Origin of the sequence: Reyranella sp. (assembly GCF_017305915.1) — a bacterium.
Classification (GTDB): domain Bacteria; phylum Pseudomonadota; class Alphaproteobacteria; order Reyranellales; family Reyranellaceae; genus Reyranella.
Genome location: NZ_JAFKJN010000017.1, coordinates 1 through 110,030, shown reverse-complemented (window position 1 = coordinate 110,030; position 110,030 = coordinate 1). Strand labels below are relative to the sequence as shown.

General features: G+C 67.1%; 112 protein-coding genes, 4 tRNA genes and 1 pseudogene (1 of these 117 running past the window's edge). 66 read left to right on the top strand and 51 right to left on the bottom strand.

What is annotated here, in order from left to right; translation table 11 throughout:
- Positions 1-94: the start of an ABC transporter substrate-binding protein gene (locus J0J01_RS16725; protein ID WP_296382552.1), read on the bottom strand. 1,484 nt of this gene lie to the left of the window's left edge; the window shows 94 of its 1,578 coding nt (coding positions 1-94); the start codon lies at positions 92-94; its stop codon lies beyond the left edge, outside the window.
- Positions 95-163: 69 nt separating this feature from the next.
- On the opposite strand from J0J01_RS16725, the gene J0J01_RS16720 reads away from it, so the two are divergent.
- Positions 164-1,117, top strand: a complete 954-nt coding sequence (locus J0J01_RS16720; protein ID WP_296382550.1) for a tripartite tricarboxylate transporter substrate binding protein — start codon at positions 164-166, stop codon at positions 1,115-1,117.
- A 317-nt stretch (positions 1,118-1,434) separates the two neighbouring features.
- Here the strand turns inward: J0J01_RS16720 and J0J01_RS16715 are convergent, their stop codons facing one another.
- The 8 genes from J0J01_RS16715 to J0J01_RS16680 all read right to left on the bottom strand — a co-directional run bounded on the left by J0J01_RS16715 (position 1,435) and on the right by J0J01_RS16680 (position 9,279).
- On the bottom strand, positions 1,435-2,604 hold the full coding sequence (locus J0J01_RS16715; protein ID WP_296382548.1) for an MFS transporter: 1,170 nt from the start codon (positions 2,602-2,604) through the stop codon (positions 1,435-1,437).
- A 147-nt stretch (positions 2,605-2,751) separates the two neighbouring features.
- Complete coding sequence (locus J0J01_RS16710; RefSeq protein ID WP_296382546.1) at positions 2,752-3,666, bottom strand: CoA ester lyase; 915 nt, start codon at positions 3,664-3,666, stop codon at positions 2,752-2,754.
- A 152-nt stretch (positions 3,667-3,818) separates the two neighbouring features.
- Entirely contained in the window at positions 3,819-5,045 is a 1,227-nt protein-coding gene (locus J0J01_RS16705) for a CoA transferase (RefSeq protein ID WP_296382544.1), read from the bottom strand.
- Positions 5,046-5,133: 88 nt separating this feature from the next.
- Entirely contained in the window at positions 5,134-5,613 is a 480-nt protein-coding gene (locus J0J01_RS16700) for a MaoC family dehydratase (protein ID WP_296382543.1), read from the bottom strand.
- Positions 5,613-6,773: an acyl-CoA dehydrogenase family protein gene (locus J0J01_RS16695; protein WP_296382541.1), complete on the bottom strand. Its 1,161-nt coding sequence runs from the start codon at positions 6,771-6,773 to the stop codon at positions 5,613-5,615. Before J0J01_RS16695 ends, J0J01_RS16700 begins: the two co-directional genes overlap by 1 nt.
- Positions 6,773-7,261: a MaoC family dehydratase gene (locus J0J01_RS16690; protein ID WP_296382540.1), complete on the bottom strand. Its 489-nt coding sequence runs from the start codon at positions 7,259-7,261 to the stop codon at positions 6,773-6,775. The genes J0J01_RS16695 and J0J01_RS16690 overlap by 1 nt, the downstream gene beginning before the upstream one ends.
- Positions 7,262-7,308: 47 nt before the next feature.
- The gene (locus J0J01_RS16685; protein WP_296382538.1) at positions 7,309-8,655 is read right to left on the bottom strand and encodes an MmgE/PrpD family protein; all 1,347 of its coding nucleotides are present in this window, start codon (positions 8,653-8,655) and stop codon (positions 7,309-7,311) included.
- Positions 8,656-8,682: 27 nt separating this feature from the next.
- Positions 8,683-9,279 (bottom strand): class I SAM-dependent methyltransferase, encoded by a 597-nt coding sequence (locus J0J01_RS16680; RefSeq protein WP_296382536.1) that lies wholly within the window; start codon positions 9,277-9,279, stop codon positions 8,683-8,685.
- A gap of 55 nt (positions 9,280-9,334) precedes the next feature.
- Here J0J01_RS16680 and J0J01_RS16675 point away from each other — a divergent pair, with 55 nt between their 5' ends.
- The 7 genes from J0J01_RS16675 (at position 9,335) to J0J01_RS16645 (ending at position 15,997) form a co-directional block, all read left to right on the top strand.
- Positions 9,335-9,754: a hypothetical protein gene (locus tag J0J01_RS16675; RefSeq protein WP_296382535.1), complete on the top strand. Its 420-nt coding sequence runs from the start codon at positions 9,335-9,337 to the stop codon at positions 9,752-9,754.
- Between the two features lie 3 nt (positions 9,755-9,757).
- Complete coding sequence (locus J0J01_RS16670; protein ID WP_296382534.1) at positions 9,758-10,354, top strand: extracellular solute-binding protein; 597 nt, start codon at positions 9,758-9,760, stop codon at positions 10,352-10,354.
- A gap of 156 nt (positions 10,355-10,510) precedes the next feature.
- The gene (locus tag J0J01_RS16665) at positions 10,511-12,238 is read left to right on the top strand and encodes an iron ABC transporter permease (RefSeq protein ID WP_296382532.1); all 1,728 of its coding nucleotides are present in this window, start codon (positions 10,511-10,513) and stop codon (positions 12,236-12,238) included.
- The gene (locus J0J01_RS16660; protein WP_296382530.1) at positions 12,235-13,218 is read left to right on the top strand and encodes an ABC transporter ATP-binding protein; all 984 of its coding nucleotides are present in this window, start codon (positions 12,235-12,237) and stop codon (positions 13,216-13,218) included. The genes J0J01_RS16665 and J0J01_RS16660 overlap by 4 nt, the downstream gene beginning before the upstream one ends.
- Before the next feature lie 18 nt (positions 13,219-13,236).
- A complete protein-coding gene (locus J0J01_RS16655) occupies positions 13,237-14,415 on the top strand; it encodes a CaiB/BaiF CoA-transferase family protein (protein WP_296382528.1) in 1,179 nt (392 codons plus the stop codon).
- A complete protein-coding gene (locus J0J01_RS16650) occupies positions 14,415-15,212 on the top strand; it encodes an enoyl-CoA hydratase (RefSeq protein ID WP_296382526.1) in 798 nt (265 codons plus the stop codon). Before J0J01_RS16655 ends, J0J01_RS16650 begins: the two co-directional genes overlap by 1 nt.
- Positions 15,212-15,997, top strand: a complete 786-nt coding sequence (locus tag J0J01_RS16645; protein ID WP_296382522.1) for a hypothetical protein — start codon at positions 15,212-15,214, stop codon at positions 15,995-15,997. Before J0J01_RS16650 ends, J0J01_RS16645 begins: the two co-directional genes overlap by 1 nt.
- On the opposite strand, the gene J0J01_RS16640 is transcribed toward J0J01_RS16645, so the two are convergent.
- The gene (locus J0J01_RS16640) at positions 15,994-16,410 is read right to left on the bottom strand and encodes a RidA family protein (protein ID WP_296382519.1); all 417 of its coding nucleotides are present in this window, start codon (positions 16,408-16,410) and stop codon (positions 15,994-15,996) included. The two genes, J0J01_RS16645 and J0J01_RS16640, sit on opposite strands and share 4 nt — an antisense overlap.
- Positions 16,407-17,258 (bottom strand): polysaccharide deacetylase, encoded by an 852-nt coding sequence (locus tag J0J01_RS16635; protein WP_296382517.1) that lies wholly within the window; start codon positions 17,256-17,258, stop codon positions 16,407-16,409. The genes J0J01_RS16640 and J0J01_RS16635 overlap by 4 nt, the downstream gene beginning before the upstream one ends.
- Positions 17,259-17,373: 115 nt before the next feature.
- On the opposite strand from J0J01_RS16635, the gene J0J01_RS16630 reads away from it, so the two are divergent.
- From J0J01_RS16630 to J0J01_RS16595, 8 genes are all read left to right on the top strand, one after another.
- Positions 17,374-18,192, top strand: a complete 819-nt coding sequence (locus J0J01_RS16630; protein ID WP_296382516.1) for an ABC transporter ATP-binding protein — start codon at positions 17,374-17,376, stop codon at positions 18,190-18,192.
- A complete protein-coding gene (locus tag J0J01_RS16625) occupies positions 18,193-20,112 on the top strand; it encodes an AMP-binding protein (protein ID WP_296382515.1) in 1,920 nt (639 codons plus the stop codon).
- Complete coding sequence (locus J0J01_RS16620) at positions 20,113-21,018, top strand: branched-chain amino acid ABC transporter permease (RefSeq protein WP_296382512.1); 906 nt, start codon at positions 20,113-20,115, stop codon at positions 21,016-21,018.
- 151 nt (positions 21,019-21,169) lie between these two features.
- Entirely contained in the window at positions 21,170-22,237 is a 1,068-nt protein-coding gene (locus tag J0J01_RS16615) for a branched-chain amino acid ABC transporter permease (protein WP_296382510.1), read from the top strand.
- Positions 22,238-22,279: 42 nt separating this feature from the next.
- Positions 22,280-23,527 carry an ABC transporter substrate-binding protein gene (locus tag J0J01_RS16610; protein WP_296382508.1) on the top strand — a complete coding sequence of 416 codons (1,248 nt, stop codon included), beginning with the start codon at positions 22,280-22,282 and terminating at the stop codon, positions 23,525-23,527.
- A gap of 18 nt (positions 23,528-23,545) precedes the next feature.
- Complete coding sequence (locus tag J0J01_RS16605; RefSeq protein WP_296382507.1) at positions 23,546-24,337, top strand: ABC transporter ATP-binding protein; 792 nt, start codon at positions 23,546-23,548, stop codon at positions 24,335-24,337.
- Positions 24,338-24,468: 131 nt separating this feature from the next.
- Positions 24,469-25,215 carry a Sir2 family NAD-dependent protein deacetylase gene (locus J0J01_RS16600; protein WP_296382505.1) on the top strand — a complete coding sequence of 249 codons (747 nt, stop codon included), beginning with the start codon at positions 24,469-24,471 and terminating at the stop codon, positions 25,213-25,215.
- Entirely contained in the window at positions 25,215-26,219 is a 1,005-nt protein-coding gene (locus tag J0J01_RS16595; protein ID WP_296382503.1) for a TAXI family TRAP transporter solute-binding subunit, read from the top strand. Before J0J01_RS16600 ends, J0J01_RS16595 begins: the two co-directional genes overlap by 1 nt.
- Before the next feature lie 62 nt (positions 26,220-26,281).
- On the opposite strand, the gene J0J01_RS16590 is transcribed toward J0J01_RS16595, so the two are convergent.
- On the bottom strand, positions 26,282-26,629 hold the full coding sequence (locus J0J01_RS16590) for a DUF559 domain-containing protein (RefSeq protein ID WP_296382501.1): 348 nt from the start codon (positions 26,627-26,629) through the stop codon (positions 26,282-26,284).
- 165 nt (positions 26,630-26,794) lie between these two features.
- Between J0J01_RS16590 and J0J01_RS16585 the strand changes: the two genes are divergently transcribed.
- The 5 genes from J0J01_RS16585 to J0J01_RS16565 all read left to right on the top strand — a co-directional run bounded on the left by J0J01_RS16585 (position 26,795) and on the right by J0J01_RS16565 (position 31,084).
- Positions 26,795-27,526, top strand: a complete 732-nt coding sequence (locus J0J01_RS16585) for an SDR family oxidoreductase (protein ID WP_296382500.1) — start codon at positions 26,795-26,797, stop codon at positions 27,524-27,526.
- A gap of 94 nt (positions 27,527-27,620) precedes the next feature.
- Entirely contained in the window at positions 27,621-28,247 is a 627-nt protein-coding gene (gene eda / locus J0J01_RS16580; RefSeq protein ID WP_296382498.1) for a bifunctional 4-hydroxy-2-oxoglutarate aldolase/2-dehydro-3-deoxy-phosphogluconate aldolase, read from the top strand.
- 173 nt (positions 28,248-28,420) lie between these two features.
- Positions 28,421-29,407: a PQQ-binding-like beta-propeller repeat protein gene (locus tag J0J01_RS16575; RefSeq protein WP_296382496.1), complete on the top strand. Its 987-nt coding sequence runs from the start codon at positions 28,421-28,423 to the stop codon at positions 29,405-29,407.
- Positions 29,408-29,416: 9 nt separating this feature from the next.
- Complete coding sequence (locus J0J01_RS16570; protein ID WP_296382494.1) at positions 29,417-30,379, top strand: sterol desaturase family protein; 963 nt, start codon at positions 29,417-29,419, stop codon at positions 30,377-30,379.
- 267 nt (positions 30,380-30,646) lie between these two features.
- Entirely contained in the window at positions 30,647-31,084 is a 438-nt protein-coding gene (locus J0J01_RS16565; RefSeq protein ID WP_296382491.1) for a hypothetical protein, read from the top strand.
- Between the two features lie 209 nt (positions 31,085-31,293).
- Here J0J01_RS16565 and J0J01_RS16560 read toward each other — a convergent pair whose 3' ends face one another.
- A complete protein-coding gene (locus tag J0J01_RS16560) occupies positions 31,294-32,226 on the bottom strand; it encodes a sugar kinase (RefSeq protein ID WP_296382490.1) in 933 nt (310 codons plus the stop codon).
- 49 nt (positions 32,227-32,275) lie between these two features.
- Here J0J01_RS16560 and J0J01_RS16555 point away from each other — a divergent pair, with 49 nt between their 5' ends.
- Both J0J01_RS16555 and J0J01_RS16550 read left to right on the top strand, forming a co-directional pair.
- Positions 32,276-33,799: an FAD-dependent oxidoreductase gene (locus tag J0J01_RS16555; protein ID WP_296382488.1), complete on the top strand. Its 1,524-nt coding sequence runs from the start codon at positions 32,276-32,278 to the stop codon at positions 33,797-33,799.
- A 29-nt stretch (positions 33,800-33,828) separates the two neighbouring features.
- Positions 33,829-35,628 carry an IlvD/Edd family dehydratase gene (locus tag J0J01_RS16550; RefSeq protein WP_296382486.1) on the top strand — a complete coding sequence of 600 codons (1,800 nt, stop codon included), beginning with the start codon at positions 33,829-33,831 and terminating at the stop codon, positions 35,626-35,628.
- A gap of 148 nt (positions 35,629-35,776) precedes the next feature.
- Here J0J01_RS16550 and J0J01_RS16545 read toward each other — a convergent pair whose 3' ends face one another.
- Positions 35,777-36,385, bottom strand: coding sequence for a hypothetical protein (locus J0J01_RS16545; protein WP_296382484.1), 609 nt, complete (start codon positions 36,383-36,385; stop codon positions 35,777-35,779).
- A gap of 196 nt (positions 36,386-36,581) precedes the next feature.
- On the opposite strand from J0J01_RS16545, the gene J0J01_RS16540 reads away from it, so the two are divergent.
- The gene (locus J0J01_RS16540; protein ID WP_296382482.1) at positions 36,582-37,685 is read left to right on the top strand and encodes an SRPBCC family protein; all 1,104 of its coding nucleotides are present in this window, start codon (positions 36,582-36,584) and stop codon (positions 37,683-37,685) included.
- Here the strand turns inward: J0J01_RS16540 and J0J01_RS16535 are convergent.
- Entirely contained in the window at positions 37,682-38,560 is an 879-nt protein-coding gene (locus J0J01_RS16535; RefSeq protein ID WP_296382480.1) for an SDR family oxidoreductase, read from the bottom strand. The two genes, J0J01_RS16540 and J0J01_RS16535, sit on opposite strands and share 4 nt — an antisense overlap.
- A gap of 119 nt (positions 38,561-38,679) precedes the next feature.
- Here J0J01_RS16535 and J0J01_RS16530 point away from each other — a divergent pair, with 119 nt between their 5' ends.
- Positions 38,680-39,198, top strand: a complete 519-nt coding sequence (locus J0J01_RS16530) for a cold-shock protein (protein WP_296382478.1) — start codon at positions 38,680-38,682, stop codon at positions 39,196-39,198.
- 32 nt (positions 39,199-39,230) lie between these two features.
- Positions 39,231-39,719, top strand: a complete 489-nt coding sequence (locus J0J01_RS16525; protein ID WP_296382476.1) for a DUF192 domain-containing protein — start codon at positions 39,231-39,233, stop codon at positions 39,717-39,719.
- Here the strand turns inward: J0J01_RS16525 and J0J01_RS16520 are convergent.
- From J0J01_RS16520 to J0J01_RS16510, 3 genes are read right to left on the bottom strand one after another with little or no spacing between them, the layout of a single operon-like run.
- Positions 39,716-41,377, bottom strand: coding sequence for an SDR family oxidoreductase (locus J0J01_RS16520; RefSeq protein WP_296382474.1), 1,662 nt, complete (start codon positions 41,375-41,377; stop codon positions 39,716-39,718). The two genes, J0J01_RS16525 and J0J01_RS16520, sit on opposite strands and share 4 nt — an antisense overlap.
- Entirely contained in the window at positions 41,374-41,814 is a 441-nt protein-coding gene (locus tag J0J01_RS16515; RefSeq protein WP_296382472.1) for a DCC1-like thiol-disulfide oxidoreductase family protein, read from the bottom strand. Before J0J01_RS16515 ends, J0J01_RS16520 begins: the two co-directional genes overlap by 4 nt.
- 4 nt (positions 41,815-41,818) lie before the next feature.
- Positions 41,819-42,478, bottom strand: coding sequence for a class I SAM-dependent methyltransferase (locus J0J01_RS16510; RefSeq protein WP_296382470.1), 660 nt, complete (start codon positions 42,476-42,478; stop codon positions 41,819-41,821).
- Between the two features lie 72 nt (positions 42,479-42,550).
- On the opposite strand from J0J01_RS16510, the gene J0J01_RS16505 reads away from it, so the two are divergent.
- Positions 42,551-42,916 (top strand): hypothetical protein, encoded by a 366-nt coding sequence (locus J0J01_RS16505; protein WP_296382469.1) that lies wholly within the window; start codon positions 42,551-42,553, stop codon positions 42,914-42,916.
- Here J0J01_RS16505 and J0J01_RS16500 read toward each other — a convergent pair.
- A complete protein-coding gene (locus tag J0J01_RS16500) occupies positions 42,903-43,310 on the bottom strand; it encodes a DUF2237 domain-containing protein (RefSeq protein ID WP_296382467.1) in 408 nt (135 codons plus the stop codon). The genes J0J01_RS16505 and J0J01_RS16500 overlap by 14 nt on opposite strands.
- An 84-nt stretch (positions 43,311-43,394) precedes the next feature.
- Here J0J01_RS16500 and J0J01_RS16495 point away from each other — a divergent pair.
- The 11 genes from J0J01_RS16495 (at position 43,395) to J0J01_RS16445 (ending at position 52,689) form a co-directional block, all read left to right on the top strand.
- Positions 43,395-43,471, top strand: a tRNA-Pro gene (locus J0J01_RS16495).
- Between the two features lie 26 nt (positions 43,472-43,497).
- Positions 43,498-43,800: an ETC complex I subunit gene (locus J0J01_RS16490; protein WP_296382465.1), complete on the top strand. Its 303-nt coding sequence runs from the start codon at positions 43,498-43,500 to the stop codon at positions 43,798-43,800.
- A gap of 4 nt (positions 43,801-43,804) precedes the next feature.
- Positions 43,805-43,881, top strand: a tRNA-Arg gene (locus tag J0J01_RS16485).
- A 33-nt stretch (positions 43,882-43,914) separates the two neighbouring features.
- A complete protein-coding gene (locus tag J0J01_RS16480) occupies positions 43,915-44,880 on the top strand; it encodes a hypothetical protein (RefSeq protein ID WP_296382464.1) in 966 nt (321 codons plus the stop codon).
- A 75-nt stretch (positions 44,881-44,955) separates the two neighbouring features.
- Positions 44,956-47,223 carry a TonB-dependent siderophore receptor gene (locus J0J01_RS16475; RefSeq protein WP_296382463.1) on the top strand — a complete coding sequence of 756 codons (2,268 nt, stop codon included), beginning with the start codon at positions 44,956-44,958 and terminating at the stop codon, positions 47,221-47,223.
- 18 nt (positions 47,224-47,241) lie between these two features.
- Complete coding sequence (locus J0J01_RS16470; RefSeq protein WP_296382461.1) at positions 47,242-47,925, top strand: Fe2+-dependent dioxygenase; 684 nt, start codon at positions 47,242-47,244, stop codon at positions 47,923-47,925.
- Positions 47,926-47,963: 38 nt separating this feature from the next.
- Positions 47,964-48,587 (top strand): PepSY-associated TM helix domain-containing protein, encoded by a 624-nt coding sequence (locus tag J0J01_RS16465; RefSeq protein WP_296382459.1) that lies wholly within the window; start codon positions 47,964-47,966, stop codon positions 48,585-48,587.
- A complete protein-coding gene (locus tag J0J01_RS16460) occupies positions 48,584-49,342 on the top strand; it encodes an energy transducer TonB (protein WP_296382457.1) in 759 nt (252 codons plus the stop codon). Before J0J01_RS16465 ends, J0J01_RS16460 begins: the two co-directional genes overlap by 4 nt.
- 15 nt (positions 49,343-49,357) lie before the next feature.
- The gene (locus J0J01_RS16455) at positions 49,358-50,092 is read left to right on the top strand and encodes a MotA/TolQ/ExbB proton channel family protein (RefSeq protein WP_296382455.1); all 735 of its coding nucleotides are present in this window, start codon (positions 49,358-49,360) and stop codon (positions 50,090-50,092) included.
- A 12-nt stretch (positions 50,093-50,104) separates the two neighbouring features.
- Positions 50,105-50,521, top strand: a complete 417-nt coding sequence (locus tag J0J01_RS16450) for a biopolymer transporter ExbD (protein ID WP_296382453.1) — start codon at positions 50,105-50,107, stop codon at positions 50,519-50,521.
- A gap of 89 nt (positions 50,522-50,610) precedes the next feature.
- Positions 50,611-52,689 carry a prolyl oligopeptidase family serine peptidase gene (locus J0J01_RS16445; protein WP_296382451.1) on the top strand — a complete coding sequence of 693 codons (2,079 nt, stop codon included), beginning with the start codon at positions 50,611-50,613 and terminating at the stop codon, positions 52,687-52,689.
- A gap of 154 nt (positions 52,690-52,843) precedes the next feature.
- Here the strand turns inward: J0J01_RS16445 and J0J01_RS16440 are convergent, their stop codons facing one another.
- Positions 52,844-53,179 carry a DDE-type integrase/transposase/recombinase gene (locus J0J01_RS16440; protein WP_296382449.1) on the bottom strand — a complete coding sequence of 112 codons (336 nt, stop codon included), beginning with the start codon at positions 53,177-53,179 and terminating at the stop codon, positions 52,844-52,846.
- Between the two features lie 393 nt (positions 53,180-53,572).
- Here J0J01_RS16440 and xrtJ point away from each other — a divergent pair, with 393 nt between their 5' ends.
- Both xrtJ and J0J01_RS16430 read left to right on the top strand, forming a co-directional pair.
- Complete coding sequence (xrtJ, locus tag J0J01_RS16435; RefSeq protein WP_365737267.1) at positions 53,573-54,562, top strand: exosortase J; 990 nt, start codon at positions 53,573-53,575, stop codon at positions 54,560-54,562.
- A complete protein-coding gene (locus J0J01_RS16430) occupies positions 54,559-55,158 on the top strand; it encodes a hypothetical protein (protein ID WP_296382445.1) in 600 nt (199 codons plus the stop codon). Before xrtJ ends, J0J01_RS16430 begins: the two co-directional genes overlap by 4 nt.
- 123 nt (positions 55,159-55,281) lie before the next feature.
- Here J0J01_RS16430 and J0J01_RS16425 read toward each other — a convergent pair whose 3' ends face one another.
- Complete coding sequence (locus tag J0J01_RS16425; RefSeq protein WP_296382444.1) at positions 55,282-55,932, bottom strand: LysE family translocator; 651 nt, start codon at positions 55,930-55,932, stop codon at positions 55,282-55,284.
- 61 nt (positions 55,933-55,993) lie between these two features.
- Here J0J01_RS16425 and J0J01_RS16420 point away from each other — a divergent pair, with 61 nt between their 5' ends.
- Positions 55,994-56,395, top strand: coding sequence for a hypothetical protein (locus J0J01_RS16420; protein ID WP_296382440.1), 402 nt, complete (start codon positions 55,994-55,996; stop codon positions 56,393-56,395).
- A 10-nt stretch (positions 56,396-56,405) separates the two neighbouring features.
- Here the strand turns inward: J0J01_RS16420 and J0J01_RS16415 are convergent, their stop codons facing one another.
- From J0J01_RS16415 to J0J01_RS16400, 4 genes are all read right to left on the bottom strand, one after another.
- The gene (locus J0J01_RS16415) at positions 56,406-57,833 is read right to left on the bottom strand and encodes an MFS transporter (RefSeq protein ID WP_296382439.1); all 1,428 of its coding nucleotides are present in this window, start codon (positions 57,831-57,833) and stop codon (positions 56,406-56,408) included.
- 201 nt (positions 57,834-58,034) lie between these two features.
- The gene (gene nadC, locus J0J01_RS16410; protein WP_296382438.1) at positions 58,035-58,871 is read right to left on the bottom strand and encodes a carboxylating nicotinate-nucleotide diphosphorylase; all 837 of its coding nucleotides are present in this window, start codon (positions 58,869-58,871) and stop codon (positions 58,035-58,037) included.
- A complete protein-coding gene (gene nadA / locus J0J01_RS16405; RefSeq protein ID WP_296382435.1) occupies positions 58,871-59,839 on the bottom strand; it encodes a quinolinate synthase NadA in 969 nt (322 codons plus the stop codon). The genes nadC and nadA overlap by 1 nt, the downstream gene beginning before the upstream one ends.
- Before the next feature lie 180 nt (positions 59,840-60,019).
- Complete coding sequence (locus tag J0J01_RS16400) at positions 60,020-60,931, bottom strand: hypothetical protein (protein WP_296382433.1); 912 nt, start codon at positions 60,929-60,931, stop codon at positions 60,020-60,022.
- A 175-nt stretch (positions 60,932-61,106) separates the two neighbouring features.
- Here J0J01_RS16400 and J0J01_RS16395 point away from each other — a divergent pair, with 175 nt between their 5' ends.
- Positions 61,107-61,724, top strand: coding sequence for a TetR/AcrR family transcriptional regulator (locus tag J0J01_RS16395; RefSeq protein WP_296382430.1), 618 nt, complete (start codon positions 61,107-61,109; stop codon positions 61,722-61,724).
- A 133-nt stretch (positions 61,725-61,857) separates the two neighbouring features.
- Here J0J01_RS16395 and J0J01_RS16390 read toward each other — a convergent pair whose 3' ends face one another.
- The gene (locus tag J0J01_RS16390) at positions 61,858-62,439 is read right to left on the bottom strand and encodes a GNAT family N-acetyltransferase (protein WP_296382428.1); all 582 of its coding nucleotides are present in this window, start codon (positions 62,437-62,439) and stop codon (positions 61,858-61,860) included.
- Positions 62,440-62,626: 187 nt separating this feature from the next.
- Here J0J01_RS16390 and J0J01_RS16385 point away from each other — a divergent pair, with 187 nt between their 5' ends.
- Positions 62,627-63,250, top strand: coding sequence for an HAD-IA family hydrolase (locus J0J01_RS16385; protein ID WP_296382426.1), 624 nt, complete (start codon positions 62,627-62,629; stop codon positions 63,248-63,250).
- Here the strand turns inward: J0J01_RS16385 and J0J01_RS16380 are convergent.
- Positions 63,222-63,899, bottom strand: coding sequence for a hypothetical protein (locus J0J01_RS16380; protein WP_296382425.1), 678 nt, complete (start codon positions 63,897-63,899; stop codon positions 63,222-63,224). The two genes, J0J01_RS16385 and J0J01_RS16380, sit on opposite strands and share 29 nt — an antisense overlap.
- A 95-nt stretch (positions 63,900-63,994) precedes the next feature.
- On the opposite strand from J0J01_RS16380, the gene J0J01_RS16375 reads away from it, so the two are divergent.
- The 3 genes from J0J01_RS16375 (at position 63,995) to J0J01_RS16365 (ending at position 65,903) form a co-directional block, all read left to right on the top strand.
- Positions 63,995-64,558, top strand: a complete 564-nt coding sequence (locus J0J01_RS16375) for a TetR/AcrR family transcriptional regulator (protein ID WP_296382423.1) — start codon at positions 63,995-63,997, stop codon at positions 64,556-64,558.
- A complete protein-coding gene (locus J0J01_RS16370; protein WP_296382421.1) occupies positions 64,552-64,881 on the top strand; it encodes a DHCW motif cupin fold protein in 330 nt (109 codons plus the stop codon). Before J0J01_RS16375 ends, J0J01_RS16370 begins: the two co-directional genes overlap by 7 nt.
- A gap of 146 nt (positions 64,882-65,027) precedes the next feature.
- The gene (locus J0J01_RS16365; RefSeq protein ID WP_365737259.1) at positions 65,028-65,903 is read left to right on the top strand and encodes an NAD(P)-dependent oxidoreductase; all 876 of its coding nucleotides are present in this window, start codon (positions 65,028-65,030) and stop codon (positions 65,901-65,903) included.
- Positions 65,904-65,983: 80 nt separating this feature from the next.
- On the opposite strand, the gene J0J01_RS16360 is transcribed toward J0J01_RS16365, so the two are convergent.
- Positions 65,984-66,352 carry a hypothetical protein gene (locus tag J0J01_RS16360; protein ID WP_296382416.1) on the bottom strand — a complete coding sequence of 123 codons (369 nt, stop codon included), beginning with the start codon at positions 66,350-66,352 and terminating at the stop codon, positions 65,984-65,986.
- 53 nt (positions 66,353-66,405) lie between these two features.
- On the opposite strand from J0J01_RS16360, the gene J0J01_RS16355 reads away from it, so the two are divergent.
- Positions 66,406-67,938, top strand: coding sequence for a M81 family metallopeptidase (locus J0J01_RS16355; protein ID WP_296382414.1), 1,533 nt, complete (start codon positions 66,406-66,408; stop codon positions 67,936-67,938).
- On the opposite strand, the gene J0J01_RS16350 is transcribed toward J0J01_RS16355, so the two are convergent.
- Positions 67,898-69,085 carry an MFS transporter gene (locus tag J0J01_RS16350; protein WP_296382412.1) on the bottom strand — a complete coding sequence of 396 codons (1,188 nt, stop codon included), beginning with the start codon at positions 69,083-69,085 and terminating at the stop codon, positions 67,898-67,900. The genes J0J01_RS16355 and J0J01_RS16350 overlap by 41 nt on opposite strands.
- Positions 69,086-69,191: 106 nt before the next feature.
- Between J0J01_RS16350 and J0J01_RS16345 the strand changes: the two genes are divergently transcribed.
- The gene (locus J0J01_RS16345) at positions 69,192-70,094 is read left to right on the top strand and encodes a LysR substrate-binding domain-containing protein (RefSeq protein WP_296382410.1); all 903 of its coding nucleotides are present in this window, start codon (positions 69,192-69,194) and stop codon (positions 70,092-70,094) included.
- Between the two features lie 8 nt (positions 70,095-70,102).
- Here J0J01_RS16345 and J0J01_RS16340 read toward each other — a convergent pair whose 3' ends face one another.
- Complete coding sequence (locus J0J01_RS16340) at positions 70,103-70,591, bottom strand: hypothetical protein (protein ID WP_296382408.1); 489 nt, start codon at positions 70,589-70,591, stop codon at positions 70,103-70,105.
- 2 nt (positions 70,592-70,593) lie between these two features.
- Positions 70,594-71,004, bottom strand: coding sequence for a phosphoribosyl-AMP cyclohydrolase (hisI, locus tag J0J01_RS16335; protein WP_296382406.1), 411 nt, complete (start codon positions 71,002-71,004; stop codon positions 70,594-70,596).
- Between the two features lie 59 nt (positions 71,005-71,063).
- Here hisI and J0J01_RS16330 point away from each other — a divergent pair, with 59 nt between their 5' ends.
- Positions 71,064-71,561: a Fur family transcriptional regulator gene (locus tag J0J01_RS16330; protein ID WP_296382404.1), complete on the top strand. Its 498-nt coding sequence runs from the start codon at positions 71,064-71,066 to the stop codon at positions 71,559-71,561.
- A gap of 273 nt (positions 71,562-71,834) precedes the next feature.
- Complete coding sequence (locus J0J01_RS16325) at positions 71,835-72,257, top strand: hypothetical protein (protein ID WP_296382402.1); 423 nt, start codon at positions 71,835-71,837, stop codon at positions 72,255-72,257.
- A gap of 43 nt (positions 72,258-72,300) precedes the next feature.
- Here J0J01_RS16325 and J0J01_RS16320 read toward each other — a convergent pair whose 3' ends face one another.
- The 15 genes and pseudogenes from J0J01_RS16320 to J0J01_RS16250 all read right to left on the bottom strand — a co-directional run bounded on the left by J0J01_RS16320 (position 72,301) and on the right by J0J01_RS16250 (position 85,533).
- Positions 72,301-74,199, bottom strand: coding sequence for an ABC transporter substrate-binding protein (locus tag J0J01_RS16320; RefSeq protein ID WP_296382400.1), 1,899 nt, complete (start codon positions 74,197-74,199; stop codon positions 72,301-72,303).
- Positions 74,200-74,310: 111 nt separating this feature from the next.
- The gene (locus J0J01_RS16315; RefSeq protein ID WP_296382398.1) at positions 74,311-75,258 is read right to left on the bottom strand and encodes a tripartite tricarboxylate transporter substrate binding protein; all 948 of its coding nucleotides are present in this window, start codon (positions 75,256-75,258) and stop codon (positions 74,311-74,313) included.
- 4 nt (positions 75,259-75,262) lie between these two features.
- On the bottom strand, positions 75,263-76,837 hold the full coding sequence (locus J0J01_RS16310; RefSeq protein ID WP_296382395.1) for an FAD-dependent monooxygenase: 1,575 nt from the start codon (positions 76,835-76,837) through the stop codon (positions 75,263-75,265).
- A 68-nt stretch (positions 76,838-76,905) separates the two neighbouring features.
- Entirely contained in the window at positions 76,906-78,099 is a 1,194-nt protein-coding gene (gene metC, locus J0J01_RS16305; protein WP_296382393.1) for a cystathionine beta-lyase, read from the bottom strand.
- 23 nt (positions 78,100-78,122) lie between these two features.
- On the bottom strand, positions 78,123-78,686 hold the full coding sequence (locus tag J0J01_RS16300; protein WP_296382392.1) for a GNAT family N-acetyltransferase: 564 nt from the start codon (positions 78,684-78,686) through the stop codon (positions 78,123-78,125).
- The gene (locus J0J01_RS16295) at positions 78,683-79,543 is read right to left on the bottom strand and encodes an SDR family oxidoreductase (RefSeq protein ID WP_296382390.1); all 861 of its coding nucleotides are present in this window, start codon (positions 79,541-79,543) and stop codon (positions 78,683-78,685) included. Before J0J01_RS16295 ends, J0J01_RS16300 begins: the two co-directional genes overlap by 4 nt.
- Positions 79,543-80,403 (bottom strand): 3-mercaptopyruvate sulfurtransferase, encoded by an 861-nt coding sequence (sseA, locus tag J0J01_RS16290; protein WP_296382388.1) that lies wholly within the window; start codon positions 80,401-80,403, stop codon positions 79,543-79,545. Before sseA ends, J0J01_RS16295 begins: the two co-directional genes overlap by 1 nt.
- 13 nt (positions 80,404-80,416) lie before the next feature.
- Positions 80,417-81,118: an alanyl-tRNA editing protein gene (locus tag J0J01_RS16285; RefSeq protein ID WP_296382386.1), complete on the bottom strand. Its 702-nt coding sequence runs from the start codon at positions 81,116-81,118 to the stop codon at positions 80,417-80,419.
- Positions 81,119-81,127: 9 nt separating this feature from the next.
- Complete coding sequence (locus J0J01_RS16280; RefSeq protein ID WP_296382384.1) at positions 81,128-82,042, bottom strand: ribokinase; 915 nt, start codon at positions 82,040-82,042, stop codon at positions 81,128-81,130.
- Positions 82,042-83,286 carry a kynureninase gene (gene kynU / locus J0J01_RS16275; protein ID WP_296382382.1) on the bottom strand — a complete coding sequence of 415 codons (1,245 nt, stop codon included), beginning with the start codon at positions 83,284-83,286 and terminating at the stop codon, positions 82,042-82,044. Before kynU ends, J0J01_RS16280 begins: the two co-directional genes overlap by 1 nt.
- Positions 83,283-84,284, bottom strand: coding sequence for a cysteine synthase A (locus J0J01_RS16270; protein ID WP_296382380.1), 1,002 nt, complete (start codon positions 84,282-84,284; stop codon positions 83,283-83,285). Before J0J01_RS16270 ends, kynU begins: the two co-directional genes overlap by 4 nt.
- A 60-nt stretch (positions 84,285-84,344) precedes the next feature.
- The gene (locus J0J01_RS16265) at positions 84,345-84,944 is read right to left on the bottom strand and encodes an NUDIX domain-containing protein (protein ID WP_296382378.1); all 600 of its coding nucleotides are present in this window, start codon (positions 84,942-84,944) and stop codon (positions 84,345-84,347) included.
- A pseudogene (locus tag J0J01_RS16260) lies at positions 84,944-85,129 on the bottom strand (VOC family protein); the annotation flags it as partial. The gene J0J01_RS16265 and the pseudogene J0J01_RS16260, both read right to left, overlap by 1 nt.
- 157 nt (positions 85,130-85,286) lie before the next feature.
- A tRNA-Asn gene (locus J0J01_RS16255) sits at positions 85,287-85,361 on the bottom strand.
- 98 nt (positions 85,362-85,459) lie between these two features.
- Positions 85,460-85,533 (bottom strand) — tRNA-Cys (locus J0J01_RS16250).
- 127 nt (positions 85,534-85,660) lie between these two features.
- On the opposite strand from J0J01_RS16250, the gene J0J01_RS16245 reads away from it, so the two are divergent.
- From J0J01_RS16245 to J0J01_RS16210, 8 genes are all read left to right on the top strand, one after another.
- Complete coding sequence (locus tag J0J01_RS16245) at positions 85,661-86,323, top strand: protein-L-isoaspartate O-methyltransferase (protein WP_296382376.1); 663 nt, start codon at positions 85,661-85,663, stop codon at positions 86,321-86,323.
- A 77-nt stretch (positions 86,324-86,400) separates the two neighbouring features.
- The gene (locus tag J0J01_RS16240) at positions 86,401-87,804 is read left to right on the top strand and encodes a TolC family outer membrane protein (RefSeq protein ID WP_296382374.1); all 1,404 of its coding nucleotides are present in this window, start codon (positions 86,401-86,403) and stop codon (positions 87,802-87,804) included.
- Positions 87,801-88,376 (top strand): DUF2497 domain-containing protein, encoded by a 576-nt coding sequence (locus tag J0J01_RS16235; RefSeq protein ID WP_296382371.1) that lies wholly within the window; start codon positions 87,801-87,803, stop codon positions 88,374-88,376. The genes J0J01_RS16240 and J0J01_RS16235 overlap by 4 nt, the downstream gene beginning before the upstream one ends.
- 71 nt (positions 88,377-88,447) lie before the next feature.
- Positions 88,448-91,129, top strand: a complete 2,682-nt coding sequence (locus J0J01_RS16230) for a valine--tRNA ligase (RefSeq protein WP_296382369.1) — start codon at positions 88,448-88,450, stop codon at positions 91,127-91,129.
- Positions 91,126-91,593, top strand: coding sequence for a GNAT family N-acetyltransferase (locus tag J0J01_RS16225; RefSeq protein ID WP_296382366.1), 468 nt, complete (start codon positions 91,126-91,128; stop codon positions 91,591-91,593). The genes J0J01_RS16230 and J0J01_RS16225 overlap by 4 nt, the downstream gene beginning before the upstream one ends.
- Entirely contained in the window at positions 91,594-93,180 is a 1,587-nt protein-coding gene (locus J0J01_RS16220; protein ID WP_296382364.1) for a flavin monoamine oxidase family protein, read from the top strand.
- Complete coding sequence (locus J0J01_RS16215; RefSeq protein WP_296382362.1) at positions 93,177-93,557, top strand: cytochrome c; 381 nt, start codon at positions 93,177-93,179, stop codon at positions 93,555-93,557. Before J0J01_RS16220 ends, J0J01_RS16215 begins: the two co-directional genes overlap by 4 nt.
- Positions 93,558-93,597: 40 nt before the next feature.
- Positions 93,598-94,236 (top strand): macro domain-containing protein, encoded by a 639-nt coding sequence (locus tag J0J01_RS16210; protein ID WP_296382361.1) that lies wholly within the window; start codon positions 93,598-93,600, stop codon positions 94,234-94,236.
- 520 nt (positions 94,237-94,756) lie between these two features.
- Here the strand turns inward: J0J01_RS16210 and J0J01_RS16205 are convergent.
- Genes J0J01_RS16205 through J0J01_RS16185 form a run of 5 tightly spaced genes read right to left on the bottom strand, consistent with a single transcriptional unit; the run spans position 94,757 to position 99,683 of the window.
- Positions 94,757-95,230, bottom strand: a complete 474-nt coding sequence (locus J0J01_RS16205; protein WP_296382359.1) for a GNAT family N-acetyltransferase — start codon at positions 95,228-95,230, stop codon at positions 94,757-94,759.
- Between the two features lie 6 nt (positions 95,231-95,236).
- Complete coding sequence (locus tag J0J01_RS16200; protein ID WP_296382357.1) at positions 95,237-96,070, bottom strand: phytanoyl-CoA dioxygenase family protein; 834 nt, start codon at positions 96,068-96,070, stop codon at positions 95,237-95,239.
- A 7-nt stretch (positions 96,071-96,077) separates the two neighbouring features.
- Complete coding sequence (locus J0J01_RS16195; RefSeq protein WP_296382356.1) at positions 96,078-97,619, bottom strand: acetyl-CoA acetyltransferase; 1,542 nt, start codon at positions 97,617-97,619, stop codon at positions 96,078-96,080.
- The gene (locus tag J0J01_RS16190; RefSeq protein WP_296382355.1) at positions 97,616-98,773 is read right to left on the bottom strand and encodes a CaiB/BaiF CoA-transferase family protein; all 1,158 of its coding nucleotides are present in this window, start codon (positions 98,771-98,773) and stop codon (positions 97,616-97,618) included. The genes J0J01_RS16195 and J0J01_RS16190 overlap by 4 nt, the downstream gene beginning before the upstream one ends.
- A 4-nt stretch (positions 98,774-98,777) precedes the next feature.
- Positions 98,778-99,683, bottom strand: coding sequence for an EamA family transporter (locus J0J01_RS16185; RefSeq protein WP_296382353.1), 906 nt, complete (start codon positions 99,681-99,683; stop codon positions 98,778-98,780).
- Positions 99,684-99,812: 129 nt separating this feature from the next.
- Between J0J01_RS16185 and J0J01_RS16180 the strand changes: the two genes are divergently transcribed.
- From J0J01_RS16180 to J0J01_RS16145, 8 genes are all read left to right on the top strand, one after another.
- Positions 99,813-101,744 (top strand): ABC transporter substrate-binding protein, encoded by a 1,932-nt coding sequence (locus J0J01_RS16180; protein ID WP_296382351.1) that lies wholly within the window; start codon positions 99,813-99,815, stop codon positions 101,742-101,744.
- 177 nt (positions 101,745-101,921) lie between these two features.
- Positions 101,922-102,908, top strand: a complete 987-nt coding sequence (locus J0J01_RS16175) for an ABC transporter permease (RefSeq protein WP_296382349.1) — start codon at positions 101,922-101,924, stop codon at positions 102,906-102,908.
- A 130-nt stretch (positions 102,909-103,038) separates the two neighbouring features.
- Complete coding sequence (locus tag J0J01_RS16170; protein WP_296382347.1) at positions 103,039-104,151, top strand: ABC transporter permease; 1,113 nt, start codon at positions 103,039-103,041, stop codon at positions 104,149-104,151.
- Positions 104,152-104,155: 4 nt separating this feature from the next.
- On the top strand, positions 104,156-105,190 hold the full coding sequence (locus J0J01_RS16165; protein ID WP_296382345.1) for an ABC transporter ATP-binding protein: 1,035 nt from the start codon (positions 104,156-104,158) through the stop codon (positions 105,188-105,190).
- A 100-nt stretch (positions 105,191-105,290) separates the two neighbouring features.
- Entirely contained in the window at positions 105,291-106,286 is a 996-nt protein-coding gene (locus J0J01_RS16160) for an oligopeptide/dipeptide ABC transporter ATP-binding protein (protein ID WP_296382343.1), read from the top strand.
- Between the two features lie 329 nt (positions 106,287-106,615).
- Positions 106,616-107,578, top strand: coding sequence for a tripartite tricarboxylate transporter substrate-binding protein (locus J0J01_RS16155; protein ID WP_296382341.1), 963 nt, complete (start codon positions 106,616-106,618; stop codon positions 107,576-107,578).
- On the top strand, positions 107,578-108,756 hold the full coding sequence (locus J0J01_RS16150; protein WP_296382340.1) for an aromatic ring-hydroxylating dioxygenase subunit alpha: 1,179 nt from the start codon (positions 107,578-107,580) through the stop codon (positions 108,754-108,756). The genes J0J01_RS16155 and J0J01_RS16150 overlap by 1 nt, the downstream gene beginning before the upstream one ends.
- A gap of 4 nt (positions 108,757-108,760) precedes the next feature.
- Positions 108,761-109,768, top strand: a complete 1,008-nt coding sequence (locus J0J01_RS16145) for an extradiol ring-cleavage dioxygenase (RefSeq protein WP_296382338.1) — start codon at positions 108,761-108,763, stop codon at positions 109,766-109,768.
- Positions 109,769-110,030: the final 262 nt, after the last annotated feature.

Here is a 110,030-nt window from a genome sequence, read left to right as displayed (position 1 = left end):
GATGGCTGACCCGCAAGGTGCCGCCGGATTTCTGCGCGAAAGCCGGGCCGGCGAGAACGGCCACGATCGCCGACAGCATCAACATGCGCCGCATGACGTTCCTCCGTTTGTTTTGCTTGTGTTTATTATTTGAAGGGACGCTAGCACGGCGTAGGGTCGCGCGATGATGCGTTTCCTTACCTGTCTGCTCGTCGGAATTCTGCAGGTCGCGCCGCTGGCCGCGCAGGACTTCCCCAACCGCCCGATCCACATCATCTCGCCGTTCGGGCCGGGCACGGCGACCGACACGGTGGCGCGGGTGATCGGCGCCGAGCTCACGCGCCTCACCGGCCAGGCCGCGGTGGTCGACAACAAGCCCGGCGCCGAAGGCCAGATCGGCGCGCAGGCCGCGGCGACGGCGGCGCCCGACGGCTACACCATCTTCGTCACCACCCAGACGACGCAGTCGATCAACCAGCATGTCTACAAGAAGCTGATGTACGACCCGGTGAAGAGCTTCGAGCCGATCAGCGGCCTGTCGGGCGGGGCGCAGATGGTGATGGTGCGCAACGACCTGCCGGTGAAGACGATCCCCGAGTTCATCGCGCTGGCCAAGGCGCAGCCCGGCAAGCTCACCTTCGGCAGCGGCAACGGCTCGGCGCGAGGAGCGGCGGAACTGTTCCGGATCATGGCCAAGGTCGACCTGCTGGGCGTGCCCTACAAGACCCAGCCGCAAGTCGTTGCCGACCTGCTGGGCGGCCGCATCGACGTCACCTTCAGCGACTTCACGGTCGGCCTGCCGCCGGTGCGCGACGGCCGGGCGCGGGGGCTGGGCGTCACCAGCCTCGAGCGCTATCCCGGCCTCGAGCAATATCCAGCGGTGGCCGAGTTCGTGCCCGGCTACGAATCGCGGCCGTGGAACGCGGTCTACGCGCCGGCCGGCACGCCGCGGCCGATCATCGACAAGCTGAACGCGCTGATCCGCGAGGCGGTCGCCTCGGAGGCCTATCGCAACCTGCTCAAGACCACGCTCGCCGTGCCGTTCCCGTGCTCGCCCGAGGAGCTGGCGGCCTTCCAGGCCAAGGAGACGATCAAGTGGGGCGAGATCGTCCGCACCGCCGGGATGCAGGAGCCCTGAGGCCGTCCCAAACCGTCCCATGGCCTGGGACGGCTTGGATGCCGATGGCAGCGGCATCCAAGGCCTGTGAGTCCCGAAATTTCGGACGACCCCTCCGCAGGAGGGATGTTTTTCTGTGCTCTGGGCCAGGAACTCGGGAACGCTGACCGGAACAGAACGCAAGGCGGACATCATGCTGCGCGCGACTCTGCATCACCGCGCGGCAAAAACCTATTTTGGGCATTGGCTTCGATTTTTAGGCCCGGGAATCAGGGACCGATTCGCGTTCCAATGCCCATAATGAGACTCGCGCGCGCGGCCTTTTCCACAGCCTGTGTCTAAGCGCGGCGCGCTTCGGCGAGTTGCCAAATTGCGCTGAGGAGCACGCAGACGGCGACGGCGAAGAATGCCGCGCGGTAGCTCACGGCGGAGGCGATGGCGGCGAAGATCGGCGGCCCGAATACCGCGCCGGAGAAGGCCAGCGCCGTCTGCACGGCGGCGATGGCTGCGGCCTCGCCGGGCGGCGACAGGTGCGCGAACTCGGCCTGCGAGGTGCCGTTCCAGCTGATCACCACCGAGCCGTAGGCCATCACGATCAGCGCGATCAGCCAGAGCGGCGTTCCGGCGCCGATCAGGCCGGTGGCGGTGGAGCCCGCGGTGATGCCGATGCCCGTCCAGCCCAGGAGCTTCATACGCGGCATGCGATCGCCCATGCCGCCGCTCACCAGGCGGACGGCGGCACCCACGATCTGCGACAGGAACAGCAGGAAGCCGGCGCGGGCGATGCTGAGGCCGCAATGCTCGTAGAGATAGGTGACGAGATAGAAGGTGAAGGTGTGCTGGGCGATGACATAGACGAAGGCCGAGCAGCCGAGCACGCGGAGCTGCCGGTGGCGCAGGACGAAGCCGACCGAGCGCCAGATGTGGCCCTTGGCCCGGCTCTCGACCGTGATGACGTCGAGCCGGGGCCGCAGCGGCTCGACCAGGATCGCCGCCAGCAGCAGCATGGCCGCGGCGACCAGGCTGCCGCCGCGCCAGCCGACCCACTGGATGAGGGCCGGGAAGAGGAGGCCCGCCAGGGCGAAGCCGAGCGGCGTGCCGGTCTGCTTCACCGAGAAGACCATGCCGAAATATTCGCGCGGCACGCGCTGGGCGAGGATATGGGCCGAGGCGGGATTGATCGGACCCTGCGCCACGCCGATGAACAGCACCGCGCCGACGGTCGCGCTGACCAGCGCCAGCGAGTTGAGCGCCAGGCCCGCGGCGCCCATCAGCAGCGCGCCCTGGCAGACCCGCACCGCGCCCAGCCGCACGATCGGCCCGGCCGCCGCCAGTGCCGCGACGGTCGCGACGCCGTAGATGATGGCGGTGAAGACGCCGACCAGCTTGGCATCGATCGCAAGGTCATGCGCCACCACCGGCATCATCACGCCGAGCGACAGCACGCTCATCGAGATCATCACCTGGATGGCGAGCATGCTCGCCACCGGCACGATAGAGCGTTTCACCTCGTTACCTCCCCCGTCTGACGGGGGAGGTGGCCCGAAGGGCCGGAGGGGGAGAGCGACGCGAAGACTTTCGATCCATTCGGTTCAAGCGCATCCGGTGGGGCCTTCCCCCTCCTGTATCCTCCCCCGTCTGACGGGGGAGGAGGACTACATCCCGAACAAATCAGCCTTGTTCAGGATGGTGTTGCGCAGGATGCGGATCGAGGCGACGTCGACCATGATGCCGTCGACGTTGATCGCGCCCAGGCCCTTGGCCTCGGCTTCGGCGTAGGCCTGCTCGAGCTTGCGCGCGCGCGCCACGTCCTCGGGCTTGGGCGAGTAGATCTCGAGCGCGTGCTCGATCTGCGAGGGATGGATCGCCCACTTGCCGACGCAGCCCAGGATCATCGAGCGGCGGCACTCCTCGCGGTAGGCTTCGGGGTTCTTGAAGTCGGCGAACGGGCCGTCGACCGGATCGATGCCGGCGGCGCGGCAGGCCATCACCAGCCGGAAGCGGGCGTAGTGCCAGATGTCACCGGGGTAGCCGTCGGACTCGCCGACATTCCGGTTGGTGACGCCCATCGACGCCGAGAAGTCGCCCATGCCGAACACCAGGCATTCGAGCCGCGGCGTGCAGGCGGCGATCGCGTCGACGTTCTGCATGCCCTCGACCTCCTCGATCAGGGCCTCTAGGCCGATGCGGTTCTTGAGCTTGAGCTTCTTCTCCATCTGATTGAGGAGCTTGTCGGCGAACAGGATGTCGGCGGTCGTCTGGACCTTGGTCATCATGATGGTGTCGAGATGCTCGCCGGCGCCCTCGACGATCTCGATGATGTCCTCGTAGGCGTACTCGGTGGTGAGGTCGTTGATGCGCACGCAGCGCGTCTTGCCCTTCCAGTTCAGCTCCTTGAGCGCGGTGACGATCTTCTTGCGGGCGTCGCGCTTCTGGCTCGGGGCGACGGCGTCCTCGAGGTCGAGGAAGACATGGTCGGCCTTCGATTCAGAGGCCTTCTGCATCATCTTCTCGCTCGAGCCGGGGGTCGAGAGCTGGACGCGACGGGCGCGGCGGGGACGGCTGGTCATGGTCTTCTCCTCTTCATAATCACCTCCCCGTCACACGGGGGAGGCAGGGAGGGGGAGAGCCGCAGTCGCGCTCATTGCCTTCCCCCTCCTCGGTCCTCCACCGTCTGACGGGGGAGGAAGTCTGATGTCTCTACATCCTCTCGTGAGCCTTCTCAGGCGACGATCTTGCCGGCGCGCAGGCAGTCGATGTCCGCCCAGCTGTAGCCGATGGACTTCAGGTACTCGTCTGTGTGCTCGCCAAGCAGCGGCGCGCGATGGCGCACCCTGCCGGGCGTCTCGGTCATCTTCACCGCGACGCCGGCGATCTGGACCTCGTGGTCGAGGCCGGGATGCGGCACCCAGGGCAGCATCTCGCGCGCCTTGAAATGCGGGTCGGCGACGATGTCGCGCACGTTGTAGACCGGCGAGAACGGCACTTGCCCGCCGAGATGCTTCAGCAGCTCCTGCTTGGTGCGCTGCTGCGTGAACGCCGACACCGCGGCGATGATCGCCTCCTGGTTGGCGCGGCGATCCTGAACCGTGACGTTCTTCGGATCGGTCGCCATCTCGGGCCGGTCGATCAGCCGGCACAGGATCGGGAAGTGCTGGTCGGCGTGCGCGGCGATGGTCACGAACCCGTCCTTGGCTGGAAACATGCCAAAGGGGCAGAGCAGGGGATGGTGGTTGCCCTCCGGAACCGGCAGGGTCTGCGCGAAGGAGTGCTGGTGCATGATGCGCTCGCAGACCGCGAGGATGGCGTCGACCATGCCGACATCGACGAACTGGCCGCGGCCGGTCCTGTGGGCGCGGAACACCGCCGAGACGATGCCGAAGGCACAGGTGATCGCCGGGATGATGTCGCCGACGCCGGGGCCGACCTTCATCGGCGTGTCCTTGTCCGGCCCGGTGATCGCCATGATGCCGCCCATCGCCTGGCTGATCACGTCGTAGGCCGGGAAGTCGGCGTAGGGGCTCTTGCCGGTGCGCGGATCGCCGAAGCCGCGGATGGTGGCGTAGACCAGCTTCGGATTGCGCGCCTGCAGCGCCTCGTAGCTGAGGCCGAGACGGTCCATCACGCCGCCGCGATAGTTCTCCACGACGGCATCGGCTCCCTCGCAGAGCTTCATCACCAGCTCGCGGCCCTCGGACTTCTTGAGATCGATCGCGATCGACTTCTTGTTGCGGTTCACCGAGGCGAAGTAGCCGCCGAACGCCCGGAGCTTGTCGTCGACATGATAGGGCCCGATGATCCGCGTGTGGTCGCCGTCCAGCGGCTCGACCTTGATCACCTCCGCGCCCTGGTCGGCCAGCAGCATGGTGCAGAACGGGCCGGCCAGCATCTGCGTGAGATCGACGATCCGGACGCCGTCGAGGGCTCCGAGGACAGAGGCGTCAGTCATTGAGTCTTGTCATCCCGAGCGCAGCGAGGGATCCATGCGCAGCGGCAGGATAGATCCCTCGCTTCGCTCGGGATGACACCACTGTTGATCACTTGTCTCCCCAGTGACTGCGCCGCTTGATCAGCACCCAGCGCTCGCCCTCGAAGATGTGCTTGTCGTCCTGGTTCACGCCGTAGTGCTTGAAGCGCACGATGCCGGCATCGGCGCGGTCCGAGTCGCGCGCCTCCATGACCTCGCTGTAACAGTACAGCGTGTCGCCGTGATAGAGCGGCCCCTTCAGCCGGATCTTGTCCATGCCGAGCTCGGCCAGGGCGTTCTCGGCAGTGTCCTGGGCGGCGAGCCCGATGCACATCGAGATGGTGACGCCGCCGAAGCCCAGCCGCTGGCCGTAGTTGGTGCCTTTGGTCAGATGCTCGTTGAAGTGGGCCTCGGCCGTGTTCATGGTCACGTTGGTGATCCAGACCTGCTCCAGCGGCTCCACGGTCTTGCCGCGGGCGTGCTTCAGTACGTCGCCGACCTGGAAGTCCTCGAAGTAGTTGCCGGTTCCGGTTAACGCGGAGACTTGCATCAGTTCCTCCCGCGGCCGAGCAGCCGGTCCGAGATGATGCGCTTCTGGATCTCCGACGTGCCTTCGAAGATCTTGGTGAGGCGGGCGTCGCGCCAGTGACGCTCGACCGCGTGCAGCGTGGTGTAGCCCGCGCCGCCGTGGATCTGGATGCCTTCCGAGCACACCCGCTCGGCCATCTCCGAGGCGAACAGCTTGACCATCGAGGCTTCCTTGTCGCAGCGCTGGCCGGTGTCGATCTGCTCGCAGACGAAGTAGTTGAGCTGCCGCGCCGCCTCGATCTGGGTCGCCATCTCGGCGATCTTGAAGCGGATCGCCTGGAAGTCGGAAATCGGCCGGTCGAACTGCCGGCGCTCGCCGGCATAGCGGATCGAATCGTCCAGCGCGCCCTGCGCCAGGCCGATCGCCCGGGCGGCGGTGTGGGCGCGGGCGGTCTCGAGGCCCGAGGTGGCGTAATAGAAGGCTTGGCCTTCCTCGCCGATCATGTCCGCGGCCTCGACACGGAAGTTGTCGAAGGCGAGCTCATAGGTCTTCCAGCCGAAGTAGCCGATCTTGGGGATCGGCGCGCCATTGATGCCCTTGGGCAGGGTGCCGCGCTTCTTCTCGACGAAGAACATCGACAGGCCGAGATGGCGCTTGCCCGCCGGCGCGTCGGAGGTACGGGCGATGATGATCAGGAAGTCGGCGCCGTCGGCGAAGGTGCACCAGTACTTGTTGCCCGAGATCAGGTAGCCGGTGCCGTCCTTCCTGGCGCGGCAGGAGATGTTGGCGATGTCGGATCCGGCGTTCGGCTCGGACATCGAGAAGGCGCCGAGGAACTCGCCCTTGGCCATGCGCGGCAGGTACCTGCTGCGCTGCTCCTCGCTCATCATGTGGCTGCCGATCAAGAGGTTGCCGCGGGCGATCAGCGAGGCGACGCTCATCCAGCCGCGCGACAGCTCCTCGGTGACCAGGCAGTACTCGAAGCAGCCGAGGCCCAGGCCGCCGTACTGCTCCGGAATGAGGATGCCGAAGTAGCCGAGCTCGGCCATCTTGTCCCGCAGCTCCATCGGGATGTCGCCCTTCTCGGGGTCGAGCTTGTTGGCGACCGGCAGGACCTCGTTGAGGGTGAACTCGCGCGCCTGCTCCTGAATCATGCGGCGCTCTTCGGTGATGTAGGGCATTAGGCGGACGTCCTTTGGCGAACGAGATTGGTGCGCTTGAAGTCGATGACCTTCTCCTCGCGCTGGTTGAAGCCGGTGGTGTGCCAGGTGACGATGCCGAAGCCTTTGTGGCTGTCCGACAGGCGGCGGTCGAGCACGACCGATTCAGCGCGCAGCGAATCGCTGGGATAGACCGGCTGATAATAGGAGAGCTGGTTGACGCCGAGGAACGGCCCGCCGCCTTCGCTGAGATCCTCGACCGTCAGGCCGAACACCGTGGTGAAGACCAGCAGCGGGTTGGCGACGATGCCGGGATGGCCGTGGGCCCGCGCGTAGGCGGCGTTGTAGTAGTGCGGATTGAAATGCAGGGTCAGGGTCGAGAAGAGGGTGGTCTCCGACTCCGTGATCGTCCGGCCCCAATGGTGCTTGAACACCCGGCCGGGCTCGAAATCCTCATAGCGGTTCCCTTTGGGCACGAGCCGCGCCCGTGCCCTGAAGTTATCCGACATTCTCTTCCCTTCGTATCATTCCTCCCCATCTGAATGGGGAGGGATTTCTAGCCCTTCGTCGAGGCGCGGGCCAAGTCGCCTACATCGCTCAGCGAGTCAATACGTTCGATGGCGTCATGCAACCGCCGTGCCCCGGCGGCGCCCAGCACCGGCGTCACCAGGCTGTCGAACTTGGTCTCGAGCGCCCGCCGCTGCTTGCCGACGTCGGCCCACGGAATGCCCGAATCGTGGCTGGCCTCCAGCGTCGTGCCGTCGTCGAGCTGGATCGACACCTCGGCCAGCGACTTGGTCCAGCCGTCCTGGAACTCGATCGCTACCTTGTCGCGCAGCGCCTTGATGCGCGGCTCCTGCGTGATCGCCTCGTTGTAGGAATCGACGTTGGCGGTGTCGACGCCGGCCAGCGCCATCGCGAGCGTCTGGCGCAGCGAGAACTTGGCCTCCAGCCCCGTGGCCGGGTGCGGGATGTTGCACACCTTGTCGGCGCCCGATTCGATCTTAAGCGTGATCTTCTTCACCCGTTCCGGCGGGAAGTTGCTCTTGAGCCGGATCTCCTTGCCGCACTCGATCGGCGAATGGGTCAGGTAGCAGCTCGCATGGTACTTGAAGAGGTTGTTGCGCAGGTGCCAGCCCGACGGCGGCTCGGCCAGCGCCGATTCGATCTCGAGGTGATCGCTCTGCGACGACGCGAAGCCCTGGTCGCATTCGAGCGAGTCGCCGCGGGCGGTGAAGCCCTTGGCGGCGAGGCGGGCGGCGCGCAGGCCGTGCTCGGATGCGGTGCCGGCATGCAGCGGCTTGCACATGGTGCCGAAGTTGGACTTGAGACCGGCGGCCTGCGTGGCGGCGATGCCGAAGGCGACGGCGAGCTGCACGTCGGTGAGGCCGAGCATGCGACCCGCCGCAGCGGTCGCGGAGAAGGAGCCGACGGTGCCGGTGACGTGGAAGCCCTTCAGGTAATGGCTCGGCGCCACGAGCCGGCCGACGCGGCCCGAGGTCTCGTAGCCGGCGATGAAGCTTTCGACGAACAGACGGCCCGACGCCTTGATCTGCTCACCGAGCGCGAGCAGGGCAGGCACGACGGTCACGGTCGGATGGCCGCCCATCGCGAAGTTGACGTCGTCGTAGTCGAGCGCGTGGCTGGCCGCGCCGTTGATCAGGGCGGCGGCCGACGGCAGCGTCTTCTCGCTGCGGCCGACCAGGCTGGCGCTACCCTTGGCACCGTCCTCCATCGCCTCGCGGATCAGGATGTCGGTCAGCTCGTCCTGGGCGCCCGACACGGTGACGGCGAACCAGTCGAGCAGGCACTGCTTGGTGCGCTCGACGAGATCGTCGGGGAAATCGGTCCAGGCGAGATGAGCGGCTTTCTTGGCGATTTCGGCAGTGACGGCGACGGCCATGCGGGACCTCCTGGGGAAGCGGTAAGTCTATCGCTTCCGGGCGACGATGTGGAAGATATGCCAGTGCTTGGGTTTGCCGCGCGGCGTCGTGCTGTCGGCCTCTTCCTCGTCGAACATCTCGATATCGAAGCCGTCCAGAAGCGCGACGGCCGCGTCACGTTCGAGGAAGGTGATGCCGGGCCGGCCGATCCAACCGTCACGCGGACCATACCACTGGCCGCTGAAGCGACCGCCGGCGGGCAGGGCCTCGACAATCCGCGCCCACAATTCGTGAAATCGCTCCGGCTCGCAAAGCGGCATGGCGAAGCTGGAGTTCACCAACTGCAGTCCGAGCGGCAGCGGCACGTCCTCCATGCGCGAGACGATCGGCGTGATTTTTTCGGAGCCGGGCAGGTTGCGCTCGGCCAGCTTGGCCAGCGCCTGCGGCTCGGCATCGACGGCGACCACGCTCCAGCCGCGCCGCAGAATTTCGACGACGTCACGTCCATCGCCACAGCCGAGATCGATTGCGAGCGATTCCACCGACGCTTCGCCGAATGCGTCGAGCGCGGCGATCAAGGTGCTGCGCGGCGGTCGGTCGCGCAGTTCGTCGTAGTACTCCGACCATCCCTGAGCTTGTGGCATTGCGCTTCGTATGATTCTATCGCGCCAACGATATCAAAGCGTTCCCGGAGGAAACATGAAGAAGTGGGCGTCGCTCGTGACCGCCGCTGCGTTCGTTTGGGCCCCGTTGGCCGCGCACGCCAACATCAAGGCGCTCGAAGAGGCAGCCAAGAAGGAAGGCGAGATCACCTGGTACACGGCGCACTACACTTCCGAAGGCGCGGAAGAGCTGGGCGCGACCTTCACCAAGATCTACGGCGTCAAGGTCAACGTCGTGCGCACCACGGCGCAGGTCGCCTACCAGCGCCTGACCCAGGACATCAAGAACAACCAGATCATCTGCGACGTCTTCTCGTCGACCGACCCCGGCCACTATGTGCGGCTCGCCGCCGAGGGACGCTTCGAGAAGTACACGCCGGAGAACGCCGCCAAGATCTCAGAGGTGTTCCGCAACATCGATCCCACCGGCTTCTATCACACCACCTCGTCGGGGTAGGTCGTGCTGTCGTACAACACGTCCAAGGTGAAGGCGGAGGAAGCGCCGAAGAGCTGGAAGGACCTGCTGGACCCCAAGTGGAAGGGCAAGGTATCGACCGGCCACCCGGCCTTCTCGGGCTATGTCGGCACCTGGGTCTACTCGATGAAGAAGCAGTTCGGCTGGAAGTATTTCGAGCAGCTCGAGAAGAACAAGCCGCAGATCGGCCGCTCGATCAACGACACCGTGACCGCGCTCAATGCCGGCGAGCGCCAAGTCGCCGCCGGCGCCGACGGCTCGACGCTGTTCAGCGCCGCACGCGGCAACCCGTTGGCGGTGAACTACCCGACCGACGGCTCGATCCTGATCGTGGCGCCGTCGGCGATCGTCAAGGGCACCAAGCATCCCAACGCGGCGAAGCTTTTCATGGAGTTCCTGATGACGCCGGAAGCGTCGGAGGTGAACGTCAAGCATTTCGGCATCCCGATCCGTCCGGAAGTCCAGGGCGCAAAGGGCACGCAGCCGATCGACAAGATCAAGGTCTTCCGGCCGACCATCGCCGAGCTCGACAAGGGCATCCCCGAGGCGATCGAGGACTGGCGCGACACCTTCGGCAACTGACACCGTGAGCAGAATGCGAACGGTGTCATCCCTAACACTACCCGTGTCATCCCGAGCGCAGCGAGGGATCTATACTGGTCCGCATAGATCCCTCGCTACGCTCGGGATGACAGAGTGCGCGCCATGCAGGGGGTGCGTCGTGACAGAGGTGCCGCCTTGACCGCCATTGCGCAAAGCGCAGCACCGGCCCGTCCGTCGCGAATCGGCGGCTGGGACTCGAGCTGGATCCTCTGGATCCTGATCATCGCCGTCCTGCTGTTCCTGGTGGTCAGCCCGTTCGTCCACCTGGTGCTGACCAGCTTCCAGGCCGAGAAGACCGGCGAGTTCACCCTGAAGAACTATGCCGCCGCCTACGGCCGCGCCCGCTACGTCGAGGCGCTGTTCAACTCGCTGAAGCTCGGCGCCGGCGCCGCGCTGCTGGCCGGGGCGCTCGCCGTGCCGCTGGCCTGGGGCGTGTCGCGCACCAACATGCCGGGCCGCGGCTTCGTGCGCATGCTGGTGCTGGCGACCTTCATCACGCCGCCCTACACCGGCGCGGTCGCCTGGATCCTGCTGGCCGGCCCGAACGCCGGCTGGCTGAACCGCATCTACGTGATGCTGACCGGCGCCGAGGCGGGACCGTTCAACATCTACAGCTTCCCCGGTCTGGTCGTCGTCATCGCGCTCTATTCGTTCCCGTACATCTTCATCTTCACCTCGGCGGCGCTGGAGCTCGTCTCGTCGGAGATGGAGGACGCCGCCAACATCCTGGGCGCCGGCGCCTGGCGGACCATGCGCAAGATCACGCTGCCGCTGGCGCTGCCGGCGATCCTGGGCGGCCTGATCATCTGCTTCCTCGAGGCGATCGCGCTGTTCGCGTCGCCGGCGATGATCGCCATCCCGGCGCGCTTCAACGTGGTCACCACACAGCTCTTCCAGTTCTTCGGCAATCCCTCGCGCGTGGAGGTCGCCGCGGCCTATGCCATGCCGCTGCTGGGCGTGACTGTGCTGCTGGTGCTGGTCCAGCGCCTGATCACGCGGCGCAAGGGCTTCGCCACCCTCACCGGCAAGGGCGGCGAGCGGCGGCCGATCGACCTCGGCGGCTGGCGCTGGGCGATCTTCGGCTACGCCATGCTGGTGGCGGCGCTGTCGGTCTTCCTGCCGTACATCTTCCTGGTGCAGGCGGCCTTCGCCAAGGCGTGGGGCCGCGGTTTCGCCTTGGACAACTTCTCGTTCCAGAACTTCCACTTCGTGCTGTTCGAGCATGCGACGGCCGCGAAGTCGGTGTGGAACGCCTTCCTGTTCGGCGGCGCGGCCGCGACGCTGGGCGTGATCATCACGCTCGGCGTGGCGTACATCGTCGCCCGCAAGCTGGTGCCGTTCGCCGGCTTCCTCGGCTTCCTGTGCGTGGCGCCGTTCGTCATCCCGGGCGTCGTGCTGGCGATCGGCTTCTATGCCGCCTACGCACCGCCGCCACTGGCGCTGTACGGCACGGCGACCATCCTGATCCTGGCCTTCACCACGCGCTTCCTGCCGATCGGCTACGTTAACGCCAGCGCGGCGATCCGAAGCATCAATCCCGAGATGGAGGAGGCGGTGCGCGTGCTGGGCGGCAGCCGCCTGACCGCGCTGCGCCGCGTCGTGGCGCCGCTGCTCAAGCGCAATCTGCTGGGCGCCTGGCTGCTGATCTTCATCCCGGCCACCCGCGAGCTCTCCTCGGCGATCTTCCTCTACGGCCCGAACACCAAGGTCGTGTCGGTGATGATCTTCGACATGAGCGAGGAGGGCAATTTCGAGTATCTCGCGGCGTTGGCGCTGCTGCTGCAGATGCTGACCCTGCCGATGCTCTATATCGGCCAACGCGCCCTGGGACGGGACTTCATGCTGAGAAGAAACGCGACATGAGCAAGCTGGTCCTCAAGGGCATCGGCAAGAACTTCGGCAACTTCCAGGCGGTCGACGACTTCTCGCTGGAGATGAAGAAGGGCGAGTTCGTGTCGCTGCTCGGCCCATCGGGCTGCGGCAAGACCACGACCTTGCGCATGATCGCGGGCTTCATGCCGCCGACCGCGGGCACCATCGAGGTCGACGGCCAGGCGATCTCCTCGCCGTCGGGCGTGGTGCCGCCGGAGCGGCGGCGGATGTCGATGATCTTCCAGAGCTACGCCATCTGGCCGAACATGACGGTCGGCGAGAACGTCGGCTTCGGCCTCGAGGTGCGCAAGCTCGCGCGCGCCGAGGTCGCACGCCGCGTCGATCGCATCCTCGAGGTCGTGCAGATGGGCGCTCTCAAGGGCCGCTATCCGTCCGAGCTGTCGGGCGGCCAGCAGCAGCGCGTGGCGCTGGCCCGCGCCATCGTGGTCGAGCCCGAGGTGCTGCTGCTCGACGAGCCGCTCAGCAACCTCGACGCCAACCTGCGCGAGGAGATGCGCTTCGAGATCCGCCGCCTGCACGACGAGTTCAAGATCACCACGGTTTACGTGACGCACGACCAGTCCGAGGCGATGGTGACGTCCGACCGCATCGTAGTGATGAACAAGGGCCGGATCGAGCAGATCGACGCGCCGCACGTGCTCTACGGCAAGCCGCGCAGCCGCTTCGTGGCGGGCTTCATCGGCCGCACCAATTTCGTCGAGCGGGACGGCGGCACCTATTCATTGCGGCCGCAAGCCATCGGCCTGTCGGTGAACAAGCCGTCAGCTAACGGCGTCGAGGCCGAAATCGTCGATCGCGCCTATCTCGGCGAGCACTGGGACTACCAGGTGAAGCCGCTGGGCGAGGCCAGGCCGTTGCGCGTGTCGAGCGCACCCAACGCGATCTTCCAGCTCAACCAGAGGGTCTGGCTGGAGATCGATCCCGCCGCCATGGTACGTGTGGAGGGGTAAACCCAGCAGAGTGACACCATGACCGCAGGCCCGCTTTCGCGCTTCACCGTTCTCGACCTGACGCGGGTGCGGGCCGGCCCGACCTGCGTGCGCTACTTCGCCGACTGGGGCGCCAACTGCATCAAGATCGAGATGCCGCCGCACGTCGCCGAGGGCGACATGGGCGGGCCGCGTCACGGCCCCGACTTCCAGAACCTGCATCGCAACAAGCGGTCGGTCACGCTCAACCTCAAGGAGCCCGAGGGCAAGGCCATCTTCATGAAGATGGTCGAGAAGGCCGACGTGGTGGTCGAGAACTACCGCGCCGACGTGAAGTTCAGGCTCGGCATCGATTACGAGAACCTGAAGAAGGTGAACCCGAAGATCATCCTCGGCTCGATCTCCGGCTTCGGCCAGGACGGGCCCTATGCCGAGCGCGCGGGCTTCGACCAGATCGCCCAGGGTATGGGTGGCATCATGTGGGTCACTGGCCCGGCGGGCGGCGGCCCGGTGCGCGCCGGCATCGCGGTCGCCGACGTCGGCGCGGGCCTGCATTGCGCCATCGGCATCCTGATCGCGCTGCTCGAGCGCGAGAAGTCGGGCGAGGGGCAGTGGGTGTCGAGCTCGCTGCTGCAGGCGATGATCTCGATGTGCGACTTCCAGGCGGCGCGCTGGACCTTGGCCAAGGACGTGCCGGGCCAGGCGGGCAACAACCACCCGACCGGAATCCCGACCGGCGTGTTCAAGACCAGCGACGGCTACATCAACATCGCAGCCTCCGGCGACCACATCTACAAGCGCTTCTGCGACAGCATCAAGGCGCCGGAGCTACTGACCGACGAGCGGTTCTCGTCGGCCAAGGCCCGGGTCAAGCATCGTGACACGCTGAACGCGGAGATCGACAAGCGGATGGCCGCCTTCACCAGCGCCGAGGCGGTCGAGAAGCTGAACAAGGCGGGCGTCCCGGCCGGGCCGATCTACAAGATGGACGAGATGTTCGCCGACCCGCAGGTCAAGCATCTCAGGATGGCGCGGGCGATCAAGCACCCCAAGCTCGGCGACCAGGAGGTCATCGGCCAGGCGATCAACATGAGCCGCACCACGGTCGACGACTGGACGGCGACGCCGGAGCAGGGCGAGCACACCGAGTCGATCCTCGAGGAGTTCGGCTATGACGCCGGCGCGATCGACGGCTTCCGCAAGCGGGGAGTGATCTGATGAACTTCAGCCCCACGCCAAACATGATCGCGGAGAAGGCGGGACCGGTCGGCCGGCTCGTCTTCAACAAGCCGCAGAAGCACAACGCCACCTCGACCGACATGTGGGAGGCGATCCCGGTCATCCTCGACGCGTTCGAGAAGGACCCGGCGATCCGCGTCGTGGTCGTCACCGGCGCCGGCGACAAGGCGTTCGTGTCGGGCGCCGACATCTCGGAGTTCGAGAAGGCGCGCAACACGCCCGAGCAGGTCGCCTACTACGACAAGATCGGCGAGATCGCCAACGCACGCCTCAACAAGTGCTCGAAGCCGACGATCGCCCGCATCCGCGGCTACTGCATCGGCGGCGGTCTGGCGGTGGCGCTGCTCTGCGACATCCGCATCGCCTCCGACGTCAGCAAGTTCGGCGTGCCGGCGGCGCGGCTCGGCCTCGGCTATCGCGCCAGCGGCCTGAAGATCCTGACCGATCTGGTCGGTCCGTCGCATGCCAAGGAGATCTTCTTCACGGCGCGGCACTTCTCGGCCCAGGAGGCGGTCGGCATGGGGCTGGTCACCCGCATCGTGCCGGACGCGGAGCTCGATTCCTACGTCGACACCTATTGCAAGCTGATCGGCGAGAACGCGCCGCTCACCATGCATGCCGCCAAGCGCACCATCGAGGAGCTGACGCGGCTCGACGGCGAGCCCGACTTCGCCCGCCTGACCGGGCTGGTGAAGGAGTGCTTCGACTCCGAGGACTACATCGAGGGCCGTCGCGCCTTCATGGAAAAGCGCCGGCCGGTCTTCAAGGGGCGGTGATGGACGATCCCTTTCCCGCCGTCGCCGAGCAGGCGGCGGCGGGCGAGATCGCCGCCATCTTCGCCGACATCCGCGCCACCGTCGGCGTGCGCGTGGTCAACCTCGTTTGGCGCCATCTCGCGACCATCGACGGAGCCCTGCCGTGGGCCTGGGCGGCGGTGAAGCCGCTCTACCTGCAAGGCATTGCCGATCGCGCGGCCGTGCACTTCCGCGAGACCATGACTTTGCCGCGGCTTGGCTCGCTCTCCAGCGCGCAGCCCAAGAGCGTGGATGACGTGCTGGCGAGCTACGATCATTCCAACACCGTCAATTTGTTCACCTTGGGCGCGCTGGTCGCCTGGCTGCGCGGCGAGACCGCGCGCGACGGGACACCGGAGAGGGGCCCGCGAATGGCGGCGCCCGACGTCGTGCTGCCCAAGCTCGCTTCGGCGGAAGACGTCGCGCCTGAGACATGGGCGCTGGTGCTGCGGCTCAACCGGTTCGGCGACCCGCACCAGGTCATCCTGGCCAGCATGTACCGCCATCTTGCCCATGCGCCGGACTTCCTGCGCCGGCTCGAGACGGCGTTGACGCCGGTCGACGCCGACGGCTCCCTCGTCCGCGCGATCGCGGCCAACCGGCAGCATGCCCACCGGCGCGCGACGATCCTCGCGCGCGCCATCGAGGCGGACCGGCCGGCCTTCGCCGGACAGGTCGAGGCGAGCATCTCGGCCTTCGTCGATCACGCCATCGGAAAGATGGTCACGATCTGCCGCGCCATTCGCATCGCGCGGAGCGTCGCCTAGCCGCGCGGCAGGAAGACGACCGAGGGCTCGATCTCGACCAGGAACTCGTCACGGGCCAGGGCCGGAACGCCGATCCACGTCATGCACGGCGGGTTGTCGCCGAACACCGCCTTCAGCGCATCGCCGATGGCCTTGCCTTCGTGCATATGGCTTTGCCTGATGTAGAGCCGCAGCGCGCCGACCTGGTCGAGTGTCGCGCCGACCGAGGCCAGCGCCGCGGCGAGGTTCTCCAGGCTCTTCGCCACCTGGCGGCCGATGTCGCCGGCGCCGACGATGGTGCGGTTCTGGTCCCAGGCGACCTGTCCCGACACGTGCACGGCATCGCCGAGGGATGTCGGTACGATCGCGACCTGGGAGAAGCCGTAGGGGCGGCTGTCGAACAGTCCGGCGGTTACGCGCGCCTCTCGGCTCATTCCGCTGCCTTCGCCTGCTTGCGCTCGAGCCAGGCCTTCATCGCGTTCTCCATGGTCATGAAGACCGCGCCGCCGGCCCGGAGCTGCTTGATCAGGCGCTCGAGCATCATCATGCGATGGCCGCGGCCGATCACGTGCGGATGGAAGGTGTAGGTGAGGATGCCGAAGTCGGGGCAGACCTCGCGCATGTAGTGGAAGTCGTCGACGAAGTTCTCCAGCACCATGTTGGCGTTCATCAGGCCGGCCTGGATCGAGCCGTTCGGGTTGCGCATGTATTCGAAGTGCGGGTAGTCGTCGAGCGACCAGCTGATCGGCATCTCGAGCAGCGTCGTCTCGCGGCCGCGCACGAACGGCTTCTTGAGCTCGACCGTGTCGCCCTGGCGGGCGTAGTAGCAGTCGTAGTCGTGGCCCATCAACGAGCTGTCGTACTTGATGCGGTGCTTCAGCAGGATGTCGATCGAATGGGGCGACAGGTCCCAGGCCGGCGAGCGGTAGCCGCGGGCGAGCTGGCCGGTGACCCGCTTGATCGAGTTGTTGCCGCGGACGATCTCCTCTTCCTCCTCGTCCTTGGACAGGCTGGCCGGCAGGCGATGCGTCCAGCCGTGATGGGCAAGCTCGTGGCCGGCCTCGACATAGGGCATGACCGACTGCGGGCTGCTGTCGATGGTGTGGCCGGGCGTGAAGAAGGTCGCCTTGATGTCGTAGCGGCCCAGCAGCGCCACCAGGCGGGGAATCACCACCATGTCGTACTCGCCACGCGAGATATAGGTGGGAGTCGTGAGCCCGCGGGCGATGAAGCCCGACATGTGATCGTGGTCGAAAGTCAGGCAGACGATGTGACGCGGCATGTCGCAGTCCCTCTCGGAAGGCGCAAAGTCTAGGCGGATTTGTTGCGTTCGCCCATCGGAGCCTGCATGATGTTGCCCAACGAAAAGCAAAACGAACCTTGAGTAGGGAGGGTTCATGGCGGGGACGTCCACCCGGCGCGCACCAGCGCCCGAGGGCGACAACCAGCTTGTGGTCGAGGGTGTGTCGAAGAAGTTCGGCGGCGTCACGGCCGGCTCGGACATTTCGCTCGAAGTCCCGCGCGGGCGCATCGTTTCCATCATCGGCCCCAACGGCGCCGGCAAGACGTCGTTGCTGAACATGATCTCGGGCTTCTACAAGCCCGACACCGGGCGTATCGTGCTCGAAGGCCGGGACATCACCCAGAAGAAGCCGAGCGACATCGCCGCGCTCGGCGTCGCGCGCACCTTCCAGAACATCGCCCTGTTCCAGGGCCTGACCGTGCTCGACAACCTGATGCTCGGCCGCCACGTCCGCATGAAGGCGGGCGTGCTCGCGAGCGTCATCTACTGGGGCATGGCGCAGAAGGAGGACATCGCCCATCGCGAGGCGGTCGAGGAGATCATCGAGTTCCTGAAGCTCCAGGACCTGCGCAAGCTGCCGACCGCGGCGCTGGCCTACGGCCTGCGCAAGCGGGTCGAGCTCGGCCGCGCGCTGGCGCTCGATCCCAAGATCCTGCTGCTCGACGAGCCGATGGGCGGCATGAACCAGGACGAGAAGGAGGACATGGCGCGCTACATCCTGGACGTGAACCAGGAGCGCGGCATGACCGTGGTGCTGATCGAGCACGACATGGGCGTGGTGATGGACATCTCCGACCATGTCGTGGTCCTCGACCGCGGCCGGCGCATCGCCGGCGGCACGCCGGAGGAGGTCCAGCGCGACCCCAAGGTGATCGAGGCCTATCTCGGCAAGGCAAAAGGTGGAGGACAGTAGATGAGCCTTCTCGAGGAGCCCACGACCGACACGCTGCCCAAGCTCCTGCAGCGCAACGCCGCCGAGAGCCCGCAGGCACCCGGCATGCGCGAAAAGACGCGCGGTGTCTGGCAGACCTGGGACTGGACCGCCTATCGCGATCGGGTGCGCGACTTCGCGCTCGGCCTCGCCGCCCTGGGCTTCCAGCGCGGCGACAAGCTGTCGGTGGTCGGCGACAACCGACCGCAGCTCTATTTCGCGCAGCTCGCGGCCCAGGCGCTGGGCGGCGTCTCGGTGCCGGTCTACCAGGACTCGATCGCCGCGGAGCTGGTCTACGTGCTGAACCACGCCGAGACCTCGGTGATCGTCGCCGAGGACCAGGAGCAGGTCGACAAGGCCCTGTCGCTTAAGGACAGGCTGCCCAACCTGCGCTGGATCATCTACGACGATCCGCGCGGCCTGTGGTCGTACGACGACCCGATGCTGCGCTCGTTCCTGACCGTGGCGGAGGAGGGGGCAGCCCACGGCAAGGCCAATCCCGGCCTCTACGACGCCGAGCTCGCCAAGGGCGGCGCCGACGACCTCGCCATGATCGCCTACACCTCGGGCACCACCGGCAACCCGAAGGGCGTGATGCTGAGCCATCGCAACATGATCGCGGCGGCCGAGGCGTTCATCGAGGTCAACGACACCAGGCCGGGCGACAACTGGCTGAGCTACCTGCCGATGGCGTGGGTGGGCGACGCCGCCTTCTCGCTGGGCATGGCGCTGGCCGGCAAGCTGGTCGCCAACTGCCCGGAGGGGCCGGAGAGCGTGCAGCGCGACCTGCGCGAGCTCGGGCCCAACGCCATGCTGGCGCCGCCGCGCATCTGGGAGAGCATGCTCACCACCATGCAGGTCAAGGGCGGCGACGCGACGCCGGGCAAGCGGCGCGTGTTCGACTATTTCCGCGGCCTCGCCGAGCGCTGCGAGCTGAAGCGCACCGACGGCAAGGCGCTGACGATGGGCGAGCGGCTCGGCCTGGTGCTGGGCGAAATCTTCGTCTACGGCCCGGTGCGCGACCAGCTCGGCCTGCGCAATGCGCGCTGGTGCTACACCGGCGGCGCGCCGCTGGGGCCCGACACCTACCGCTTCTTCCGCTCCTTCGGCGTCAACCTCAAGCAGGTCTACGGCGCCACCGAGGCGTCGGCGCTGATCGCCTGCCAGGCCGACGCCGAGGCCAATCCCAACACGGTCGGCCGGCCGATGCCGCGCATCGAGGTCAGGATCGACGATGCGGGCGAGGTGTTGCTGAAGGGCCCCAACGTGTTCCTCGGCTACTTCAAGCAGGACGAGGTCACGCGCGACACCGTCACGCCCGAGGGCTGGCTGAAGACCGGCGATGCCGGCTTCTTCGACAAGCAGGGCCAGCTCGTGATCATCGATCGCGCCAAGGACGTCGGCAAGCTGACCGACGGCTCGGCCTTCGCGCCGCAATTCATCGAGAACAAGCTGAAGTTCAGCCCCTACATCCGCGAGGCCGTGGCGTTCGGGCATGAGAAGCCAATGGTCGTCGCGATGATCGCGATCGACATGCAGACGGTCGGCACCTGGGCGGAGAAGCGGGGGCTGCCCTACACCAGCTTCATGGACCTCAGCCGCAAGCCCGAGGTGGCGGCGATGATCGGCGAGGAGATCGCCAAGGCCAATGCGAGCCTGCCCGACGTGCAGCAGGTCAAGCGCTACCTGCTGCTCAACAAGGAGCTCGAGGCCGACGATGCCGAGATGACGCGCACCCGCAAGGTCCGCCGCCGCTTCGTCGCCGAGAAATACGCCGGCGTGATCGATGCCTTCTACGGCGGAGCCAATGAGGTACAGGTGACGATGGACATCACCTTCGAGGACGGCCGCAAGTCCTCGCTCACCAACAACATCGCCATTCACAGTAGGCTGGCGGCCTAGATGTCCGAAGATCTCGGTTTTTTTATCGCCCTGATGCTGAACGGCTTGTCGATCGGGCTGATGTACTCGCTGATCGCGCTGGGTTTCGTGCTGGTCTACAAGTCGACCGACGCGATCAACTTCGCCCAGGGCGAGTTCGTCATGATGGCGGCGCTGATCGGCGCCGTCGTCGTCGCCTTCAACACCTCGCCGATCCTGGGCGCGATCCTCGCCGTGCTCGTCGTGCTGGCGGTCATGATCGGCTTCGGCTTCGGGCTCGAGCGGGTGGTGCTGCGGCCCTTGCTCGGCCGGCCGATCGTCGCGGTGATCATGGCGACCATCGGCCTGGCCGCCGTGCTGCGCGGCCTGACGCCCATCATCTTCGGCGGCGAGACGCGGGCGCTGCCGCTGCCGATCCCCGACGATCCTGTGGTGATCGGGCCGGCCACCCTGCCGCCGATCCAGGTGCTGGGTGCAGCCGTGGCGATCGTGCTGTTCGCGGGCTTCAGCTGGTTCTTCAAGAAGAGCCGCATGGGCGTCGCCATGCGCGCCGTCGCCGACAATCAGCAGGTCGCGCAGGCGATGGGCATCAATGTCGAGCGCTACTTCGCCTTGGCCTGGGCGATGGCCGGCATCGTCTCGGCGCTGGGCGGCATCGTCTGGGGCAGCATGCTGGGCGTCGACGTGCAGATCGCCGTGGTCGGGCTGAAGGTCTTCCCGGTGGTGATCCTGGGCGGCCTCGATTCGATCGGCGGCGCGGTGGTCGGCGGCCTGATCATCGGCGTCGTCGAGAGCCTCGCCGCGGGCTACCTCGATCCTTACGTCGGCGGCGGCACCAAGGACTTCGCCCCCTACCTGCTGATGATCCTGGTGCTGATGTTCCGGCCCTACGGCATCTTCGGCAAACGACAGATCGAGCGGGTGTGATGAGTATCGGTTTCTCTGTCGTCCTGAGCGAAGCGAAGGATCTCATTGCGCCCATGACGCGAAGGCGAGCGTCATGTGCGATGAAGCGCCATGAGATCCTTCGCTACGCTCAGGATGACAGAGGCTCCGCTCAGGACGACAAAAGGTAGTCATGTTCCATCGCGAAGCCGGAGTCTTCAAGACGACCTACGCCGCCGACATGGCGCTCTACCCGCTGCCGATCGCCAAATGGACGATTGCGGTGCTGGCGCTGATCTTCATCGTCATCCTGCCGCTCACGCTGCACGACTATTACCTGTCGATCCTGAACCTGATCTTCATCGCCGTGGTCGGCGCGCTGGGGCTCAACATCCTGGTCGGCTACACCGGCCAGATCTCGCTCGGCCACGGCGCCTTCATGTCGGTCGGCGCCTACGCCGCGGCCAACCTCGCGGTGAAGCTCGACCTGCCGTTCTGGCTGACCCTGCCGGCGGGCGGGCTGATGGCGGCGGCGATCGGCGCCCTGGTCGGCGTCCCCAGCCTGCGCATCAAGGGCCTCTACCTCGCGATCGCGACGCTGGCCGGCCAGCTGATCATCGAATGGACGATCAACCACGTGCCGGCGATCTCGGGCGGCGCCCAGGCCTCGATCGAGGTGCCGCGGCCCGACCTGTTCGGCTTCGTGCTCAACACCCAGGGCCGGCTCTACTACTTCCTGCTGTTCTTCGCGGTCCTGGCGATCGTCGCCACGCTCAACCTGATGCGCAGCCGCATCGGCCGCGCCTTCATCGCCGTGCGCGACCAGGACATCGCCGCCGAGATCATCGGCATCGACATCTTCCGCTACAAGCTGCTGTCGTTCGCGATCTCGTCGTTCTACGCCGGCGTCTGCGGCGTGCTCTATACCTACTATTTCGGCATCGCCAACTACGAGCAGTTCCAGCTCGGCGTGTCGATCGACTTCCTGGCGATGATCATCATCGGCGGCCTCGGCTCGGTCCTCGGTTCGGTGTTCGGCGCGATCTTCGTGACCTTGCTGCCGATCGTGATCCGTACTCTGATGGAGCAGGTGGGATCGTTCTTCTTCACCGACTCTGAGCTCGCCAGCGTGGTGTCGGGAACGCGCCTCGCGGTGTTCGGCGGGCTGATCATCTTCTTCCTGGTCATCGAGCCCGAGGGGCTCAACCGACTGTGGCGCAATGTCCGGAGCTACTTCCGGGTCTGGCCCTTCTCCTACTAGGCGGGGGGTCTCGTCAATCAAGCAACGCAAAAGGAGGAACCCATGATGAGGTACAAGAAGAGTGTGCTGGGCCTGGCGGTTGCGACCGGCAGCCTGGCGATCGCGTCGGGCGCTTTCGCCCAGGGCAAGGAGCTGGTGTTCGGCCTGCAATGCGACCGCACCGGGCCGACGGCCACGGTCGGCCAGGTGCTGTGCCCCGGCTACCACGACTACATCGCGCTGGTGAACAGCAAGGGCGGCATCGAGGGCTTCAAGATCAAGGTCGTCGAGGTCGACAACGAGTACAAGGTGCCGCCGGCGATCGAGGCGCACGAGCGCTTCAAGAAGGAGGGCGCCGTGCTCGAGGGCCTCTACGGCACGCCGCAGACCGCCGCGCTCAACAAGAAGCTCGAGGAGGACAAGATCCTCGGCACCTCGCCCGGCTTCGGCACCGCCGCCGCGGCCGACGGCAAGAAGTTCCCGTACACCTTCCCGATCGCCGCCAGCTACTGGTCGCAGGCCGGTGCCGCCGTCGAGTTCGCCAAGGAGAAGATGGGCGGGCTGAAGGGCAAGAAGATCGCCTTCGTGTTCTACGACAACCCGGCCGGCAAGGAGCCGCTGCCGATCCTCGAGGACCTCGCCAAGGCCGAGGGCTTCGACCTGCGCACCTTCGCGGTGCCCGCGCCGGGCGTCGAGATGGGCTCGCAGGTCACCGACATCGTGCAGCGATACAAGCCCGACTTCGTGATCACCCACCTGTTCGGCCGCGCGCCGTCGGTGTCGATCAAGGAGCTGAAGGGCAAGGGCTACCCGCTGTCGAAGGTCGTCGCCTTCGTGTGGGGCAGCGCCGAGGCCGACATCGTCGCCGCCGGCGGCATGGGAGTCGCCGAAGGCTACAACACCATCCAGTTCGCCGGCGTCGGCAAGGACTTCCAGGTGATCAAGGACATCGAGGCCATGTACAAGGCCGGCGGCAAGTCGGCCCCCAAGGAGATGGACTCGACGGTCTACTACAACCGCGGCGTCTTCATCGCGGCGCTGCATGCCGAGGCGGCGCGCAACGCCATCAAGGCCAAGGGCGGCGCGGCGCCGACTCCGGAGGACGTCAAGAAGGGCATGGAGCAGGTCAAGAACTTCACCCTGGGCGGCCTCGTCCCGCCGATGGAGCTCACCCAGGCCGACCACGAGGGCGGCGGCTGGTGCGAGATCTGGACGGTCAAGGGCGGCAAGCTGATGCAGACCAAGAAGTGGTTCCAGGGTTATCGCTCGGTGATCCAGAGGCATCTGGCGGCCGAAGCCAACAAGTCCTGAGCCTCGAGGTTTTGAGCCTTGCTGGCGATCAACAACATCGAGGTCGTCTACGACCGCGTCATCCTGGTGCTCAAGGGCGTGTCGATCGAGGTCGGCGAGGGCTCGATCACGACGCTCCTGGGCGCCAATGGCGCGGGCAAGACGACGACCTTGAAGGCGATCTCGGGTGTGCTCCGGTCGGAGCGCGGCGAGGTCACCAAGGGCACCGTGCAGCTCGCCGGCCGCCGCATCGACGGCATGCGGGCGCACGACGTCACCAGGCTCGGGCTGGTGCAGGTGTTCGAGGGCCGGCGCGTCTTCGAGCACCTGACCACCGAGGAGAACCTGATCGCCGGCGGGCACGTCAAGGACGCGGCCACGGTGAAGCAGGGGATCGACATGGTCTATTCCTACTTCCCGCGGCTCAAGGAGCGGCGGGCGCAGGTCTCGGGCTACCTGTCGGGCGGCGAGCAGCAGATGCTGGCGATCGGCCGGGCGCTGATGAGCCGGCCCAAGGTCGTGCTGCTCGACGAGCCGTCGCTCGGCCTGGCGCCGATGCTCGTGGAGGAAATCTTCGGCATCGTCAGCCGCCTGGTGAAGCAGGAGAGGCTCTCGGTCCTGCTGGTCGAGCAGAACGCCGCCATGGCGCTGACCGTGGCCGAGCACGGCTATGTCATGGAGAACGGCCGCATCGTGCTCGAGGGGCCGGCCGCCAAGCTGCGCGACAACTCCGACATCAAGGAATTCTATTTGGGGCTGAATGAGGGCGGCGCCCGAAAAAGTTATCACGACACGAAGCATTACAAGCGGCGCAAACGCTGGCTATCTTAGATCTTCCACCTCCCCCGTCGCACGGGGGAGGCAGGGAGAGGGAGAGCCTCAGGCGGGGTCTGTGGCCTTCCCCCTCCTGTATCCTCCCCCGTATGACGGGGAAGGACGAAGACTTTGTGGAGCAGGGGCCCATGAGCGAGATCGACCGGCTGCGCGAACTGATCGACGGTGCCAGGCGCATCGTCGCCTTCACCGGCGCAGGCATCTCGACCGAGTCGGGCATCCCCGACTTCCGCTCGCCCGGCGGCATCTGGACCAAGTACCAGCCGATCTACTTCGACGACTTCATGGCGTCGGAGGAGATGCGCCGCGAGGCCTGGCGCCGCAAGTTCGCGACCGACCAGACCATGCTCAAGGCCGAGCCCAATGCCGGCCATCGCGCGCTCGCCAAGCTGGTCGAGCTGGGCAAGATGACCGCGATCATCACCCAGAACGTCGACGGCCTGCACCAGCGCTCCGGCGTGCCGGCGTCCAGGATCATCGAGCTGCACGGCAACACGACCTACGCGACCTGTCTCGATTGCGGCCAGCGCTACGAGCTCGAGCCGATCAGGAAGGCGTTCCAGGGCAAAGGCATCCTGCCGATCTGCGAGAAATGCGAGGGCATCGTGAAGACCGCGACCATCTCCTTCGGCCAGGCGATGCCCGAGATCCAGATGGCGCGCGCCCAGGACGAGACCCAGCAGTGCGACCTGTTCATCGTGCTGGGCAGCTCGCTGGTCGTCTATCCGGCGGCCGGCTTCCCGCGCATCGCCAAGCGACGCGGCGCCGGGCTGGTCATCCTGAACCGCGACCCGACCGACCAGGACGACGAGGCCGACCTGGTGGTCCATGGCGAGATCGGGCCGACCATGAGCCGCGTGGTCGGGGTGAACTGATGCGCCGGCGGACTCTTCTGGCGGGCGCCGCGCTGCTTCCTCTCGGCGCGCCCCTCGCAACCGTGGCCCAGCAGGACATCACCTTCTTCCGCATCCTGACGGGCGGCACGGTCGGCACCTACTTCCCGATCGGCGGCCTGATCGCCAACGCGATCTCCAACCCGCCGGGCTCGCGACCCTGCAACGAGGGCGGCTCGTGCGGCGTGCCGGGCCTGGTGGCGACCTCGGTCGCCTCCAACGGCTCGGTCGCCAACGTGGCGGCGATCGCCGCGGGCACGGCGCAGTCGGGCTTCGTGCAGTCGGATATCGCCTACTGGGCCTACAACGGCACCGGCATCTACGCCGGCCGTCCCAAGGTCGACGTGCTGCGGGCGATCGCCAACCTGTACCCTGAGAGCGTGCAGCTCGTGGTGCGCAAGGGCTCGGGCATCAGGTCGGTGCGCGACCTGCGCGGCCGCAAGATCTCGCTCGACGAGCCGGGCTCCGGCACCCTGGTCGACGCCCGGCTGATCCTGGAGGCTTTCGGCATGACCGAGAAGGACCTGCAGGCGCAGTATTTCCCCGCCCAGCGCGTGGCCGACAGCCTGAAGGACGGCACCATCGACGGCTTCTTCTCGGTCAGCGGCTATCCGCAGAGCGCGGTCGCCGACCTCGCCGCCACGGTCGGCGTCGAGCTGGTGCCGATCGAGGGCCCCGAGGTCGACAAGCTGGTCAGCCAGTTCAGCTTCTTCAGCGCCGAGGAGATCCCCGACGACGCCTACAAGGGGGTCGCCGGCGTCAAGACGGTGAGCGTGCATGCGCTGTGGGTCACCTCGAGCAAGCAGAACGAGGAGCTGATCTACAAGGTCACTGCGGCGCTGTGGCACCCGGCGACGCGCAAGCTGCTCGATTCAGGCCACATCAAAGGCCGCGAGATCCGGCTCGAGACGGCGACCACAGGCCTCGGCATTCCGCTGCATCCCGGCGCCGAAAAGTTCTACCGCGAAAAGGGCCTGGTGAAGTAGCGGAACAGCAATTCCTCCCCATTCAAATGGGGAGGTGCCCCCGTCTTACGGGGGCGGAGGGGTCATAGCCGCCCGTCGATTTCCGGCCGATGAATCGCCTCGACGATGGTCTCGACGACGGCATCGAGATTTGTCTGCACGTCGGCATTCCAGAAGCGCAGGACACGATAGCCAGCCGATCTCAAGAAACCATCGCGCCGAGCATCATAGGCTTCGCGTTCGACATGCTGACTTCCATCTAGTTCGACAATGACTCGACCGTCCAGTGAAGCGAAGTCGCAGATGTAGAGTCCGATCTGATGCTGCCGTCGGAACTTGAGGCCACCAAGTTGTCGACGCCGCAGACGACTCCATAGGAGCCGTTCGACATCGGTCTGGTGTTTGCGGAGAGTTCGAACATGCTGACGCATGCACGGATTAGGGCACGGAAAATCCGGCGTTACTGTGTCGATATATGCAACCATTGAGAGTGCCCATGACCCCTCCGCCCCCGTAAGACCGGGGCACCTCCCCATATGAACGGGGAGGGGTTTCGCTCTACAAAGGCCAGCGTCTCACTAGGTAGGGCAAAGATCATGCGGTTGAAGGGCAAGGTGTGCGTCGTCACGGCGGCGGGGCAAGGGATCGGTTTGGCCGCGGCGCAGGCCTTCGCGCGGGAAGGCGCGACGGTCTGGGCGACCGATGTCGACGAGGTCAAGCTGGCGGTGCTCGAGGGCGAGGGGCTGAAGCCCCGCAAGCTCGACGTGCTCGACAAGGCGGCGATCGGCGCGCTGGCCCAGGAAACCGGACCGGTCGACGTGCTGTTCAACTGCGCCGGCCACGTCCATCACGGCAGCATCCTCGACGCCACCGACCCGCAGTGGAGCTTCGCGTTCGACCTCAACGTCCGCAGCATGTTCTGGACGATCCAGGCCTTCCTGCCGGGTATGGTGGAGAAGGGCAGCGGCTCGATCGTCAACATGTCGTCGGCCGCTTCCTCGGTGAAGGGTGCGGCGCTGCGCTTCATCTACGGCACGACGAAGGCCGCCGTGGTCGGCCTCACCAAGTCGGTCGCCGTCGACTATGTCGCCAAGGGCATCCGCTGCAACGCGATCTGCCCCGGCACCGTCCAGACGCCGTCGCTCGACGAGCGCATCGCCAGCCTCGGCGGCGGCCCGGACGCCCGCCGCTTCTTCCTGCAGCGCCAGCCGACCGGCCGCTTCGGCTCGGCCGACGAGATCGCCGCCCTGGCGGTCTACCTCGCCAGCGACGAATCGGCCTTCACCACCGGCACGGTCAACGTCATCGACGGCGGCTGGAGCGTCTAGTGGGCGTGCTGTCATCCCGAGCGCAGCGAGGGATCTTTCCTGCTGCCTTAAGGATCCCTCGCTCCGCTCGGGATGACCGAGGGAGCAGGACCTGATGGACATCGCCGCGATCGCGGCCAAGGCGCCGGTCATCCCGGTGCTGACGATCGAGCGGCTGGCCGACGCCGTACCGCTCGCCCGGGCGCTGGTGGCGGGTGGCCTTTCGGTACTGGAGATCACCTTCCGGACCGGCGTCGCGCTCGACGCCCTGGCCGCCATCGCCCGTGAGGTGCCGGAGGCGGTGGTCGGGGCGGGGACGGTGCTCGACGAGGCCCAACTGCGGCAGGCGATCGATGCCGGGGCGCAATTCGGAGTCAGTCCAGGGTGCACGGATGCCTTGGCCCGGGCGGTCAGGGACTCCGGGCTGCCGTTCCTGCCCGGCGTCCAGACCGTCTCGGAAGCATTGGCCCTGCGGGAACGGGGCTTCCGGCTGTTGAAGTTCTTTCCCGCCGACGCGGCCGGCGGGACGACGTGGCTGAAGGCCGTCGCCGCGCCGCTGGCCGGCCTGCGGTTTTGCCCGACCGGCGGAATCGGCATTGAGATCGCGCCGGCCTATCTCGCGCTGCCGAACGTCGCCTGCGTCGGCGGCTCGTGGGTGGCGCCGCGCGACGCGGTCGCGGCCGGCGATTGGTCACGGGTCGAACGCCTGGCAAAAGCGGCGGCCGCGCTCAAACGATCCTGAAGCCCTTCCGCCCGGCTAAAGCCGGGCGGAAGGGGCCCGCTTCAACAAGCATCGCCCGTGCGCGCGTTTCCGACTGGATGGAGCCGCAAGCGGCTCCATCCAGTCGGAAACCGCTCTAGCGCGGCGCGCGGATTCCTGCTGAATTGGCGCCGCAGGGAGAGTCCGTTTCCGACATGAAAATAGCGGTCATTGCGGCACTGGCGCTGGGTCTGGGCGCGAGCGCCGTTGCGCACGCCGACCAGGTCATCGTCCTCAATTCCGAGGAGGCGTCGTACAGCGTCGTCAGCCGCGGGCTGCGCAGCGAGATCGCGCGCTACCCGCTCGGCCGCGAGCCGCATCACCTGATCCCGACGCCGGACGGCAAGGAACTGCTGGTCGCCTCGACCGTGACCAACGAGCTGGTCGTGCTCGACAGCAAGACCGGCGAGCGCAAGCGGGTCGTCCGCAACATCATCGATCCCTACCAGCTCGGCTTCAGCCCGGACGGCAAGTGGTTCGTGACCGCGGCGTACCGGCTCGATCACGTCGACATCTACCGCTACGACGGCGACTTCAAGCTCGCCGGCCGCATCTTCATCGACGGCTTGCCGAGCCATCTCGACTTCGACAGGGAGTCGAAGACGGTGTTCGTCACCCTGCAGCAGAGCGCCCGCGTCGTCGCCTTCGACCTCGCGACCCAGAACATCAAGTGGAACGTCGAGGTCGGCAAGGCGCCGGCCGGCGTGGTCATGCTGCCCGACAACAAGCGCCTGATGGTGGCGCTGACCGGCGAGGATTCGGTGGTCACCCTCGATCCGGCCAACGGCACGGTCACCGGCCGGCTGAAGACCGGCAAGGGCGCGCATAATTTCTGGCCGAGGGGCGACGGCCGCCACTGGTTCCTGAGCAACCGCGTCGAGGGCACGGTGTCGCTGATCGACACCAAGGACATGACGGTGGTGGCCAGCCTGCGCGTGCCGGGCGGACCCGACTGCATGGACATCACGCCCGACGGCAAGGAGCTGTGGGTGACCCAGCGCTTCCTGCGCCGCATCGCCATCGTCGATCTCGCGACCCTCAAGGTCACCGGCAGCATCCCGGTCGGCAAGTCGCCGCACGGCGTGTTCATCCTCAAGGCGCCCGCGATGACGCCACCGGTGCGCGCCGCCGCCAACGATTAGAGGGCGACGATGAGGCCGCTGATCGATCTCTGGGTCGGCACGCAGACCTGGCTGTTCGAGACCTTCGTCAGCCCGATACTGTTCGCGCTCAACCTGATGGAATGGTTCGAGCCGGCGTTCAACGCCGTCGAGTTCGTCATGCTGGGCGTGGTGCAGATCGCGGCGATCGCGATCGTCATGCGCTTCTTCGAGCGCCGCTGGAGCGTGGAGCAGGGCGAGGACCGGCTGGTCGGCGTCGACCGGATCTACACCCTGCTGAACAAGCTCGGCATTATCCCGCTGCTGGTGTTCGTCGTTGCCTATCCGGTCACCCAGGAGATCGAGCATCTGGTGCGGGTAATGGGGTTTGCGCCACCGCGGCTGGAGCGGCTGATCCCCGGACTTCACGACAACGCCTTCGCCTCGTTCCTGGTCTATTTCGTCCTGTACGACTTCGCCGCCTACTGGGTGCACCGCGCCCAGCACCGGTTCTCGTGGTGGTGGGCGCTGCACAGCCTGCACCACAGCCAGCGCCGCGTCACCGTCTGGACCGACGACCGCAACCACATCCTCGACGACCTGATCGTCAACCTCGTCCTGGTGGTGTTCGCCCAGGTGGTCGGCGTGCAGCCCGACGACTTCGTGCTGATCCTGATCGTCGGCCGCCTGGTCGAGAGCTGGAGCCACGCCAATGTCGACATGAGCTTCGGCCGGCTGGGCGCGCGGCTGCTGGTGGCGCCGCGCTTCCACCGCCTGCACCACGCGCTGGCCGACGCCCGCGATCCGCACATCCACGACCACAACTTCGCGCCGGTCTTCCCGGTCTGGGACATGCTGTTCGGCACCGCCCGCTTCGACGCCGAGCCGCGCCCGACCGGCGTCGACGATGCCGAGGTCGACCGCGACAACGGCCGCGGCTGGCTCGCCCAGCAGGCGCGCGTGTTCAAGCGCTTCGTCGCCGCGCTCACGCCGCTGAAGCTCAAGGCGTCGTAAGCTGGGAGCGCGGCACTTCGTGCCGCTCTTTTTCTTTTCGCTGCGAAAGTAAATCCTGCGCAGGGCAGGCACGCGATTGCTGGGGAATCGTGCCTTATGACCATGAGCGGCGCGGAGTGCCGCGGTCCCAGCGCCCTCATTATGGGCAATGGACCGCGACTCGAAGCCCGGAAATGAAGGCTTTTCCGCGCTTCCATTGCCCATAATAGGTCCTGCGTAACGCAGCCTTTATCCTGCGCGCGATCTTCACGTCTGCAGGAGGTTTCGATGTCAGAGTCCGATGTCCGTGACGCCAACGGCCGCTTCGTCAAAGGCCATCCTGGCGGTCCCGGCCGCCCGCGCAATCCGGTGGTCAACGCGATCGCCGAGTTCGACCGCCGAGGCATCGAGGTCGCGCAGCGGCTGATCGACGTCATCGAGAAACAGGGTCTGGAGGGCAACCTCCGGGCGGCCGAGATGGTGCTGCAGCGCGTCTGGCCGGTGCGACGCAACCGGCCTATCGAGGTCGTCAATACCGACCCGGACGAGGATGTCGGGCCTTACACGATCGTCGCGCATGGCGCGGTCGCCTCGTCGATGTTGGATGGCGAAATCACGCCGAACGAGGCGCACGCCGCGGCGCGCGTGCTGAAGTTGCTGCAGGAACAGATGGAAGCAGCCGAGAAGGCCAGCGCCGCCATTTCCTACACCGCCGCAAAACCGTGAAAATGGAGAAAAATGGTCGGAAATGGCTGGAAATGGTCGAGCCATCCTCCCCATGGAGGTGTCAGCGTCTTACGCTGACGGAGGGGTCGGAGACGACAGCGCGACGGGGGCCTATGACCCCTCCGTCGCGGGTAGGGCACTTTCGCACGAAGTGCGAAAGTGCCGACGCGCCACCTCCCCATCTGAATGGGGAGGAAAGCCTTGCTCGACTACGCGCTGTGTTTCAGTGCCGCCATCACTGCATCCTTGCGCGGGATCGGCGTGACCGCGCCGTAGCCTGTAGTCGACAGGGCTGCCGCGACGTTGGCGTAGCAGGCCGCTGTCTCCGGATCGTCGCCCTCCAGCAGGCGTGTCAGGAATGCACCGTCGAAGGTGTCGCCGGCGCCAGTGGCGTCGACCGCCTCGACCTTGTGCGGCGCGATACAGACCATGCTGCCTGGGCGGGCGAGCAGGGCGCCCTCGCTGCCCATCTTCAGCGCCACCATCGGCGCGCCGAGCTTCAGGTAGAAATCGGCGATCCCCTCCGGCGCCTGCAGCCCGGTGAGAAGCTGCGAATCGTCGAGGCTCGGCAACAGGATATCGCAGTGGGCGACGGTCGCGTGGATCTTCGCGCGCGCCGTCTCGAGGTCCCACAGGCGCAGCCGCAGGTTCGTGTCGTACGACACCTTCACGCCGGCCTTGCGCGCGACCTCGATGGCGCGGTCGCAGGCAGCGCGCGCGTCGGCGCTGATCGCCTGGCCGATCGCCGAGACGTGCAGCACGCGCGCGCCGGCAATGTAGTCCGCCGGGATGTCGTCGGGCGTCATCAGCGATGCGGCCGAGCCCTTGCGCAGATAGTCGAACTTGTGGCCGCTCGGGCCGTGCGTCACGAAGCTGACGCCGGTCGGCGCCGTCGGATGACGTGTGACCTGCGAGGCATCGAGGCCTTCCTGCTTCCAGAGATCGAGGAAGGCATCGCCCATCCAGTCCTGGCCGAGGCTGGTGAGATAGCCGGCCGTCGCGCCCTGCCGCACCGCCGCGATCGCGACATTCTGCGAATCGCCGCCGAAGCCCTGCAGCCAGGTGCGGCCGTCGCCTTCCTTCGGTCGGTTGAATTCGATCAGCGGCTCGCCGATGGAGACGATGGTGGGAGAGGTGGACATGGCGCCCGAGGTTTCCCATGGTGCCGGTCGTCACTCAAGGGAGGACAAGATGGCTGACGCCGACGCCAAGCCCACCGGCCCCGACCTCGCGCAGGGCATTCCTCTCTCCGATCTGGCCGACGGCGGCATGCTGGTCGGCCATGTCGGCGGCGACGAGGTGCTGGTGGCGCGCCACGGCAAGGATGTCTTCGCGGTCGCGGCGCACTGCAGCCACTATCACGGGCCGCTGGCCGAGGGCCTGCTGGTCGGCGACACGGTACGCTGCCCCTGGCACCATGCCTGTTTCAGCCTGCGCACCGGCGAGCCCCTGAATCCGCCGGCGCTGAGCCCGATCGACTGCTGGTCGGTCGAGCAGCGCGACGGCAAGGTCTTCGTGAAGGACAAGCAGGCGCCGAAATCCATGGCGCGGAAGATGCCGAGCAATCCGCCAGGCCGCATCGTGATCGTCGGCGGCGGCGCGGCCGGCTTCGCGGCGGCCGAGATGCTGCGGCGGCAGGACTACAAGGGCAGCATCGTCATGCTGAGCAACGACGAGGCGGCGCCGGTCGACCGGCCCAACCTCTCCAAGGACTATCTCGCCGGCAACGCGCCCGAGGAATGGATCCCGCTGCGCGGCGACGACTACTACCAGGACAACGGCATCGATTTGCGACTGAAGGCCGACGTCGTGGCGATCGATCCGCGCGCCAAGGAGGTGTCGTTGGCCAACGGCAAGGTGCCGTACGACCGGCTGCTGCTGGCGACCGGTGCCGAGCCGGTGCGACTGCAGCTTCCCGGCGCCGACCTGCCGCACGTCCACACGCTGCGCAGCCTTGCCGACAGCACCGCCATCATCGAGCGGGCCAAGACCGCCAAGCGCGCGGTCGTGATCGGCGCCAGCTTCATCGGGCTCGAGGCCGCGGCCTCGCTGCGGGCGCGCCAGATCGAGGTCCATGTCGTGGCGCCGGAGAAGCGGCCGATGGAGCGCATCCTGGGGCCCGCCATGGGCGACCTGGTGCGGTCGCTGCACGAAGAGAAGGGCGTGATCTTCCATCTCGAGGATTCGCCGGTCGCGATCGAGGCCGGGCAGGTGAAGCTGAAGAGCGGCGGCGCGCTCGAGGCCGACCTCGTGGTCATGGGCGTCGGCGTGCGGCCGCGCACGGCGTTGGCCGAGACGGCGGGCCTCACGGTCGATCGCGGCATCGTCACCGACACGTTCCTGGAGACCAGCGCGCCGGGCATCTTCGCCGCCGGCGACATCGCGAAGTGGCCCGATCCGTACAGCAAGCAGACGATCCGGGTCGAGCACTGGGTGGTGGCGCAGCGCCAGGGCCAGACCGCGGCGCTCAACATGCTGGGCTTCCGCCAACGGTTCGACGCCGTGCCGTTCTTCTGGAGCCAGCACTACGACATGCCGATCAATTATGTCGGCCACGCCGAGAAATGGGACGAGATCGAGGTCGAGGGCGACATCGCCGCCAAGGACTGCCTGGTCCGCTACAAGCTCGGTGGCCGCACGCTGGCTGCGGCATCGATCTATCGCGATGTCGCCAGCCTGCAGGCCGAAGTGGCGATGGAGCGGGAGAGGGCTTAGGGTCCTCCCAAGGAATCGGAGAAAGGCAAATGGCCGACAACAAGAAGAGCAACGGAGCGCGCCGGCTCCGCAGCCGCGAATGGTTCGACGCGCCGGGCGATCCGACCATGGCCGCGCTCTATCTCGAGCGGTACATGAACTTCGGCCTGACCCTGGGCGAGCTCTACACCAGCAACCGGCCGATCATCGGCATCGCCCAGACCGGCAGCGACCTGTCGCCGTGCAACCGCCATCATCTCGAGCTGGCCACGCGCGTGCGCGACGGCATCCGCGATGCCGGCGGCATCCCGATCGAGTTTCCGGTCCATCCGATCCAGGAGACCGGCAAGCGGCCGACCGCGGCGCTCGACCGCAACCTTGCCTATTTGAGCCTGGTCGAGAGCCTGTACGGCTACTTCTTCGACGGCGTGGTGCTGACCACCGGCTGCGACAAGACCACGCCGGCGATGATCACCGGCGCCTGCACGGTCAACATCCCGTCGATCGTCTTGTCGGGCGGGCCGATGCTCGACGGCCACTATGCCGGCGGCCTCGCGGGCTCGGGCACCATCGTGTGGTACGCGCGGCAGGAGCTCGCCGCCGGCCGCATCGACATGAAGACCTTCATCCAATGGGTCGCCGACAGCGCGCCCAGCGTCGGGCACTGCAACACCATGGGCACGGCGCTGTCGATGAACAGCATGGCCGAGGCGCTCGGCCTGTCGCTGCCGGGCTGCGCGGCCATCCCGGGCCCGTATCGCGAGCGCGGCCAGATCGCCTACGAGACCGGCAAGCGCATCGTCGCGATGGTAGAGGAGGATCTCAAGCCCTCCGACATCCTGACGCGCGAGGCATTCGAGAACGCCATCGTCGCGGCGAGCGCGCTCGGCGCCTCGACCAACTGCCCGCCGCACGTCAACGCGATCGCGCGCCACATCGGCGTCAAGCTCGACAACGCCGACTGGGACCGCCTGGGCTACGACATCCCGCTGCTGGTGAACTGCATGCCGGCCGGCGCCTATCTCGGCGAGGCCTTCCATCGTGCCGGCGGCGTGCCGACGGTGATGCGCGAGCTGCTGGCCAAGAACAAGATCCACGGCAACGTCATGACGGTGAGCGGCAAGACCTACGCCGAGACCCTCGAGACGGCGAAGCCGGCCGACGGCGAGGTGATCAAGGCCTACGACAGGCCGATGCTGGGGCATGCGGGCTTCGCCGTGCTGTCGGGCAACCTGTTCGATAGCGCGATCATGAAGACCTCGGTGATCTCGCCGGAGTTCCGCGCGAAGTACCTCGAGAAGCCGGGCGACAAGGACGCCTTCGAGGGCACCGCGATCGTGTTCGAGGGGCCCGAGGACTATCACCACCGCATCAACGACCCGTCGCTGCCGATCGACGAGAACAGCATCCTGTTCATCCGCAACACCGGTCCGGTCGGCTATCCCGGCGCGGCCGAGGTGGTGAACATGCTGCCGCCCGATCGGCTGGTGAAGGGCGGCGTGGTGCTGCTGCCGTGCGTCGGCGACGGCCGGCAGAGCGGCACGTCGGCGAGCCCGTCGATCCTCAACGCTTCGCCCGAGGCGGCGGTCGGCGGCGGGCTGGCGCTGCTCAAGACCGGCGACAGGGTCCGCATCGACATCGGCAAGCGCTCGGCCAACATGCTGATCTCCGACGAGGAGCTGGCCAAGCGCCGCGCCGCATGGAAACCCGACATCAAGGCGAGCCAGACGCCGTGGCAGGAGCTGCAGCGCAAGTTCGTGGGCCAGCTCGCGTCGGGCGCCTGCCTCGATTTCGCGATCGATTTCCAGAGGATCGCCCAGACCAAGGGAGTGCCTCGGCACTCCCACTAAAGCGCGGAGGTTACTTCGCGCGAGGCTAGAGCATATTCCGTTCGGCTGGAATCAGCCGAACGGAATATGCCTGCTGCAACAACAACGCCCGTGCGCGCATTTCCGGACAGATGGAACCGCGAGCGGTTCCATCTGTCCGGAAATCGCTCTAGCGGAAGAGACGCTGCTCGATGATGACGGGCAGGTCGGCGCGGTTGATCAGCACGATCGCCCACGGCGAGGTCGGCGGCCCGGGCGGCGGCCGCGCTCCCGGCGGCGGGGAGGGCATGGTCGAGAATCCCGCTATCGGCGCCGAGAAGTTGTTGGCGACCGGTCCGGAGGAGCCGTAGCCCGGGCCGGCCTGCAGGGCGCGCGAGGTCGGCTGCATCGGCGGCGGCGGTGGCGGCATCGGCGGCGGCTGCGTGCGCTGGGCCATCATGAAGTCGTTGGGGCCGCGCTCCTCGAAGACCAGCATGATGCGGTCGCGGCGGCGCACGGCGGACAGCACGTTGACGCCGTGGCCCGGGCCGCGCTGGCCGAGGAAGATGCCGACGGCGTTGGTCCGGCCGGGCTCGAAGACATCGGGAGCGCGGGCCCCGATGCGGGCCCACAGGCTGCGCCATTCGGCCATGGTGCTGGCCACGACCTGGTCGGGCTGGCGCATATAGGCGTTGGTGCCCTGCCACTGGCGAATTTCGATGGACTGAGCCCACGCTCCTGTCGCGACGGCGGTGAGCGCGACGAGCAGCATCAGACAGAGCGACTTGACCTTGGGCACGCGGGCAGCTCGTTTCCGAACCTGGGCTGATGAAGCAGAGCCTCAAACCACCATCACAGTTTGGCGCAATTGCGGCGGGGCCGGCCAACTCGATTGCTTCGGCGAGGCGATTCCGGGGCACTGATGCGCAAAAGCCACAGTCCTGCAGGTGCCCTGTACGGCCTTGCAGCATATGCTGCGCCGCATGAAAACAGGGATGGACGACCAATCCGTGGCGCAACGGGTCCTGGACCATATCGCCAACGGCACCACCGATACGGGCGATTCGGTTTGGCATGAGCCGGTCGCCAACTACCGCGCGCCCGACCGGCTGCAGGCCGAGCTCGGGGTCCTGCGCCGCGCGCCGACGCCGTTCTGTCCGTCGGCCGCTCTGCCGGAGGTCGGCTCGTTCGTGGCGCGCGAGGCGGCGGGGGTGCCGCTGGTCGTGGTGCGCGGCACCGACGGCGAGGTGCGTGCTTTTCGCAACGCCTGCCGACATCGCGGCATGCAGGTGGCGAGCGGCAGCGGTTGCACGCGCGCCTTCGTCTGCCGCTATCACGGCTGGACCTACAATCTCGAAGGTGCGCTGCGCCACATCCCGCATGAGGCGGGCTTCCCGGGCTTCGACAAGCAGGCGCATCCGCTGGTGCCGGTGAGCGCGATCGAGCGCATGGGCCTGGTGTTCGTTGCGCAGGAGGCGCCGGCGCTCGACGGCGATCCGCTCGGCGGGCTGGAGTGGCTGATCGCGCCGGACCAGCGGCTGTTCGCGACGGCCGAGCGCGACTTCGACGTCAACTGGAAGATCTTCCTCGAGAGCTTCATCGAGGGCTATCACATCAAGTCGACGCATCCCGAGAGCTTCCTGCCCTACGGCTTCGACAACCTGAACGTGATCGACCTGTTCGGCCGCAACAGCCGCGTGACCTATCCGTTCAAGCGCATCCAGAAGCTCGCCACGGTGCCGCCGGCCGAGCGCCGGGTGGACGGGCTGCTGACCTACGTCTACCACCTGTTCCCGAACGTGCTGATCACGGTGCTGTCGCGGCACACCAACGTGGTGATCCTCGAGCCGCTCGCCGTCGATCGCACGCGGCAGCTCACCTACACCCTGACCAACGGCGGCGGCGACGATCCTGCCGCGCTGGCCGAGGCCAGGCGCGACGCCGAGTTCGTCGGCAACACCGGCGCACTCGAAGACCGCGCCGTGGTGCACGCCATCCAGCGCGGCCTCGCGAGCGGCGCCAACGACCACTTCACCTTCGGCCGCTACGAAAGCGCCATCGTCCACTTCCACCGGACGCTGACGACGCTGCTGGCTTAAGAGCGCTTGGCCCGATCGGCGGCGTTGGTCGACTGGATCTGCTCGCGGATGCGGCGCCAGTCGTCCTCGCTGTGGGCCATCAGGTTCGAGAACGTGCCGTTGCCCATGATGCCCATGCCGCCATCGATGGCGATGACCTCGCCGTTGATGTACTCGACCTCGTCGCTCATCAGGAACGCCGCCATGTTGGCGAGCTCGCGCGGCCGGCCGACCCGGCCCAGCGGATTGCGCGCCTTGTAGCGATCGTCGTCGCTCTCCTTCATCGGGTTGAGCCGTGCCCAGGCGCCTTCGGTGGGGAAGGGACCGGGCGCGATCGCATTGAGACGGATGCCGTGCCGGCCCCATTCGACGGCCAGGCTCTGGGTCATCACCGCGACGCCCGCCTTGGACATCGCCGAAGGCACGACGAACGGGCTGCCGGTCCACACCCAGGTGGTGAGGATGCTGATCACGCTCGCCTTGCGCTGCTCGGCAATCCACCGCTTTCCACAGGCGTTGGTCACGTAGAACGTGCCGTGCAGCACGATGTTGGCAATGGCATCGAATGCACGCGGGCTGAGGTCCTTGGTCTGGGAGATGAAATTTCCGGCAGCATTGTTGACCAACCCATCGAGCGGGCCGCCGGCCCAGATCGCGTCCACCATCTCCTCGACTGCAGTAGCGACGCGAATGTCGACGGCGAATGCATCGACTCGACGGCCCGGGAATTTACCCATGATTTCCTGCGCCGTTTGCTCCAGCACGCTGCCGCGCCGGCCGCATATCACAGCGTCTGCACCAAGGTCGACGAAGCGCTCCAACATGATCTTGCCGAGGCCGGTGCCGCCGCCGGTGATCAGGAATCGCTTGCCTTTGAACAGATCGTTCTTGAACACCGCCGCTGCCTCCTCATTCACATCGAGCTTTCGTCTAGCTTACGCACACAAACCTTCTCAAGTGTTGCGCCCGTTCACCGGACTGCTAGGATTTCTCCATAACAACAGGGATCGTTGGAATGACGACCCAACAGGGAGAGCCAAGCGGGGACGTCGGTTCAGTTGAGCTGCGTGGTAAAGTAAAGTGGTTCAACGCCGTGAAGGGCTACGGTTTTCTTGCCCTTGAAGCTGACAATAGCGACGCGTTCCTGCACGTAACGACACTTCGGCAATCCGGGCATGAAGATCTCAAGCCCGGAGCAACGGTAGTGTGCTCAGGCGTGCGCGGCCCGAAGGGCTGGCAGGTCATGAAGGTGCTCAACGTCGATTCTTCGACGGCGGTGAGCGCTGCACCCAAACCACCGCCAACGCCGGAGGGGATCGCCGTCGGCGACTACATCGCCGCACTGGTCAAGTGGTACAACAACGAACGCGGCTATGGCTTCGTCACGCGCGAGGCCACGGACGGCGACATCTTCGTGCATGCAGCCGTACTGCGGCGGCACGGCATGGATTCGCTGGCGCCCGGCCAGAAGGTGATGATCCGCATCGCCGAAGGCCAGAAGGGCCTGCAGGTCGTCGAGATCCGCACCGCTTGACCACGACAGGCCTCGGCGCGCACTAAAGCGCCATGGCGTTCCTAGTCGTATCGCGGCTGCTCAGCCGCCGTTTTGCGTTGGCTGCTCCTCTGACCGTCGCCGCGCTCGCGGCCCGCGCGCAGGAAGCTGATATCCAGTTCAAGCGCTCGTCGCTGGTGATCGTCGCCCACGGGCGGGACATCAAGTTCGAGGTCGAGCTGGCGACCAACGACGCCGAGCGGGCGCGCGGGCTGATGTACCGCAAGCAGCTCGGCCCCTACGAGGGCATGCTGTTCGACTTCTACCAGGAGATGCCGGTCAGCTTCTGGATGAAGAACACGCTGATCCCGCTCGACATGGTGTTCATCGCCGCCGACGGCACGGTGAAGCACGTCCATGCCAACGCCGTGCCGATGTCGACCGACACCGTGCCCAGCCGTTTCCCCGTGCGCGCCGTGCTCGAGATCAACGGCGGCAGCGCGGCGCTGCTCGGCATCAAGCCGGGCGACAAGGTCAAGCACCCGATCTTCGGCAACGCCTAACGGGCTTCGAGCCAGCCCCGATAGCGCACGATCAGCCCGGTCAGGGGATGGCTGATCTCGACATGAAAACGAAAGCGGTCGTCCCCCTCCTCGTAGGACGCCGAGCGCGGGCAGAGCCACATCGGCATCGGCACGCCGAGCACCGTCCAGCCGCGCAGCACGAGATGCATCCGCCCGTCTTCCGGAACCAATGCCATGGCGAAGGTCAGGGGCCCGAAGCGCTCGCACAGCAGCCGCTCCCATCGGCCGCTGCCCAGGTACTGGCGGCTCGAAAATGAGCGGCCATCGAAGGTGCGGGTCCAGGTCTCGCCGTCGTCGGCCTGGGCGAAGTCGACACGCAGCGGCACGTCCTTGCCTGAAGCGGGAAAGCCGATCAGGGCGCCGACCAGGCGGGAGAGCCAGCCGGTGCCGCGCTCGACTTGGGCACTGCCTACGGCGTGCGTTGCTCCGTCGTGCATCGCGCGCACCGCCGCCGGCAGCGCGCCCCAGCTCGCGCCGAGCACTTGCCCGTAGAGCGGCGGCCCGTCGGTTTCGTCGCGAAGGCCGGTCCTGATGGCGCGGCAGGCGAACAACTTGTCGTAGTCCTCGAGCTCGAGGTCGTGCACCGCGGCGCGCGCACCCACGGCGGGCCGCTGCCCTTCCAGCATCCGGCGGACGATGGCCTCGACCGCCATCGACGGGATGAGCGGCCCGTCGTCGCCATCGGCGAGCAGATGCCAGGAGCGGATGACCAGCCGACCTGCCGCATCGACGCCGTCGACCTCTACGAACATGCCGCCGCGATGCTCGCCCCAGCCGACATGGTTGGAGACCCAATGCACCAGCGGCGCCATCGGCAGCAGCGACGGCAGCACCCGCCAGCGCACCAACCAGGCCAGCGCGATCAGCGCGCGATGCAGCGACTCCGGGACGGGGCCCGCGCCCATCCAGATCGTCCGCGCCTCGGGCCAGAGCGGTGCCAGCACCCTGAGGTCGGGAACCTCGACCAGCGAGAACAGGGTGTTGCGCACCGGCACCCGGCCCGGCGGCGCGATGGTGAAGCGCATCTGCTCGGTGAAGGGATAGCCGGTCGCCGACTGGCCGTCGCGGCGCAGGCGGGTCGGCTGTCCGGCATAGCCGGTGATGGCCCGGATCACGTTCTCGCCGACGATGGCGTAAGGCGACGGCGCGATGCCGGCGCGGATCGATTCGACCCGCGCCAGGCCGCTCGCCAGCCGGCGCGTCGCCGCGGCCGTCAGCACGGGAAAGCTCGAGACACCGGACAGGACGAAGATTTGCGCGGCGCGCGCCTCGGCATCCAGGCCCTGGACGCCGTCGACGAACTCGGCGCCGTCGGCGAGGTCGAGATAGGGCACGCCAGCGGCGATGCACGCCTCGATCACCCGGTAGCGCCCTTCGCCATAGGCTTGATAGGGGCCGCTGGCATCGACCAGGAGATCGGGCCGCAGCGTCGCGAGATGACCCGCGAGATCGCCGTTGCGATCGAACACCGCGGGCACGAGCCTGGCCGTGGCGACCTGTTGCGCGCAGAACGCCTTGGCTCGCTCCGGCGAGCGGCCGGCGACGATCAGCTCGAGCCGCGGCTCGTCCTTCAGGAGCTCGACGATGCGGCCGCCGAAGATGCCGTAGCCGCCGACGATCAGGACCCGCAGCATCATGCCAGGAACCGGTCGGTCTCCGCCGGATCGGGCCGGTAGCAGACGGCGCGCCGGCCGAACCAGCGCAGCCGGTTGCGCGCGACGATCTCGTAGAGCCAGTCGCGCACCCTGAGCGGCAGCACGCGCGCGACCGTCATCAGCGACCAGGGAAAGCCCAGCCGCTCGAACACGCGGATCGAGCCCTCCGACTTGAGCCACGCCCGGCCGTCCTCGAGCAGGATGTTGGTCTCGTAGTCGGTCGGATGCAGGCCGAGATGGCGGTAGAGGGCGATACCCAGCGGTGTCTGCGCCGCCAGCAGGCGGAAGCGGCGCGCCCGGTCGTGACGCAGGATGAGCTGCGCGAAGGCGGAGCAGAGCACGCAATGACCGTCGAAGATCAGGACTGGCCGGTCGTCGGCGAACGCCGGCACCGACGGATCTTCGCGCCAGCTATACATGCCGTTAGCGTTTCAACGCAGCGGTCATGCCGTCGCCGACCGCGAACAGGGTGAGGTCGACCCGCTCGTCGGTCTTGAGCTTGGCGTTCAACGCACGGATCGCCTTGGTGTCGGCGGTCTTGTCGTCGCGGTCGATCACCGAGCCGCCCCACAGCACGTTGTCGATCAGGATCAGGCCGCCCTGGCGCAGCAGGGTAAGGCAGCGCTCGTAGTAGGCGTCGTACTCGTCCTTGTTGGCGTCGATGAAGGCCATGTCGAGCTGGCGCGCCAGGCCTTGGGCGAGCAGGCCGTCGAGGGTCTTCAGGGCGGGTCCCACGGTGAGCTCGATCTTGCCGTCGACGCCGGCTTCCTTCCAGTAGCGGCGGCCGATGCCGGTCCATTGCTCGCTGATGTCGCAGCACCACAGCTTGCCGTCGGCCGGCAGGGCCTCGGCGACGCACAGCGCCGAATAGCCGGTGAAGGTGCCGACCTCGACGGCACGCCTGGCGCCGACCGCGCGGGCGAGCAGGGCCATCTGCTGGCCCTGGTGGGCGGAGATCTGCATGCCGGCCTGCGGCAGCTTCGCCGTCTCCTCGCGCAGACGGCTCTTGAGCGGCGTGTCGCGCAACCAGTTCCTGTCGACATAGTCGGCGAGCGCGCCGCCGATCGTGGGCCAGCTTTTCATACGCAATTACCTCGCATGTCATCGCGACTCCGTTGCCGTGTCGGCATCTCGGGTCGACAAGGAGACTTCGACATGACCGACATTGCCACCTTCGTCGACCGCTACGTCAACATCTGGAACGAGCCCGATCGCGAGCGCCGCCGGCTCGCCATCCGCGAACTCTGGCAGGAGGACGCGCATCATCTCGCCCGCACGATCGAGGCCGTAGGCTACGCCGGCATCGAGACCCGCGTCGCCAACGCCTACGAGAAATGGGTGAAGGAGAAGGGCAACGTCTTCCGCCTGCGCGATGGCGTCGACGGCCATCACGGCGCGATCAAGCTGCGCTGGGAGATGGTGCCGGCCGCCGGCGGCGAGGCGATCTCGATCGGCTTCGATTTCCTGGTGCTGGGCGAGGACGGCCGCATCCGCACCGGCTATCAGTTCATAGAGGCGTAGCGGCGTACTTCTTTAGCTCTGCGAGCGGCACGATCTGCAGGGTCACCGCATGGGTGGCCTCGAGCACGACCTGGGGCGCCGAGCCCGCGTCGAGCGCCTCCTTCCAGCGCGCGGCGCACAGGCACCAGCGGTCGCCCGGCTTCAGGCCGGCGAAGCCGTATTCCGGCATCGGCGTCGACAGGTCGTTGCCGGCCGCCTTGGAGAAGGCCAGGAACTCCGTCGTCATGACCGCGCAAACCGTGTGCAGGCCGATGTCCTCGCGGCCGGTATTGCAGCAGCCATCGCGATAGAAGCCGGTCAGCGGCTCGGCGGAGCAGGGCTGGAGCGGTCCGCCCAGCACATTGATCGAGGGCACGCGGCCTGGCCGGCCTTGCTCGGGCGTCTGGTCGAACATGATGACCTACTGTAGCACCCGGAATTTGCGCTTTCGAGGCGGCCTCGCCACTGGTAGAAACCCCGCATCATCAAGTGTTTACGGCGGGGCGTAGCGCAGTCTGGTAGCGCGTCTGCCTTGGGCGCAGAAGGTCGTCGGTTCAAATCCGGCCGCCCCGACCACGCTTCCGCCGAGTAAGTGGAGACCGATGAAGGTTCGCATCTACAAGCCGGCCAAGACGGCCATGCAGTCGGGCGTCGCCAAGACCCACCTGTGGGTGCTCGAGAGCGAGCCGACCCGCAAGGAGGTCGATCCGCTGATGGGCTGGACCGCCTCGCGCGACACCATGCAGCAGGTGCAGCTCCGCTTCGCCACGCTCGACGAAGCCAAGGCCCACGCCGAGAAGAACGGCTGGCAGTACACGGTCGAGATGCCGCGCGAACGCGCCATCAGAGCCAAGGCCTACGCCGACAATTTCGCCTACAATCGCGTCGGCCGCTGGACGCATTGAGCACGACCCCGTAGCTCAACTGGATAGAGCACCTGCCTTCTAAGCAGGATGTTGCGTGTTCGAGTCACGCCGGGGTCGCCACTGCGGGCCCATAGCGGCCAAGCGTAGGATGCCGTGGGTCGCACACTTCTCCTCCTGATCGCCATCGTGGCCACGCTGGTGGTGCTGGGCAGCTGGGACAATCGCCGGCAGATGCAGCGCGTGCTCGACGAGGGCTATGCCACGACCGCGCAGATCGCCGGCGCGCAGTACCAGCGCAAGATGCCGCTCGCCGCCGACGGCTGGCGGCCGCGCTTCGTCGAGCAGGAGCTGTCGGTCGACCTCACCTGGCAGGGCAAGGACGGCAAGACGCATACCTTCCGCAAGGTGCCGATCTCCGACAGCCTCGCCCGCACGATCGTGAACGGCGACCAGGTGCGCCTGATCCCGGTGCCGGTGAAGGTACTGGACGACGAGTCCGCCGTGCCGGTGATCACCTCCGACGCCAGCGCGCGGCTGGCCTCGCTGCAGAGCTGGCTGGCGGCCGCCGGCTACGCGGCCCTCGCGGGCTGGGCGGGCTTCGCGGCGATGACCCTGCTGCCGCGGCGCGGGCGCGGGCGGCGGACCATCACCGCCGCGCCGGCGCAGCCGCTGCCGCCCAAACGCACCTTCGTCGGGCTGGGGTTGCTGGTGGTCGGAGGGTTCCTGGCGTTCAGCGCCTGGTCGGCGGGCCGGTCCGCCGATTCGGTCGCCATGGGTGGGCAGGAGGTCACGGCCGACATCGTCGACGCCACCCCGGCGAAGACGGGCTACAGTGTCCGGCTGGCCTGGAAGGATGGGCAGGGGGCGGTCCATCACTACGGCCCGATCCCGATCAGCGAGGCCTACTGGAACAAGATCACCCAGAACGGCCAGCTCACGGTCCGTCAAGCCACCGTGCGCTACCGCCCGGATGAGCCGCAGGTGCGGCCGTTGATCGTCGACGACGCGCCCGAGCAGCACTGGTCGACCCGGCTGGCCATGGGCGCAGGCCTGCTGCTGATGATGTTCGGCGCCGCCTTCTTCGCCTCGGGCCTGCGCGCACGGCGGAACGTCTCCTAAAAAGTTATTTGCGAACGATTCGCATTCTCCTTATGCAGATGCTAATCATTCGCAGATAGGCGTTTTGGGGGATCGATGAAGAAGCGTCGCGTACCGGCGAAGACCGCCATGGTCGGGTTGCTCATGGCACCTGTCGCCGCCCTGGCTCAGCAGACCGAGGCCCAGGCTCCGGCCGCTCCGCCGCCCGGCCCGGCCACCCAGCCGGCACCGGGGACGACGCCCAATCAGCCGACCCCCAATCAACCGACCATGGCGCCGGTCACCGTGACCGGCACGCGGCCGAGCGACGACTTCGCACCGCCGCCGGCGTCGATCCAGCGCCTGGGCGGTGAGGTCCGCGACATCCCGCAGTCGATCACCATCATCAACAAGGCGCTGATGCAGTCGCAGGGCGCCACCTCGTTCCAGAGCGCCATCCGCAACGTGCCCGGCCTGACGCTCGGCGCGGCCGAGGGCGGGACGATCGGCAACAACATCAACCTCAACGGCTTCTCGGCGCGGACCGACCTCTATCTCGACGGCATGCGCGACCGCGGCCAGTACTATCGCGACATCTTCGCCTACGAGCAGGTCGAGATCCTGATGGGCCCCTCGTCGATGCTGTTCGGCCGCGGCTCGACCGGCGGCGTGATCAACCAGGTGCTGAAGAAGCCGTCGCTGGCCAGGGCGGTCGAGTTCGGCGCCGCGGCCACCACCAACGGACTGACCCGTTTCACCGCCGACGTGAACACGCCGGTCGACACCGACGCTGCGGCGCGCGTTAACATGATGTTCCAGCGCGGCAAGGCCTCGACCCGCGACCTGACCGACGTGATGGACTTCGGCTTCTCGCCGTCGCTCAAGTTCGGCATCGGCGGGCCGACCGAGATCACCCTGACGGGACTGCTGCTGCACAACCACGACAAGGCCGACTACGGCTTCCCGTCGTACAACGGCTACCTGCTGCAGCCGCCTCGCAACAACAACTACGGCCTGAACGACGACTACACCGACACCGACACCGTCATGCTGAACACGACGGTCGATCACAAGTTCAACAAGAACCTCAGCCTGCGCAACCAGACGCAGTTCCTCTATACCGGCTCCAACATTCGACAAACCTCCGGCTCCGCCGTCGGCGTGCTCAACAACGCCGGCGTGTTCACGCCGACCCTGTTCGGCCCGCAGGACGCGTCGGCCCTGTACATTCGTCAGATCAGCCGCGACCGCCGGATCGACGACTTCACCGTGACCAACCAGACCGAGCTGAACGCCAAGTTCGATACCGGCCCGTTCTCGCACAACCTGCTGGCCGGCTTCGAGATCGACTACGACAGCTACCGCAACCAGGGCCTCACGCGAACCGGGCGCTGCAACAACGTCGTCCAGGCCGCCGGCATCGTCGGCTGCGTGCCGACCGGCTTCACGACCGCCAACTCGAATGCCCTCGGCCAGACCTACGGCAACCTCGCGACCGGCGAGGCCTGGGCCTTCGCGCCGTACATCAACGACACCATCCAGGTCCTGCCGGAGGTCAAGCTGGTGGGCGGCGTGCGCTTCGATTCCTATTGGGCGCAGATCGGCAACTCGATCAACCTCGCCAACACGGCAGGCAGCACGGCGACGCCGTACATGCAGCAGCAGATCAACTTCGTGAGCGTCCGCGCCGGCGCGCTGTATCAGCCGGACAAGGTGCAGACCTACTATTTCTCCTACAGCACTTCGTTCAATCCCTCGCTCGAGCAGCTCGTCTCGACGACCGGCTCGACCGCACCCTTGCCGCCGGAGCAGAACGAGGCGTTCGAGGTCGGCGCCAAGTACGACTTGTTCAACGGCGGCCTGTCGCTGAACGGCGCGCTGTTCCAGATCACCAAGCAGAATGCGCGCACGCAGAATGCCGACGGCACCTACAGCGCCCAGGGCACCGTTCAGGTCAAGGGGGCCCGGGCCGGCATCGCCGGCCGCATCACCCCGGAATGGCAGGTGTGGGGCGGCTATACGCTGCTCGACGCGCGCATCACCAACGGCATCGGCGTCAACACGACGGGCATGATCCCGCTCAACACGCCGCGCGATTCCATGACGCTGTGGACGACCTACACCTTCGACAAGGTGTGGGAGATCGGCGGCGGCCCGACCTATCAGGGCCTGCGTTACGCCAACAACACCAACACGGTGATCGTGCCGGACTACATCCGGCTCGATGCGACCGCGGCCTACAGGCAGGACAAGTACGACGTCCGTCTCAACGTCTTCAACCTGACGAACGCCTACTACTTCGAGCAGGTCATGGCGTCGGACGGCGGCCGCGGCGTGCCGGGGTCGGGTTTGACCGCCATGCTCAGCCTGAACTACCGGATGTAGGAAGCCAGTGAACGAACCATGCTGGTCTGCATCCCCAATGTCCTCGACGCCGCGCAACTGGTCAGCCTGCGGGAGCGGCTCGATCGCGCCAATGCGTGGGTCGATGGACGGGTGACGGCGGGCTACCAGGGCGCGCCGGTCAAGTTCAACCAGCAGATCGACGAGCGCTCGGAAGTGGCGCTCGCGTGCCAGCGCATCGTCGTGCCGGCGCTCGAGCGCAACCCGCTGTTCATCAGCGCCGTGCTGCCCAACGTGATGTATCCGCTGATGTTCAACCGCTACGGCGAGGGCATGACCTTCGGCGCGCATATCGACGGCAGCGTGCGCATCCATCCGCACGACGGACGCAAGATCCGTACCGACGTGTCGGCGACGCTGTTCCTCACCAATCCCGACGACTATGACGGCGGCGACTTGATCGTCGAGGACACCTACGGCCGCCATGCGATCAAGCTGCCGGCGGGCGACATGGTGGTCTATCCGGCCACCAGCCTGCACCAGGTGACGCCGATCACACGCGGCGTGCGGACCTCGTGCTTCTTCTGGGTGCAGAGCCTGATCCGCGACGACCAGCAGCGCGCCTTGCTCTACGACATGGACGGCGCTATCCAACGGCTCAACCAGACCAATGCGGACGAGGCGGCCCGCCGATCGCTGATCGGCTGCTATCACAATCTCGTACGGCAATGGAGCGAGACCTGATGGTCGACGCTTCGGCTGGGAAGCTGGGGAGCCTGCGGGTGAACCGCAGGCTCGCCTTCGTACGCTGGGTGCGCAAGGCCCACGGCTGGTTCGGCCTGTGGGGCGCGTTGCTGGGGTTGATGATGGGCACGAGCGGAGTCTGGCTCAACCATCGCGCGACGCTGAAGCTCGAGCTGCCGGGCCAGCAGCAGATGAACGCCCAGCTCGCGCTGCCCGATCCCGCGCCGGCGACCGCCGAGGCGATGGCCGCCTGGCTGCAGGATGCGCTCGAGCTCGATCGCGGACCCAACACCATGCGCGTCGAGCGGGCCCGTCCGACGCCGTGGGATCGCAAGCTGACGCAGCCCGAGCGCTGGCAGTTCAATTTCGGCGGCCCCAACCGCGTCGTGCAGGTCGAGTATTGGGCCGGCAACAAATCGGCCAGCGTGCGCACCACGAGCAACGGGCTCATCGCCACGCTCACCAACCTGCACAAGGGCGTCGGCATGCCGATCCCCTGGATCCTGCTGATCGACACGCTGGCCGGCAGCCTGATCTTCCTGTCGCTGTCGGGCGTCATCCTGTGGTGGGAGACCAACCGCCAGCGCAAGCTCGGCGTCGCGATCTTCGCCGTCGCCGTCACCACGACGGTCGGCCTCGCGCTGTGGCCGGTGCAACCATGATATCGCCGGCCGAATATGCGCCGGCGCGGCATGACGACGGCGATGCGCCGTACCGCGAGCCGCTGTCGACGCGCGCCAAGCTCGGCGTGCTGGCGGCTGTGGTGTTCTTCCATGTCGGCGGCGCCTGGGCGCTGATGGAGATCCAGCCCACCCGGATCGAGATCGGCGAGGCGGCTTCGATGGAGGTGCGCATGGTGCCGGCCGAGCAGCCGCCGGCGCCGCAGCTCGACACGCCGCCGCCCGAGGACACGCCGCCGCCCGAACCCGAGCAGATGCGGCTCGATACACCGCCACCGCTCGACACGGCGCCACCCGAGGTGCCGATGCTCGAGGCCATGGTCTCGCCGCCGCAGCCGGACATGCCGCCGCCGGAGTTCAAGATGGCGCCGCCGCCCAAGCCCAAGCCGCCGCCGCCCAGGCCGCGGCTGCCGGCCCCCACGGCGGAGGCCACGCCGCAACCTGCGGCGCCCGCGGCACCGGCCAATGCGGCGCCGATTCCGGTCGAGCAGCTCGGCTATCTCAATGCGCCCAACCCGGTCTATTCGGTACGCTCGCGCCGCGCCGGCGAGAAGGGCACGGTGACGATGCGGGTCGTGGTCGATCCGACCGGCCGGCCGGTCGAGGTCAGCCTGTCGAAGTCGTCCGGGCACGCCGCGCTCGACGAGGCGGCCCTCAGCGCCATGCGCGCGGCACGCATCAAGCCGATCGGCAGGCTGATCGCCGTCACCGCGTCGATTACGTTCAATCTTCAGTGAGAGTACAGGTGACGCATGAATGACACCTCCGCTTTGGGCTTCGGCCACTTCCTCGCCAACGCCGACATCGTCGCGAAGGTGCTGCTGGTGGTGCTGGCGCTGATGTCGGCGATCTCCTGGTACCTGATCGTCTACAAGGGCATCAGCCAGGTGATCCGCCAGCGGCGCAGCAAGAAGTTCCTCGACTTCTTCTGGAGCGCCACCTCGCTCGAGGCGGTGCAGAACGAGCTCAGCGTGCACGGCGTCAAGGAGCCGTTCGGCCATCTCACCGCCCATTCGCTGCACGCCCAGCAGCATCACGAGAAGTTCGGCGCCGGCAAGCTCGAGGAGGCGGGCAGCGAGCAGGAGTTCCTGACCCGCACCATCAAGAAGGTGCTCGACGAGGAGACCACCCAGCTCGAGAACGGCCTCACCATGCTCGCCACCATCGGCGCGACGGCGCCGTTCGTCGGCCTGTTCGGCACGGTGTGGGGCGTCTATCACGCGCTGGTCGCGATCGGCATGTCGGGCTCGGGCATGCTCGACAAGGTCGCGGGGCCGGTGGGCGAGGCGCTGATCATGACCGGCATCGGCCTCGCGGTCGCGCTGCCGGCGGTGATGGGCTACAACTGGCTGACGCGCTCCAACCGGGTGCTGACGGCCAAGCTCGATGCCTTCGCCTTCGAGCTCTTGACCTTCCTGTCGACCGGCCGCGCCCTGCAGGGCCGTTCGCTGCGCGCCGGCGGCGTCGCGCTCAGCGCCGTCAAGTAAGCGGAGTCCGTCATGGCTTTCGGAAGCTTCGACCGCAAGAACGCCAACGGCCCGATGGCCGAGATCAACATGGTGCCGTTGATCGACGTCGTGCTGGTGCTGCTGGTGATCTTCATCGTCACCGCGCCGCTGCTGACCCATGCGGTCAAGCTCGACCTGCCCAAGGCGAGCTCCAATGCCGACATCCAGAAACCGGAGAAGATCGAGTTCGCGATCAACGCCCAGGGCGCGCTGTTCTGGAACGGCGAGCGCATCACCCGCGAGGAGGCCGCCGCCAAGTTCGCCGCGGAGGGCCAGAAGCGGCCGCAGCCCGAGGTCTATCTGCGCGCCGACCAGGGCGTGGTCTACCGCTACGTCGCCGAGACCCTGGCCGACGCCGCCAAGGCGGGCTTGAGCAAGGTCGCCTTCGTCAGCGAGCCGGTGAAGTAATCTTCCTCCTCCCCCGTCGGACGGGGGAGGGTAGGGTGGGGGAGAGCCACAGACATGACGCTAGCCTTCCCCCTCCCGGCCTCCCGCGTATGACGGGGGAGGTGAAAGACGTGCAGCCCACAACAGCCGCGCCGGACGACGATCCCTACCTCTGGCTGGAGGAGGTCGAGGGCCGGCGCGCCGACGCCTGGGTCACCGGGCAGAACGCCCGCACGCTGGCGGCCTTCGCCGGCGCAGGCGTCGAGCAGGATGCCGCGACGCTTGCGGCGATCTTCGACCGGCCCGACAAGATCGCGTTGCCCGGCCGGCGCGGGCCCTGGCTCTACAACTTCTGGACCGACGCCGCGCATCCGCGCGGCCTGTGGCGGCGCACTCGCCCCGAGAGCTTCGCACGCGACGCGCCCGAGTGGGACATCCTGCTCGACCTCGATGCGCTGGCCGCGGCCGAGGGCGAGGACTGGATCTGGAGCGGCGCCGGCACGCGTCCGCGCAAGCACGACCGCGCCATGGTGCGGCTGTCGCGCGGCGGCAGCGACGCCGTCGTGCTGCGCGAGTTCGACATCGGCACCAAGACGTTCCTGGCCGACGGCTTCGTGCTGTCGGAGGCCAAGGGCCACGTCACCTGGATCGACGACGACACCCTGCTGCTCGCCAGCGCGCACGGTGGCGAAGTCACGAGCTCGGGCTACGCCCGCACGGTGCGGCTGTGGCGGCGCGGCACGAAGCCGGAGCAAGCGCCGGTGCTGTTCGAGGTGCCGGCCAGCCACATGTCGGCATCGGGCGGGATCGATCGCACCGATCCCGGGCAGCCGATCTGGTTCTACGACGTGGTCGGCTTCTTCGACATCGAGGTCTGGCGCGACAAGACCAAACTCGACATGCCGACCGGCGTGCGGATCGACACCGAGCACGGCTGGCTCGCGATCAAGCCGCGCAAGGACTGGACGGTCGGCGGCCGGACCTGGCCGGGCGACGGGCTGCTCGGCATCCGGCTCGACGCCTTCCTGGCCGGCGACCGCAATTTCGCGCTGCTGTTCGAGCCTCAACCGCGCCGCGTGCTGGAAGGGTTCACCTGGACCGCCGGCCGCCTGATCCTGTCGATCGCCGACAACCTCGCGCCGGTGTTCGAGGTGCTGACGCCCGGCGAGACCTGGACGCGCACCGCGCTGGCCGGGCTGCCGCGCATCGGCGTGGTCGGCGTCTGGTCGATCGATGTCGAGCCGTCCGAGGCCGACGGCACCTTGCTCGCGAGCGCACAGGATCCGCTGACGCCGGCCTCGCTGATGCAGATCGCGCCCGGCCAGGCGCCGGTCCTGCTCAAGCGCTCGCCCGTGGTGTTCGATGCCGCGGGTCTGGTGGTGACGCGGCACGAGGCTGTATCCGTTGACGGCGAGCGTATTCCCTACGTGCAGACCGGGCCGGCCGGCGAGACCGGCGACGCGCCGGTGCACATGACCGGCTATGGCGGCTTCGGCGTCACCTCGCGGCCGTACTACAACGCCTCGATCGGCAAGCTCTGGCTGGAGCGGGGCGGCACCAGCGTGATCGCCAACATCCGCGGCGGCGGCGAGTTCGGCGTGCCCTGGCACGAGGCCGGGCGCGGCGCGGGCAAGCGGCTGACTCACGACGACTTCGCCGCGGTCGCGGCCGACCTGGTGCGGCGCGGCGTCACCCAACCCCAGCGCATCGCGGCCGAAGGCGGCAGCAACGGCGGCATCCTGATCAGCAACATGATGACGCGCTATCCCGAGCGCTTCGGGGCGCTGCTCTGCACCATCCCGCTGATCGACATGCGCCGCTATAGCAAGCTGCTGGCGGGCGCGAGCTGGATCGCCGAGTACGGCGACCCGGACAAGCCGGAGGAGTGGGCGTGGCTCGCCACCTACTCGGCCTATCACCAGGCCGAGCCGGGCAAGGCCTATCCGCCGATCCTGTTCGCCACCACACGGCGCGACGACCGGGTGCATCCCGGCCACGCCCGCAAGATGGCGGCCAAGCTGCAGGCGATGGGCTACGCGCAGGCCTGGTTCTACGAGCCGCCGGCCGGCGGCCACGGCTACGGCAAGGACAACAAGGAGCGGGCGCAGTTCATCGCGCTCGGCACCGCCTTCCTGCGCAAGAACATCGGCTGGCGGCCGGACGGATCCAGCCGCGGCATGGACGCCTAAAACGCTGCAGGGTCTGCATTTCAGGCCCGAGTCCACAAATCTAACCCCACCCCCGGGCTGGACGCTTTTGGACGCGCTGGACGCCTCAGTGCAGATTGTTCCGGGCGTCAGCCGTTGCGGACGCCGACCGTGACCGTGGCGATTCCGGTGCCGGTCAACAGGCCGCCCCCGGTGCGGTCGACGATCCGGAGCGCCCGCGGGTGCTGGCCTGCAGGCATTGCCGCTCGAGCAGCACGCGGTATTTCTCGCAGGCGTATTGGGTGCTTTGATCGGAGTGATGGATCGTGCCGCGCGGCGGTCGTCGTTCGGCCAGCGCCCGCTGAAAGGCCTGGATTGCCTGAATGGTGGCGTGCATGTGAGCGGTGATCGCCCAGCCCACGGCCTTGCGGCTGAGCGCGTCGAGCACGACGGTCAGATACAGCCAAGCGGCTCCAGGGGGCCTTCCACTGGCCGACGGTGCAGTCGGACTGTGCGAATTTATTCGCGACATGGAAGTCGGCGATATCCCGATGCGTCCGCGAAGCGCATGGCGAGATTTCTGAGGACACTACAATCAGAGCGTGCTATACATAAAACAGGAGCAAAATTGGGGGGGGCGAGCAACATGATCGCTTTTCGTAAGATATTTGCGGCCACATGCGGCGTCGTTCTTGCAACCGCGGCAACGGTTCCATCCGCCCACGCTGAACTCATCCTTTCGCCAGAGGATCCGTCCGCTGTCCTGGGGCTTGTAGCGGCTGCCGCGGCGGCGTCGCCCTACATTTATTCGCGAGCACGTACCTTCCTCACCCGAAAGCCCAGAAAGGATTAACCCTGGTCTGACCGTACGCTGGCGCGTTACGGCAGATCACGTTCGACTGAAGCCGGCTTTGCCGGCCGCTTCATGATCCTTTTTGAGCGTCAACTCCAGGGCGAGATGGCATCGATCAACGAAAGGAAAGTGTTGCCTCCTTCGACAAGCCCTGTGCGGCCTCGGAAGGAAAGCGACGTATGGCAATGGAGCGCATTCGCAGCGTGCTGCGGTGGAGCGGCTTGCTTTTCGTTTCAGCTGGCTGGCCTTTGGCATATGTGGACAACAGACGGCCTGAGGTCGATTGGCATCCTCAGTATTCCAATCAGCCTTGTTCTGTCGTGGCGGGTTTTGCGCCGATGCCCGTGGGGAAATGGCAGTTGGTGGGGGCTCGCGCTCATGGCCCTTTCCATGGCTTTGGGACTGGGATTATCCCGCATTTCAGGGCGAGTAGGCTACGTCGCCCAGAATGTCGGACTGATCAACTTCGTTCCGTCAGGCCTGCTGCTCTTCCTCTATGCCAGCGGTGCTGTCGTCTTTCTGTGGGGAGTCGCTGCCTGGAGAAGGGCGGCATTTCCCATCGCGTTGCTGTTGCTCGTCAATCCGCTGCCGCTGGTCAACACCATGGTCGACCTGCCGTTGCAGCAGTTGGGGGCGCGGGTTGCGTGGGCGTTCGCTCGTTTGCTCGGCGTCCCCATCAACGGCGATCCCGAAGATCTGTGGCTCTACTTTGCACCGGGCTTCGGAATGTTCATTGCACCGGCCTGCAACGGACTGAGAAGCGCCGTAACGCTGGGATGCGTCGCCCTGGTAGCGGGATATCTGTATCGTCTCACGATCGCTGCGCACGCCCTCTACATCATAGGAAATGTTCTCTTCGCTTTCGTGCTCAATGGAGTGCGATTGTGTGTCCTGGTCGTGCTCAACGCGGTGTCACTCCACGTTCCCTTCCTTTATCGCGCTCTCGAGCGGGAAGCAGAGTGGATAGACTATATACTCTACATACCGATGTTCTTTGTAGCTGGCCTTTTCATGTTCGGAATAGCCCGCCGCCTAAGGCAGTCTGGTAGGCGGCCTGTATGAAGAAGCGCGCGATTGCAGCGATCCTCGTCGTGATCATCGGCGCAGGCATTGACGAACTACTCCCTACGGTGCGTTCAGACACGTCCCGTTTTCAGGGGCAACTGCCTGAAGAGGTTGGCCCCTTTCGGCTTAGCGAGCAAAAAGACTACGAAGGAAATATATGGGGCACCTATGTCGGCCTTGGCGGCTACCTTGCCGACCACGTGATCAGCTACGGCACGGCAAGGCCGCATGATGCCGTGGATTGCTGGCAACTTCACAGCAAATCGCCTGTTTGGCACGAACTCAGAACGCTGCGGACCGCGAGTTCGGCCGCAATCTTCGACGTCGCGATATTCTTGGACAAAGGAACGAAGAAGCGACTGATTGCCTCCACGTCGTGTGACATTGAAGGGTGTCGCCAAAGTTATGCTGGGAATGGCTGGAGGTGGCCTACAGTCGAATCGCTTGGCCTCGTTCTCAAGCCGCCGACGCCGGTAGCGATCTCGATCGTAGGCCCTCCCAACTCTGAGATCGACGCCCTTGTCAGCCAGTTCGACTCGTTCGTTGCTGGCCTCGATTTGGCTCACGTCACGACCTCCTCGAATCGCCGTTAAGACCAGTTGTCCGGCAGGAGCCTCGGTTACCGGCTCAGTCTTCTCGGTCTTCCGTCATGCCACCGTGTGGTCGCTGTTCGCTATCGTCAGGGTGCCGCACGGCAGCCTAGGCGGTCATATGGGCTACAATGGCTCGCGCACGGAGAGCGATTCGAAGACGGTGGCGATGCCGGCGCCGATCAGCAGGCCGCCGCCGGTCCGGTTCACGATCCTGAGGGCGCACGGATTGGCGACCAGGCCGCGGGCGCGGCTGGCGACCAGCGCGTAGCCGAAGGCATTGGCGAAGGCGAGCACCAGGAAGGTCGTCTCGAACACCAGCATCTGGGTGAGGAAGTCGGCGTGCGGGTCGAGGAAGGCCGGCAGGAAGGCGACGAAGAAGGTGATGCTCTTGGGGTTGAGCGCCGTCACCAGCCAGGCATGGCCCAGCATCCTGGCCGCCGAGACGGCATCGGTGCGTGGCGCCGCCCCCATGGCTCCGGAATTGGGCGTGCCGCCGGCGCGCCACAGCTTGACGCCGAGCCACACCAGGTAGGCCGCGCCGATCCATTTCAGCACCGTGAACAGCGTCGCCGAGGCGGCGAGCAGGGCGCCCAGCCCGAGCATCGACAGCGTCATGGCCGTGAAGTCGCCCAGCGCCACGCCGACCGCCATCGGCAGCGCCGTGCGCCAGCCTTGGCCCAGGGCATAGGACACGACCAGCAGCACGGTCGGCCCGGGGATGATGAGCAGGATGGACGATGCCGCGACGAAGGCGAGCCAGAGTTCGAGGGTCATGAGGCGATCAAGCCACAATGCCCGCGGCTGTTCATCGATTTTTTGAGTAGTCTCCCGGCACATGAGCGAAAACGTCGATCTCAGCGGCGCCTGGAACGGCCAGTACTTCTATCCGGGGGAGCCCGAGGGCGTGACGTTCGTCGCTTTGCTGATCGACGTCGGCGGGCGCTTCGGCGGCAGCATCCACGAGTACGAGGGCATTGTCAGCGAGCGGCGGATCCTGCTCTACGCCACGGTCGACGGCCGGCACGAGGGCACGCAGGTCTCCTTCCTCAAGACCTATGACGGCAAAGGCGGCTGGAAGCACACGGTCGGCTACGACGGATCGTTGAACGCCGACGCGACCGAGATCGCGGGCCAGTGGTACATCGACGGCATCCGCGGCCGGTTCGTCATGACCCGCGCCGGCGCCAAGGAGGAAGCGGAGCTGCGCCAGGCGCTCGAACCGGCCGACGTCACCTAGGCGGTGTGCTCTACTCGGCGGATAGGCGAGCGGCCGTGGCGACGGCCGGCGCCGGCGCGTCGTGCTTGCGGTCGATCTCGTCGAAGGTGCGGCCTTTGGGCTCGAATCCGAACGCCCAGAACCCGATCACGCCGAGGAGATACCACGCGGCGAAGTAGGTCAGCGCAGGGCCGAGCATGACCAGGTTGGGCGCGGCGGGCTTGATCAGATCGCCGGCGCCCATGATCAGCGCCAGCCCGAGCGGGCCGATGAACTTGCCGCAGTTGCCGACGCCATAGCTGAGCCCCATGCCGCTGGCCCGCAGCCGGGCCGGCCAGATCTCCGCCATGTACGGCCCGACGACCGTGTAGACGGCGCTGCCGAAAAAGGCCTGCGCCACGATCAGGATGTAGAACAGCGAAGCGCCGGCGACATAGACGTCGTGCAGATAGCCAGCGAGCACCATCAGCACCGCGGCCAGCACGCAATAGAGCGTGCCTGAACCGCGCCGCCCCAGGGGCTCGATCAGGGCGGTGATGCTGAACCGCCCGAAGATCCCCGCCATGTTGACGAAGATCATCAGGAATGCCGCATGTTCGGGGGTGATCCTGGGCACCAGGACGAGCACCAGCAGGGTCGGTCCCCACAGCCCGAGCGAGGCGCCGCCGGTCTGGGTCAGGCCGGTGAGACAGCCTGCGGCGACCAACCGCGGATATTTGAACAGCTCGACCCAGCGCGTCGTCTGGACCGCGGGCAGCGTGCTCGGCAGGACGATCTCCCTGGGATCGATCATCAGCGCCCAGGCGAGCGACCGTCGCGCTTCTTCATGGCGCCCTCTGAGGATCAGCCAGCGCGGCGATTCCGGCACCCAGTAGCGGATCATGAACACCAGGACCAGCGGCACCAGGCCGACCAGGAACAGGCCGCGCCAGCCGACGATCGGGAGCAACTGCCAGGCCGCAAGACCGGCCAGCATGCTGCCGCCGGGCAGCAGCGTCGTAATGAGCGCGCTGACCCAGCCGCGCTTGTAGGCAGGGATGAACTCCTGCACCAGCGGCAGATCGATCGTGAAGATGCCGGCATTGCCGACACCGACGAGGAAGCGGAAGAACATCAGGAAGAGCCAGCCCGGGACGAAGCCGTCCTGTCCCGGCGTGAAGACCATGACGCCCGTGGCGAGCGAGATGGTGACCGCCGACATGATGAACACCGTGCGGCGGCCGATCCAGTCGCCGAGCCACCCCCAGAAGAAGGCGCCCGGAACCGCGCCGAGGCCGGAGGCCAGCAGGATTGCACCGCCCTCCCAATAGGTCAGGGACCATTGCTTGGTCAGCGCCGCCGTGACGTAGCCGATCAGGAAGAAATCGAAGAAATCGAGCAGATCCGCCACGTTCGCCGTGCAGATCAGCTTCCACTGGTTTGTCGTCAGCTTCTTCTGTTGTTCCAGGAGCTCGATCATGACGCTGCCTCCGCTGGCCGGCGGATAGCGAAATGAACGCTGCGCGACGCTCTCTCTGTTGTGCGTGACTAGTAGGAATGCGTGACTGGGACAGGTAACGAAGTGCCCAACCGTCCATCGGTTGCCGCCACCGCCAGCGAGACGGAGCGTAACAGTGCGACGGACGGCCATCAAGAACGCCTGGCCGAGGAGGGCGTCGCCTCAGCCCCGCCAGTCCAGGCCGATGTCGAGCACCGTCGCGCTGTGCGTCAGCCAGCCGGCGGAGATCAGGTCGACGCCCGCGGCGGCGATCGCCGGCGCGGTCGCCGGCGTGATGCGGCCCGAGGCCTCGGCGAGGGCGCGGCCGTCGATCATGGCGACGGCCTTGCGCAGGGTCTCGGGCTCCATGTTGTCGAGCAGCACGGCGTCGACGCCGACCGCCAGCGCCTCGTCGAGCTGCGCCAGCGTGTCGACCTCGACCTCGATCTTCACCAGGTGGCCGACATGGGCGCGCGCCGCCTCGATCGCCTGGCGGATGCCGCCGGCCGCGGCGACGTGGTTGTCCTTGATCAGCACCGCGTCGTCGAGGCCGAAGCGGTGGTTGACGCCGCCGCCCATGCGCACCGCATGCTTCTGCGCCGCGCGCATGCCGGGCATGGTCTTGCGCGTGCAGCAGATCCGCGCCTTGTGGCCCTTCACCGCGTCGACCAGGACCGACGTCGCCGTCGCCACGCCGCTCAAGTGGCCGAGGAAGTTGAGCGCCACCCGCTCGGCGCTGAGCACGCCGCGGGTCGGGCCCTCGATCGTCGCGATGCGGTCGCCGGGGGCAACGCGCGTGCCGTCCGGTCGTTCGACCGCGATTTGGATCGCGGGCTCGACCAGGCGGAAGGCCATCGCCGCCAGCTCGAGGCCGGCGACCACGCCCGGCTGGCGGGCAACCAGCGCCGTCTCGGCCCGGGACTGGGCCGGCACCACCGCCTCGGTGGTGATGTCGCCGGCGCGGCCGAGGTCCTCCAGCAGGGCGGAGCGGACCAGCGGCTCATACATCAACGGCAGCATCACTTGACCTCCAGCATGCGCTCGACGGCGCGGCGCGCGCGCCCGGCGATGTCCGGCTCGACCGTCACCTCGTGGGTCAGGGTCTCGAGCGCGCGGCGGATCTTGCCCAGGGTGATGCGCTTCATGTGCGGGCAGAGATTGCACGGGCGCACGAACTCGATGTCGGGATGCTCCACGGCGACATTGTCGCTCATCGAGCATTCGGTCATCAGCGCGACCCGCGCCGGCTTCTCGCGCGCGACATAGTCGATCATCGCCGCCGTCGAGCCCGCGAAGTCGGCCTCGGCGACCACCTCGGGCGGGCATTCGGGATGGGCCAGCACGACGATGCCGTCATGGCCGCGGCGGAGCTGCCGCAGGTCGTCCGCCGTGAACCGCTCGTGGACCTCGCAGTGGCCCGCCCAGGTGATGATCTCGACGCCGGTGTCGCGGCCGATATTCTGCGCCAGATACTCGTCGGGCAGCATGATCACCCGCGGCACGCCCAGGCTCTCGACGACCTGGCGGGCGTTGCCCGAGGTGCAGCAGATGTCGCTCTCGGCCTTCACCGCGGCCGAGGTGTTGACGTAGGTGACGACCGGCACGCCGGGATGGCTCACGCGCAGCGCGCGGACGTCGGCGGCGGTGATCGAGGCGGCGAGCGAGCAGCCGGCGCGCAGGTCCGGGATCAGCACCCGCTTGGCCGGATTGAGCAGCTTGGCGGTCTCGGCCATGAAGTGGACGCCCGCCAGCACGATCACCGAGGCATCGACCTTCATCGCCTGGCGTGCCAGGGCCAGGCTGTCGCCGACGATGTCGGCGACGCCGTGGAAGATCTCGGGCGTCTGGTAGTTGTGGGCGAGGATCACCGCGTCGCGCTCGCGCTTCAGTCGCAGGATCGCCTCGATGTCCGGCTCGAAAGCCGGCCATTCGAAGGCGGGGATCACGTGCTTGACCCGCTCATAGAGGGGAGAGGAGGGCTGGGGCATGACGGCACCTATATACTCAACTGGAGTATTTATAATGCTATGAGTGAGCATAAAGGGCGTCAACCGGCAAATTTCGCTGGCAGTGGTCGGTGTCATCCCGAGCGCAGCGAGGAATCTATGCCGATCCCCATAGATCCCTCGCTATGCTCGGGATGACAGCTACTTTGGTTCCAAAACTCGTCAGGCCGGCCGCGACAGCGGCAGCTTGCTGCCGCCGGCGGCGCGCTCGGCCACGACCTCGCGGCGGAAGCGGTAGAGCTTGGCCGGGCGGCCGGCGGCTTCGGCGGAGACCGCGCCGGTCTCCTCGACCAGGCCCTGCTGGTCGATCAGGCGGCGGAAGTTCTGCTTGTGCAGGGGCCGGCCGGCCAGCGCCTCGACCGCGCGCTGCAGCCGCAGCAGGGTGAAGGACTCGGCCATCAGCTCGAACACCACCGGCCGGTATTTGATCTTGGCCCGCAACCGCGCGATGCCGGTGGCGAGGATGCGGCGATGGTCGTAGCGCATCGGCATGCCGGTCGGCATGGCGGCGGGCGGGCCGTCACCACCGGCTTCGGCGAGCAGGCCGGCCTCGTGCAGCAGCTCGTAGCGCTGCAGCACCAGCTCCTCGTTCCAGCGCTTCTTGCCGTCGCCGAAGTTGATCTCGACGCGCTGCTTGCGCTCGCGCGAATCAGCCCACTTGCGCAGCTCGGGCAGGATGTGCCGTGCGACCAGGGCCGGCGGGCCGCCGCGCCAGTCCTCCCAGGGGAAGTAGCGGTACCAGTTGCGCCATTCGGGATCGCGCGGGCCGCGCGACAGCTGCTCGCGCGTCAGCCCGAGATAGCTGATCGACACGATGCGCCGGCCGGTCGCCGGATCGGCGCGGTTGCGGTCGGCGAAGGTATAGAGCTGCTCGACATAGCCCAGCGGATGGTGCGTCTGCCGCTCGACCCAGGCGCGCAGGCCCGACTGCAAGGTCGGATGCTCCGATTCGAACGGCCCCGACGGCAGCAGCGCGCCGTCCTCGAGGGTCAGCACCTGCGGCTCGTTCGCGGTCAGCGCCACCAGCACCGCATTGAGTTCAATGGTGACGGGGCTGGTGGTCGGTCGCTTCATCCGCCGGCATCATGGCGGATACCGATGCGGGCGCAACATTTGCCGTCGTCCCGAGCGTAGGCGAGCCAGCCAGCGCCCGATCCAGCCATCGGCCAGATCCAGGATGGCATAATTTAGTCACCGCCAAGTTCGGCGGCCATATTGACACGGCACAGGCTGCCGTGGCGGATGGGCCATGGCCCGTGCCAAGTCCTATCATCATGGCGAGCTCCGCGAAGCGCTGGTCGCCGCCGGCCGCCGGCTGCTCGAGGAGGGCGGCCTGCGGGAGTTCACCCTGCGCGAATGCGCCCGCCGGGCCGAGGTCAGCCACGCGGCGCCGGCGCACCATTTCGCCTCGATCGACGACCTGCTGGCCGAGATCGCGACCCGCGGCTACCACGAGCTCGCCGCCGCCATGGAGAACGAGGCGCGCCGCGCCAAGGCCGAGCCGACGGCCCGGCTGGTGGCGCAGGGGGTCGGCTACATGGCCTTCGCCGCCGCCCATCCGGCGCTGTTCCAGCTCATGTTCAACCGCGAGGCCAGCCGGTTCGAGACGCCGGGCCTCACCGCCGCCGCCAAGCACGCCTATCAGCTTCAACTGGCCGCGGTCGACGCGGTGATCCCCAAGGCGCCGCCCGAGGTCCGCAAGCGCATGGCCGACTTCGCCTGGTCGACCATGCATGGCTTCATCACCTTGGTGCTCGAGGGCCAGATCGGCGAGGGCGAGTCGCCCCGTGCGCTCAAGTCCCGCAGCCTGGCGACGCTGGCGGCGATGGCCGAGACGGTGGTGCGGGTCGGCGGGATCGAGGACTAGCTAGAGCATATTCCATTCGGCTGGAATCAGCCGAACGGAATATGCCTGCTGCAACAACAACCCCCGTGCGCGCATTTCCGAGCAGATGGAACCGCGAGCGGTTCCATCTGCTCGGAAATCGCTCTAGCCGGCGCTACAGCATAATCCGCCAGCGCAGCATCTCGCCGCCGCCGTGCGCGTCGGTCGTCGTGAACCGTTCGACCAGGGTGCCGCCGTTGGCGGCGATCACTTTCTGCGACGGGATATTGTCGGGATCGGTCGTAAGATCGACATGGGCCAGCCCTTCCTTGCGCGCCTCGGGCAGCAGCAGGGCGAGCGCCCGGGTGGCGTAGCCGCGGCCGCGCTTCCACGGCACCACGGCGTAGCCGATATGGCCCAGCACATAGGGCGGCAGCATCGACGCACCGGGCTGCCAGCGGAAGCCGATATGGCCGCAGAAGCCCCCACCGTCGCCCCCACTGTCACCATCGTCCCAGATCCAGCGCCGGTAGCCGGGCAGGCGCTTGACCGTGGAGCCGTCGGGCAGGGTGACCGGGCCGGCCTTGGCGTCGCGGTCGTCGAGCAACGCCACGAAGGAAGCGGGATCGGCGTCGATCTTCGCCAGCTCTTCCCGGGCGGAAACCTCGCGGCGGATGTTGTCGGGGAAGTAGCCGCCGCGGCGCAGCGCCTCGGCATAATGATCGAGCTCGGCCAGCGCCGGCACCAGCAGCTTCAACTGAACCCCTCGTAGACGACCGACGCGAACATGCCGGCTTCCCTATGATAAGTATTGTGACAGCGGTAGGCCACAGGATGACGCCGGTCTGCAGCGTACGGCCCTCGCAGCGGCCGAGAGCGCGGTCCCGGCCAGCATCGCGCCACGGGTCAGGGACATGCCGCGAGGGTGACGCTACGATGGCCGGATGTCCAACGAACCGGTTCTCGTGCTCGACATCGACGGCGTGGTCTCGCTCGCCCAGCCCGGCTCCGCCACGCCGTGGTACGCGACGCTGGAGGAGGATTGGGGCCTCAGCCACGACCGCGAGCTGGCGCCCGAGTTCTTCCTGAAGCCGGTGTTCATGGAGGTGCTGCGCGGCCGGCTCGACCTCTACGTGGCGCTGCACGAGTATTTCGAGGGCAAGGGCCTCGCCGACCGGCTGGAGGAGTTCGTCGCCTACTGGTTCGAAAGGGACGCGGTGATCGACCGCGAGCTGCTGGCCGACGCCGACGCCTGGCGCCGGCGCACCGGCGGCAAGGTGTTCGCCGCCTCCAACCAGGAGCACCATCGCGCCGCCCATCTGCGCGACCGCGCCGGGCTGGGCGGGCATTTCGACGAGATCATCTATTCGGCGGCGCTCGGCGTCTGCAAGCCCGAGCGCGTGTTCTTCACCACCGCCCAGGCGCGCATGGGCGTGACGGCGGCGCAGTCGATCCTGTTCGTCGACGACAACACGGCCAATGTCGACGGCGCGCGGATATGCGGCTGGCGGGCGATGCTCTATCGCGGCCGGAGCAGCTTCAGCCAGGCGCTCGCGAGCTGGGGCTAGCCGCACGCAGGAGCTGCACGAAGATCGCGCCGTGCAGCATCATCCACAACGGCACCAGCACGGTCGGCACGAACGACCACGGCAGCCGCTGCATCGCCATCGAGCCCAGCGCCGGGAAGACCTGCAACAGCGAGCCGTCGGCCGAGGTCACGCCGAGGACGATCGCGGCGATCAGGTCGGCGAGCCCGAACAGGTTCCAGGCGTGCAGCACTGCTGCGTTGCGGCCGGGCTCGCGCGCCAGCGCCAGCATCGGCAGCGCGACCACGCCGGTGATGATGTCGCCCCACGCGGCCGAGTGGGGGAAGGGGCCCGACAGTTGTCCCTGACCGGCGAGCAACAGGAACTCGACGGCAAACACGCGGCCGATGTTGAGGCCGATCATCAGCCGCAACGGCAGGCTGGCCAGCAGGCCGCGCGCAAACAGCGCCGCGGCGATCAGCGGAACGACGACGAAGAAACCGACCACCGGCGGCCGCGTGATCTGCATCCAGCCGGCGGCCGATCCTGCCGCCGCGAGGCCAGCCCACAGGCCAAGGATGCCGGCAACGACCAGCCGGCCGGCCGGCGGCAGGTCGGCCGACGCCACCAGCGCGCCGGCGATGAACACGATCAGGCCAAAGGTGGCAATGAAGCCCGCGAACTCGACCATGGCAGTCTCCTGTTGCGTCGAGGGTGCCGCAGGGCAAAAGATGTTCAACAACATCTTTTGCCGAAGGCAGAAGATGCGATCTTTGGAGGTGCCGCATGCCCTACACGGCCGAGCACAAGGAGGCGACGCGCCGGCGCATCCTCGAGAGCGCGCGGCGGCTGTTCAACGACAGGGGCTTCGCCCAGGTGTCGATCGACGAGGTGATGGACCAGGCCGGGCTGACGCGCGGCGGCTTCTATCGCCACTTCCGCGACAAGGCGCAGCTCTATGCCGAGGCGGTGCGTTGGTTCCTTTGCCCGGAGGCCCCCAAGCCGTGGCAGGATTGCAGCCGGCGCAAGCGGCAGGCCGAGCGGGTGGTCGACGCCTACTTCTCGCGCGACCACTTCTCCGACCGCGAGAGCTGCTGTCCCTTGCTGACCACGCCGGCCGACATCCTCGACGGCGATGCCGAGGTCCGCTCGGCCTACGGCGCGGTGCTGAAGCGGCTGGTGGCGATCTTCGAGGCCGATCTCGGCGACCGCGACGAGGCGCTGGCGCTGGCCGCGCTGTGCATCGGCGGCATGGTGCTGGCTCGCAATGTGGAAGGACCGCTCGCCCAGGCGATGCGCGGCGCCGCCTATCGGCGGGCGCAAAACATGCTAAAAGCGCGGCCATGCTGATGTTCGACATACCGTTCGGCACGACCGCCTGGGACGAGGTGGACCGCACCGAGCATCCGGGCGAGACCGGCAAGGCCTACTGGCGCACGCGCACCTTCAACAACATCCGGGTGCGCATGGTCGAGTACACGCCGGGCTACCTCGCCGACCACTGGTGCCAGAAGGGCCATGTCCTGCTGGTGCTGGAAGGCGAGCTGCACACCGAGCTGGCCGACGGCCGCACCGTGGTGCTGAAGCCCGGCCAGAGCTACCAGGTGGCCGACAATGCGCTGGCCCACCGCTCGCGCACCGCAGGCGGCGCCAAACTCTTCATCGTCGACTGATTTCATATTCCTCCCCATTCATATGGGGAGGTGTCAGCGTCTTACGCTGACGGAGGGGTCAGAGGCCCATGACCCCTCCGTCGGCCTAAGAGGCCGCCACCTCCCCATCTGAATGGGGAGGTGATGAGGGAACTGAGATGGCAGACATGATCGGATTTATCGGCGTCGGCACGATGGGCGAGCCGATGTGTCGAAACCTCGCGCGCAAGAGCGGCGCCATCGTGCTGGCGACCGACCGCAACGCCGAGCCGCTGCAGCGGCTGGCGGCGGACGGCGTGAAGACCGCGTCGCTCGACGAGATCGTCGCGAGCTGCCGGACGATCTTCCTGTCGCTGCCGGGCGGCAAGGAGGTCGAGGAGGTGTGCCTCGGTCCGGGCGGCCTCGTCGCCAAGGTCACCATGGGCTACACGATCGTCGACACCAGCACGGCGCCGGTGTCGCTGGCCCGCCGGCTGTTCGCCGAGTTCGAGGGCAAGGCCTCGGCCTTCGCCGACTCGCCGATCGCGCGCACCCGCCAGGCGGCGATCGACGGCACGCTGTCGATCATGGTCGGCGGCACGACGGAGACCTTCGCCCGCATCGAGCCGCTGCTGCGCCATCTCGCCAGCGAGGTCACGCATTGCGGCGAGGCCGGCGCAGGGCAGGCGGTCAAGATCCTGAACAACATGGTGCTGTTCCAGACCGTGGTCGGGCTGGCCGAGGCGCTGTGCATCGCCCGCGCCAACGGCATCGACGGCAAGATCCTGTTCGAGACCCTGACCAAGGGCTCGGCCGATTCCTTCGGCCTGCGCAACCACGGCATGAAGGCGATGCTGCCGGGCGTCTTTCCCGCGCGCGCCTTCTCGACCGACTACGCGCTGAAGGATCTCTCCTACGCCATCCAGATGGCCGAGGAGCACGGCGTGCCGGCGCTCGGCGCCGACGTCGCGCGCGAGCTGATGGAGCGGGCGAAGGAGCTCGGCTTCAACAAGGAATACTGGCCCGTCCTGATCAAGGCGATCGAGGACGGGACGAAGAAGTGACAGCCGCAGGCTGTCATCCCGAGCGCAGCGAGGGATCTTTGGGTTGCAGGAAGGATCCCTCGCGCCGCTCGGGATGACAATCACTTCGCCAGCGGCGGTTCGGGCGATGCCGGTGGCGGCGGCGGTTGCGTCTGCGGCTTCTCGACCTTCGTCAGCTCGTAGCCCTTGGTGCGCATGCAGAACGAGGTCAGCCGGTTCTCGGTGACGAAGCGATCGTTGTCCGCCCGCATCTGCCAGAACAGGCTGCTGCGGCGGCCGAAACCCCAGCCCCAACCGCCGCCCCAGCCCCACGGATAATAGTAGCGGCTCGCCTCCCGCGAGGCGGCGTGCCGGCATGAGCCCAGGTCGACGGACGCGCCTTCGTCGGAGATGCCGGGTTTCGTCCAGCGCATGTCGCCGGCGCAGGCCGCGACGCCGAGCATCAGCAGGACAGGCAGGACTTTGCGCATGGCGGTGATATGGTCATCGCAGATGGCCGAAATGTGAAGGGGAGAGACGAGTCATGGCGCGTATCGCCGTCGGCGGGTTCCAGCACGAGACCAACACCTTTGCGCCGCAGCAGGCGACCTGGGACGACTTCGTGCGGGCCGACGCCTGGCCCGGGCTGCTGCGCGGGCCGGAGATGATCGGCGCGGTCGAGGGCTTCAACATCCCGATCGCGGGGGCCGTGAAGAAGCTGGCCGAGCTCGGCCACGAGATCGTGCCCTTGGCCTGGGCCGCCGCGCCGCCGGCTTCCTACGTCACCGCCGACGCCTTTGCGCGCATGTGGGCGATGTTCGACGAGGACCTGCGCAAGAAAGGGCCGTTCGACGCGATCTACCTCGACCTGCACGGCGCCATGGTCGCCGAGAACACCCAGGACGGCGAAGGTGAGTTGCTGAAGCGCATCCGCGGCCTCGTCGGCAGCGACCTGCCGATCGTGGCGAGCCTCGATTATCACGCGAATTTGACGCCCGACATGGCCAAGCTGGCGACCGCGCTGGTCGGCTATCGCACCTATCCGCACATCGACATGGCGGTGACGGGCTATCGCGCCATCGAGCTGCTCGACCGGCTGCTCAAGGAGAAGCGGCCGGTCCATCGTGCTTACCGCCAGCTCGATTTCCTGATCCCGCTGGTCTGGCAGTGCACCTTCATCGAGCCGGCCAAGAGCATCTTCGACCTGGTGGGCGAGCTCGAGGCCGGCGAGAAGAGCCACAACCAGGGCATCGTCAGCGTCACCCATACGCCGGGCTTCCCGCCGGCCGACATCGCCCAGTGCGGGCCGGCTCTGGTCGTCTACGGCCACGACAAGGAGGCGGTCGAGGCGGCAGCCGACAAATTGGCCGCGGCCGTGAAGGCGCAGGAAAAGGCGTTCGCCGGCGAGCTGCTCGATCCCGATGCCGCGGCGCTGCGGGCGATCGAGCTGTCAAAGACCGCGAAGAAGCCGATCGTGCTGGCCGACGTGCAGGACAATCCCGGCGCCGGCGGCACCTCCGACACGGTCGGCCTGCTGGCGGCGCTGATGCGCAACAAGGCCAAGGGTGCGGTGATCGGCATGATCGTCGACGAGGGTGCCGCGAAGGCCGCCGTCGAGACGGGCGAGGGCAACGTCATGCGCCGCGGCATCGGCGCGGTCGTGGGCTATGCCGGCGAGATGCCGGTCGAGGCCGACTGGCGCGTGGTCAAGCTCGGCAACGGCAAGTTCACCGGCACCGGCCCGTTCTACGGCGGCGCCAAGTTCCAGATCGGCCCGATGGCGCTGGTCACCGACGAGGCGAGCGGCGTCTCGGCCGTGCTCGCCTGCAAGCGCATCCAGGCCGCCGACCAGGAGATGTTCCGCCATGTCGGCGTCGAGCCGGCGACGGTGCCGATCCTCGGCCTGAAGTCGACGGTGCATTTCCGCGCCGACTTCCAGCCGATAGCCGAGACCATCCTCGTCGTGCAGTCGCCCGGCGCCCACATCACCGACCCGGTCGAGATGCCCTACAAGCACCTGCGCCTGGGCATCAAGCTCAAGCCGATGGGACCTGTGTGGAACGGAACGCCGGCCTGAGCGCTGCGACCAGCGGCACGGTGAGCAGCGCCAGCGCGCCGACGCCGATCAGCGCGGGCGACAGTCCGATGTGGTCGCCCAGCAAGCCGAACAGGAAGGGGGCCGCAGCGCCCGCGACCGAGCCGCCGGTATAGAATACGGCGAAGGCGTGGGTGCGGCGCTCGACCGTCACGAACTCTGGAATCGTGCCGTAGAGCACCGACGAGGTGCCGTTCAGCATCACGCCGACGGCCGGCAGCAACGCCAGCGCGGGCGTGAGCGACAAGGGCAACAGCGCGAGGATCAGAGCGGTCGTGGCCATTTCCGTCAGCACGACCGAGCGTACGACACCGAGTCGCGCGCCCAGCCAGCCTATCACCAGCTTGCCGGCGGCGCCGCCCGCGAACAGCAGCGACAGCGCCAGGCCGATGGTCGGCAGGTCGGCGCCTTTCGCCTGCAGCAGGAAAGGCAGGAAGATCAGGAAGCCGGAGCGCACCGCGCTGTCGGCGACGTGGATCGCGAACAGGAGCCAGAAGGCCCACGGCCGGTCCTGGCCCTCGATCGCCTTGCCGTCCTTCGCCTTGGCGGCCATCTCGGCCGGCTGCAGGGTGAGGAAGATCAGGCCGGCCCCGACGACCGCGATCGCCGCGGTCACCAGCATCGCCTGGCGCCAGCCCATCGCCGCCGCGACCAGGGCGAACACCGCCGGCAGCGCCACCTTGCCGACGTCGCCGGTGAAATTGTAGGTGCCGAGCGCGGCGCGCGAGCGCTGCGCCGGGAAGGCGCCGGCCACCAGGGTCGAGGCGATCGGATGCTGCGTGGCGCCGCCCAGGCCCGCGAGCAGCAGCCCGACGATCACGCCGTAGAGCGAGCCGGTGAGGCCGGCCAGGCCGTAGCCGACCGCGATCAGCGCTGTGCCGCCGGCCAGCACGTAGACGCCGCCGAGCTTGCCGGCGAGCCAGCCCGACGGGATCTGGCCGCTTGCCATCGCGCCGGAATAGACGGTCTTCAGCGCGCCGATCGCGGCATAGCTCAGCCCGAACTGGGCCTGCAGCAGCGGATAGAGGACGTTCAGGAGGTCGGTGAAGCCGTCATGCAGGGCATGCGCTCCGCCGCACACGGCCAACGTCTTGCGAGGAGAACTGTTCGTGTCGGCGGCAACGGCCATCCGGGATCTTTCCAAAGCGTAACTGAACCGTAACCTAGACCCGTGATCTTTTGGCGAATAGCCTCAGCTTCTTCGCCATATTCGTCAGCTTTCCTCACAGTATCGGATGCGCCGCCTTCCTCCCCTCAATGCGCTTCGTGTCTTCGAAGTGGCCGCCCGCACCAACGGCTATGCCGGAGCCGCAGCCGAGCTCGGCCTGACGCACGGCGCAGTCAGCCGACAGATCGGCATCCTGGAAGGCTGGCTCGGCCAGCGACTGTTCGTGCGCTCGGGGCGTCGCATGGTCGCGACACCGATCGCCCGCGTCTTTGCCGCCGAGGTCAGTCTCTCCTTCGACCGGCTGACGAGCGCCGCCGAAGCCTGCGGCAAACCGGGCGCCCGCCGGATCCTGCGTGTGAGCGCACCGACGAGCTTCGCCATCCGCTGGCTGATCCCCCGCCTGGAGTGGTTCCACCAGGCGCATCCGATCGTGGAGGTCTCGGTAACCACCGTCTCGACCGTGCATGAGGAGTTGCGCGGCGGCTTCGACGTCGCGGTGCGCCGCGGCTCCGCGAAAGCCGATTCATGGCCGCAGCATCGGGCGACGGACATCCTCGACGATGTCGAGACGCTGATCATGAGCCCGGCCCTGTACGCGCGGCGCCCGATCCGCAGCCCGGCCGACGTCGCGGACCATGTCCTGCTGTCATCGGAAACCCGGCCCGGAGATTGGATCGACTGGCTCGGACGGGCAGGGCTGTCCCATCTGGCGGGCCAGCGGCGACAGATATTCGACCACTTCCACGTGACGCTGCAGGCGGTGATCGACGGGCTTGGGATCGGCATCGGCCCGTTCCCGCTGCTCGATGCCGATCTCGGCGCGGGCCGGCTGCTGACGCCGTTGCCCGACATCAAGGTCCCGCGCACCGGCTATGTCGCGCTCGTCCCGTTCGATGCCGACAAGACGGCCCCGCTCAAGGGCTTCGTCGACTGGCTGGTCGCGGAAGGCCGGCCGGAATCTGCGCCCTAGCGCCTCTCCTAGCGTCCCGGCATGCGGTCGACCCAGAAGGCGAGCTGGCGCTGGAAGTCGGCGTCGGCGAATGCCGCGTCGGTGATGAAGGTCGGCTTGCCGTTCTTGGCGTAGCGGACCGAGGCCAGCCGCGTGAAGTTCTTGTCGCAGTTGTGGAAGATGAAGACGTCGTTCTGGAAGCGGTGCAGCACGAACTCGTAGACCTTGCGGATGCTGACCAGGGCGATGACGTAGCGGCCGTCGGGCCCGTACTCGCCGAGCAGCTTGACCGGGATGTCGCGGCCCTCGTTGCTGATGCCCATCACGGTGAGCGCATCGGGCGCCATCATGCGCTCTTCGCCCGCGTTGTAGATCCAGCGTACCATGCGGTCGCCGCGCGGCAGGAGCTTGGGGTCGTTCTTGCCGAACAGGTTCGACATCTGCTTGCCGCAGGCGCCGAGCGGCAGGGCTGTTGCAGCGACGATCACGGCGCGCCGCGGGAAACCACGCTGAACCACGCTCACTCCTCTGCGACTTTTTCCATGTCGATTTCGATCGGCGCGATCTCGGTGAGCTCGCCGCCGCGGATCGCGCGGAAGAAGCAGTTGTGCCGGCCGGTGTGGCAGGCGACGCCGGTCTGCTCGACCTCGACCAGCAGGGTGTCGCCGTCGCAATCGACCCTGAGCTCGACCAGCTCCTGGATATGACCCGAGGTGTCGCCCTTGCGCCACGGTGCCTTGCGCGAGCGCGACCAGTAGCAGACGCGGCCCGTGCGCATGGTCTCGATGACAGCCGTGCGATCCATATAGGCCATCATCAGCACTTCGCCGCTGCCGCGCTGCTGCGCGATGGCGGGCACCAGGCCCTGGGGATCGAACTGGATGGCCGCGAGCATTTTGTCGACCGCGGCCTGCGGATAGGTGGTGGGCATCGTTGGCCTCGAAGGGGAAGGGGGCCTATAATCGGCGTCCACCCTCTTGGCAAATCGGCATGGTGAAAAAAGCCGCCAAAGCCCCCGCGCACGGCCCTGCCAAGGGCCACGATCACGAGCATTGCATCGAGGACGCCGTCGAGGCCGCCGAGAAGCTGTGCCTGGCCAAAGGCCTGCGCTTCACGCCGCTGCGTCGCCGCGTGCTGGAGCTGGTCTGGTCGAGCCACAAGCCGGTCGGCGCCTATGCGCTGCTCGATCAGTTGCGCGACGAGGATCTCGGCTCGGCGCCGCCGACCGTCTATCGCGCGCTCGATTTCCTGATCGAGCATGGATTGATCCACCGCATCGAGCGCATGAACGCCTTCGTCGGCTGCAGCCATCCCGGCGAAACGCATCGCGGATTCTTCCTGATCTGCGGCGAGTGCGGCAACGCCGAGGAGATGGAGAGCGCCGGCGTCGTCGACTCCATCGCCGCCTCGGCGAGCCGCCACGGCTTCGCCGCCCGCGACATGACGCTCGAGGTCACTGGCACCTGCGCGGAGTGCCGGCGGCCCTAGTCACTCCGTCGTCCAGAACGTGTCGGGCTTGTAGAGCCCGATATATCCGCCCGGATCCCACGCCCAGTGGCCTTTCTCCGGCACGATACTGGGACCGGCGAGTTCCTGGCGGGCGCCTCGCCCGCATGACTTGAACAGCTACCTCTCCAAGGGCCGCCGCCTTACGGTGGGTCGAATACCTCCCCTGAACCCGAAATAGCGGCCGGTGTCTTCAAAACAGCGCGATTTCGACACCGAGAATGGCTAAGGTTTGCAGGGTCGATCGAGCGATGGATGCCGATTGCAGCAGCCGGCGAGAAATTGTTGCGTCCTTCTGGTGAGGGAATGTCGATGCTGAAAAGAGTAGCTGTAGCCGCCCTGGCCGCCCTCCTTCTTGCCGCGCCCGCGTTGGCCGAGCCGGCCATTTTCACTTGGACAGGATATGGCCTGAACGTCCCTGGAAGCGGCAAGTGCCCGACCTACAAGATGACCATCGACGTCACGGTCGTCGGCACGGATGTGCAGGGACGCTTCCAGCAGGAAGGCCGCCCGGAGCGGAACTTCAAGGCAACGCTGGGCGCCGACATGAAGTTCAAGACGACGGCCATCGTGGGCGGCGGCAACAAGATGGACGTCGTGGGCTCCCTCAAGGAGGGCGCCTCGACGATCATGCTCGATGGCTACTGCCTTTTCGAGGGCAAGCTCACGCGGAAGTAGCGGCCCATCGTAGTCGCCACGCGGCCGATGACACTGCGCGGCCCTACTGGCTGATCCAGAACGTGTCGGGCTTGTAGAGCCCGATGTACCCGCCCGGATCCCAGGCCCAGTAGCCTTTCTCCGGGACGTTTTTCACCTTCTTGCCGGTTGTCAGCGGCTGGCGCACCGAGTTCACCGTGCCGATCGAGAAGACCTGCTCGGCGTTGATCGTCAGGATATCGTCCCATGCCTTGCGCCGCTCGGCGGCGTCGGTCGAGCGCTCCCACTGGTGCAGCAGCTCGAGCAGCTTCTTGCCTTCCTCGGTGTCGCAGGCTTCGCCCTGTTTGCCGTGCGATTCTATGTAGAGGCCCCACTTCGGCCATTGCAGGCCGCCCTGCATGGTCGGCGCGAACTCCCTGGGGCTGGTGTCGACCGTCGGCGCGGCCGTGGTCACGCCGGCATAGGCAGTCATCATCGCCTCGCCGGACGTGGTGCGCAGGCGGAAGTTATCGGTGGTCTGCGCCCTGAGCTCGATGCGGATGCCGACCTTCTTCCAGTGGTCTCTGACCAGGGTCATGTTGTCGACCTCGTCGGCCTTCTCGCTGGTGTGCTCGACGACGATCAACGCCGGCTGGCCGTTGGGCAGCAGGCGGACGCCGTCGCGGCCCTTCTTGTCGAGCCCGACCTCGTCGAGCAGCTTGTTGGCCGCGTTGACGTCGTGCGTCGACCACTTGGTGGCGAGCTCCGGCTTGAACAGCGGGGAGCGCGGCATGATGGTGTTGGCCGACGGCTTGGCCATGCTGCTATAGACCACCTCGCTCAGCTCCTCGCGGTCGATCGCCAGCGACAGCGCGCGGCGGAAGCGGACGTCACGGTTGAGCTTCCTCCAGGTCTCGTCGGCGGCATTCATGTTGGGATAGAAGGCGACCTCCGAACCCGAGCCCTTCTCCCAGAGCACGACCTTGATGCCGGATTTCTTCGCAGCGTCGCGCAGGAAGGTGTAGTCGCGCAGGCCGAGATAGCGCGGCTGCAGGTCCGATTCGCCGAGCCCCGCCTTGGCCGGGATCAGGTTGGACGCGACCACCGTGAAGGTGACCTTGTCGAAGTAGGGCAGCTGCACGCCCTTCTCGTCGATCCGGTAATAGAAGGGGTTGCGCTCGAACACGAAGCGCTGCGACGGCGGTGGCGTCACGAGCTTCCAGGCATTGAGCGTCGGCAGGTCCGGATTGTCGTTGCCGTACATCGCGTCCTGGCGGTGGAAGACGTTGGCCCAACGGCTGCCTTTGTAACGCTTCAGGATTTCCTCCTCGGGCGTGTACTTGCCGTGGAGCGTCTTGAGGTAATGCGCTGGCCGGAACAGGAAGAGAGGCGCAGCACGCGCCTGGCTTTCGATGAAATAGGGGTTGGGCTTGTCCCAACTGTAGCGGACCGTCCGCTCATCGACGATCTCGACCTTGGGCGGCTTGCCGTCGACGAGGAGTTCGACGGACGGTCCGCGAGGCGACAGTTCGCTGTTGTTGGCGACATCCTCCCAGAAGAAGCGGAAGTCCTCGGTGGTGAACGGCTTGCCGTCCGACCACTTGTGACCGGCCCGCAGCTTCAGCGTGAAGTCGCGGTTGTCCTTGGCCTCGTAGCTCTCGAGGATGTCGGGCTGCAGCTTGAACTGGTCGTCGTACACGATCAGCCGCGAATTGGAGTAAAGCGTCATCAGTCGAGTGTCGCGTGCGCTCGCCACCAGGATGTTGACCTCGCCGCCCGGCTTGCCCGCGCCGTCGGCGCCGGCGAAATGCTTCACGATCGCCGGCGCGTCGGGGATGCGCTTGTCGACCGACGGCAGGGAGCCCGCCTTCACCTGCTCGGCGAGGCACGGCGTCTCCTGCATCTTGACCGTGGGAGCCGCCCGGGCGATCGCCGGTGCCAAGACGGTGAGGGCTACGCCCGCGGTGAAATCGCGTCGTTTCATCGTGTCGCCTCATCCTGCCGTTATTGTTGGGAGAACGGTCGGGCAATGCGCTCTCTGCATCAAGTCTGAAAGAGTCCCCCGCAACATACGGTCGCAGGCTGCAACCCGTCGTCAATCGATCTGGATGCCGAGCGGCGGCAGGACCTTTTTGTAACGTTCGATTTCACTGGCGACGTAGGCCGCGAACTCGGCCGACGGCAGGCCGACGATCTCGGCGCCGTTGTCGCGGGTGAAGGTCTCGAACGACTTCTCGTGCGCGGCCTTGAGGATGTTCTTGTGGAGCTGGTCGACCGTCGCCGCCGGAAGCTTGGGCGGTCCCCAGAAGCCCGACCAGCCGGGAATGTCGGCCTCGATGCCGTACTCGCCGAAGGTCGGCACGTCAGGCTGCTGCGGCATGCGCTTGGCGCTCGAGATGCCGAGCATGCGCAGCTTACCGGCCTGCAGGTACTGCATGATCAGCGACGGCGAGACGAAGAAGGAATCAATCGTGCCGGCCATCGCATCGTTGATCGGCGTGCTCTTGTAGGGCACGTGGATGAGCTGCACCTTGGCGCTACGGCAGAACAGCTCGCCGACCACGTGCGTGGTGTTGCCGATACCCGACGAGCCGTAGGTGATCTTGCCCGGCTCGGCGCGCGCCGCCGCGAGGTACTGATCCATCGTCTTGAAGCGCGATTCGCCCGACACCATCAGCCCGAAGCCCTGGCTGCGCGTCAGCAAGGTGATCGGCGTGAAGCCCTCGACCGGATCGTAGGGCAGCTTGCGCATCAGCACGGCGTTCGTGGTGTGGCCGCCGGTGGTGTAGAGCACGGTGTTGCCGTCGGGCTTGGCGCGCGAGACCTCGAGCGTGCCGATGGTCGTGCCGCCGCCCGGCTTGTTGTCGACCATCGCGGTTCGGCCGGTGGCCACGCGGAATGCCTCGGAGAAGACGCGCATGGTGTTGTCGGTGCCCGAGCCCGCGCCGAACGGGACCACGATCCGCAACTGCTCCTCGGCGAGGGCCGATCGGGCAGCGAGCAGCGTCGCCCCTGCCAGGACGGTGCGTCGCGTCAGGAGCATTGGATCAGGCCGTTCCGGTGATGGCGTTCATCGTGCCGGCCAACGTGCGGCCGGGATCGGTGGCGACCCCGGCGCTACGCCAGGCCACATGCCCGTCCGGCCGCACCAGGACGGCGCCGTCCGCGTCGATACCGTAGAGGTCGCGCCACGGCTCCTCGTCGCCGAGCACGATCGGCTCGATCGCGTTCGGCATCGCTGCCTCGGCCCAACCGCCCTTGGTGCCCGCCAGCAGCACGAAGCCGTTGCCGACCAGATCGATCGTCGAGACGCGCACGCCGCCCTTCTGCACCCAGGCGTGCGGCGCGCGAGCGCCGGGCCAGGCCGAAGGCGCGTACTCGGTCACCGGATCGGCGACGACGGGGCGGGGGCTGCCGTCCGGGATCACGGCGCGCGACTGGTAGGTCGCGCCGAAGATCATGCCCTGCTCGTTGAGGAACTCGCGGCGCGCGCCCTTGCCCTGCAGCGTCTTCGCCATCCGGCCCATCGACGCGGCGTTGGCCAGCGCCTGCTCGGTGATCGCCTTGCCGAAGGGCTGGCGCTCATCATGGTAGGTGTCGAGCAGCGCATCTGCCGCCTTGCCGTTGAGCACAGTAGCCATCTTCCAGGCGAGGTTCTGGACGTCCTGGACGCCGGTGTTCATGCCGAAGCCGCCGGTCGGCGGCATCTCGTGCGCCGCGTCGCCGGCCAGGAACACGCGGCCGTCGCGATAGCGCTCGGCGACATGCGCCGAGGCGACCCACGGCGCCACGCCCAGCACCTTCACCGGCAGATCGGGAACGCCGACGGCGCGCCGGATCATGGCCGCCGAGTGATCGGGCGTGAAATCCTCCGGTTTGCGGCCGTGCGCCTTCAGGGAATTGACCAGAAAGCCCCAGCGATCATGCGCGTTGATGGTGAGGAAGGTCGCGCGCATCTCCTCGTTCTCGACGAAGTAGAGCGCGGCCGGCCGGTCCTGCGTCCACGGCCGCAGGTCGGCCTCGAGCAGGACGTTCACGCTGTCATAGACGTCCTTCTTGCCCTGCATGCCGATGCCGAGCGCGGCGCGCACGCGGCTTTGCGCGCCGTCGGCGGCGATCATGAACTGCGCGTTGACCTGCTCGGAGGCGCCGGTCTTGACGTTCGTGATGGTCGCCAGCACGCGCGTGTCGTCCTGCTCGAACGTCGTGAGCTCGGTGTCGAAGAGCAGCGTGCCGAGCGGCTGCTTCTCGGCGCATCGCCGTAGCACCGGCTCGAGATAGTCCTGCGCGCAGAGACAGGCGCGGACCGGCGTCACCTCGGCGCGCTGCATGCTCTGGCCCCACGGCACGCGCCGCTCGATCTCCTCGCCGGCCAGGGTCTTGGTCCAGACGATGAAGCCGACCTTGTCGGGCGGCAGGCCGGCGGCGCGGACGTCGTCCTCGATGCCCTGCTGGTGGAAGATCTCCATGGTCCGGGCGTTGATGCCGCGCGCCTTGGGATGGATGGCGGTGCCGGGATGGCGTTCGACCAGCAGCGACTCGATGCCGAGCCGCGAGAGCATCAGCGAGGCGGTGAGGCCGACCGGCCCACCGCCGACGATCAGGACGGGAACTTCCTTCATGGCCCGAGCGTCCCCTGCGGGGACCGCCAAGGCAAGCGGCAGCCGCGACCGCTGTGCGGCAGCCGGCGTCAGGCGTTGTGGGCGCGGTTCAGCCGGTCGAAGCCTTCGGCGAGGTCGGTCTTCAGGTCCTCGACATCCTCGAGGCCGATATGGACGCGCAGCACGTGCTTGTCCTTGGGCCACGGCACCGCCGAGCGATAGTTGTCCGGATGCGCCGGGATCAGCAGGCTCTCGTAGCCGCCCCACGAGGCGCCCATGCCGAAGATATCCATGCCGTCGAGCATCGCGGCCACCGCCTTCTTGCTGGTGCCGTCGCGCAGCGTGAACGAGAACAGGCCGGACGAGCCCTTGAACTGCTTCTTCCAGTTCTCGTGGCCGGGGCAGTCGGGCAGGGCGGGGTGCAGGACCTTGTCGACCTCGGGCCGCGTCTTCAGCCAGTGGGCGATGGTGAGGCCGCTCTTCTCGTGATGGCGCAGCCGCACCGCCATGGTGCGCAAGCCGCGCAGCGCGAGATAGCTGTCGTCCGGCGCGGCATGGCAGCCGAAGTTCTGGCAGGCCGTCTTGGCGACCTCGAACATCGCGCGGTCGCGGCAGGAGATGATGCCCATCATCGCGTCGGAATGGCCGACGATGTACTTGGTGCCGGCGTGGATCGACAGATCGCAGCCATGGTCGAACGGCTTGAAGTAGAGCGGCGTCGCCCAGGTGTTGTCGATCAGCACCGCGGCGCCGTGCTTCTTGGCAACGGCGGCGATCGCGTCGACGTCCTGCACCTCGAAGGTCTGCGAGCCCGGCGCCTCGAGATAGACGACCTTGGTGTTAGGCTTGATCAGTTTCTCGATGCCCGCGCCGATCATCGGATCGAAGAAGGTCGTCTCGACGCCGAAGCCCTTGAGCGTGGTGTTGGCGAAGCGGCGCGCCGGACCGTAGCAGTTGTCGGTCAGCAGCATGTGGTCGCCGGTCTTGAGGAAGCCGACGATCGCGCCGGTGACCGCGGCGAGGCCCGACTGCACGGCAATCGAGCGATGCGCACCCTCGATCGCGGCGACCGCATCCTCCAGGGCCTTCTGCGTCGGCGTGCCGTTGCGGCCGTAGCCGAAGCCCTCGAACGGGACGCGGTTCTCGAACTTCTCCATGGTCGGGGAGAGGATGGTCGAGGCGTGATAGACAGGCGGATTGACGATGCCGAAGTTGTTGTCGGGATCGCGGCCGGCAACGGCCAAAACAGTGTCGGGGCGGGTATAAGTTTTCTTCGCGGTCATGGTGACCGACTATGGCACAGCCGTTACTTCGGCGGCCACCGATAGATGTCCGGCCACAGCACGCGCGGATCCTGCAGCTCCGTCTCTTCGCGCCTGACGATGCGAAAACCTGCCTTGCGGTACGTGTCGAGCGCGCGCGGATGGTCGACCGTGTTGGTGTTGAGAACAAGCGTCGCGGCGCCGCGCGTAAAACCGCGCTCGATCGCGCGGTCGAGCAACCACGGGCCGATGCGTTGGCCGATGTACTCGGGTGTCAGGCCGAAGAAGACGATCTCGTCGTCGTAGAGCTCGAAGTAGCCGACCAGCGCGCCGTCGTGCAGCGCGACATGAACCTCGTGACCGGGACGGTTGAGCAGGGCCGTCAGCGCCGCCTCGCCGAGCAGCCGGCGCTCGTACCACAGCCAGTCGCGGCCGACGCGATCGTAGAGATCGAAGTAGACCGCAGCCGTCGGCCGAGGCACGCGAACGATCTCGATCGCGATCCGGGGCGGCTGGCCGCGTCGCGTCCAGTCCTTCGGCGCAATCTCGAGGTACGTGATCGTGACCGGTAGCGTGCCGTCGCTACGCGGCGGCGGCTGATGCGTCATCGAGCGGGCGGCAGCAAGCCGATCTGCCGGGCGATCGTGCGATCGACCAGGCGCTTGGGCAGCCGGGTCGTCAGGAACTGCTGGAACGGGTTGGGCGCGAGCGTGTAGCGGGTCTTCGGCTTCGGCGCCGTGAGCGCCGTCTTCACCGCCTCGCCGATGCGCTCGGGCGGCAGCCCCTTCGCCGCGATGGTCGTCATGAAGGCCTTCATCTTCTCGACCGCGGCGGCATAGGGCGTGTTGGCGAAGGCGGCGACGCGATCGTCGCTCTTGCCCCAGATCGGCGTCACGACCGCGCCGGGCGCGACGATGACGACGTCGATGCCGAACAGCATCAGCTCGCGGCGCAGCGCCTCGGACAGCCCCTCGACCGCGAACTTGGAGGCGGCGTAGGGCCCGGCGAGCGGCAGCGCATTGCGGCCGCCGACCGACGAGATCATGACGATGCGCCCCGGCGCGCCCTTGCGGCTGCGATCGGCGCCAAGCAGCGGCGCGAAGGCCTGGGTGACGATCAGCTGGCCGGTCACGTTGACGGCGAACTGCTGCTCGAAGTCCTCGATGGGCAGATAGAGCAGCGGTCCGGCCACCGCGATGCCGGCATTGTTGACCAGGCCGGCCAGGGTCGCGTCGGCCAGCGCCTGCTCGACCGTCTGTGCCGCACGGGCCACCGCCGCCCGGTCGGTGACGTCGAAGAGGAGGGGCGTGAAGCCGGCGCCGAACTCCTGGGCGAGGCGGTCGGCATCGGCTTGCATGCGTACGCTGCCGAAGACATGGAAGCCCGCCGCCGTCAGGACCTTCACGCAGGCCGAGCCGATGCCGGTCGAGGCTCCGGTGACGACAACGGAACCTCGGGCAGCCATCACGCCGCCCCGGTCACGACCGGCGTGTCCTCACGGCCACCCCATTCGGTCCACGAGCCGTCGTAGATCGCGGCCTCGGGCGCGCCGGTGAGATAGAGGGCAAGCCCGACGACGCAGGCGGTGACGCCCGAGCCGCAGCTCGCCGTGACCTTCTTCGCCGGATCGATGCCGGCCGCCTTGATGCGGGCCTGCAGCTCGGCTGCCGGCAGCATGGTGCCGGTCCGGGAATCGAGCAGGTCGTTGTAGGGCAGGTTGAGCGCACCCGGCATGTGGCCGCTGCGCAGGCCGGCGCGCGGCTCGGGCACCTCGCCGCGAAAGCGGTTGGCGGCACGGGCATCGACCACCTGCTCGCGCTTGCTGTCGAGCAGGCCGCGCACATCGTCGATCGAGCGCACCAGCGTATTGTCCAGCCGCGCCGTGAAGTGGCGCTCGCGCGGCGGCGTCGGGTCGTCGGTGACTGTGCGGCCCTCGGCCATCCACTTGGGCAGGCCGCCGTCGAGCACCGCCACGTCCTTGTGGCCCATGGCGCGGAACATCCACCACACCCGGCAAGCACCGGTCATCGGCGAGGTGTCGTAGACGATGATCTTGTTGCCGTCGCCCAGCCCGAGCTTGCGCACCCGCGAGGAGAACTTCTCCGAGGTGGGCATCATGTGCGGCAGCGGATTCGAGGTGTCGGCGATCTCGTCGATATCGAAGAACACCGCGCCCGGGATGTGCTGGTTCGCGAACTCGGCCTTGGGATCGCGCTTCTGCGCCGGCAGGAAGAACGAGCCGTCGACGATGCGGATGTCGGGCGCGTCGAGATGGTCCGCGAGCCACTCGGTGCTGACGAGGGCGTCGGATCGGGCGTAGTTCATTGGGCGGTCCTCTCTACGGCAGCGCGATGATGAACCGGCGGTTCATCTTCCCCTTGTTCTCGATCTTGATGCACTCGACGCGGCCGATCTCGGCGGTCTGCGCGACGTGGGTGCCGCCGCAGGCCTGCAGGTCGACACCTTCGATCGACAGCAGCCGCACGCGGCCCTGGCCCATCGGCGGGCGCACGCTCATGGTCTTCACCAGCTCGGGCCGCGACGTCAGCTCCTCGTCGGTCACCCATTGCGGCACGACCGGGCGGTCGGTGCTGAGGATCTTGTTGATCTCCTCGGTCACCCATTCCTTGGTCGGCACGTCGCCTTCCAGGTTGAAATCGAGCCGGCTCTTGTCGGCATTGACCTGGCCGCCGGTGACGTTGCCCTTGATGACCGCCGACATGACATGCAGCGCGGTGTGCATGCGCATGTGCTTGTAGCGGCGCTCCCAGTTGATCTCGGCCTGCACCTTGGCGCCGAGTTCGGGCTTGGGCGAGGCGGGGTCAAGCACGTGCAGCACGTCGTTGCCGTCGGCCTTCACGGTGTCGACGATCTTGGCCTCGCCGCCGGCCCAGCGCAGCACGCCGGTGTCGCCGGGCTGGCCGCCGCCGGTCGGATAGAAGATCGAGCGATCGAGCCGCACGCCGCGGTCCTCGACCGCGGTCACGGTGGCGTCGGCCTGCTTGAGGTATGCGTCCTGACGAAAGAGTTCTTCGACCATGGGCAGGATTTAGGCCCGCGCGAGCCGCGCCGCAACGTCCTTGGCCGAGGGCATCGAGGGCGCCGCGCCCAGCTTCTCGACTGCGCAGGCCGAGGCGGCACAGCCATATCGAGCGGCCTCGACCGGCGTCGCCCCGGCGGCCAGCTTCGCCGCCAGCGCGCCGACGAAGCAGTCGCCTGCACCGGTCGTGTCGACGACCTTGGCCGGGAAGGCTGGGATGTTGGTCTGGCCGTCCCTGGTTACGACCACGGCGCCGCGCTCGCCCAGAGTGGCGATCACCGCCCGCGGCCCGCGCGTCCGCAACCGCTCGCAGGCCTCGCCGACCACGCGACGGCTGCTCGAGCCGCGGAGCCGGCTGCCCGTCGCCTGGGCGAGCTCGATCTCGTTCAACACCGCGATATCGACGCACTTCAGCATGCGGGCGGGATGAGGGACGAACGGCGCCAGGTTCAGCACGGTGCGCGCACCGGCCTGTCGAGCCTGCATGAGCAATGCATGCGTGGTCTCGGTTGGAGTCTCGAACTGCGCCACCCAGACCTCGTCGCTGCGCGGTCGCGTACGCACCATGGCGCTGGTGAAGTGATGGTTGGCGCCCGAGGCGACGGTGATGGCGTTGTCGCCCTCGGCCACCTGGATCAGGGCGAGGCCGGTCGCGTGCGGGCGCAGCGCGCGCACGCCCGAGCTGTCGACGTCGTTGTCCGCCAGGAAGCCGCGCAGGGTGTTGCCGAAGGCGTCATGGCCGATCGCGCCCAGCATCGCCGTCGAGGCGCCGAGCCGCGCCGCCGCCACCGCCTGGTTGAGGCCCTTGCCGCCGGGCAGGAACGAGACCCTGGCACCGAGAAGCGTCTCGCCGGCCTGCGGCCGCCGCGCGCTCTCGACGACCACGTCCATGTTGAGGCTTCCGCAGACGACGACACGGCTCATCAGGTCACCAAAGAACGGATGGCAAAACGCGGCTCCTGCCAGGCGCCGCTGCGCAGGATGTCGGCCAGCGCCTTCGCCGCGTCGAGCACGTCGCGATAGCGCAGATAAAGCGGCGTGAATCCGAAGCGCATGATGTCGGGCGCGCGGAAGTCGCCGATGATGCCGCGATCTATGAGGGCCTGCACGACCTCGTAACCGTGCCCAAAGGCGACCGAGACGTGGCTGCCGCGCAGCGCCGGATCGCTCGGCGTGACGATGCGCAGGCCGAACTCGCGGCTGATCGGCGCGAGCAGGTCCATGAACAGGTCGGTGAGGGCGAGGCTCTTGGTCCGCAGCGCCGCGAGATCGACGTCGTCGAACACGTCGAGCGCCGCCTCGAGCGCCCGCAGCGACAGGATCGGCTGGGTGCCGCACAGCATCCGCCGGATGCCCGGTGCCGCCTGGAACGTGCTCGCCATGGCGAAGGGCTGCGCATGGCCCCACCAGCCTGACAGGGGTTGCGCCAGGCGGTCGTGATGGCGGCGCGCCGCGAACACGAAGGCCGGCGCGCCAGGGCCGCCGTTCAGGTACTTGTAGGTGCAGCCGACGGCGAAATCGGCCTTGGCCGCGTTGAGGTCGATCGGCAGCGCGCCGACGCTGTGGCAAAGGTCCCAGACGACCAGCGCGCCGGCTGCCTGCGCACGGCCGGTGAGCCCCGCCATGTCGCGCAGCACCCCCGAGCGATAGTCGACGTGGTTGATCAGCACGACGGCGGTGCGCTCGTCGATCAGCGTATCGATCGGCTCGTGCGAAGCCGCCAGACGCAGGGTCGTGCCGGGACGGGACTTCGCCACACCCTCGGCCATGTAGAGGTCGGTGGGGAAGCTGTCGGCTTCGGCCAGGATGACGCCGCGGTCGGGCCGCAGCGCCAGCGCCGCATGCAGGGCCTTGTAGATGTTGATCGAGGTGGTGTCGGTCACCACGGTCTCGCCCGGCTCGGCGCCGATCAGGCGGCCGACACGATCGCCGAGCGTGTCGGTCAGGGTGAACCAGCCAGCGGCATTCCAGCTGCGGATCAGGCCGTCGCCCCATTCCTGGCGCATGGCGTGGCTCACTTCGTCGAACGCGGCCTTGGGCGGCGGCCCGAGCGAATTGCCGTCGAGGTAGATCACGCCGTCCGGCAGCGCGAAACGATCCCGCAAGGCCCGTAGCGGATCGGCCGCGTCGAGAGCGGCGACCGCGTCCGAGGACGCGCTGTCCGTCATTTCATCCAGGGCGGCAGCGGCAGGTTCTTCTCGCGCAGGAAGGCGGGATTGAACAGCTTCGACTGATAGCGCTGGCCGCCGTCGGCCAGGATGGTGACGATCACCTTGCCCGGACCGAGGTCCTTGGCGAGCCGCATGGCGCCGACGATGTTGATCGCCGTCGAGCCGCCCAGCACCAGGCCCTCGTGCTCGATCAGGTCGAACAGGACGGGCAGGGCCTCCTCGTCGGTGATCTGGTAGGCCAGGTCGATCGGCGTGCCTTCGAGATTCTTGGTGACGCGGCCGTTGGCGATGCCTTCGGTGATGGAATTGCCTTCGGCTTTCAGCTCGCCACGCACGACCCAACTGTAGAGCGCCGAACCCATCGGGTCGGCGAGCGCGATCTTGACGTCCGGATTGCGCTCTTTAAGAGCCCGCGCCACGCCGCCCAAGGTGCCGCCGCTGCCGACCGAGCAGGTGAAGCCCGCGACCTTGCCCTCGGTCTGCTCCCAGATCTCCGGACCGGTCGTTCGATAATGGCCTTCGCGGTTGGCGACGTTGTCGAACTGGTTGGCCCAGATCGCGCCGTTCGGCTCGGTTTTGGCCAGCTCATCGGCGAGCGTGCCGGAATAGCGCACGTAGTTGCCGGGGTTGGCGTAGGGCACGGCCGGCACCAGGCGAAGGTCGGCGCCGCACAGCAGCAACATGTCCTTCTTCTCCTGGCTCTGCGTCTCCGGCATCACGATGACCGAGCGGTAGCCGCGCGCATTGGCGACCAGGGCGATGCCGATGCCGGTGTTGCCGGCGGTGCCTTCGACGATCACGCCGCCGGGCCGCAGCTTCCCTTGTTTCTCGGCATCCTCGATGATGGCGAGCGCGGCGCGGTCCTTCACCGAGCCTCCGGGATTGAGGAACTCCGCCTTGCCGTAGATCTCGCAGCCCGTCGCGGCGGACGCGGCCTTGAGCTTGATGAGCGGCGTGTTGCCAATGCTGTCGATGAAACCCGACCGGACCTTCATGTCACTCTCGCTCCGTGCCCCGCGCTCGCTCCCGCCCGCACGGTAGCGCAAAGCGTTGCGCTAGCGCCAGCGCTTGCGCACCTCGTCGCGGTGCAGAGCGAGCCACAGCAGCGCGATCACGCCCACGGCATTGTCGACCTCATTGCGCTCGACCATGGCGTAGGCCTCGGCGAAGGGCAGGACCTTGACCAGGATATCCTCGTGCTCGTCGGCGAGGCCGAACACGCCGCCCGCCTTCGAGGAGTCGACCCGGCCGAGGAAGACCTCGCAGGCTTCGGAGCAGGCGCCGGGCGTCAACATCACGCGGGTGATCGGCAGCAGCTCGCCGACCTCGAGGTTGGCTTCCTCGACGGTCTCGCGGCGGATCATCTGCTCGGCCGTCTCGTTCTCCTCGATGATGCCGGCGACGACTTCCCACACCCAGGGATGGTGCCCGGCGACGTAGGCGCCGGCGCGGAACTGGCGGATCATCACCACCTCGTCGCGCCCGGGATCGTAGAGCAGCACTGCGCCAGCCTGGCCGCGCTCGAACACCTCGCGGCTCACGAGGCCGCTCATGCCGCCTCGATGCAGCGTGTGGCGGAAGACGTAGCGGCCGACCTTGAAGTAGCCCTGGAACGCGACCTCGTGACCGACCAGCTCCGCCTTCTCTTCACTCATCAGTCCGCTCCGTCATACGCCTTCTGCAGGGCGGCGAGGTCGAGCTTCTTCATCTGCATCATCGCCTTGAAGGCGCGCTCGGACCTCGCCGACACGCCCGCCTTGTACATCTCCAGCAGTGCCTTTGGCACGATCTGCCAGGACAGGCCATACTTGTCCTTGAGCCAGCCGCATTGCTGCGCCTTGGGTTCGCTGCCGGCGCCGTGGGTTCATGATTGTCGTCGGCCAGCCGGCCCGCAGGTCGTAGACGACCGCCAGAAGAAGGGCGAGAAGGAGGCCCTTGTCGAGGCCATCTCCCTCCGGACGCTGGGCATCCGAAGGGAGACGTTGCCTTCTTCAGTTTGGCTCCGGAGGCAGGGTTCGAACCTGCGACCCGGCGATTAACAGTCGCCTGCTCTACCGCTGAGCTACTCCGGAAAAATTCTGTCGCAGACCGGCGGTATGGTGACCTGCGAGGCCGCGTCTTTTGGCAGAGCGCCTCTGGAGAGGCAAGTGCGCAATAGTCGGCCGGTGCGTGGAGGCCTGGGCCGGAATCGAACCGGCATTGACGGATTTGCAGTCCGCTACATAGCCACTCTGCCACCAGGCCGGCGCGAGGAACGGCGGTGCTATACGCATGGCCCATGGGCCGGTCAAGCACGGCCCGCGACCGCGCGGCCTTTGACGCTCTTGGGCAGCGCTGCCTATATACACCCAACATTTTGGGGTCAGACTTGATGACGGACTTCACGCTCGCACGTCGCAACATGATCGACGGCCAGCTCCGCCCAAACCGCGTCAACAATGCGCAGCTTCTGGCCGCAATCGCCGACTTGCCGCGCGAGCGCTTCCTGCCGGCAGGCCTGCGCTCGGTCGCCTATGCCGACGACGATGTGCCGCTGGGCAACGGCCGCTGCCTGATGGAGCCGATGGTGCTGGCCCGCCTGATCCAAACGCTGCAGCCGCAGCCGGAGGACAAGGCGCTGGTGGTGGCCTCGGGCCCCGGCTACGGCACCGCGCTTCTGGCACGGCTCGTGAAGTCGGTCGTGGCAGTCGAGGCCGACACCGGCCTGGCCGGTTCGGCCGAGCAGACCATCAGGCAACTGGGCATCGCCAACGTGCGCCACGTCATCGGGAAGATGGAAGACGGCCATGCCGGCGAGGGTCCGTACGACGTGATCCTGATCGAGGGCGCCGTGCAACATGTGCCGGCGGCGATCGTCGGCCAGCTGGCCGAGGGAGGCCGGTTGGGCACGGTGATTGCTGCTGCGTCGGCCGGAGTGCTGGGCGTGGCTCAATTGATGGTCAAGGAGGGCGGCATCGCGTCAGGCCGTCCGATCTTCGATGCCGGGACGCCGGCCCTGCCGGGCTTCGCACCGCCGCCGCGCTTCACGTTTTGAACAGGCGCGCGGTCAGTTGTGGGGCTACCCATGGCGGTTCGTGCGATGATAGGCTCCAGGTAATGAGGGTAGTTTCCATGCGTATCCGGCCCCCTTCGAGGCTCGCCTGCGCGGCGGTGGCGCTTGCGCTCGCGGCCGGTCCGGCTGCGCACGCCCAGAGCCTGATCGAGGCCCTGTCGACCACCTACAACAGCAACCCCGACCTGCTGGCCCAGCGCGCTGTGCTGCGGCAGACCGACGAGACGCTGGCCCAGGCGGTGGCCAACTGGCGGCCGAAGGTTTCGCTGACGGTCGAGTACAACAAGATCGAGCTCGACTCGCTGCCGGTCTCGCGCGCCAGCACCTATTACGCCCTGAACGGCCGCACGACCCTGCTGTCGGTCACCCAGCCGATCTTCCGCGGCGGCAAGACCGTGGCCGACACCAAGACCGCGCAGGCCAACATCCAGTCGCAGCGCGCCCTGCTGGCCGACACCGAGCAGCAGGTCCTCCTGCAGGCCTCGACGGTCTATGCCGACCTGCTGCGCGACATGGGCATCGTCGATGCCCGCAAGAACAACGTCCGGGTGCTGGTCCAGCAGCTCGACGCCACCCGCGAGCGCTTCCGGGTCGGCGAGCTCACCATCACCGACGTGTCGCAGGCCGAAGCCCGCCTCGAGCAGGCCAAGGCCGACCTGGTGCTGGCCGAAGCGCAGGTGCGCATCGACCAGGCGACCTTCCTGCGCGTCATCGGCACGAAGCCGGGCAATCTCGGCGAGCTGCCGCTGGTCGGCGCGCTGCCGGCGAGCGAAGAAGAGTGCGTGGCGCTCGCCATGGACTACGCGCCGCGCGCGATCAGCGCCCAGCAGCGCATCACTGCGGCAAGCTACGGCGTGAACAGCGCCATCTCGGTCCTGCTGCCGCAGGTCAACCTGGTCGGATTCATCCAGTACCAGCAGGACCTGCAGGTGCCGAACGACCAGTTCTACCAGTACGGCGTGCGCCTGCAGGCAACCGTGCCGATCTACCAGAACGGCAGCGAATGGTCGGCGATCCGCCAGGCCAAGGAGCTGGTCGGCCAGCGCCGCAACGAGCTCGACAGCGCGCGGCGGACCGCAGCCCAGTCGGTGATCTCGTCGTGGCGCAACCTCGATTCGGCGCGCTCGCGCGTCACCTCGTTCACCGCCCAGGTGCGCGCCAACGACGTCGCCCTGAACGGCGTCCGCCAGGAGGCGTTGGTCGGCTCGCGCACCACCCTGGACGTGCTGAACGCCGAGCAGGAACTGCTGAACTCGCAGGTCAACCTGATCTCCGCCCGCCACGACGTGCAGGTGAACTATTACGGCGTGCTGTCCGGCATCGGCCGCCTGACCGCGCGCACCCTCGGCCTGCCGGTCGAGTACTACGACGAGGAGAAGTACTACAACGAGGTCGGCTCGCGCTGGATCGGCGACTGGGGCAGCACAAGCGGCAGTTCGGCCGGCTCGGGGAGCGGCAAATGAGCGACGCCAAGGGCGCCGGCAACGACCCTTCGATGGACGACATCCTGGCCTCGATCCGCAAGATCATCTCGGACGACGAGGCGAGGGCCCAGGTGAGCGGCGACGCCGCGCCGGCGCCCGGCGCCAGGAACGACGACGTGCTGCTGCTGACCGACCTGGTCGAGGAGCCGTCGGAACTGCCGCAGGCCGCGCCGACGCCGCTGCCGCAGCGGGTCGATCCGGTCGATGCCAGCGAGATGCCCCAGCCCATGGTACCGGCATTTTCGCCCGCAGCACCCGTGACATCAGTCACTCCCGTGGAGGCTCCTATGAAGCAACCTTCCGACAGTCTCGTGGAATCGGGCGCCGCCAGCGTCGCGACGTCCGCCTTCGAGCGCCTGAGCCAGGCGGTGCAGGACAGCGTGCCGACCCCGACGGCCCAGGATGCCGGCCCCTCGGTGGGAAGCCGCAATCTAGAGGACATCGTCAAGGAGATGCTGCGCCCGATGCTGAAGGAGTGGCTGGACAAGAACCTGCCGCCGCTGGTCGAGCGCTATGTCGAACGCGAGATCGTCCGGCTGACCCGCCGCTGACCCCAGGCGCCCGATCCCTCAACCAACGCCACGGGCCCGCACCGTGGCGTTTTTCGTTATAAGACCCAGCAATGCTCGACAAAACCTACGACCCCAAGGAGATCGAAGCCCGCCTGTATCCCGAATGGGAGCAGGGCGGCGCCTTCAAGGCTCATCCCGAATCGGCCAAGCCGCCGTACTGCATCGTCATCCCGCCGCCCAACGTCACGGGCAGCCTGCACATGGGCCATGCGCTCGACAACACGCTGCAGGACATCTTGATCCGCTGGCGGCGCATGAAGGGCGACGACGTGCTGTGGCAGCCCGGCACCGACCATGCCGGCATCGCGACCCAGATGGTCGTCGTGCGCAATCTCGAGCAGGAAGGCATCGGCCTGGCGGTCGAGGGTGCGGACAAAGGCGCTGATGGCAACAAGAAGCTGCTCAATCGCGAGGCGTTCCTGGCCAAGGTCTGGGAATGGAAGGCCTATTCGGGCGGCACCATCACCCGCCAACTGCGCCGGCTCGGCGCCTCGGCCGACTGGAGCCGCGAGCGCTTCACCATGGACGAGGGCCTCAGCCAGGCCGTGCTCAAGGTGTTCGTCGAGCTCTACCGCCAGGGCCTGATCTACAAGGACAACCGGCTGGTCAATTGGGACCCCAAGATGCTGACCGCGATCTCCGACCTCGAGGTCGAATCGCGCGAGGTCAAGGGCAGCCTGTGGTTCTTCAAGTACCCGATCGAGGGCAGCGATGAGCACATCGTGGTCGCCACCACGCGGCCGGAGACGATGCTCGGCGACACTGCCGTCGCCGTGCACCCCGACGATCCCAAGTGGAAACACCTGATCGGCAAGCATGCCGTGCTGCCGCTGGTCGGCCGTCGCATCCCGATCGTCGGCGACGAGTACTCCGACCCCGAGAAGGGCTCGGGCGCGGTGAAGATCACGCCGGCGCACGATTTCAACGACTTCGAGGTCGGCAAGCGCCACAAGCTCGAGGCCATCTCGATCTTCGACAAGTTCGCGCGGCTGAACGACAACGCGCCGGAGAGATATCGCGGCCTCGACCGCTTCGAGGCGCGCAAGCGCATCGTCGCCGACATGGAGGCCGCGGGCCTGCTCGACAAGATCGAGCCGCACAGCCATGCGGTGCCCTACGGCGACCGCGGCGGCGTGCCGGTCGAGCCGTTCCTGACAGAGCAATGGTACGCCGATGCCAAGAAGCTCGCCGAGGCGCCGATCGCCGCGGCGCGCGACGGCCGCGTGACCTTCGTGCCCGAACGCGGCCGCGAGGAGTTCTTCCGCTGGATGGAGAATATCGAGCCGTGGTGCATCTCGCGCCAGCTCTGGTGGGGTCATCAGATCCCCGCCTGGTACGGCCCGGACCGCACGGTGTTCGTCGCCGAATCCGAAGGCGAGGCGAAGGCCGAGGCACTCAGGCATTACGGCAAGAACGTCGAGCTTCAGCGCGATCCCGACGTGCTCGACACCTGGTTCAGCTCGGCGCTGTGGCCGTTCTCGACGCTCGGCTGGCCCGAGCAGACGGCGGCGCTCGCCAAGTACTACCCGACCTCGGTGCTGGTGACCGGGTGGGACATCCTGTTCTTCTGGGTTGCCCGCATGATGATGATGGGCATGCACTTCATGACCGAGGTGCCGTTCCGCACCGTCTACCTGCACGGGCTGGTGACGGACGAGAAGGGCCAGAAGATGTCGAAGTCCAAGGGCAACATCATCGATCCCCTGGAGCTGATCGACAAATACGGCGCCGATGCGCTGCGCTTCACCATGGCCTCGATGGCGGCCTCCAACGCCGGCCGCCTGCGGCTCGCTCCGGCGCGGGTCGAGGGCTCGCGCAACTTCGCCACCAAGCTATGGAACGCCACGCGTTTTGCGGAGATGAACGGTGTGGCGCTGCCGAAGGGCTTCGATCCGGCAACCGCGAAGCTCACGGTCAACAAGTGGATGCTGGGCGAGCTCGCCCGCGCCAACGACGCGGTCGACAAGGCGCTGGAGGAGTTCCGGCTGAACGACGCCGCGACGGCGCTCTACGAGTTCATCTGGGGCGTGGTCTGCGACTGGTATGTCGAGCTGACCAAGCCGATCCTGCAGGGTGCCGACGGGCCCGAGAAGGACGAGACCCGCGCCGTCACGGCCTTCGTGCTGCGCGAGACCGTGAAGCTCCTGCATCCGGTGATGCCGTTCATCACCGAGGAGCTGTGGGACAAGACAGGCCATCGTGCCGAGCACGGCATGCTGATCAGCCAGCCCTGGCCTGCGGCATCGGCCATCGATGCGGCGGCCGATGCCGAGATGAGCTGGCTGGTGAAGCTGATCTCCGACATCCGCTCGGCTCGATCCGAGCTGAACGTGCCTGCTGGAGCCAAGCTCAAGCTGCTGGTGGTCGGCGCCGATGCAACGACGCAAAAGCGGATCGACACGCACCGCGCCGCCATCGAACGGCTGGCGCGGGTCGAGGGCATCGAGGCCGCTGCCGCGGCACCCAAGGCGTCGCTACAGATCGTGCTCGGCGAGGCGACCTATGCGCTGCCGGTCGGCGACGTGATCGACCTCAAAGCAGAGAGCGCACGCCTGCAGAAGGAGATCAAGAAGCTCGCGGACGAGATCGGCAAGATCGACGCCAAGCTCGGCAACGCGAACTTCGTGTCGCGTGCGCCGGAGGAGGTCGTCGAGGAGCAGCGTGAGCGCCGCAGCCAGGCCGAGCAGACCCGCGTCCGCCTCAGCACCGCCCTCAAACGTCTGGGTGCATGATCGCGCTGCGCGCCGTAGAGCCTGCCGACGGCGACGCGCTGCATGCGATCTTCACCGAGCCGGGTGTCCGGCAATACCTGTTCGACGGCGCGCTGCTGACCCGCGCGGGGACTGAGCGGCATGTCGAGGCGTCGATTGCCCATGGCGCCTGGGTGATCCTGCAGGACGGCGAGGTCATCGGCCTGACCTCGCTGCGCCCAACCGGCAAGGACCGCGAGCTGACGATCGTGATCGGCGAGCGCCACTGGGGCAGGGGGGTCGCCTTCGCGGCCGCGCAAGCGGCGATGCGCCACGGCTTCGAGGTCCTGAAGCTGCCGCGCATCCTGGCGGCAGTCGACTTGCCGAACGAACGCTCGCACCGGCTGATGCGGCGCCTGGGTTTCATCCCGATGGGAGAGGTTGACGGTCCCAAGTACCGGGCGCGAACCTACGTGGCGGTCAACACGGCGGCTTCGAGGTCATAGATGTCCACGGGTCCAAGTCGGCGCGAGCTGTTGCAGCTGATCGGGCTGACGGCGGGAGGTGCGGCGATGTACCAGGCGATGACCAGTCTCGGGTACGCCGCCGAATCGGGTTACAAGGGAAGGATCAGGCTCGAAGGCGATCCCAAGGGGGCCTCGGTATTGGTCCTCGGCGCCGGACTGGCCGGCCTGGCCGCGGCGCTGGAGCTGCGCCAGGCCGGCTACAAGGTGACGGTGCTGGAGTTCAACAATCGCGCCGGCGGCCGCAACTGGTCGCTGCGCGGCGGCGACAGCTACACCGAGCTCGGCGGCGCGACGCAGAAATGCGAGTTCGACGCAGGCCTCTACCTCAATCCCGGCCCCTGGCGAATTCCGTATCACCACAACGGCCTGCTCGACTACTGCAGGCGGCTGGGCGTGACGCTCGAGCCGTTCCAGCAGCTCAACCACAACGCTTACCTGCATTCGGCCAAGGCGTTCGGCGGCCAACCGCGCCGCATCCGCGAGATCAAGACCGACTTCCAGGGCCATACCTCGGAGCTGCTGGCCAAGGTCGTGCAGAAGGGCCAACTCGACGAGCTGGTGACCAAGGAAGATCGCGAGGTGCTCCTCGAATCGCTGCGCTGGTGGGGCGTGCTCGACCGGAACTACGCCTACAAGGCGGGACTGATCACGTCGGAGTTCCGCGGCTACGAGCGCGATCCCGGCGGTGGGCTCGGCGCCGAGCCGGTGGCGGGCGAGGTGATCGGCCTCAGCGACATCCTGCAATCGCGGCTGTGGCGCGGCCTTTCGTCCTTCGCGGCTTATGAGTTCCAGACCACCATGTTCCAGCCGGTCGGCGGCATGGGCCGGATCGGCGAGGCCTTCACGCGCGAGGTCGGCGATCTCATCACCTACAACGCCCGGGTCACGCGGATCGCGCAGGGCGAGAAGAGCGTGACCGTGACCTATCAGGACACGACGGCGCCTGGCGCCACGCATCAGGTCAGCGCCGACTGGTGCGTCTGCACGATCCCGCTCAGCATCCTGAGCCAGATCGACGTCCAGGTCGGAGACCCGATGCTGGCTGCGATCGCCGCCGTGCCCTACGCCTCGTCGGTCAAGATCGGCCTGCAGTTCAAGCGCCGCTTCTGGGAGGAGGACGAGCAGATCTTCGGCGGCATCAGCTACACCGACCTGCCGATCCGCCAGATCTCCTATCCCAGCAACGACTTCAACACGACCGGCAAGGGTGTGCTGTTGGGCTGCTACACCTGGAACGGCGCCAATTCCTACGAGCTCACCTCGATGTCGCCGCAGCAGCGCATCGAGCGCGCGCTGGACTGCGGCATGCAGATCCATCCGCAATATCGCCGCGAGTTCGAGACCGGCATCTCGGTCGCCTGGCACCGCTCGCCCTTCACACTGGGCTGCGCCGGCGATTGGACGGAGGACGCGCGCAGGCAGCATTACGACAATCTCTGCCAGATCGACGGCCGCATCGTGCTGGCCGGCGAACATGCCTCCTACATCCCGGCCTGGCAGGAGGGCGCGATCCTGTCCGCGCTCGATGCGATCGGCCGCCTGCACAAGCGCGTGGTGCAAGGATGAGACTGGTCGTTTTCTTGACCGCAGCGTCGCTGCCCATCGCCGGCGCGGTCGCCGCCGAGCCGATCTTGAGCCCCGGCTTCCGCTTCAGCGAGCAGACCGGCGAGGCGCTCTACAGCAACGCCTGCCAGGCCTGCCACATGGGCAACGGCGAGGGCGCGACCGGCGCCGGCCAGTATCCCGCGCTCGCGCGGAACCCGAAGCTGGAGACGGCTGCCTATCCGACCTATGTCGTGCTGAAGGGCCAGAAGGCCATGCCGGCGGCCGGCCGGCTGATGACCGACGAGCAGGTCGCCGCCGTCGTCAACTACGTCCGCACGCACTTCGGCAACGACTACGGGCCGCCGACGACCGCTGAACAGGTCAAGCAGGCACGCTGATTGCGGCGCGGTATAATCGCGGCGCAAACCGCAGGGACACATGAAAATCATCCTTACGGCAATCGATGCTCGGCTTGCCGCGGCCTGGTCGAAATTCTGTGCAGATATTGACTGCGTCGTGGTGCATCAGGGCTCCATCCTCGATGTCCAATGCGATGCCGTAGTGAGCCCCGTCAATAGCTTCGGCTTCATGGATGGGGGCGTCGATGCCCTGTATTTCGAGCATTTCGGATCACAGATAGAGGAACAAGTACGCTTGGCCATTCTCAATCGCCATTACGGCGAACTTCTGGTTGGACAGGCTGACATCGTCGAGACTGGGCGCGCCAGTCCACCCTTCTTGATCGCTGGCCCAACGATGCGGGTGCCGATGGCCCTCGGCCGAGAGACGATAAATCCCTACCTGGCAACGCGAGCCGTCCTTCGTCTGGCCACGCACGGCTTGTTCGCCGATGGTCCCTTTGCAGGTCAGAGGATTTCCGACCATGTCCGGGTGCTGGCTTTTCCCGGAATGGGCACCGGCGTTGGCCGTGTATCCGCCGAAGTCTGCGCAAAGCAAGTTCGAACGGCGATTGTGGAACACCTCGAAGGTCGCATCAGCCTTCCAAGTTCCTGGGCGGAGGCAAGCGAGCGGCATCAGCTTCTCTATACCGACCGGCCAACTCGCCTTCAGTATTAGAGCACCGTTGCTTTAGCGAGAAACGGCGATCGGCGTGGTCGTCGCTGAAAGCGCGCCGCTTCGCTTGGCTCGCTGATTTTTATTTGTCGTCGATATACAAATTTCCAACGCAGCGGCGAGCGATTCCCTGGGGAATCTCGCTCCGGAACATCAAAGGTCGCGAATCTAGCGCTTGCAGCGAGCTCATTATGGGCAATGGCCGGCGATTCGAGGCCCGGAAACAGCGGCTTTTCCCCCCGTCCATTGCCCATAGTAGGCGTTCCGCACGTGATCATGCAGTGTCGCGCGCATGATGATGATCGTGCCGCGCCTGCTGTCGCTCCTGGGCCTGAAATCCCCATGGCATCGGCATTTCAGCCCCCAACCCCCAAACAAGGTGTTTTTCCAGCGGGGTGGGGTGTCGGTGGACTCGTGGACTCTTGGCCTGAAACCCTTGTGCCATCGGCATCCAACCGATCCACACCCGAGTGGACTCCTGTGGACTCCCGCCAAGGGCGATTCGACGAAAAGCAGCTTCGCGCTAGCGCAGCGGCTTCGTCCACCAGTTCGATGCGATCGTGAGGTCGGAACGGCGCAGCACCTCGACCTTGGCGAGGTCGCGGTCGGCGCAGACGGCGACGATCTGCGCCGCGCCGTGCTCGTGCAGCAGCGTCGACACGTGCGACAGCAGCGCCTCGCCGATGGTGAGCCAATGCCGCGGCTCCGACACGGCGAAGTCGTCGATCAACCAGATGTCGCCGCCCGGCACAAAGACCGGCGGCGCCGGAAACTTGCGGGCAATCAGAAAGCCCAGGACCTGGTTGCCCTCGACAGCGACCAGGAAATAGGCCGGCGCCTCGATGAGCAGCTTGGTGAAGAAGGCCTTGGTCGTCGCCGCCGAGTCCGCGGCCTTGTGCCAGAAGGCCGGCTGGAACTTCTGGTACTGCTTGCGCTGGCCTTCGATGATGGCGACGACCGCGTCGAGATCCGATGCGGTCGCTCGCCGGATGTCCATGGCGGCTTACGACGCCTTGCGCAGGTCCGGCACGTACGGCCGCGACGCGAAGTGTTCCTGGTTGTCGCTACCCGCGAAACGCAGCCCGGCGCGGCGCAGCGCGCCGTCATCGACCTTGTCGAGCGGCACGAAGTACCGGTCGTCGCCCTTCACGACGGTGTCGTTGTCGACCCGGTTGTAGCAGATCAGCAGCGTCCAGCGCCGCCGGGCCGAGCGGTTGGCGTCGGAGCGGTGGATGGCGTTGCAGTGGAAGATCAGCGCATCGCCCGGCTCGAGCTCGCAATACTCGACCGGGCACTTGTCCAGGATGTAGGGCATGCGCTTGGGATCGACCTCGTTCTGGGTCGGCGACAACGGCGTATGGTCGATGCGGCCCAGCCGGTGCGAACCGGTGGCGATCTGCAGGCAGCCGTTCTCGCGGTTGGTCTTGTCGAGGGCGATCATCACCGACAAGAGGTCGGGCCGCAGGCAGCCGTTGTAGTACCAGTAGCCGTAATCCTGGTGCCATTCCCAGGCGCCGCCGACCTCGGGCTCCTTGGCCGTGAGCTTGGACTGGTAGTGATAGACGTCGCCGCCCAGCAGGTGCGCTGAGGTGTCGACCATGCGTTCGCAGCGGGCGGCGAGCCCGTAGACCGAATCGCCGGCGCGGTTCCACAGCGCGATGCGGGTCGAGCGGCCTTCGCCGTCGCGCCGATCGAGGATGCTGGAGCGCACCGCAGGGTCCTTCTCCATCGCCTCGGTCAGCAGCTTGATCTCGTCGGCGGCGAACAGGCCGCGGGCGTAGGTGAAACCCTTCTCGTTGAATTCGGCCGCCTGTGCGGCGTTCAGCATGTTGGGCATGGGTCCCTCAGATCGGACGGAAGACGTTGCGGCCGTCCTGTTGGTTGACGGCGATCCTACGCCCAAGCTGCTCCTCCGTCAGCATGTCGGCGAGCAAGGCCGGCTCGGCGGTCACGGCCACGAAGCGCTCGTCCGAACCGTCGAAGCGGCCGAAGACGAAGGCCTTCTCGGGTGCGTCCTTGCCGTAGGCCACGCAGTAGGTCTCGATCGTGCCCGTGCCGTCGGGGGCCGCATCGACCGTCTGCCGGTGCGCGGCATCGAGCTCGGCCTGCAGCTTCCTGGGATCCTGGCGGCGCCACGGACCCTCGACCGGTTTAGTCGAATAGAGGCCGGCCGAGTGCTTGGTCAGATACATCCCGTTGGCGGTGACCATGCCGAACGAACCGGGCTTGCGGCGCACCACGTTCATCATCTCGGCGATCGAGTGCGTGACGTAGTTGTTCCCGGGTCCGCCGAAGAACGGCAGGCCGCCGGTGACGCTGATCGGCCGTAGATCGTCCTCGGCGAGCCCGATCTCTTTCATCGCCACCTCGACGGCCGACGGGAAGCAGCTGTAGAGGTCGAACGCCGACACGTCGGCCAGCGTCTTGCCCGCCATCTCCAGAGCAACTCGATTGCAGCCGCGGATCGCGGGCGAGGCGTCGAGCCGGGCGCGCTCGGAGACGACCCAGGTGTCCGTGCCGTCGGCGCAGCCGTGCAGGAAGACCCAACGTTCCTGTGGGATGCCCCATTCGCGCGCCTTGCCGACCGAGGTGATCAGCACTGCGGCCGCCTGGTCGATCATGGCATTGGCGTTCATGAGCCGTGGGTAGGGAAAGCAGATCCAGCGATTGTCATCCGTGATCGTCGACAGCCGCTCGGCGCTGTAGCCTTCGCGCCGGGTAGCCAATGGATTGTCCTTGGCGACAGCGGCCAGGCGATGGAACAGCCGGCCCATCGCCGCCATGTGGCTCGGCACATCACGCTTCAGGCCGGCGCGGATGGCGTTCTCCAGCAGCGGATAGAAATGGATCGCCGCGCGCAGCTCGTGGCGAGCCTCCTCGTCGGAGTAGCCGAAGCGCTTGTCGCCGATCCGCGTCGGCTCGCCGCCCGGATCCTCATTCCAGTCCAGCGCCAGGCCGGCGCGGCGGGCGCTTTGCGAGCTGCGCAGCAGCTCGGCGCCGCAGACCAGGGCCAGCTCGGTCTCGCCGTTGGCGATCTCCTCGGCGAAGCGGTTGACCAGGTACTGGGGCATGTTGCCGCCGGAATGGCTGTACAGCAGCTGCCGCGGACGGGCGTGAAGGCGGCGCGCGACGCTCTTGGGCGGATTGCTCGAGCGGCCATAGGGCGAGCGGAAACGCGGGCTGATGTCGCTGAAGAACTCCAGCACCGCGATCGCATCGATCTCGTGACCCAGCGCATGGCCACCGCTGGCCGTCTGCGTGTCCTCCAGAGCCGCGTTTGCTGCCTCGGCGCAGAAAGCGACCAGCGACCGCTCGCTCGACGGTAGACTCTTGGTATCCGTGATCTGGCCACAGCCGACGAGGATAGGCGTTCGCGGATCGATCATTTCATCAAGGCCTTGATCTCGTCGGCGCTGAGGCCGGCGTCCTTGAGCACGCTCTCGGTATGCTCGCCGAGGCGGGAGACCTTGGGCCCGCTCTGCAGCGCCGAGCCCGAGAAGCGGAAGGGCGGGGCGGGCGACAGGTACTTGCCGGCGCCATCCTCGATCTCGCACAGGGAGCCGCGATGGGCGACCTGCGCGTCCTTCAGCGCCTCGGTCACGGTGAGGTAGGGCGAGCAGGGCACGCCGTGCTTCTCGAGCGCCATGACGCACTCCTTGACGGTGAGCGTCCTGGACCACTTCTCGAACTCGTCGACGAACTGGTCCCAGTTCATGCGGCGGTCGTGATACTTCTCGAAGCGCGGATCGGTCAGCCAGTCGCGCCGGCCGGCCGCGGTTGCCATGTCCTGGAAGGTCTTCTCGCTGGCCGTGGCGATCATGACGTAGCCGTCCTTGGCCTCGACCGGGCCGTACATCGGCCGCGACGGCATCTCGAAGTCGAACTGGGCGCGGTTGACCTCGCCCAGCAGCATGCCGACCAGGGTCTCGAACATCGAGACATCGACCATCTGGCCCTTGCCGGTGACGCCGCGCTGATGCAGCGCTGCGAGGATGCCGCCCAGCGCATAGGCGCCCGAGGCGTAGTCGGCGACGAAGATGCCGCAATTGTCTGGCCGCTCGCGGCCCTGCTGGTAGAAGAGGTGGGCACGGTCGTAGCCGGTCGAGGCATGGATCACCGGCGCGTAGGCCGGGCGGCCCGCCGCCGGGCCCGTCTGGCCGTATCCTGAGATCGCGCCGTAGATGATCCGCGGGTTGATCTTGGCGAGCTCGGCATAGTCGAGCCCGAGCCGCTTCATGACGCCCGGCCGGTAGTTCTCCAGCACGATATCGACCCTGGCGACCAGCTTCTTCACGACGGCGATCGCTTCGGGCTTCTTCAGGTCGAGCACGATCGAGCGTTTGCCGGCGTTGAGCTGCCCGAACATCGTGCCCTGGCCGTCGCGCTGCACCGGCCGGCTGCGCATCAGGTCGCCTTCCGGCGATTCGATCTTGATGACATCGGCGCCCATGTCGGCCAGCAGGCGCGCACAGTGCGGGCCGGCGATGGTGGTCGAGAAGTCGAGCACGCGGACATCTGACAGCGGCCGCGGGTTGGTCATGGGATCACCTGCCAATGAGAATGAGGACGACGCCGCCCACGACCAGCACGCTGCCGAGCCATTCGCCGGCCGACGGCCGTTCCTTGAGCACGACGTGGGAGGCGATGAAGGTGAAGACCAGCTCGATCTGGCCGACCGCGCGCACCAGCGCGGCGTTCTCGAGCGTCATGGCGAGCGCCCAGCCGGCCGAGCCCAGCACGCTGAAGATGCCGACCCAGATCGAAGAGCGCCAGTTGAACCAGACCTTGCCGAGCTGCGGCCGGTCGCGGCGCGCAAGGTAGAGCGCCATCAGGACCACCTGGATGGTATTCATGCAGGCGAGCACGGTGATGCCGCGCACCAGGAAGTCGCCCTCGGGCAGGAGCTTGGAGGCCTCGCGGATCGTGCCGGCGGCGATCGCGAAGATCGCGCCGGCGGCGATGCCGTAAAGCGCGCCCTTGTGGGTGAGGTCGGCCAGCACCGAGCGGACGTTGGCGAAGTTGCCGCGCACGCTCAGGATGGCGACGCCGCTCAGGCAAACGAGGATGCCGATCCAGGCGCCGAGCTTCAACGATTCATGGGCGATGAAGGTCGCGAACAAGGCGACGAACACCGTCTCGGTCTTGGAGTAGACCGTGCCGACCGCGTAGTTGCGCAGCGCGAAGGAGTGGATCATCAGCGAGGTCGCCACGATCTGCGCCACGCCGGCGATGGTGACCAGCAGCAGGAAGCCCCAGGTGATGTGCGGCACGTGGCGGCCGGTGCCGAACACCAGGAAGGCCAGCATCCCGAGCACCAGCGGCGCTCCATAGAGATAGCGGACGAAATTGGCGCCATCGACGCTGAGAATGCCGCGAATTTTCTGCTGCATCGTCGTGCGGATGTTCTGGCACAGCGCCGCCGCGACGGTGATCGGTATCCAAAGGGGCAACGTTTCCTCCGGCGGCGAGTGTAGGGAATTGCCGCGCGCGCGTCTGCAAGCGTGATTTTCGGGGCGCGAACCTTGACACCATCCGGTCGCTGACCAAGGCTGTCTGACAACTTTGTCAGGGGGAAACGCATGCGGTCGAGTGGCTTCACCCGTCGTTCGATGGTCGGCTTGGCGATCGCCACGAGCCTGGGGCTCGCCGGATCGGCGGCCTGGGCGCAGGGCACGTACAAGGAGGCACCGTCGCTCGCCGACCAGGTCAAGGCGGGCAAGCTGCCGCCGCTCGAGCAACGCCTGCCGCAGGCTCCGCTGGTCGTGCCGGTGGTCGACAAGGTCGGCGAGTACGGTGGTGTGTGGCGCCGCGCCTTCCTCGGGCCGGCCGACGCCAACAACTACATCCGCGTCGTCTACGACGCGCTGTTCCGCTTCTCGCCGGACGGCGCCAAGATCGAGCCCAAGATCGCCGAATCGGCCGAGCCGTCAGCCGACTTCAAGGCCTGGACGATCAAGCTGCGCAAGGGCTCCAAGTGGTCGGACGGCCAGCCCTTCGGCGCCGACGACATCCTGTTCTGGTACAACGACGTGCTGCTCAACAAGGAGCTGACGCCGACCCTGCCGGGCTGGATCAAGAGCCCCGACGGCACGGCGGCCAAGGTCGAGAAGGTCGACGACAGCACGGTGCGCTTCACCTACAGCGCGCCGGCGACGCTGTTCCTGACGGCGGTCGCCAACCAGGATGGCGCCGACCGCACCTACGCGATGTTCCTGCCGGCGCACTACCTCAAGAGGTTCCATCCCAGCCACGCGCCCAAGGCCGACATCGAGAAGATGGCGCAGGCGGCGGGCTTCAAGACCTGGACCGAGCTGTTCGCCAACAAGAACGCGCCGCCGGAGAATCCCGAGCGCCCGACCATGGCGGCCTGGGCGCCGAGCAGCCGCGCCAGCGATCCGGTGTTCACCCTGAGGCGCAACCCGTACTTCGTCGGCGTCGACAAGGACGGCAACCAGCTTCCCTATATCGACGAGGTGCGCTTCACCTATTTCGCCGATGCCCAGGCGCTGAACCTGGCGGCGATCGCCGGCAACTTCGACATGCAGGAGCGCCACGTCATCATGACGAACTATCCGGTGCTCAAGGAGCAGGAGAAGGCCGGCAAGTACAAGATCACGACCTGGCCGACCTTCGGCGGCGCCGATGCCGTGCTGGCCATCAACCAGACCTACACGGCCGATCCGGAGATGGGCAAGGTGATGGCCAACAAGGACTTCCGCATCGCGCTGTCGCTCGCCGTCAACCGCGACCAGATCAAGGAAAGCGTGTTCCTGGGCCTCGGCGAGCCGCGCCAGCCGGTGCCGGCGCCGTGGCATCCGTACTATCCGGGCGACGACTACGCCAAGAAGTTCACCGAGTTCGACAAGGACAAGGCCAACAAGCGGCTCGACGGCATCGGGCTCACCAAGAAGGACGGCAACGGCATCCGCCTGCTGCCCAACGGCAAGCCCGCGACCATCGAGATTTCGGTCGTGCCGGCATTCGGCGCCTGGCCGGACGTGGCGCTGCTGGTCTCCAAGGACTGGGAGGCGGTCGGCATCAAGACCATCGTGCAGATCCGCGAGCGCGCGCTGCACTTCAAGATGAACGAGAACAACGAGCTGATGGCCGAGATCTGGAACGAGGACACCAGCGCCTTTCCGTACACCGGCAATGCCAAGGTCGACCCGCGCAACGCGCCGATCCTGACCATCGGCCCGCTGTGGCGCCGCTGGTACGCCTCGGGCGGCAAGGAAGGGCAGGAGCCGACACCGGAGATGAAGCGCATCGTCGAGATCGTCGACAAGGCGCGCACCGTGCCGCCGGACGAGCAGGTCAAGCTCAGCCAGGAGCTTTACCGCATCTGGGCCGACAACGTGTTCGAGATCGGCACGATCGGGCTGACGCCGATGGTGCAGGGCGTGGTGGTGGTCAACAACAGGTTCCGCAACGTGCCAACCAGGATGGGCAACGATTGGCCATTGCGCAGCCCCGGCAACGCCCGCACCGAGCAGTTCTATTTTGCCAAGTAACTCTTCACCTGCCCCGTCTTACGGGGGAGGTGGCCCGCAGGGCCGGAGGGGGAAAGCACCAGACGAAATGTCCGCGTATTTCAGATCTGAAAGTTTCGAGCACTCCCTGTTCGGCCTTCCCCCTCCGCCCCGTAGGACGGGGCACCTCCGCCGTATGACGGGGGAGGGAGGAACGACATGACCCGCTACATCCTCCAGCGGCTGGCTCTCCTGCCGCTGCTGATGATGGTCTATTCGTTCGTCATCTTCGCCATCATGCAGGCGCCGCCGGGCGACTTCCTGACGGCCTATGTCGCGACGCTGGCGTCGTCCGGCTCGTCGCTGTCGGCCGAGCAGATCGCCGCCATGCGGGCACAGTACGGGCTCGATCAGCCGTTCTTCGTCCAGTACCTGCTGTGGCTGCAGCACCTGGTCCACGGCGATTTCGGCCTGTCGCTCGAATACCAGCGGCCGAACGCCGAGCTGATCGGCGAGGTGCTGGGCCTCACGCTGGCGCTCGCCTTGTTCTCGTTCGTGCTGACCTGGGCCCTGGCGATTCCGGCGGGCATCTATTCGGCGACCCATCCACGGTCGATCGGCGACCACCTGTTGACCGTCATCAACTATGTCGGCGTCGCCACGCCCAACTTCATGCTGGCGCTGGTCCTGATGTGGGTGGCGTTCGCCTATTTCGACATCAGCATCACCGGGCTGTTCTCGGAGGAGTACGCCCAGGCGCCGTGGAGCGTCGGCAAGTTTGTCGATCTGCTGGGCCATATCTGGCTGCCGGCGCTGGTGCTGGGCATCGCCGGCACGGCGCGCCTGTCGCGCATCATGCGCGCCAACCTGCTCGACGAGCTCAACAAGCCCTACGTCGTGACCGCCCGCGCCAAGGGCATGAAGGAATGGCGCCTGGTGCTGCGCTATCCGGTGCGGCTCGCCTTCAACCCGCTGGTCAGCACCATCGGCTGGTACCTGCCGCTCCTGTTCTCCGGCAGCCTGATCGTAGCGACGGTGATGAACCTGCCCAATATCGGCCCGCTGCTGCTGCGCGCGCTGGTCAACCAGGACATGTACCTCGCGGGCGGCATCCTGCTGATCTACTCGTTCCTGACCATCGTCGGCACGCTGCTGTCGGACGTGGCTCTGGCGCTGATCGACCCGCGCATCCGGGTGGACCGATGAGCATGACCGCCGTTCTCTTTCTCCTCTCCCCCGCTAGGGGGAGAGGGCGGGTGAGGAGGCTTCGACAGCTCGTGCTACCCCCTCACCTAACCTCTCCCCCTAGCGGGGGAGAGGGATATGAGGCGAAGACATGACCGCCGTTGCGGCCGGCCAGGAGGCCGAGGACAGGGTCGCCGTCGCCTCCAACTGGCGGCTGGTGTGGTGGCGCTTCCGCCGCCATCACCTCGCCATGGCGAGCGCCGGGCTGCTGATCCTGCTCTACCTCGTCGTGCTCTTTCCGAGCTTCTTCTCGACCCAGGATCCCGAGCGCACCGACGCGCGCCAGGCCTTCATCCCGGTGCAGTCGATCCATCTGCTCGCCGACGGCGCGCTGTCGCCCTGGGTGCCGGCGATCGTCGGCAAGCGCAACCCGACGACCTTGCGCATGGAATGGACGACCGATCCCAAGAAGAGGGTGCCGATCCGCTTCTTCGGTGCCGGCCCGGAATGGAAGCTGTTCGGGCTGGTCCGCACCAAGCTGCATCTGGTCGTGCCGGCCGATCCGACGCAGCGCATCTTCCTGCTGGGCTCCGACCGGCTCGGCCGGGACCAGTGGTCGCGAATCATGCACGGCACCCAGACCTCGATGACGGTCGGCCTGGTCGCGGTGGCGCTGAGCGTGATCCTGGGTGTCGTGCTGGGCGGCATCTCGGGCTATGTCGGCGGCAAGACCGACCAGGTGATCCAGCGCATCATCGAGCTGCTGCAGTCGGTGCCGACCATCCCGATCTGGCTCGCTTTGTCGGCGGCGCTGCCGCGCGACTGGACGCCTATTCAAGTCTTCTTCGCCATCACCGTGATCTTGTCGCTGGTCGGCTGGACGACGCTCGGCCGCGAGGTGAGGGGCCGCTTCCTGGCGCTGCGCGAGGAGGATTTCGTACTGGCCGCGCGGCTGGCCGGCTGCTCGCGCATGCGCATCATCCTGCGCCACATGGTGCCGACCTTCGTCAGCCACATCATCGCGACCAGCTCGCTCGCCATCCCGGTGATGATCATCAACGAGACGTCGCTCAGCTTCCTCGGTCTCGGCATCCGGCCCCCGGCGATCAGTTGGGGCGTGCTGCTGCAGGAGGCGCAGAACATCCAGACGCTCGCGCTGGCGCCGTGGCTGCTGATCCCCGGCCTGGTGGTGATCGTGTCGGTGCTGGCCTTCAACCTCGTCGGCGACGGCCTGCGCGATGCCGCCGACCCGTACAGCCACTGAACCGATGACCGAACCGCTGCTCTCCGTCCGCGACCTCAGGGTGTCCTTCCAGATGGACGAGGGCCTGGTGCGCGCCGTCGACGGCACCAGCTTCGACATCATGCCGGGACAGGTGCTGGGCGTGGTCGGCGAAAGCGGCTGCGGCAAGAGCGTCACCATGCGGGCCATCCTGCAACTGGTGGAAAAGCCCGGCCGGATCACCGACGGCACGATCTGCTTCCGCCGTCGCAACGGCGCGGACACCGTCGATCTCGCACGACTGCCGCCGCGCGGCGCCGAGATGCGCGACATTCGCGGCGCCGAGATCGCGCTGATCCCGCAGGAGCCGATGGCCGCCTTCAGCCCGGTCCATACCGTGGGCGATCAGATCGCCGAGGCGATCCTGCTGCACGGTCATCGCTGGAAGGAGGGCGGCCGCAAGCTCCGTCGCGCCGAGGCCCGCGACATCACGGTCGGCCTGTTCCGCGACGTCGGCATCTCGATGCCCGAGCAGCGGATCGATGCCTACTCCTGGCAGCTCTCGGGCGGCCTGCGCCAGCGCGCCATGATCGCCATGGCGCTCTCCTGCAAGCCGCGCCTGCTGATCGCCGACGAGCCGACCACGGCGATCGACGTCACCACCCAGGCGCAGGTGCTGGCGCTGCTGCGCGACCTGCAGGCGCGCTACGACACGGCGATCATCTTCATCACCCACGATCTCGGCGTGATCGCCCAGATGGCGAGCTATGTCGTGGTGATGTATCTCGGCCGGGTCATGGAGGAGGGGCCGGTCGACGAAATCTTCCATGCGCCCAAGCACCCCTACACCAAGGCGCTGCTGCGCTCGATCCCGAGCCTCTACGGCGAGACCCGCGTGGCGCTGCCGGTGATCGCCGGCGCCCTGCCGCATCCGTTCAATCGCCCGCCCGGATGCCCGTTCCATCCGCGCTGCCCCGACGCCATGGCCCGCTGCTCGGCCGCCGTGCCCAGCCTGCAGCCGGTCGCGGCCAACCAGCTCGCGAGCTGCTTCCTGCACCATGACGTTGCGGAGCCGGCATGAGCGAGCCCTCATGCTCATGTGGACCGCGGGCCTCCAGGCGCGCTCATGATCATGAGCGGAGCTGGAGCTCCGCGGTCCGGAAGACCATGAGTCCCCAGCCATGACCGACTCCCTCCTCGAGGTCCGCGGCCTGCAGAAATTCTTCCCGATCACGCGCGGCTTCTTCCAGAGCGTGGTCGGCCATGTCCGCGCGGTTGACGGCGTCGACTTCACCCTGAAGGAGGGCGAGACGCTCGGCCTGGTCGGCGAGAGCGGCTGCGGCAAGACCACCGCCTCGCGCTGCATCCTGCGCGCCATCGACCCGACCGGCGGTCAGATCCTCTATCGCATGCGATCGGGCAAGGTCGTCGATCTCGCGACCCTGCCGCAGGGAGAATTGCTGCCGCTGCGCGCCGAGATCCAGATGATCTTCCAGGACCCGTTCGGGTCGCTCAATCCGCGCATGACGCTGCTCGACAATGTCGGCGAGCCGCTGCTGGTCAACGGCATGAAGAACCGCCGCGAGCGTGCCGACCGCGTGGCCGAGCTGCTGCGCCTGGTCGGCTTGCGGCCGGAGTTCATGCACCGCTTCCCGCACGCCTTCTCGGGCGGCCAGCGCCAGCGCATCGGCATCGCCCGCGCCCTCGCCACCAATCCGCGGCTGGTGGTGGCCGACGAGCCGGTGTCGGCGCTCGATGTCTCGATCCAGGCGCAGGTGCTGAACCTGCTGCTCGAGCTGCAGCAGCGGCTCAAGCTCACCTTCCTGTTCGTGGCGCACGATCTGTCGGTGGTGCGCCACATCTCCGATCGCATCGCCGTGATGTATGTCGGCCAGCTCGTCGAGCTGGCGCCGACCGCCGAGATCTTCCGCCAACCGCAGCATCCCTACACCGCCGCGCTGATGCGGGCCGTACCCATTGCCGATCCGCGGGTGCGCAAGGACGACGGTATCCTGGGCGGCGAGGTGCCGAGCCCGGCCGCGCCGCCCTCCGGCTGCTACTTCCATCCGCGCTGCCGCCACGCCACGGCGCGCTGCCGCGCCGAAGCGCCCGAACTGCGCGAGGTGGCGCCCGGCCACTTCAGCCGCTGCCATTTCGCTGGGGAAATGACGTTTTAGGGCGAGGCAAACCCTGTGGATTGGGGCTCGTGGGAGAATTGCATTATGGGCAATGGACCGCCGCTTTGAGGGCGCGTTTCCTGAGGAATCGCTCGGGCCATTGCCCATAATAGGTGTTTGGCCCGCACTGGTGCAGTGTGCGGCCATGACGATGGCTGCTGACGGGACGGGATCGGTGAATTTCCACCGAAGGGGGAGAGGGGCTGCGGGCGGGATGGCAGGAATGGCGCAAAGCGTTGGCCCGCCTACAACCAACCGCTGCCACGCGAGTTGGCAGTCGGCGGCAGTGCGGATCGACCTGGAATGCGGGCCTGAGTAAAGTCCCGTCCATGCGCCGCCGCACGATCCTCGCCGCCAGCCTGCTCGCCCCCTTCGCCGTGCGGGCCGAGACGACCTGGCCGACCAAGCCGATACGCATCGTCGTGCCGTTCAATCCCGGCGGCGCGATCGACGCCATGGTGCGGGTGATCGCCGATGCGCTGACGCCGCGGCTGGGGCAGCAGGTGATCGTCGATCCCAAGCCCGGCGCCAACACCATCGTCGGGGCCGACGTCGTCGCCAAGGCGGCCTCCGACGGTTACACCTTCCTGATCACCACCAACTCGACGCACACCAACAACCCGTCGCTCTACGCCAAGCTGCCGTTCGATCCGGCCAAGGACCTGATCCCGGTGTCGCTGGTCTCGCTCGGCACCATCATCCTCGCGGCCAAGGCCGGCGCGCCGTTCGACGACCTCAAGGGCATGGCGGCCTGGGCGAAAGGTCTCGGCCGGCTCGCCACCTACGGCAGCTGGGGCATCGGTTCGAGCGGCCATCTCTACGGCCTGATGCTGGAGAAGACGCTGGGCGGCTTCTACAGCCACGTGCCCTATCGCGGCGATGTGCCGGCGCTTCAGGACGTCGCCAACGGCGGGCTGGACCTCACCTGGGCAAGCCCGGTCAGCGCCAAGCCGCAGATCGCCGCCGGCAAGATCAAGGCGATCGCCGCCGCCGGCAGCAAGCGCTCGGCTTCGATGCCGGAGCTGTCGACCTTCGCCGAGCAGCTCGTGCCGGGCTTCGATCTCAGCCTGTTCGTCGGAGCCTACGCGCCGGCCGGCACGCCGGCGGAGATCGTCGCTCGCCTGCAGAAGGAGATCCATGCCGCGGTCGGCGAGCCGGCCGTGGCCGAGAAGCTGATCGCCCAGGGCCAGACGCCGGTCGGCTCGACGCCCGACGAGCTCGCCAAGGTGCTGGCGCGCGAGACACCGATCTGGGCCGACCTTATCCAGCAATCCGGCGCCAAGGTGGAGTGATGAGCGCAACCGATATCCGCTCGGCGTACTCGCTGAAGCCGCCGACCTACAATGCGCGACTGACCGAGGTCGGGCGCGGCACGCCGATGGGCGAGCTGCTGCGGCGCTATTGGCATCCGGTCGGCCTGAGCGGCGACGCCGGCGCCACGCCGCGGGCGGTGAAGGTCCTGGGCGAGGAGCTGATCCTGTTCCGCGACGGGCAGGGCCGGCCGGGCCTGGTCTATCCGCGCTGCTGCCATCGCGGCACGACGCTGTACTACGGCAAGGTCGAGGAGCGCGGCATCCGCTGCTGCTATCATGGCTGGCTGTTCGACGTCGAAGGCCAGTGCCTGGAGATGCCGGCCGAGCCCAATCCTACCGGGCCGCAATGCGAGCGGGTGCGCCAGCCGTGGTATCCGACAGAGGATCGCTACGGCTTGGTCTTCGCCTATCTCGGCCCACCGGAGAAGAAGCCCGTCCTGCCGCGCTACGAGTGCCTCGAGGCGATGGGGCCGGGCGAGTTCGTCGAAGCCGACGATTCGAGCATCGGCTCGGGCGGCATCCAGATCGCGCCCTGCAACTGGCTGCAGCATTTCGAGAACGTGGTCGACCCGTACCATGTGCCGATCCTGCACGGCAGCTTCAGCGGCCCGCAGTTCGTCGAGCAGATGGCGGCCTTCCCGAAGGTGAAGTTCGAGTACGGTCCGATGGGCGTGAAGGCGACGTCGCTGCGGCCGGGCCCGGAGGGCAAGAAATTCCGCCGCATCACCGAGGCGGTGCTGCCGACCCTGCGCGTCGTGCCGAACCCGCAGGTCAGGCAGTACGGCACGGTCGAATCGATCGGCTGGACGGTGCCGATCGACGACACGCACTACCGCATCTACGTCGCCGGCCGCGTCAAGGAGAAGGGCGAGCTCGCCAAGTTCAAGTCGCGTTACAACGGCAAGACCTGGGCCGAGCTTACGCCTGAGGAGCACCAGAAGTTCCCGGGCGACACTGAGGCGCAAGTCGGGCAGGGGGCGATCACCTTCCATTCGGAAGAGCACCTGATGTCCTCCGACCAGGGCGTCGCCATGCTGCGCCAGATGTTCCAGCGCCAGCTCGAGGCGCTGGCGGCGGGCAAGGACCCGGTCGGCGTGGCATTCACCGAGCAGGACGCCTACGTGAAGCTCGACGCCGGCCAGTATCTCGAGGACTAGGGCGATGGCGCGGATCGTCCTCGGCATCGGAACGTCGCACACGCCGATGCTCAATCTCGGGCCCGAGGACTGGCCGCGCTTCGAGGAGCTCGACCGACGCCGCCAGCATCTTCACAAGGATGGACGCCCGGCGACGTTCGACGAGCTTCTGGCGGCCGCGCCATTGTCGCCGCGCGTCGACATCGCGCCGGAGACGCATGCCCGGCGGCACGCCGAGGCGATGGCAGCGCTGGACCGGCTGCATGACGTGCTGGTCGCCGCGAAGCTCGACGTGGTCATCGTCGTCGGCGACGATCAGAAGGAACTCTATCACGACGACCACATGCCGAGCGTCCTCGTCTATCGCGGCGAGACGATCGCCAACGTGCCGAACCGCACGATCCGGGCGATGGATCCCGACGTGGCCTGGCGGCCGGACTGGGCGCGACGCGCGTCGGCCCGATACTACGAAGAGCAGGAGACGCGGCACTATCCGGTCCATGCCAAGCTGGCGAACCATCTCATCGGCGCGTTGATCGACCGGGAGTTCGACGTCGCCACGGCCAATGCGCTGCCCGAGGGCGAAGGCGAGGGGCATGCGTTCGGCTTCGTCCACCAGCGCATCATGAAACGCGCGGCGATCCCGGTCCTGCCGGTCTTCCTCAATACCTATTACCCGCCGAACCAGCCGTCGCCGCGGCGCTGCTACAAGCTCGGCCAGGTGATTCGCGAGGCGATGGAGGGCTATCCAGAAGACCTTCGTATCGGCATCGTCGCATCAGGCGGGCTCAGCCACTTCACCATCGACGAGGCGCTCGATGGCGAGGTGATTCGCGCACTCCGCGAAAAGGACGCCGATGCGCTCCAATCCCTGCCGCGTGAGCGGCTCAATTCAGGAAACTCCGAGATCCGCAACTGGATCTGCGCCGCCGGCGCACTCGAGCATCTCGACCTGAAGTGGGTGCACTACGCGCCTGGCTATCGCACGCTCGCCGGAACGGGAACCGGCTTGTGCTTCGGCTATTGGACTTGAGCTAGAGCATATTCCGTTCGGCTGGAATCAGCCGAACGGAATATGCCTGCTGCAATAACGACCCCCGTGCGCGCATTTCCGAGCAGATGGAACCGCGAGCGGTTCCATCTGCTCGGAAATCGCTCTAGCAGTTTGCTGAAGAACCTTCCGGTTTTTCAGGATTGATGATTCCATAGCGTGGTTTTTGCTGTGGAGCATGGGCAATGCGCGGTGAGTTCCGGGATCAGGGCGGTCTGTTCTCCTACATCGACCCCGAGAGCCG

Bases quoted from the DNA above. Each gene is read 5' to 3' on its own strand.
- J0J01_RS16350 (WP_296382412.1), bottom strand. From the start codon at position 69,085: ATGGCCGTTGCCGCCGACACGAACAGTTCTCCTCGCAAGACGTTGGCC.
- J0J01_RS16475 (WP_296382463.1), top strand. From the start codon at position 44,956: ATGAAGAAGCGTCGCGTACCGGCGAAGACCGCCATGGTCGGGTTGCTC.
- J0J01_RS16680 (WP_296382536.1), bottom strand. From the start codon at position 9,279: ATGCCACAAGCTCAGGGATGGTCGGAGTACTACGACGAACTGCGCGAC.
- J0J01_RS16215 (WP_296382362.1), top strand. From the start codon at position 93,177: ATGAGACTGGTCGTTTTCTTGACCGCAGCGTCGCTGCCCATCGCCGGC.
- J0J01_RS16320 (WP_296382400.1), bottom strand. From the start codon at position 74,199: ATGAAACGACGCGATTTCACCGCGGGCGTAGCCCTCACCGTCTTGGCA.
- kynU (WP_296382382.1), bottom strand. From the start codon at position 83,286: ATGACGGACAGCGCGTCCTCGGACGCGGTCGCCGCTCTCGACGCGGCC.
- J0J01_RS16515 (WP_296382472.1), bottom strand. From the start codon at position 41,814: ATGTATAGCTGGCGCGAAGATCCGTCGGTGCCGGCGTTCGCCGACGAC.
- J0J01_RS16220 (WP_296382364.1), top strand. From the start codon at position 91,594: ATGTCCACGGGTCCAAGTCGGCGCGAGCTGTTGCAGCTGATCGGGCTG.
- J0J01_RS16425 (WP_296382444.1), bottom strand. From the start codon at position 55,932: ATGACCCTCGAACTCTGGCTCGCCTTCGTCGCGGCATCGTCCATCCTG.
- J0J01_RS16230 (WP_296382369.1), top strand. From the start codon at position 88,448: ATGCTCGACAAAACCTACGACCCCAAGGAGATCGAAGCCCGCCTGTAT.
- J0J01_RS16630 (WP_296382516.1), top strand. From the start codon at position 17,374: ATGGCGGGGACGTCCACCCGGCGCGCACCAGCGCCCGAGGGCGACAAC.
- J0J01_RS16470 (WP_296382461.1), top strand. From the start codon at position 47,242: ATGCTGGTCTGCATCCCCAATGTCCTCGACGCCGCGCAACTGGTCAGC.
- J0J01_RS16345 (WP_296382410.1), top strand. From the start codon at position 69,192: ATGCGCCGCCTTCCTCCCCTCAATGCGCTTCGTGTCTTCGAAGTGGCC.
- J0J01_RS16645 (WP_296382522.1), top strand. From the start codon at position 15,212: ATGGACGATCCCTTTCCCGCCGTCGCCGAGCAGGCGGCGGCGGGCGAG.
- J0J01_RS16530 (WP_296382478.1), top strand. From the start codon at position 38,680: ATGACGACCCAACAGGGAGAGCCAAGCGGGGACGTCGGTTCAGTTGAG.
- J0J01_RS16380 (WP_296382425.1), bottom strand. From the start codon at position 63,899: ATGGTCGAGTTCGCGGGCTTCATTGCCACCTTTGGCCTGATCGTGTTC.
- J0J01_RS16375 (WP_296382423.1), top strand. From the start codon at position 63,995: ATGCCCTACACGGCCGAGCACAAGGAGGCGACGCGCCGGCGCATCCTC.
- sseA (WP_296382388.1), bottom strand. From the start codon at position 80,403: ATGAACTACGCCCGATCCGACGCCCTCGTCAGCACCGAGTGGCTCGCG.
- J0J01_RS16160 (WP_296382343.1), top strand. From the start codon at position 105,291: ATGACCGACTCCCTCCTCGAGGTCCGCGGCCTGCAGAAATTCTTCCCG.
- J0J01_RS16325 (WP_296382402.1), top strand. From the start codon at position 71,835: ATGCCGATTGCAGCAGCCGGCGAGAAATTGTTGCGTCCTTCTGGTGAG.
- J0J01_RS16385 (WP_296382426.1), top strand. From the start codon at position 62,627: ATGTCCAACGAACCGGTTCTCGTGCTCGACATCGACGGCGTGGTCTCG.
- J0J01_RS16720 (WP_296382550.1), top strand. From the start codon at position 164: ATGATGCGTTTCCTTACCTGTCTGCTCGTCGGAATTCTGCAGGTCGCG.
- J0J01_RS16570 (WP_296382494.1), top strand. From the start codon at position 29,417: ATGAGGCCGCTGATCGATCTCTGGGTCGGCACGCAGACCTGGCTGTTC.
- J0J01_RS16195 (WP_296382356.1), bottom strand. From the start codon at position 97,619: ATGATCGATCCGCGAACGCCTATCCTCGTCGGCTGTGGCCAGATCACG.
- J0J01_RS16280 (WP_296382384.1), bottom strand. From the start codon at position 82,042: ATGAGCCGTGTCGTCGTCTGCGGAAGCCTCAACATGGACGTGGTCGTC.
- J0J01_RS16455 (WP_296382455.1), top strand. From the start codon at position 49,358: ATGAATGACACCTCCGCTTTGGGCTTCGGCCACTTCCTCGCCAACGCC.
- J0J01_RS16225 (WP_296382366.1), top strand. From the start codon at position 91,126: ATGATCGCGCTGCGCGCCGTAGAGCCTGCCGACGGCGACGCGCTGCAT.
- J0J01_RS16575 (WP_296382496.1), top strand. From the start codon at position 28,421: ATGAAAATAGCGGTCATTGCGGCACTGGCGCTGGGTCTGGGCGCGAGC.
- J0J01_RS16310 (WP_296382395.1), bottom strand. From the start codon at position 76,837: ATGAAGGAAGTTCCCGTCCTGATCGTCGGCGGTGGGCCGGTCGGCCTC.
- J0J01_RS16675 (WP_296382535.1), top strand. From the start codon at position 9,335: ATGAAGAAGTGGGCGTCGCTCGTGACCGCCGCTGCGTTCGTTTGGGCC.
- J0J01_RS16170 (WP_296382347.1), top strand. From the start codon at position 103,039: ATGACCGCCGTTGCGGCCGGCCAGGAGGCCGAGGACAGGGTCGCCGTC.
- J0J01_RS16685 (WP_296382538.1), bottom strand. From the start codon at position 8,655: ATGGCCGTCGCCGTCACTGCCGAAATCGCCAAGAAAGCCGCTCATCTC.
- J0J01_RS16245 (WP_296382376.1), top strand. From the start codon at position 85,661: ATGACGGACTTCACGCTCGCACGTCGCAACATGATCGACGGCCAGCTC.
- hisI (WP_296382406.1), bottom strand. From the start codon at position 71,004: ATGCCCACCACCTATCCGCAGGCCGCGGTCGACAAAATGCTCGCGGCC.
- J0J01_RS16610 (WP_296382508.1), top strand. From the start codon at position 22,280: ATGATGAGGTACAAGAAGAGTGTGCTGGGCCTGGCGGTTGCGACCGGC.
- J0J01_RS16700 (WP_296382543.1), bottom strand. From the start codon at position 5,613: ATGCAAGTCTCCGCGTTAACCGGAACCGGCAACTACTTCGAGGACTTC.
- J0J01_RS16695 (WP_296382541.1), bottom strand. From the start codon at position 6,773: ATGCCCTACATCACCGAAGAGCGCCGCATGATTCAGGAGCAGGCGCGC.
- J0J01_RS16445 (WP_296382451.1), top strand. From the start codon at position 50,611: ATGACGGGGGAGGTGAAAGACGTGCAGCCCACAACAGCCGCGCCGGAC.
- J0J01_RS16150 (WP_296382340.1), top strand. From the start codon at position 107,578: ATGAGCGCAACCGATATCCGCTCGGCGTACTCGCTGAAGCCGCCGACC.
- J0J01_RS16415 (WP_296382439.1), bottom strand. From the start codon at position 57,833: ATGATCGAGCTCCTGGAACAACAGAAGAAGCTGACGACAAACCAGTGG.
- J0J01_RS16555 (WP_296382488.1), top strand. From the start codon at position 32,276: ATGGCTGACGCCGACGCCAAGCCCACCGGCCCCGACCTCGCGCAGGGC.
- J0J01_RS16460 (WP_296382457.1), top strand. From the start codon at position 48,584: ATGATATCGCCGGCCGAATATGCGCCGGCGCGGCATGACGACGGCGAT.
- J0J01_RS16165 (WP_296382345.1), top strand. From the start codon at position 104,156: ATGACCGAACCGCTGCTCTCCGTCCGCGACCTCAGGGTGTCCTTCCAG.
- J0J01_RS16660 (WP_296382530.1), top strand. From the start codon at position 12,235: ATGAGCAAGCTGGTCCTCAAGGGCATCGGCAAGAACTTCGGCAACTTC.
- nadA (WP_296382435.1), bottom strand. From the start codon at position 59,839: ATGCCCCAGCCCTCCTCTCCCCTCTATGAGCGGGTCAAGCACGTGATC.
- J0J01_RS16205 (WP_296382359.1), bottom strand. From the start codon at position 95,230: ATGGACATCCGGCGAGCGACCGCATCGGATCTCGACGCGGTCGTCGCC.
- J0J01_RS16640 (WP_296382519.1), bottom strand. From the start codon at position 16,410: ATGAGCCGAGAGGCGCGCGTAACCGCCGGACTGTTCGACAGCCGCCCC.
- metC (WP_296382393.1), bottom strand. From the start codon at position 78,099: ATGACCGCGAAGAAAACTTATACCCGCCCCGACACTGTTTTGGCCGTT.
- J0J01_RS16330 (WP_296382404.1), top strand. From the start codon at position 71,064: ATGGTGAAAAAAGCCGCCAAAGCCCCCGCGCACGGCCCTGCCAAGGGC.
- J0J01_RS16400 (WP_296382433.1), bottom strand. From the start codon at position 60,931: ATGAAGCGACCGACCACCAGCCCCGTCACCATTGAACTCAATGCGGTG.
- J0J01_RS16155 (WP_296382341.1), top strand. From the start codon at position 106,616: ATGCGCCGCCGCACGATCCTCGCCGCCAGCCTGCTCGCCCCCTTCGCC.
- J0J01_RS16585 (WP_296382500.1), top strand. From the start codon at position 26,795: ATGCGGTTGAAGGGCAAGGTGTGCGTCGTCACGGCGGCGGGGCAAGGG.
- J0J01_RS16315 (WP_296382398.1), bottom strand. From the start codon at position 75,258: ATGCTCCTGACGCGACGCACCGTCCTGGCAGGGGCGACGCTGCTCGCT.
- J0J01_RS16505 (WP_296382469.1), top strand. From the start codon at position 42,551: ATGACCGACATTGCCACCTTCGTCGACCGCTACGTCAACATCTGGAAC.
- J0J01_RS16295 (WP_296382390.1), bottom strand. From the start codon at position 79,543: ATGGCTGCCCGAGGTTCCGTTGTCGTCACCGGAGCCTCGACCGGCATC.
- J0J01_RS16270 (WP_296382380.1), bottom strand. From the start codon at position 84,284: ATGAAGGTCCGGTCGGGTTTCATCGACAGCATTGGCAACACGCCGCTC.
- J0J01_RS16300 (WP_296382392.1), bottom strand. From the start codon at position 78,686: ATGACGCATCAGCCGCCGCCGCGTAGCGACGGCACGCTACCGGTCACG.
- J0J01_RS16360 (WP_296382416.1), bottom strand. From the start codon at position 66,352: ATGCGCAAAGTCCTGCCTGTCCTGCTGATGCTCGGCGTCGCGGCCTGC.
- J0J01_RS16650 (WP_296382526.1), top strand. From the start codon at position 14,415: ATGAACTTCAGCCCCACGCCAAACATGATCGCGGAGAAGGCGGGACCG.
- J0J01_RS16690 (WP_296382540.1), bottom strand. From the start codon at position 7,261: ATGTCGGATAACTTCAGGGCACGGGCGCGGCTCGTGCCCAAAGGGAAC.
- J0J01_RS16590 (WP_296382501.1), bottom strand. From the start codon at position 26,629: ATGCGTCAGCATGTTCGAACTCTCCGCAAACACCAGACCGATGTCGAA.
- J0J01_RS16705 (WP_296382544.1), bottom strand. From the start codon at position 5,045: ATGACTGACGCCTCTGTCCTCGGAGCCCTCGACGGCGTCCGGATCGTC.
- J0J01_RS16175 (WP_296382349.1), top strand. From the start codon at position 101,922: ATGACCCGCTACATCCTCCAGCGGCTGGCTCTCCTGCCGCTGCTGATG.
- nadC (WP_296382438.1), bottom strand. From the start codon at position 58,871: ATGCTGCCGTTGATGTATGAGCCGCTGGTCCGCTCCGCCCTGCTGGAG.
- J0J01_RS16370 (WP_296382421.1), top strand. From the start codon at position 64,552: ATGCTGATGTTCGACATACCGTTCGGCACGACCGCCTGGGACGAGGTG.
- J0J01_RS16625 (WP_296382515.1), top strand. From the start codon at position 18,193: ATGAGCCTTCTCGAGGAGCCCACGACCGACACGCTGCCCAAGCTCCTG.
- J0J01_RS16490 (WP_296382465.1), top strand. From the start codon at position 43,498: ATGAAGGTTCGCATCTACAAGCCGGCCAAGACGGCCATGCAGTCGGGC.
- J0J01_RS16420 (WP_296382440.1), top strand. From the start codon at position 55,994: ATGAGCGAAAACGTCGATCTCAGCGGCGCCTGGAACGGCCAGTACTTC.
- xrtJ (WP_365737267.1), top strand. From the start codon at position 53,573: ATGATCCTTTTTGAGCGTCAACTCCAGGGCGAGATGGCATCGATCAAC.
- J0J01_RS16620 (WP_296382512.1), top strand. From the start codon at position 20,113: ATGTCCGAAGATCTCGGTTTTTTTATCGCCCTGATGCTGAACGGCTTG.
- J0J01_RS16560 (WP_296382490.1), bottom strand. From the start codon at position 32,226: ATGTCCACCTCTCCCACCATCGTCTCCATCGGCGAGCCGCTGATCGAA.
- J0J01_RS16240 (WP_296382374.1), top strand. From the start codon at position 86,401: ATGCGTATCCGGCCCCCTTCGAGGCTCGCCTGCGCGGCGGTGGCGCTT.
- J0J01_RS16190 (WP_296382355.1), bottom strand. From the start codon at position 98,773: ATGACCAACCCGCGGCCGCTGTCAGATGTCCGCGTGCTCGACTTCTCG.
- J0J01_RS16180 (WP_296382351.1), top strand. From the start codon at position 99,813: ATGCGGTCGAGTGGCTTCACCCGTCGTTCGATGGTCGGCTTGGCGATC.
- J0J01_RS16500 (WP_296382467.1), bottom strand. From the start codon at position 43,310: ATGTTCGACCAGACGCCCGAGCAAGGCCGGCCAGGCCGCGTGCCCTCG.
- J0J01_RS16595 (WP_296382503.1), top strand. From the start codon at position 25,215: ATGCGCCGGCGGACTCTTCTGGCGGGCGCCGCGCTGCTTCCTCTCGGC.
- J0J01_RS16600 (WP_296382505.1), top strand. From the start codon at position 24,469: ATGAGCGAGATCGACCGGCTGCGCGAACTGATCGACGGTGCCAGGCGC.
- J0J01_RS16615 (WP_296382510.1), top strand. From the start codon at position 21,170: ATGTTCCATCGCGAAGCCGGAGTCTTCAAGACGACCTACGCCGCCGAC.
- J0J01_RS16540 (WP_296382482.1), top strand. From the start codon at position 36,582: ATGGACGACCAATCCGTGGCGCAACGGGTCCTGGACCATATCGCCAAC.
- J0J01_RS16550 (WP_296382486.1), top strand. From the start codon at position 33,829: ATGGCCGACAACAAGAAGAGCAACGGAGCGCGCCGGCTCCGCAGCCGC.
- J0J01_RS16145 (WP_296382338.1), top strand. From the start codon at position 108,761: ATGGCGCGGATCGTCCTCGGCATCGGAACGTCGCACACGCCGATGCTC.
- J0J01_RS16235 (WP_296382371.1), top strand. From the start codon at position 87,801: ATGAGCGACGCCAAGGGCGCCGGCAACGACCCTTCGATGGACGACATC.
- J0J01_RS16655 (WP_296382528.1), top strand. From the start codon at position 13,237: ATGACCGCAGGCCCGCTTTCGCGCTTCACCGTTCTCGACCTGACGCGG.
- J0J01_RS16510 (WP_296382470.1), bottom strand. From the start codon at position 42,478: ATGAAAAGCTGGCCCACGATCGGCGGCGCGCTCGCCGACTATGTCGAC.
- J0J01_RS16525 (WP_296382476.1), top strand. From the start codon at position 39,231: ATGGCGTTCCTAGTCGTATCGCGGCTGCTCAGCCGCCGTTTTGCGTTG.
- J0J01_RS16265 (WP_296382378.1), bottom strand. From the start codon at position 84,944: ATGAGTGAAGAGAAGGCGGAGCTGGTCGGTCACGAGGTCGCGTTCCAG.
- eda (WP_296382498.1), top strand. From the start codon at position 27,621: ATGGACATCGCCGCGATCGCGGCCAAGGCGCCGGTCATCCCGGTGCTG.
- J0J01_RS16520 (WP_296382474.1), bottom strand. From the start codon at position 41,377: ATGATGCTGCGGGTCCTGATCGTCGGCGGCTACGGCATCTTCGGCGGC.
- J0J01_RS16285 (WP_296382386.1), bottom strand. From the start codon at position 81,118: ATGGTCGAAGAACTCTTTCGTCAGGACGCATACCTCAAGCAGGCCGAC.
- J0J01_RS16210 (WP_296382361.1), top strand. From the start codon at position 93,598: ATGAAAATCATCCTTACGGCAATCGATGCTCGGCTTGCCGCGGCCTGG.
- J0J01_RS16365 (WP_365737259.1), top strand. From the start codon at position 65,028: ATGATCGGATTTATCGGCGTCGGCACGATGGGCGAGCCGATGTGTCGA.
- J0J01_RS16355 (WP_296382414.1), top strand. From the start codon at position 66,406: ATGGCGCGTATCGCCGTCGGCGGGTTCCAGCACGAGACCAACACCTTT.
- J0J01_RS16440 (WP_296382449.1), bottom strand. From the start codon at position 53,179: ATGTCGCGAATAAATTCGCACAGTCCGACTGCACCGTCGGCCAGTGGA.
- J0J01_RS16710 (WP_296382546.1), bottom strand. From the start codon at position 3,666: ATGACCAGCCGTCCCCGCCGCGCCCGTCGCGTCCAGCTCTCGACCCCC.
- J0J01_RS16635 (WP_296382517.1), bottom strand. From the start codon at position 17,258: ATGCCGCGTCACATCGTCTGCCTGACTTTCGACCACGATCACATGTCG.
- J0J01_RS16395 (WP_296382430.1), top strand. From the start codon at position 61,107: ATGGCCCGTGCCAAGTCCTATCATCATGGCGAGCTCCGCGAAGCGCTG.
- J0J01_RS16430 (WP_296382445.1), top strand. From the start codon at position 54,559: ATGAAGAAGCGCGCGATTGCAGCGATCCTCGTCGTGATCATCGGCGCA.
- J0J01_RS16200 (WP_296382357.1), bottom strand. From the start codon at position 96,070: ATGCCCAACATGCTGAACGCCGCACAGGCGGCCGAATTCAACGAGAAG.
- J0J01_RS16450 (WP_296382453.1), top strand. From the start codon at position 50,105: ATGGCTTTCGGAAGCTTCGACCGCAAGAACGCCAACGGCCCGATGGCC.
- J0J01_RS16565 (WP_296382491.1), top strand. From the start codon at position 30,647: ATGTCAGAGTCCGATGTCCGTGACGCCAACGGCCGCTTCGTCAAAGGC.